Consider the following 82,690-nt stretch of genomic DNA (forward strand, 5'->3'; position numbering starts at 1 on the left):
ATTGCGGTGTCAAATCTAACTGCGTTTCGCTCGTGCCGCTTGAGACGGAGTTCGGCCGTAAGCGCGCTATCGACCAGTCGTCCTGCAATAAGGACTACTCATGCAACAACGGGTTCTGCCCAAGTTTCGTCACGGTTCATGGTGGCAGTCTTCGCAAGGCTGGAACGGTCAAGCCAAACATCGAGCTGTTCCCGGCGCTGGTCGAACCTGACCTTCCGTCACTCGAAGACGGCGTGTACTCGATCATCGTGACAGGCGTAGGCGGTACGGGCGTCGTGACCATCGGCGCAATCCTCGGCATGGCCGCACACCTGGAAGGTAAAGGTTGCGGAATTCTCGACATGGCAGGCCTCGCCCAGAAAGGCGGCTCGGTATGGTCGCACCTTCGGTTCGGCAAGAGCCCTGCTGCTATCAAGGCCATCCGGATTGCAGCGGGTGGTGCGGACGCTGTTCTTGGCTGCGACCTGGTCGTTGCAGCAAGCCGGAAGACGCTCGCGACGACGCGCAAGGGTGTGACGCGGATGCTCGTCAACACGCATGAAGTCATGACGGGCGAGTTCACCCGGCATCCCGACCTCAAGTTCCCTTCCCCGGAACTGCGGGCTGGCATCACCGACGCGGTGGGCAGTGATTGCGTAGAGTTTGTGGACGCAACCAGGTACGCCCTCAACCTCTTCGGCGACACGATTGCCGGCAACATGTTCATGCTTGGCTACGCGTATCAACGGGGACTCATCCCGATTAGCTCCGAGGCTATCGATGCTGCTATCGAGCTCAACGGGGCGGGCGTGCAGTTGAACAAGGAAGCGTTCCTCTGGGGACGTCGCGCGGCTCTGTCGCCCAGCTCTGCCGAACGGGTACTTGTCGCGGCTAAGCCCATGCGTGAATCACTTCAGATCTCAACGTCACTCGACGAACTCATCGAGCGCAAGGTGACGTTCCTTTCCGAGTACCAGAACACGGCATACGGAAAGCGCTATCGCACACTGGTGAATCGCGTTCGGGAATGGGAGCGAATCGTGATGCCGCGGCAGGATGCCGTGACACGAGCTGTCGCGAATGGCTATTTCAAGCTGCTTGCCTACAAGGACGAGTACGAGGTTGCAAGGCTTCATTCCTCGCCGGAATTTGTTGAGAGCCTCAAGCAACAGTTCGAAGGCGACTTCCGCATTGCTTTCAACCTTGCCCCCCCGGGGCTGACCGGAAGGGACGAGCTGACCGGCGAGCCGCGCAAAAAGGAGTACGGGGCCTGGATTCTGCCCGTGTTCCGCACGCTTGCGAAACTCAAGGTGCTTCGCGGCACCCCCCTCGATGTGTTTGGTTACACGGCTGAACGGCGAATGGAGCGCGGCCTGATAATACGGTACGAGCAGACCGTCGACGAGATTATTCGTCACGGCACGGCGTGCAACTATCAAGCTGTCGTGCGGGCCGCATCGATGGTTGAAAAGATTCGTGGGTACGGACACGTCAAGGAACGCAACTTCAAGTCCGTGGACGCAGAATGGACCGACTCTGTCGCCCGGTTGTCGAAGCCGTCCGTCATTGAGTTGAAGCAGGTCGCGTGAGTAACGCCAGGACCGTCGCGCCACGCAACGTGGTGTGCCGCGACCCCTGGCATGGCAGACACACGGGAAGGCGGGTCGAGGCTAAACGGCTTACTGCGAATAGAGCTTGACGACTCCCGCATCTACAACTTTGGCAATCTCCTCCATCCGCCAGGTGATGTGCGTCTCCATCAATTCGCGACAGCGCTTTGCATCGCGGGCCTCAATGGCATCCAAAATATCGAGGTGTTCTGCGAATGCGTCATGGCCGCGCTGCTCAAGGTCGACCCAGCGTACGAAATGGATGCGCGCGTTGATGGCGTACAGCGAGCGGACCATTTCGTTATTGCCCGAGAGTGCCACCAGCCGCACATGAAATTCCTCGTCGCGCGCCACCAGCTGCGTTGCGGGCGCCTGTTCGGCCTTGTTCTTCATGACGTCCTTCCAGAACTTGCGCAGGGCGCGCACGTCCTTGATGTCGGCACGCTCGACGGCGAGCTGCACAGCGGAGGCTTCGATGCTCCGGCGAAGTTCGAAGAGGTCGAAGATGTCCTGTCTGTGCAGTTCACGGACGAAGAATCCGCGGTTGGGAACGAAGTTCAGAAGGCTTTCCGCGACGAGTCGGTTGAGGGCTTCTCGAAGCGGCGTGCGGCTGACGTCGAACTTCTCAGCCAGCTCAAGCTCATTGACCCTCTCACCGGGACGAATCGTATAAAGGACCGCCATCTCCTTTAACTGCTCGTATAGGTCGTTGACGGTCAGCCCCGTCCGCTTCGGCGCGCTGGTCTCTCGAACGCGTGGTTTAGACTCCCGAATGAGAGATGAGTAGCCTGCCATTGTTTGTTTCCTTCCGGTGCCAGCGGCAACGTTCGTTCATTCCTGAGGACCTGCCTCTCTTTCGGCTTTCTGTCGGACGATTCGCGCCCTGCCTTGAGCTCGCCACAAAAACTGGCTAGTGCATTTACCCTGCTTGCGGCCGGCGACATCGAGGTTTGCCATTCGTGGCAGTTGGGAAGTGTCGGCAACAATGTATTCTATAACACTCCGCATCGCTGCCATCGGCGGCTTGAGACGCCTTCGGCATAAATCAACAATCACGGCGCTGAACTGAAAAGCGACACGTGTATGCGAAGGCCCTGTAGAGCCGAAAAAGCAGTCGGGTCTACAGGGCCTGAGGGGAGGTGTCATGTGATTAACATCTACGGAGTCCGAGAACTACTCGGACGACGTGTTCTACTGTTCGCTGCTTTGCACAGTAAACAAACGGCCGAATTGCGGCAGTTCATCCTTGACGCCGCCCAATCGCAGTGAATGCCATGCCATCGCATGGTTGCTGGAAGTCACAGGTTTTCCCAGTTCAGCTTCAATGGATGCAACCTCGTCGGCTAGCCGCAATGACGTGCACGAAACGAAGACGGCATCCACATCGTCGTGCCTCCCTAGCTCCAGAATCGCGTCCCGAACAGACCTGGCATCGATTCGCGCCACTTCGTTGTCGTCAGAATGCTCAAACGACCCCATCCTGACGATGTTCACGCCGCGAGCAATCAGATAGTCGCCCATCGATTCGGTAATGGTACGCAAGTAAGGAGTAAGTAGCGCAACCCGTTTGGCTCCGAGGGAGTTCAACGCAACCCTTGCAGCGGTGATTGGTGTGGTACAAGCCGCGTTCGGCCGAGCCTCCTTGATGCGCTCAATGACGTGGCCTTCACCCAGAACCATGGATGCGGATGTACAACCAAATGCAACAACATCAAGCCGCTCGCCAGGACGGATGACTTCAACGCCTGGCGCAATGAGCGTATCCATTTCCCTGAGCGTCTCGGGTGTGATTTCCGCCGCATTCATAATGCGACTTTCGTAGAATCCGACGCCCTGGATAGCGAGTAGCTTGCGCCACTCGTATTCAATCGTGTGGTCGGTCGCCAGCACGACCAGACCGATTGCAGCGCGATGAGAAATTCCATCATCGAGGGTGAAGTCGAGTTTCACATAGCGCTCTTCAGCTTCGAGAGTGTCCATTCTTGCCCTATCCCATTCACGTTGTCAGCCTGTCCTGCTAGCGAGTTCGGGTTTGCGCAGCAGTGCGCCATCGATTACCTGCAGGTCAGACTGCGGCGATCACCCCGATTTCGACGGTGTACTGCGGGAACGCGAGCTTCGATTCGACGCACGCCCGCGCCGGAGCATCACCCTCGGGAACCCAGGCGTCCCACACCTCATTCATCTCATTGAACGAGTTGTAGTCAGCAAGCCAGATGCTTGCCGACAAAATTTTGGCTTTGCCTGAGCCAACCTGTTCGAGAAGCCGGTCAATCTTCGCGAGAATCTGCTTGGTTTGACCCTTTACGTCTTGGCTCGGGTCATCGGCAACCTGCCCAGCAAGAAACGCAAACCCCGAGTACACCACCGCCTGACTCATCCGCTTGCCACTTTCATAGCGCTTGATCTGCATAAAACCCTCCATACCGTCATGTGAAAGTTCTCATAGGCTAGCTCACATCACACACTATTGTCGACACTTTTATAGACAAATCCGCTATCTTGCGAGGGTCAGCGATATCTCTCATTGCTTTACTTTTTTGTTCGTAATATACATTGGTGTCGACACTTTATAAGCCGGTAAAGGCCGTATTGCACGGCCACAACCGCGCCGGCACAAAGTCATTCCACGTTTCAGATTGAGGGCGTCATGAAAGTTATTGTGCTCGGCGGCGGAGTGGTGGGCGTTACTACCGCGTATCAGCTGCAAAGAGATGGACACGATGTAACGGTCATTGACAGGCAACCCATGGTCGCAGGTGAAACCAGCTGGGGCAATGCAGGGATGGTTGCGCCGGGACACTCTTTCGTCTGGTCGTCACCGAAGGCGCCGATGATTCTGCTCAAGTCCCTGGTGCTACGCGACCAGGCTCTTCGTTTCAAATTCTCGGCCGACCCAAGACTGTACAGCTGGTCGTGGCTCTTTCTGATGGAGTGCAACTCCGAGAAAGCACGACGTAACACGCTGCTAAAGCATCGACTCGCCGCGTACTCGCAGTCTGTTCTCCAGGACGTCATCAAAACGGAATCCGTCAGCTACGACCGCAACGACCGGGGCATCATCTACTTCCATAGAAGCCAGGAGGCGCTGGACCGAGGTGTCGCGCAAATGAAGCTTCTGGAGTCGGATGGTCAGCTTATCAAGGTCCTGAATCGAGACGAAGTTGTGTTGCTCGACCCTTCGCTCTCGTCGGCGAAGGACGAGATTGTCGGCGCGATTTACTGCCCAACGGACGAAACCGGCGACTCAGCCAAGTTTACCCGGGCGTTGGCGGAAATTATTGTCTCGCGAGGCGCTAACGTTCTGAACAATACCAACATCCAGACGCTCGAAGTAACAGGCGGGCAGATTGCCGGGGTACGTACCGACAAAGGCGTTCTGACGGGAGATGCGTATGTACTCGCGCTCGGCAGCTACAGTCCGATTCTGGCCCGGAAAATTGGAATCAATCTGCCTATCTATCCGGTGAAGGGCTATTCGCTCACCATCCCCATCGAGGGTCACATGCAACCGCCCAATGTGGCGGTCGTCGACGAACACAATCTCGTTGCCATTTCGCGATTCGGCGACAGGATTCGTGTCACCGCGACAGCAGAATTCGCCGGGTATAACACGACGCACAAACCGTCGGACTTCGAGTTCATGAAACGGGTCACGCAAGAGCTTTACCCCGACGGAGGTGACTACGACCGTGCGGAAATGTGGGCGGGCCTGCGTCCAATGACTCCGACTAACCTGCCGTTCTTTGGACGCAGGAAGTACGGAAACCTCTACCTGAATACAGGTCATGGCCACATCGGCTGGACAATGTCTCACGGTTCAGCGCGCATTACTGCGGACCTCATCGCAGGGCGTATGCCGGCCATTCCCATGGACGGTCTGGTTCCATGAGCATCGACTCGTCTGAGGTCACGGAGTGGTCAACAGGGCGAATGGGGCAGATCTGTCACGCATTAACTTGAATCGTGTCGTCGCATACCTCGATCAGTATCGGCGGTCCGCGCAGGCTACCGGCGAGTGTCGCGCAACGCGATTGCGCGACACTCGCACGTCACAAAAACGAACAGTTTTGATTCTAGATCACATTAATTCCTTATAAATCATCTAGTAACTTGATTTTTGTACTTTTATTGTTTTGTGTTCATTTTCTGAGTACATTGACAAAAACAAGTACACGGCAGACAGCACATGCCTTCCACAAACGACTTTTCCGACGTCGAAACGCAACTCGTTGAGGACGCGTGCGCAGCCTGCCTTCTTTCATCCGGTATCCCACCACGCCTCCTCCATGACAGAACAGCGACTCATCGAAATCACGCCCGCCACGCATGGCGTCGACATCGACCTCGTCTATGCCACCGAGCGCAACCTGACCGGAAGGCCCATCTACAAGGAAGCCCATTGCCTGCTGCTCGAACCCGCGGAAGCCGGTTTGCGCAAGGCAGTTGAGGTTGCCCGCGACGCCGGCCTGGCACTGCGGATTTTCGACGCCTACCGTCCGCCAGAGGCGCAACAGGTGCTTTGGGATTTCCTGCCCGATCCCACCTACGTGGCTGAGCTTGGCCGCGGTTCAAACCATAGCCGCGGCACGGCAATCGACCTGACGCTGCTAGACGCCAGCGGCAGCGAACTCGATATGGGCACGGGCTTCGACGCCATGACGATCGAGTCGGAACACTTCCATCCCGGCCTGCCCGAGCACGTGCAACGCAACCGTCTGTTACTGCTCGGCATCATGCACGCCGCGGGCTTCGCGCACATCAAGAGCGAATGGTGGCATTACGAGCTACCTGGCTCCCGTGCGCTGCCTCTGATCGACAACGGCGAAAGCGGTCCGTTACGTCTCATGTAGTGGCTTTCGATTTCCCCATCCGTTGTTCCCTGACAGGTTCCACTCCAATGGAGCGAGTATGAAACTTGTATTGCGCAATGCACTGGCGGCGGCAGCGATCGCCACCGCCTTGACCCTGTCGTTCACAGCGGCCAGCCCTGCTGAGGCGGCAACGCCGAAAGACATGTTGGTCATGGCGACTTTCCTCGACGAATTCACCACGCTCGATCCCGGCGAAGTTTACGAGCTGGTGCCCGAAGAATATGTGGCGAATACCTATGACCGGCTGGTGCGGGTCGATCTGAAAGATCCCTCGAAGTTCAACGGCGATGTCGCGCAATCATGGACCGTCAGCCCCGACGGCCTGACCTTCACGTTCAAGATCCGCCCGGGTCTCAAGTTCCATTCGGGCAATCCGTTGACCGCCGACGACGTCGCCTGGTCGATCCAGCGCACGGTCCTGCTCGACAAAGGTGCGGCCGCCGTGCTGCAGGGTATCGGCCTGACCAAGGACAATGTGCTCAACAACGTGAAGAAGGTTGATGACACAACCGTCAGTGTGACGACAGACCAGAAATACGCCCCGACGTTTGTCCTGAACGTGCTCGGCGCGTGGCCTGCGTCGGTGGTGGACAAGCAGTTGCTGCTTTCGCACCAGAAAGCGAATGACTTCGGCAACGACTGGCTGCGCACGAACGAGGCAGGCTCCGGCGCCTACAAGCTCGTCAAGTGGACGGCCAACGACAGCATCGTGCTGCAGCGCTTCGACGGCTATCGCTTACCACTCGCGATGAAGCGCATTGTGCTGCGTCACGTGCCGGAGGCATCAAGCCAGCGCCTGCTGCTCGAGAACGGCGACGTCGATGTGGCCCGCAATCTGAGCCCGGATGATCTCGTCGCGCTGACGAAGTCCGGCAAGTCGCGTGTGACCGCCGTCCCGCAGGCGACGCTTCTGTACCTCGGCCTCAACGTCAAGAATCCGAACCTGGCAAAACCGGAAGTCCAGCAAGCGATGAAGTGGCTGATCGACTATAACGGCATTCAGAGCAACGTTGCGAAGACCACCTACAAGGTGCACGAAACGTTCCTTCCGGAAGGCTTTCTCGGCGCGCTGAACGCGAATCCGTACCAGCAAAACGTCGCAAAGGCCAAGGCGCTGCTGGTGAAAGCCGGGCTTCCGAATGGCTTCTCCGTGACGATGGACGTGCGTAACGGATACCCGTACAGCGAAATCGCCGAAGCCGTGCAGGCCAATCTCGCCCAGGGCGGTATCAAGGTTCAGATCATCCCGGGCGACAACAAGCAGACGCTTGCGAAGTACCGCTCACGCTCGCACGACATCTATATCGGCGAATGGTCGGCGGACTACATCGACCCACACAGCAATGCGCAGGGCTTCGCCTGGAATCCGGACAACTCCGACAAGTCGGCCTACAAGATGCTGGCGTGGCGCAATTCGTGGGATATTCCTGATCTGACGAAGGAAACCAACGCGGCGCTTGCCGAATCGTCGACCGCCAAACGCGCCGAACTGTACCAGACGATGCAGAAGCAGATGCTTGCGAACTCACCCTTCGTGATCATGTTCCAGCAGGTCTCGCAGGTAGCCGCGCGGCCGGGCGTGACGGGTCTCGACGTGGGTCCGATCAACGATCTCGTGTCGTATCGTGATCTGAAGAAGCAGTAACGTATGCGGCGAAGGCGAAACTGTCCTGGCTTCGCCTTCGACCGAGGAACTCATCATGTCGACTCCCCTCACGACTTTCCAGCGCATGCTGGCGCTTTCAGCTGAAAGCGCCAGCATGCGCTGGACCTTGCGCCTCGTACGCTGGATCATCACGCTCGTGATCACCTTCACCGGCTTGCTGGCGGTCACGTTCGTGATCGGCCGCAAGATACCGATCGACCCGGTGCTGGCCATTCTCGGCGATCGCGCCTCGGCGACGGCCTACGCCGCGGCACGCCTGCAGCTCGGGCTCGACAAGCCGATCACCGTGCAGTTCCTGATCTACGCGCGCGATGTGCTGCATGGCAACTTCGGCATGTCGCTGCTGACAGCGCACCCTGTCATCGAAGACATCCAGCGCGTGTTCCCCGCGACGCTAGAGCTCGCGACCCTGTCGACCATCATCGGCGTGCTGATAGGCGTGCCGCTCGGTGTGATCGCCGCCGTGCGACACAACCGCTGGATCGATCACGTTGCACGCTTTGTCGGTCTCGTCGGCAGTTCAGTGCCGGTGTTCTGGCTTGGGCTGATGGGACTGCTGCTGTTCTACGCGAAACTGCACTGGGTAGCCGGTCCGGGGCGCGTCGATCCCGTTTTCGACGGCATGGTCGATACGCATACGGGCAGCCTGCTGGTCGATTCGCTCATCGCCGGCGAATGGGATGTGTTCTTCAATGCGTTCTCGCATATCGCACTGCCTGCGGCCATTCTCGGCTACTACTCGGTCGCTTATCTGAGCCGGATGACGCGTTCGTTCATGCTCGACCAGCTAAGCCAGGAGTACATCACCACCGCGCGCGCAAAAGGCTTGCCCGAGCGCCGGGTGATCTGGCGTCACGCCTTCGGCAATATCGCCGTGCCGCTCTTGACCGTCATCGCACTCACGTACAGCTATCTGCTCGAGGGCTCGGTGCTGACCGAAATCGTCTTCGCCTGGCCCGGTATCGGTTCGTATCTGACGGGTGCGCTGCTGAATGCCGATATGAATGCAGTGCTTGGCAGCACGCTCGTGATCGGCGTCACTTTCATCGCGCTCAATCTGCTGACCGATGCACTCTATCGTGTGTTCGATCCTCGCGCTCGCTGATGTTCCGGAGGTTTCTTTCGTGCAGCCCCCATCCGATCAATCAACGCAAACACAGGACTGGCCGATGAATGCCGCGCCCCGACGATGGAAAGACTGGTTGCTGAGCGACACACCCGCGTCACGCAAACAGGCCGCGCTCGGCCTCGCTTATCGGCGCTGGCGACGCTTCGCGGGCAATCCGCTGTCTGTGTTCGGCTTGGTGATTCTCGCCTTGCTGATCATCATCGCGGCCATCGGGCCGCTGATCGCCCCGCACGATCCGCTGCAACAAGTCCTCTCTGACCGCCTTCTACCGCCGGGTTCGCCGTCGCACTGGTTCGGCACCGACCAGCTTGGGCGCGACATCCTCTCGCGGCTGATCTACGGCTCGCGGCTCACTCTCTCGATTGCGATTCTCGTCGTGGTGATCGTAGTTCCAGTCGGCCTCCTGATCGGCACCACGGCTGGTTTCTTTGGCGGCTGGGTCGATAACGTGCTGATGCGGATCACCGACGTGGCCCTCGCGTTTCCGAAGATCGTGCTTGCGCTCGCCTTCGCGGCCGCGCTGGGACCGGGCGTCATCAACGCGGTGATCGCGATTTCGATTACGGCTTGGCCGGCCTATGCACGTCTCTCGCGCGCGGAGACCCTGCGGCTCGTGCAAGCCGATTTCATTCACGTCGCGCGGCTGCAGGGCGCGTCGCGGATGCGCATCCTATTGCGCTACATTGTGCCGCTGTGCTCGTCGTCGGTGATCGTGCGCGCGACGCTCGATATGGCCGGCATCATTCTCACCGTCGCGGGTCTCGGGTTTCTCGGCCTCGGCGCGCAACCGCCGAGCCCCGAGTGGGGTTTCATGGTTGCGTCTGGCCGCAACGTGCTGCTCGACTCGTGGTGGGTGGCCACCATTCCGGGCTTTGCCATTCTGCTGGTGAGCCTCGCCTTCAACCTGCTCGGCGACGGTCTGCGCGACGTCTTCGATCCGCGCCATGGAGGCTGACATGTCCGCCGATATGACCCACCCCCTATGTGAAATAGACGACCTGCGAATTGGCTTTCGTGGACACGACGGCGAATTGATGGAAGCCGTGCGCGGCCTGTCGCTGACGCTCCATCGCGGCGAGCGGCTCGGCATCGTCGGCGAATCCGGTTCGGGCAAATCGCTAACCGGACGTGCACTGCTCGGCCTGCTGCCGCCTGACGCGCAATACCATGCAAAGGCAATGAAGTTCGATGGTCAGGATCTGCTGGCGATGTCAGCACGCAAGCGCCGGCAACTGTGCGGCCAGCACATTGGCATGATCCTTCAGGATCCTAAATACTCGCTGAACCCGGTGATGACCGTCGCGCAGCAGATGCGCGAAGCGTTCGACCTGCATGGCCCGAAGCTCGGCCGCCGCGAGATGCGAGAGAAGATCATCACGGCGCTGGCAGCGGTGCATATCCGCAATCCGGAGCGTGTCGCCGATGCCTACCCGCATGAGTTGTCGGGCGGCATGGGGCAACGCGTGATGATCGCCATGATGGTGTCGTCTGGTCCGCGACTTCTCATCGCCGACGAGCCGACCAGTGCGCTCGATGTGCTCGTCTCGATGCAGGTGCTCGGGGTTCTCGACGAAATGATCGAAAAGCACGATACGGGCCTCATTTTCATCAGCCATGATCTGCCGCTCGTGATGTCGTTCTGCGACCGAGTCGTCGTGATGTACGCGGGGCGCGTGGTGGAAACCTGCACGGCACGCGATCTCGCCCAGGCCCAGCATCCTTATACGCGCGGCCTGCTCGCGGCAAATCCCCCGCTCGTCAATCCGCCCGATGAACTGCCCGTGCTGAAGCGGGACGCAGCGTGGCTCACGCAATCGACAGGAGCGGCAGCATGATCGACGTCAGCGCCCTTACGGTCCGCTTCAGGACGAAGACTGGTCATTTCGACGCAGTGCGCGAGGCCAGCTTTCATGTCGGCGAAGGAGAAGTGTTCGGGCTGGTCGGCGAATCCGGATCCGGCAAGTCGACGGTGCTGCGCGCGTTGACCGGGCTCGCGCCCATCGCCGGTGGCCATATGAAGATCGGCTCGCATGTGACCGGAGAGAAGATCAACCGCGCCTTTCGACGCGACGTACAAATGGTTTTCCAGGATCCATACGGCTCGCTGCATCCGCGCTTCACCGTCGATCAGACTTTGCGCGAGCCGCTGACAATCAACGGCACCGATCGGCAGGGTGAACGCATCGTCGATGCGCTGCGCGAAGTCGGGTTGGGGCCGGCATATCGCTTCCGCTATCCGCATCAGCTGTCGGGGGGCCAGAGGCAGCGCGTCGCAATCGCGCGAGCGCTCATTGTCGAACCGCGTGTGCTGCTGCTCGATGAGCCGACATCCGCGCTCGATGTGTCCGTGCAGGCCGAGATCCTCAACCTGCTGCGGCGACTTCATCGCGAACGCAATCTGACGATGATCCTCGTGAGCCACAACCTGGCGGTGGTCGGCTTTCTCTGCTCGCGCGTCGGCGTCATGCGTAATGGCGAGATCGTCGAGCAACGCGATATCGAGGCCATTCGCGCGCAACAGGTCGAGCATGAGTACACGCGCAGCCTGTTGCTCGCGACCACGGGCTATCAGCGCAAGCCCGTACAGGCAATCGGCGCGGACGCACCGTTATAAACGCTCTCGCAATGAAGAGTTGTCATCCAACCTGAACTTCGGCTTGCCCGTAAACGGTTCACGACAAGCGCTCTGCAGAAGACTTCCGGAGTGCGCGAACATCGCTGTAAAGAACCGATTTGTCGTCTCAAGAGTAATGTCTTCCACATGTCGCCAGTATGCGCAGGTCTTTTTGACGGCGGCCGAAAGTTGCTGCGAGTGCAGCTCAATGAGCTCACTCAGAGATTGCGCAGACAGCGCCGCGTCGGCCAAGGCCTGCTGCCCAGAGATTGACGTTTTTACGCTCTGTACATTCAATTCGACAAGTCTTTTGTAACCACCAAAGAACTCACTGGTGCAATCGAAGACCGCTTCCACGGCCGTCGCGCGTTGGTGCAATGGAAACGGGTTCAGCGTAACGGGGTACATAAGGACTCCTTGATGTCAGGCGCGACCGGCGCCCTGGGTCTGCAACGGTGACAGGGGTTGATTTCGAGGCGAAGCGTCCGCTATACGAGGTTGGGGGCTGCTCATCAGTGGAGATGCGTCGAAGCAGGCCAGTAGCGCACCAGGACCTGGATAGACTGCGATGCATCCACCTGCCCGAAGACTGGCTTCCGTAAACCCACCGCATAGCATTCCAATGGTTTGCATCCCTGCCCTGCCAGCCGCTTGCGCATCGTAGGGGGTATCGCCGATCGCCATGGCATCGGCCGCGGCAATCCCTAACTTCTGCAGTGCCACTTCAAAAATGTCGGGCGCCGGCTTTGACTTGTCGGCGTCGCCGGAGGATGTGCATTCGTCCACCAGCTTTGTGATACCCGCGACATCGAGATAAACCTCCAGTTCTGCCTCTTGGGCCGACGAAGCGACTGCCACCATGAGACCGGCTTCGCGCACGCGTCGTAGCAGTTCCGGCACTGCTGAGAATGGGCGAACCATCGGCAGGTATGTCGTCCTGAACCGCGTCCCGCGCCATTCTTCTAGCGCGTCGCCGTAATCCTGTTGCTGGGCCTCGGAAAGGAAAACGGGAATGAGCTGGTCGCCGCCCTTGCCGATCTGGCTCCGGGCTTGTTCGAACGTGACGTCGTGCCCGAACATGGCGAACGCTTCCTGCCATGCGCATGCATGCAGGTCCACAGAATCAATCAGCGTTCCGTCGATATCGAAAATAGCGGCCTTGGTCATGGCGAGTTGCTCCAGATGAGTGCAGACGCGGAACATTGCGTTCATCACCATGCGCAAGCCGCGTACCCAACTTTCCGTTGCACACGCATGGCAGCTTGAAACGCCCGCTCACCAGCCAATTTGTGCGACCATCCCAACAATGGGACAATTCCCGCGACGGATGTCGTGCAACGCCACAATCTTTGCAAGCCACAACGCGAGTTGTCGTTAATGAGGAGATAGGGCTATGACCACAAACGATTCACCGGCAAAACGTCTTGAAGCGCTTGGTCTGGTTCTTCCGAAAGTGCCGGTACCGCGCGGCGCCTTCAAACCGTATTCGCGCACCGGCCCGCTGATCTTTCTCGCCGGCCAGATTTGCGAGTGGGGAGGCGACGTCCGCTACGCTGGACCTGTCGGCGAGAAACACGATCTTGAAGCCGCTCAAAAAGCCGCACAGATCTGTGCGCTGAATCTGCTGGCGTCGCTTCACCTCGCACTCGAAGGCGATCTCGACCGCGTCGTGAGTTGCCATCGGCTGGGCGGGTTCGTTTATTGCACGCCGGGCTATCCCGACGTCCCCAAGGTCATCAACGGCGCTTCGGACCTGATGTTCGCGGTGTTCGGGGAACCCGGCCGCCATGCGCGCACCGCAGTTGGCGTGGCAACGCTGCCGGCTGGTGCAACGGTGGAAGTGGATGGTATTTTCGAAGTCCGCTGAGCCAGGAGGTCTTATTAACAGGAACCTGCTGATCACGAACGTGCGGCAACGCGACGGGAAACGGGTTGACATCGCCATTGCCAACGGTCTGATAGAGAAGATCGGTACCAACCTCGAACGTGACCCTCATGCCGCGCATGAAGGCGGTGGGGGCGCACTCGTGCTGCCGGGCTTCGTGGAAGGCCATACGCATCTCGACAAGACGAATTGGGGCATGCCCTGGGTTCGTAACGACGTGGGCCCGACCCTCGTGCACCGCATCGAAAACGAGCGGACATGGCGCGCAGCCACGCAGCACGATGCCGCCAAACAGTCGCTCGCGCTCGCCCGCGCGTTTCTCGCGCTCGGAACGACGCGACTGAGGACGCACGTCGACATCGACACAGACGCGGGCCTGCGGCATTTGCACGGCGTGGTCGAGACGCGCGAGACGCTGAAGGACGTGATGGAAATCCAGATCGTCGCCTTCCCGCAATCTGGCGTGCTGCGCCGTCCCGGTACGAGCGAGCTGTTGAATGAAGCGTTGCAAGACGGTGCCGATGTCCTCGGCGCGCTCGATCCATCGCTGATCGACCAGGATCCGGTGGCATCGCTCGATATCACGTTTGCCACCGCCGATCGCCACCAAAAACCGATCGATATCCATCTCCACGAACCGGGAGAGATCGGTGCGTTCACGTTCGGCTTGCTGCTCGACCGCGTGCAAGCCTTGGGGCTGCAAGGCCGCGTGGTGGTCAGTCATGCGTTTTGTCTTGGCATGCTGGCTGCGCGCGAACGCGATGCGTTGTTGTCGAGGATTGCAAAGCTGGGAGTGTCGGTGCTCACCACGGCACCGTCCTCGGTGGAGGTACCGCCGTGGCACGCCTGCAGGGATGCGGGCGTTACGCTGTTTGCAGGCAACGATGGAATACGTGACATGTGGTCTCCGTATGGCACCCCCGACATGCTCGAGCGCGCGATGCACCTGGGCATGCGATACGACTTGCGACGCGACGATGACCTGGAACTTGCGTTCGATTGCATCAGCACACAAGGCGCGAAAGCTTGCGGTTTCGAGAACTACGGATTGCACGAAGGTGCGCGCGGCGATCTGGTGCTGGTAACGGCTGAGACAACCGCTCAAGCCGTGGTCGAGCGGCCAAAGCGAAAGCTGGTAGTGGCCAGAGGAAAAGTCGTGGCAAGGAACGACTGAATCGAGGTAGGGGCCTACCCCGGCATATACCTCAACTCTCGCTGGTGGCGAATGGACAACAGCAAAACATGGGTATCAGAGTGTGCGTACAAAATCAGATAGGAGCGGATGACGTACTCCCGAATTTCAGGAAGGTTCGCTTTACTCGCCAGTCGCAGTACGCGTTCCGACCGGCTTTGACCTTCGACCGTGTTAGTAGCCAGCATCCCCGCAGGACGGCCAATTTTTGGGTGAAGCGCGACGAGATCGCCGAAACGGACGATTTCGCTTATCAACTCTTCCATCCTGTCTGCTGCCGAATGAACATCTTGCACGAGCAAGAATTCCTGAATCGCCTCCAGCCGTTCCTCGAGGGTCTCCGCAAAATCAACACGCATCATTTCTTCGACGCAGCGCGTTGCCGCATGGAGTCGCGCAGTTCTCCCAACGGTTTGACCCGGCCAGCGAGCGCATCCTGAAGACTCCTCTCGGCGTCATCCAGCATAACCAGCCGGCCATGCTCCGCTTCCAGGGCGTGGTAGTAGTCCAGCTTGCGTGCGTCGACAATCGCAACGTACGCAGAGCCGTTCTTCGTGAGCACCTTCTCGGCGCCCGCGACCACGTCTTCGGCCAACTCGGTGAGCCGCGAGCGGGCTTCGCTAATGGGCACTACATCATGGGTTCGGAATGACATGACTGAATCTCGTACGAAATTGGTTAACATAACTGTACAAACATACCGCAAAAGAGTCAAACCAAGCCTGATCGCAGCAACGGGGCGGCCCGCCTTCTTGGGCGCTGCTTTGTCCGCCGCCCGCGGCGGACAAGATGGGAAGCGAATCGCTCCACCGTTAGTTGCGTTTCTACATCGGCGAACCGCTACGCTCAAGCACAGAAGCGGGTGCCGTCCGTGCCGACGCGCAACCAACACAGGCAGCATCATTGCCTTGCCGAGTCGCCGCCCCGGTGGGAGGGAGCGCGCGCATTCGAATAAAAATCCGTGTCATTCCGCAAGACTGAGTCACACCGTTAAGCCACACTTTGCTGGGGAACCGCCCCGAGTTTGCACATTCTCCGTTCAATCCATCCCGCTTTAAGGCCCGCGTGGACAACCCCCTGATTTTTGGCTTTGCGCTAGGCCCTGGCGAAACGGTCGGCGAGGGGGGCGTGCTCGGCGCATTGTCCGCGCGCGTCAAGATCACGACACTCACGGATGCGGTGACCTACTGTCTAAAAAAGAACGATCTGACTCCCGTGCTTAAACAGAACCCTGATGTCGCGAGGCTGAGGTGCCAGTTAGTCACCCAGCGCCAGCAAACGCTGAAGAAGATCGGGGCACCCACGCCGGCTGGCATTCCGAGCAATCGTTATTTCAGTGGCGACGAAGGCGCACCTGATCGATTCCCGGCAATCGAAGATTGCCGGGCTCGGCGCGCGACGGCGCAGCGGGCGAATTCAGGGGTTTTCTCCTGAAAAAAAGCGATCGCGCTACCAGGCGCCGGACCACCAAACGCCTTCGCACACGTCACCAGGTTGCGCAGGTCAATAGTCCCCATGCTCTTGCAACGTCAACCTGCTCGTGACCTTCGTGACACCAGCGACCTGACGCGCAGCACTGATCGCCGCCTGTTCCTGTGCCGGATCGTTGATGTACCCTCTAAGCACTACGCTGCCCGTTGCGGCGTTGCCAGAAACATAAATTCCGACAGCTCAAACGGAGCGGTTCTTATAGATTGCGCGCAACACTGCACTCTCAAATCGATAGTTCTGCGCGTGCGTCGATTTTTTACTGCTGGCGACGGTCGTCGCAGAACCGAAGGTCGTCGCGGGCGCGGCAGCCCCTTGCGGCTGCGCCGAAGTCTGCGCATAAAGCGTCGATGAAACCAGCGCCACAACGGCCACAAAGAGAAAATCTCGAGGCCTCATCATCACAGCACCCCTTGCCCTCGTCGATAAGATATCCGCGCTAGCCTGGATAGTGCGTCCCGCAGTGCTCCGAAAAACATCTCGTTATCGCAGGGCTGATCGCTACTTCGTTCACGGCAATAACGTATGTCGATGCCCAAACTGCCGATACCTCGTCGGATGCTCCAGCAGCACCGAGCAAAAAGGCTGTACGCAAGCAAAATCACCAGCTCGAATCAAGTGTTCGGCATGCCTTGTCGAAGGCCAAGAATCTCGATACGTCGAATATCACCGTGTTAGCCCGCAGCGGTGCTGTCAAGCACCAGTTTCGCGGACCGAAACGCCAGCCAGAGGATGCCGAGCACAACAAGAAACATGAAGATGCCATTGAATGCCGCGCCCTGCTGCACCGATGCAAATTCGTCGTCGGCGAGGGGGGGCTGTTGACCGGTGAGGTGGATGTGTACGCCGTATTTGGCTTCCAAGTTCAGCGAGGTACCCGTTTTGCGAATCAATTCGGTCGCACTCCCACCCGCCTTGAGCGACGCGTAATCCAGCACGGCCTGTACGAAAATGAACGAGCGTGCGGGCAACGTCGTACTGGGATCAGCCACCGCGCGCCATGAGAGCGGCGCGTGCTGATTTTCCTGCACGCGGTCCAGCACAGTCGCGCTGTGGTCGAGAAGCGGAGCCAACCCACTCAGCTTGACCCGACCGATTTCAAGGGGCAACAGCAACGTCGAGGTCAACAGGTTCGCAAGTCCGGTCAGACTCGGGTCGTGGGCCAGGTCGTTGATGAGCGGACGCGCCTCGGTCAATTGCGCTGTAGTCGACTCAACATCGTGCAGAGGTAAGAAGAGCAAACCATTATGTTCGAAGAACGGGCCGGCGGCAGGCTAGGTTACCGCGGTGAACTGCCTGGTGTCGGTATCGAGAGCATTTGCAAGGATGCCGGCCGCGGTATCGACAAACTCAGATGCGGTCCCTTCGACCACAACGAGTATGGAGCCGCCACGTTGCGGAAACGCACGGTCCATGGCGGTCGACAATGCATTCCATCGTTTGTCGAGCGTTAGCAGCCGGCCGGTATCGGTGTCAATCCTGAAGTGATGCGCGACGTAGTAGCCGCTTATCAACGCGAGGACGAGCGATAACCCCATCACGAACATGCAGTGACGCATGGACCACGAGACGATGCGGACGACCGGCGCCATGTTTCGTGCATGTGGACGGAGCTTATCGAGACGTTAGTGTAGCGGAGTTATTCGAAACGCGACGGAACGCGCAGGTTGCCAAAACGAACGTTTTGCTCTTGCGAACGGACAATGACGGGATGCACCCTACTCTCCGTGACGAACTTCGCCGCTCGCCAGGCATTCATATTAATAAGGATACCGAAATTGCAGAAATCCGCTGCCGTAACTCACGCTGCTGTGCGCGCGGCGTTTATGCGACCGAACACAAATTGTCCGAGGTACCAAACCAGCTCTGAATTCGCCAGGATTTCGTCCTCTGTCACAGTCTGGGCGTCCAGCTTCATGCGTCGCAGCATCAGTTTGCCCTCTCTCGACGCAACCCACAGACGGATCAGATCCTTACGCGCTTTTGCGTCGGCCGCGTTGAAGTGTTCGCGACCGGCGCGCGACTCTTCGTTCATGCGTGCACGCACCTCTTCGTCGCGTGAGGCGACGCTGCGCGCAACCGTAGACTGCGTCTGCGACAGGCTGGTCTTCGCTTCCACTTCATCAGTAACAAGCTTCGTCTGGACCTCTACCATCTTCTTCTCGGCTTCAGACATCTTCCAGTTATCGCGCAGGGCCCTCATCAGGTACCCAGCGGGACTCTTCTTCACCAAGCCGCGATTGAGCTTGAATCGCGTGTATTCGACCGCTTGCAGTATGTGCGAATCGGTCCAGACATCACGGTTCTCGGAAATCTCGCTGAATTGCTTGGTCGAGAGGTTGAACTCTTCCTTAAGGATCTTATAGAGATGACTCGCGTCGGCGAGGCTAGCCATAGCGGCGTCAGCCGTATCCTTGCGTTTGAGCTGGAAGCGAATGCGGTCGATCTTCTTCGACGTGGTGGACTCGGTCCTCGTCTCATAAGACAGCTCGATGTCCGACACTTCGTTGATTTCACGTACGGCGGGTTCAAGCCAGTCGCGCTTGAAGTACTTGAAGATGGCGGCGTTCGCGCCCATTCTGCCCGGCCAGTTCCGCATGTCTTCGAGGCGTATCCACTCCGTCCTTCCCTCAGGAACGCTCGGCAAGACCTGGTCATAAATAGCCCGTGCCAGGCTTCGCGTAAACGCCGTCGAGATGCGCAAGCTCAACCAATGCGATTTCTTTGGGTCACGTATGTGCGGTACCAGGCGCGGGTGTACGTCGAATCGAATGCGGCCTCGGTGAAAACCCACCATCCCCATGAGCTGCACCGAAACCCATAGGTCGTTTTCGTTGGGGTCCCGCTCGAGCGGTGTGTCGCTGACCTGGATCTTTGCGTCTTGGGCTTCCTCGGCGATTGTGCGCAGATGTTTGAGATTGCGGCTGTCGTAACGCATCAGCCATTTGAAGTAGTTCAGTTCGACGTCGTATTGATCACGTGCCTGCTGTTCCTGCGCGACGATGAAATACGCGGCGTCAAGGAAACGCCGCGCCGGAAGACCCATGTTGACGATCTGGGTAAAGAAATTGTTGCGCTGGTAACCGATCTCGCGATTGGCCTCGGTAATGGGCACACCCAGGTCGAACATATCCTCGAACAATGCGAGTGCCATCTGCCGAGATGTCACTTTCGACTTGTCGTTCTCTGGATTGTCATCCGCCATGTTTTCGCCCATTCTTCATTCGCGCTGTCCGGAAGACTAGGCATGCGTAGGTGAGCTGTCAACACAACCAACCTCACCTTCGTGCCTCTCGCGAAGAGTGCACGCGAGAATGCAGTCTCATCCGCACAAAGAGCCTCACCTTCGCACATTCAACCTCACCATGGGAGGCTCGTTTTCTTGCCAGGACGCCTTTACTGCTCGCTTCACGAGGGACTCGACACAACCAACCTCACCTTGCCGCCTACCGCCGTCCCATGCACATTCAACCTCACCTTTGCGAGGATACAGCCTCACCGTGCGACACATTGAGGCTCACCTTTGTGCACAGTCAACCTCACCTGTGACACAACAAACCGCACCTTTCTTGAGCTAAGTAATTGAAGATAAACGAGACGGTTTTCTCTGTTTGTTGGTTTGGGGGTTTACTTCTTTTAAAAAAACAAACCAACACGCCTCCAGCATCGGAGCGTTATGGGTCTTCGCTCAGGGTGAGGTTCATTGTGCGAAGTACGGATTTCGGAAGAAAATTGATGGTGAGGTTGATTGTGCGGCGCAGAAGCGATGATGCAGATTCTATGATGCGGCGATTGCTGATTCGATGGTATTGCCTAGCGAACCACAGCCTCGGATGGTGAGGTTCATTGTGCAGATTCTTGCAGTGACCTCCGGTCTTTGGACTCCCGGTGCCCTATAAATCAGTCCGAGTCGAGTTGAAGGTGAGGTTCGTTGTGCAAGTTTTGAAGCTGGCTCGCCTGCCCGCCATTTGACGGCATAAGCGGTGCCTCGGAAGGCGCGTTACTTATGAAGTTTGACGTTAGCGTGCATTCGTGGAATCGCAGATAGCACAAGCGACCTCACCATCATTAGCGCGAAGGATGCCCTAACTGCTGGATTTCGCCCGCTCGTCGATGTTGTTTTCCGTGACAGTTGCAAAGTTCTGTGGCAATTTTCGTTAATAAACAGCAATTTGTAGAGCTATTTTCAAGTGTTTACTGTATTCTGAGGTTCGTTGATATTTCCGGAAAAACCTCAGAATGGCGAAAACAAGCCAACTTCCTGCCGTAGACCGAACTGTTCCTCTAGAGCGAATCAGCGAGTTCGCTGAAAAGGTCTCCATTTTCACGGACGAACTCCGTGACACCATTCTCGCACCGCGGCCTCGGAAAGCTGCACCTGTGTTCAAGACAGGAGAGATCGCAGAGATGTGTAGCATCTCTCACTCGCAGGTACAGTATCTCGCGACAAAAAGCGACGGTGAATTGCCCTCAGGCACTGCGGCAGGAACTGGTCGCACGCGTACCTTCACGCTGGAAGAAGCCCGCATCTGGATTCAGAAAGTATCTGACGTCTACCAGACACCTCTGGTGACGGGGACGCGTGAACCCGAGGGGAAGATCATCATCACGGCCCAGCTTAAGGGCGGATCGGCTAAAACCACGACTACGATGTGTCTTGCGCAAGGACTTACGTTGCGCGGGCGGAAGGTGTTAGTGGTTGATCTTGATCCACAGGCGTCCCTGTCCGAGTTGTGCGGCTTGTACGCCGAAAAGGACGTGACGCCGGAAGACACTGTGTTGCCGTACGTGTATGACCAGGAAGTGGAAGGCGGTCTGCAAGCCAGAGTTCAGTCGACGTACTGGGACGGCCTTGATGTCATTCCGGCCCACACCGAACTGATTGGTGCTGAGTTTCATCTGCCGGCCATGCAGAAGATGAGACCCGGCTTCAAGTTTTGGACTGTGTTACGCCAGGGTCTCGAACCTCTGCGCAAGCATTACGACTACATCCTGATGGACACGTCGCCCTCTCTGTCCTACATGAACCTGAATGCTTTGCTGGCAGCAGACGCCATGGTGATGCCGATGGTCCCAGAGAATCTCGACTTCATTAGCTCCCTGTCTTTCTGGAGACTGTTTTCGGATGTGTCCAAGAGTTTTATCAAGTACGAGCAAGACAAAAAATATGACTTCATTTCGATAATGCTTTCGAAGGTCGATTATGGCCGTACGTCGTCGGCTCCTATTGTTCGCGCGTGGGCACAAAGCGCGTACGAGAGCTGGCTTCATTCCATCGAGGTGCCGGCCAGCTCGGTAATGAGCACCGGAGCCTTGGCATTTTCAACGGTTTTTGACGTGAGCAGTTCACACAGCGCTGCCAAGTCGCTGCAACGGGTCAAACAGCCACTGGTCGATTACTGTCGCTGGCTGGACGAAATCTACGCAGAAAAATGGAGGAAGGCGCAATGAGCAACATGCGTGAACAATTGCTGGCCAAGACGGCTGGTATTCGTGCCACTTCCTCGATCAAGGAAGAGGAGGTTAAACGCAGCAATCGTACGCAGACGGCGCCAGGCCTCGCCGGCGCTTTGGCGGTGGCGCAACTCCGAGTGCAGGAACTGGAATCGACCGGTGCGGCATCGCAACTGCCCGTGTCTGAGATCGTGCCGAATCCGTGGCAACCTCGCAGAGTGTTCAACGAGGAGAAGCTGGTGGATTTGGCTGAGTCCATTCGTGAAGTTGGACTGATGCAGCCGATCGTGGTCCGGCGATCTGATGAAATCTACCAGATCATTGCGGGTGAGCGGCGCTGGCGGGCGCATAAGATGATCGGCCTGGATGCTGTTAAGGCGGTGGTCGTCGAGTGCTCTGACGAAGACATGGCTGTGTTGGCGCTCGTTGAGAATATCAGCCGAGACGATTTGTCCGATTACGAAATCGCGATATCGGTGCGTCAGACGGAGAACGAGTTTCCAGATCGCAAGCGGATGGCCGAGGCGCTTGGGCTATCACGGACCGGGCTATATCAGTATCTGTCCTTTGACAAGCTGCCAGACTTCATCAAGAAGGACTTGGATCTTCATCCGCGGTTGTTGGGCGGGAATGCAGCGGATGCGATTGTTGGAGCTATCCGCAAGCACGGTGAGGTCGGTCTCGACGCCGCTAAAGAGATTTGGCCGCTGGTGGTCGCCGGAGACATGGATCAGGGGAAGGCTGCTGCGGCGATCAAGGCGCTGGCGACGCGCCGTGGAACGACCGGTTCGGCGAGCGAGCGTAGCATTGACAAGTTCTTCTCCGGCAAAGAGCACGCAGGGTCGATCACGAAAGACATCAACAGCTTCACAGTGAAGATCAAAGCGGGTGTCCTGACCGAAGCGCAAGAGACGCAGATTAGGGAATTGTTGAGCCAGATGTTTCGGGCGCAGCCGGACTGAAGAATCGTTTCGTTCAGAGAGAACCCGCTTCGTGCGGGTTTTTTTTCGTTCATCAGATCGGTGAGTCTTCTTGAGATCGTGTGTACATACTATGGACGCGGGGCCCGGCATTGAAGTCGGGAGGTGCTGCGGATGGACGGGATGCCCGGCTTGTGCCGAGGCGAGCCGTCGTGTCCATACTATGTACACGAAGATCCGGACCGTGAGTGCATCGATGGCTTGGCTAGACTTAATCGCCGTGCAAGGTGGAATGGCCTGACGAAAGTACTCACCACGATGGTCAAACCCCGGTCAGCTAGCGCGTAATACCGAACGGATTGTAGCTCGACAGCACGCGACTGGATTCGACGTTCAATTATCCAAGGCGTGTACATACTATGGACGAATTTCGGACGCGTGTCGTTTCCGCATGAAGAGGGTTGCGGCTCTGTGTCCATACTATGTAGGCGGAGCCGCAGCTCTCCATCAATTTAACAAGTGCGCTTGGCGAGCGGATAAGCAGCCGTCGTCGCCAGACGGGCGTGCCCAAGACTACCCTGCAAGTCCCGGCGCTCGACTCCCGAGTCGAGCGCATGAATCGCGTAGCTGTGTCTTAACCAGTGAGTGGTCGCACGACCGAGATGCTCTGCTGCGGCTGAATCTTTAACCATCAGCTTAGCCGCGGCTCGCTCGAACAACTTCTTGAGAACATATGTAAGCCCGTGTGCAGTCAGTGGACGGGCACCACGCGCATCCGTGAGTAAAGGCGTCCCCTGCGGACAGGCGCGCGGGTCAGATGGAAGCCCGCGATCAGAGAGATATTCGTGAAGCGCCGTCATGACGGAGGCTGGTATCGGAAGTGTTCGCACGTCCCTGCCCGGTCCGCCAACGATTAGATTCCAGGCATCCGAGTGCCGGCTGATTTCTCGCTCGCAAGAGAGCTGGTCCACCGTCAGAGAGGCCAATTCCGCGCGACGAAGCCCCGTCGTATAGGCGAGGAGTAACGCGCACTGATCACGGCGCTCGCGCACGGACGGCGAAACGCATTCAACCGACGCAAGAAGAAAGCTCCACTGCTCGCGCGTCAGCGTGCGGCCGGTAGAGTCAAATGGCTCATACGGACAAATGGGTTGCTGAGCCGAAAACGGATTCGTCGCGAGGTACCGTGCATCTACAAGCCACGCGCACAAAGCACGCAGAATTGATCGTGAGGTTTCTCGACTTCGCTCGGACAGTCGGCCATCGAATGGCCGCCACGCTACGTCGAAACGTTCAACCCGGCGCTCACCAACCCAGCGCTTCGCGGGCTGCGGATCCTTCAGGAACGAGTCCAGATACTCACCCGCATCCTGTGCGGTCAGACTGGAAAACGCTTTGCGCTTCTCAATCAGCGCCCACAATACGAGCCGTTCGGCTTCGCGTCGATAAGCCCGGCGCGTGTGCTCACTGCGCGCGCGAGCAGCAAGCCACTTGCGAATGGCTGCCAGATCAGAGGACGCCGGGAGCCGATTGTCCGACTTCGAGCCCCGGTTTGTGCCTGCCCTGCCATCCAATTCCGATGGGGGACGAAGTGCTTCGAGTGGCGCCACCACGGTTGCGGAGATGTCGCTCGCTTCGACGTGGCAGTCACGCGGCACGCTGCGGACCAAATCTGCATGGTCGGCAGGCACTTTGCGGCGAGGCATGAGAGCAAGCACGGAGAATTCGTGGCGAAGCGACTGTGCGTTTGCCACCAGCCATGTGCTGATACGCGCTGCGGTCTTCGGACCGATCCGCGGCACCTGAACGTACCAACGCCAACGGTAGCGTTCTATCAGCGCTAGCAGATCCGCTAGCGAGGTGAGTCCGGCTGCTTCAAGTCGCTTCGCCAGTGCGGGCTCAAACCACGTATCAAGTGCATGGCTCGGGTCGGGAAGTTCAGCAAGCGTGGCCTCGAGTCGCGCTAGCGCTGCAGCCTGACGTTCGCGCAGACGTTGCCGACGCGAACGGCGCTTGTTCTCGTGCTGACCGCGTTCGATCGGGAACGCCGAGGCGTAGAGTTCGAGTAGCTCAGCCTCGCTATAGAACCCGTCGGGATCGGTTTCTGCGCGGAACGTTTCTAAGTCAGGCGTGGGGCGAGCAGGCGTTGCACTCTTGCGTGCGGACGTTGTGGAAGCGACCTCGTCTTCATCGCCCGTACGGTTCAGACTCCCCGGACGCAAACGCAATAGGCGCGCAGCGGTTGGGTCTTGCGCGCGACGTGCGGCGATCGATAGCGCGTCACGCAACCAGGCAAGGTGGGTGCGCGTACGACGCAGGTCGGCATACGGGCTATAGCGTGCGTGAAGCTGCTCAAGCGCAACGCCATCGAGGTATCCGCGGTAGAGCGCGAAGTCCTCGCGGGTCAATCGTTGGAGCGGGCGGACCGGGACGTCGTCATCAATCAGACTAACCGGTGCCGGTCGACGTAGTTTCGAGGGGTGCTGCACGGCGCGTCCATTTATTTTGTTAAATCAATGAGTTACGGCGAGGTTATCACCGGATGTCTAAGTTGACAAGAAAAAACGCAACTGATGATAAGTGGTAACGGCCGTTGATTTCGCAACCTGGGCTAAAGGGGCTTCGCCGAATAACCGGCAGGCGAAAAGCAGTAAAGAGGCTAACTGCCGATACCCATTACAGAGAGCGGACGAATCGCAGCGGGAGGGGCGCAATAGTGAAAGAACTCGAGCCGCGCTGCTCGGATCGAGGCCGGTGTTGTAACCGGGCGGAGCGTACCGGTTTGGATTTTTTCGGCTCATCTCGTCGCAGCAGGCATTGCTCGATGGCGGTTCGCGCGTACCTATTGGCGGACGCGCCCTGGACTTGTTGACGGCGCTCGTCGAGCGCCGGGGCGAACTCGTCACCAAGAAAGAGCTCATGGCTCGCGCGTGGTCTCAAACTGTGGTGGAGGAAAGCGACCTCAAGGTGCATATTGCGGCTTTGCGCAAAGCATTGGGGGAGGGGCCGCAGGACCAGCGCTTTGTCACGACGATGGTGGGCCGTGGCTATCAGTTCGTAGCGCAGGTCGAACGGGAAGTGATTCCCGTCACCATGACGCCGCCGGAAACACATGCTCGTCCTTCACACAACCTTCACGCAGCATTGGTTCGACCCATCGGACGATCGGAGACGATCCAGCATCTACTGGCGCGGTTATCGCGCGTGCGGCTTTTGACTGTCGCGGGCCAGGCGGAATAGGCAGACAACGGTCGCATTGGTGATTGCCCAGGCGATGGTCGCGGCGGAGGACCACGACGTCTGGTTCGTGAATCCAATTACTTCCGGCTTCGGAATCGTCCACAGCTTGTTGTGCTTGACAGCTACGAGCATGTTATCGAGGCAGCCGTCTTCATCGCCGAGCAGATGACCGCAACGGCTCCACAATTGCGTGTGCTGGGGACCAGCCGCGAGCCGCTGCATGTGGCCGGCGAACACGTCTACCTGCTCAAGACCCTCGAAAGTCCTCCCGACGCGGCGCGTCTGGCGGTGAACGAGGCGCTTCGTCATCCCGCCGTCGAATTATTTATGGAGCGAGCCATTGCCGCACGCGGCGACTTCGCGCTTTCCGATGATAGCGCGCCCGTGGCGGCGCAAATCTGCGAGCGACTGGATGGAATTGCGCTAGCTATTGAGCTTGCGGCCTCCCGAGTGGATGCGTTCGGCGTTCATCAATTGCTCAACTTGCTCGACAACCGGTTTTCCACGCTCGCGCAAGGGCGCCGTACGGCTCCGGAGCGGCAAAAGACTTTGCTGGCCACGCTTGATTGGAGTCATCAGTTGCTGCCCGACACTGAACGCGTCGTGCCGCGCCGTTTGGGAATATTTCCTGGGGTGTTTTCGCTCGGGTCCGCGGCCGCCGTGGCGCAGGACGAAAACCTGGCTTACGCAAGTGATCGATGCGGTCGCGAGCCTGGTGGCAAAGTCGATGCTGTCGGCGAACGTCGCAGCGATGCTGTGCGCTATCGTCTTCTGGACACGACGCGTGACTACGCGAGACGCAAGCTCGCCGATCCGGGTGAACTCGACATGGTTTAGCGTTGCCATGCGGAGCACTTTTGTGACCTGTACGCACGCGCAGAAGACCTCTGGAAAACTCCCCACCCGATACACGATAGCTGGAATATCACAAACCGACGATCGACGATGTTCGCGCCGCGTTGAACTGGGCGTTTTCCGCACATGGAGACACATCGTTGGGCGTTGCGCTCACCGTCTTGGCGATCCCTGCGTGGGTCCGGCTTTCCTCGCTCGAAGAGTGCCGCAGCAGCATCGAGCACGCGCTTCATCAGACTGACGGTGGACCATCGGCGCTAGACAACCAGCGAATGAAACGCTATACGGCGCTTGCCGCCGCGGCGCTGTATATCTACTCACTTTTCCGGCTCCGATCCGCTTCTCCTTCGAATGGTATGTCGCCCGGATCAGCGCACTCTTGTCTGCTTGCCTCGTCCTGTTCGTCCTCCTGTACGAGGTAACGATGCTGTACACGCAACTGGTCCGCACGGACGTCGCCCAACGTCGCGAGCGCGAGGCTCGGCTACTGACCGGAGACGCCATCGTGGCCGCGATGGCGCACGAGGTCAGGCAGCCATTGTTCGCGATGGTTGCGTATGCCAATGCGGATTTGCACTGGCTTGATCACCCCAGCCCGAATCTTGAGGAAGCAAAGGTGGTACTCAAACAGATCGGCGCTAGTGACCGTCGCGCGGAAGCAGTCATCGAAAGAGTTCGGGTAATGTTCAGGAAGAGCGACCTGAACCGGGCCGCTTTCGAGTTAAACAGCCTGGTCCCGGAAACCGTTGCCCTGGTACAGGGCGACCTGCAGACGCACGGAATTACAGTCCGCTTCGATCTGAACGAACTGCTCCCGCAGTAGATAGGAGATCGAATCCAGCTGCAGCAGGTGCTTCTGAACCTGATCACAAACGCCATCGATTCGATGGTGGCCGAGGGCGAGCCGCGGATCCTGGACGTACAATCCAGCATCCACGAGGACGGTCGAATAAAGCTGTTGGTGGCGGACACTGGAGCAGGAGTCCACCCGCATGACGTCACCCGGATATTCGATCCGCGCTTTACCAAAAAGTCCGATGGTATGGGAATGGGTCTGTCGATTTGCCGCTTGATCATCGAGGCCCATAATGGGGAGATATGGCTTACGCAGAACCAGCCCCAAGGCGCTGTGTTTCAATTTGTTCTGCCCGCCGACAACGCGTTGTCGGCAAGTACTTAGCGGATGAGTCAGCCAGCTTCGCCAGAGCCAATCTATCAACGGCAGGCAACCATGAATACTCACTATGCATGTTTCGTTCGCCCGGCGCTGGCTGCAATTTGCGTGGCTTCGCTCGCAACGCTCGTTGCGTGCGGCGGAAGCGCCTGCATCGGCCTCGACAGTTGTGGTGGCTTCATCGGGACGCCAAACGTCGCCATATCCGGCACGGCCGCGACCGGCACTGCGCTCGCCAGCGCGGTGGTCAGCTTCAGTTGTGTGCAGGGTTCGGGCTCGACCCTGTCAGACAGCGGTGGACACTACGCCATCACGTTCAACGCCACGCTTCCATGCATCCTCACCGTGACCTCTGGCGGCACGAGCCTGCACTCGCTGGCATTTGCCGGCGGCACCTTTAATACGACGCCAGAGACCGATCTGATGCTTGTCTACCTCGCTTCGCAACTCGGCACGAACGAGAGCGGCCTGATAGCGGGCTTCCCGAGCACCTCAAGTTTCCAGCAGGTGTTGGCAAACCAGGCCGATGTGCTGGCTGCGCAATCGGCGGTCGTCACGAATCTACAGCAACGCTATGCGGTCACGCTGACGGCGCCGGCGTTTCTGACGACATCTTTTACGGTTGGGCAAGCCGGCGTCGATAGCGATCTAGGCGTGCTTGCGGCAGCAGGGGCTATCGACGCCAATGGCATGCCCGATCAGATCGCCGTCTCGCTGCTGTCAGCGGCGGGTCTGGCCCATCCGCTTACAACGACGTCCACACCTTCGGCCGGCACCGGCGGCACAAGCAGTACCGGTAGCGGCATGATGTGACGTGTGGCGAACCGCAGACCGGGGACCAGCCCCAGCGCTGCGAGAGGTTGCCCTCGTCTGTCTGGAACAGCAGGACTCGTCTTCGTACTACGCCCCAGCCACGCAGATCGTGCATTTCGGCAAAACGTATGGCGTTTTCGTCATGGCCATTTTGTCGATCCGCATAAGATTGCACGTGGTCTTATGTCTTCACATAGAGAAGGTGGCACGCATGGCAAAGCAGAATCTGACGTGTCTTCTGAACAGGAATCTGGATTTCCCCGTCGCCGATGAACCTTGGACAAGCCTCCTCTCCGAGGCAGGCATGACCGCTGAGGCGACGACGGACCTTCCAAAGATGGTCCAGCTGATCGAGGAGGGCAGCGCGCATATGGCCTATGTGCCGGGGGCGGGTTTCTGCCTGATGATGAGAAAGGGTAATCCGTACTATCGTGGCCTTGTCATCGCAACGTCGAAGTTTTCCGGCCAACCGGCTCAAGGCACACTCCTTGTGGTTCGCCAAGACGATCACGCATATAACCTCGACGACCTTGAACCTATGCCCGCGCATTCCCCCGCCTTGGGCAGCTGGTTCGCGTGCGAACCCATAGGCGAAGCCGACCGGCCAAGAGGGGGTCTAACGGGCAGTCGTCGGCGTCTTGGCCGTATTCTTCGATTGGGCGAAGCAGGCGTCGACCGTCGTGAATAGCGTCCGGTTGACCGCTGGCGAACGAGAGCGGACGCGCTGCATGATCCTTGACGCCAGTGGTCAAGTGATCGCCTCCTCCGCAACGGCGAGCCGCGAGAATATGCGCTTCGACCTGCCGCCGAATACTGCTGATATCGGAACGTACCGTACGGCCGGGGGATCGCTTGTCGGATATGCGCTGACACCCGGATATGGGACGTATCGCGGTATGGGCTGGTTCGGAGTAATCGAGCAACAGCCGAATCAAACACCGTAATCGACTGGCTTGCGACCGAAATGTTCGAAGGCCCGAGGCCTGGCGCGATCACTTCAAATGGTTGTTGCGCCAGTCGCGTGGCGTCACGCCAAAGCGTGAGTTAAACCACTTCGTGAAGGAACCCTGCTGTGAATAGCCTAGCAGTGCGGAAACCCTCCCGATGGGATAGCGCGGGTTGCTCATATAGCGCACGGCAAGTTCGCGCCTGACTTCTTCGACCAGATGCGAGAAGCTGGTATCCGCCACTTCAAGTTGGCGCTGCATGGTGCGCACGCTCACACGCAAATGCCGGGCAACCAGCTCCACGGTGGCCTGCTCGAGGGGGAGCAGCAAGTAGATTGCCTTGCGCACTTCCAGCGCGGTCGAATCGACACCCGCCACGTTGAGTGAATCCGCGAGGCTCTCGGCATATCGCACCAGCTCCGGGTCGGCGGCAGGATTCGGGTAGTCGAGCTCGGCGGCCGCACACACAAAGCCATTGAAATCGCTGCCGAACTCCAACGGGCAACCGAAGAACCGTCGATGAAACGTCAGGTCTTTCGGTCCCTGATGAACGAAATGAACCGAGCGTGGTTTCCAGTGATCGCCGAGCAGGGCACTGGAGTGGCGCCAAAGCACACCGACCGCGAGTTCGATCGCCTGATTCGTTGGGGTACCCGGTTCGACGACCAGTTCTTCACGGATGGTGACCGTTTCGCCTACGTCCTCGACATACACAGCCAACGCTTCGTTCAATAGATGCCGGTACTCGGCTGTCGCCAGCAACACCTCGCGCAGTGTGCGCTTGTGCGCGAGCAGGACATTGACCACGCCCGTACCGAACTTCTGCCGGGTCTCGGCCATCTGCAGCGCGAAGGTCGGGCACGACGCCTTTTCGGCCGTAAGCTCCAGCAGACGGCATGCGGCGGCTGCCGGAATGCGATCGTCCGGATTCGCAAGCGCCGCGGTATCGATCCCGACCTGCTGCGCAAGCTCGACCGGGTTCAGTCCGACCCGCCGCGTCACATCGAAATAGCCGCTCATGGCTACCGATCGCAGCATCGATTCCATCAATAAGCCTCTGCGCGCATCTGACGGGCCACCCTCACCGGTAGTGAAAGTGCTCACCACGCGCAAATACTGGTGTAAACGCGCAGTGGCATGAAATGCTAAAAGAATGGCGCCCAATCACAAAAGTGTAACGCAGGATTGCCGTATCGTGGGTCTCAACGGTTCATCATGTTCCGACCAGTTTTGATGCGGCCAGCCATGCCGCGAGCGTCGGAACACCGTCCCCCTCATGGAGAACACGATGCAATTCCTCGACGATTCGCTGCACCCCGAGAACCAGCACAAGGTTGTCATCACGACCGCTCCGTACGGCCCGGAATGGATGCCCGAGGACTTTCCGGAAGACATTCCGGTGACGATGGAGGAGCAGATCGAGAAGGCCGTCGACTGCTACAACGCCGGCGCGACCGTCCTGCACCTGCACGTGCGTGAGCTGGATGGCAAGGGCTCCAAGCGCCTGTCGAAATTCAATGAGCTCATCGCGGGTGTACGCGCGGCCGTGCCGGACATGATCATCCAGGTTGGCGGCTCGATCTCATTCGCGCCGGAAGACGACGGCCAGGCCGCGAAGTGGCTGTCCGACGACACGCGCCACATGCTGGCCGATCTCGACCCGAAGCCCGATCAGGTGACGGTCGCGATCAACACCACGCAGATGAACATCATGGAGTTGCTCTATCCGGCGTACCTGGAAGGCACGTCGCTGTCCAACCCCGCGCTCATGGCCGCCTACAGCGAAATGACGGTGCCTGCGGGTCCGGCCTGGGTCGAGGAGCACCTACGTCGCCTGCAGGCCTCGGGCATCCAGCCGCACTTCCAGCTCACGGGCATCCATGCGCTCGAGACACTCGATCGCCTCGTGCGCAAGGGTGCCTACAAGGGTCCGCTCAACCTGACGTGGATCGGTATTGGTGGGGGCTTCGATGGCCCGAACCCGTTCAACTTCTTCAACTTCGTGCACCGCGCGCCGGACGGCTGTACGCTCACAGCCGAGTCGCTGCTCAAGAACGTGTTGCCGTTCAACATGATGGCGATGGCCTTGGGCCTGCATCCTCGTTGCGGTATCGAAGACACGATCATCGACCAGCACGGCAACAGGATGACTTCGGTGCAGCAGATCGAACAATGCGTGCGTGTGGCGCGTGAACTGGGCCGTGAGATTGCCTCCGGCAAGGAAGCGCGCGACATCTACCGCATTGGTGTGCAGTACGAAACGGCCGACGAGACGCTCGCGGCCAACGGCATGGCGCCGAACCGCAAGGCCGGCGTGAAGAATCTGCCGCTACACGCGGCGTAAGGGATCGGAGCGCAGCAGACGCTTCGACCGATACAAGCTGGACACGAAGGAGACGACTCATGTTCACCCATGCTGAGCCCACGACGGCCGATGTTTCGACGACGCAAAAAGACGTGCGAGCGTATGCGTGGGTGGTATTTGCCCTGACGGTCGGGTTGCTGCTCTCCGACTACATGTCGCGGCAGGTGTTGAATGCGGTGTTTCCGATGCTCAAAGCCACATGGCACCTGTCCGACACCCGGCTCGGTTCGCTCAGCAGTGTGGTCGCGCTGATGGTCGGCGTGCTCACACTTCCGCTGTCGGTGCTCGCCGACCGCTGGGGCCGCGTGAAGAGCATTGTCCTGATGGCGGCAATGTGGAGTCTCGCGACGCTCGGTTGTGCGCTCTCGACAAGCTATGGCGAGATGCTGGTCGCGCGGGCCTTCGTCGGTATCGGTGAAGCCGCCTATGGCAGTGTCGGCATCGCGGTCGTCCTCAGTATCTTTCCGGCACGTCTGCGCTCCACGCTCACCGCCGCATTCATGGCCGGTGGGGCGTTCGGCTCAGTGCTGGGCATGGCGCTAGGCGGCGCAGTCGCGGCCCATCTGGGCTGGCGCGCGGCGTTTGGCGCAATGGCGGCCTTGGGCATCGTGCTGGTCGTTCTCTACCGGTTTGTTGTCACCGAAAAGCGGCTCGCGCCGCTGCGGCCTGCAAACGCGGGCCGTCAGACGCAGGGCGTCGGTGTACGCATGAGCTTGCGCGCGCTGATGCAAGGACTCTTTTCGACGAAGTCGGTTGTGTGTGCCTACGTCGGCAGCGGCATTCATCTGCTGGTTCCGGCGGCCGTATGGGCGTGGATGCCCAGCTTTCTGAACCGCTACTACGGCATGCCCACTGGTAAGGCTGCCATGAGCGCGGCCATATTCGTACTGGCCACCGCTTTCGGCATGGTGGTATGCGGGAACCTGACCGACCGGCTCAGCAAGGACAACCGGGAAAGGAAGTGGAGCACTGCCGTCGTCTTCTGCCTGATCTGCTTCGCGCTACTGACGATCGGCTTCCGCATGCCCGCGGGTCCGGCACAGCTCGTCGTGATTGGGGCCGGCATGTTCTTCAGCGCAGGCGCGACCGGTCCCTCGGGGGCGATGGTGGCGAACCTCACCCCGCCGTCGATCCACGCGTCGGCGTTTGCCACCCTGACGTTGGCGAACAATCTGCTGGGGTTGGCGCCCGCGGCCGTTCTGACGGGCATCGTGGCCGACCGGATCGGGCTGCTCGGCGCACTGCAACTCGTGCCGTTTGCGCCTCTCGTCGCGGCGGTCGCCTTCTTCATTGGCAAGCGGAACTATGGCGTCGACCTCGATCACGTGAATGCTCTGCGTGAACGGGCCGGGCGCTGACCCTACGGCTACCCGCGAGCGTTAGACCTGACATATGCGCCCAGGAACAGGACCGGTAGCCCCATTACACGCCAAATAAATTGGCAGTTCGAATAAAGGATAGGAGTTTCGAAATGGCGAAAGCAGTGCGTTTCCATGAGACCGGCGGTCCCGAAGTCTTGCGCTATGAAAACGTTGAAGTGGGTGACCCCGGCCCCGGACAGGTTCGCTTGCGCCATGAGGCAGTGGGCCTGAATTTCGCCGACACCTACTTCCGCACAGGCCTGTACCCCGTGCCGCTGCCAGCGGGCATGGGTGTCGAGGCGGCGGGTGTGGTCGAGGCAATCGGCCCCAATGTGACCAACGTCGCGGTGGGTGATCGCGTGACCTACACCGGCTTTCTCAACACACTTGGCGCCTACAGTACTGAACGCCTCGTGCCGGCGGCGCCGCTCATCAAGCTGCCGGATGCGATTTCCTGCGAAACGGCTGCCGGCATGACGATGCGAGGCCTGACCTCGTCGTATCTGATGCGCCGCATTCACGATTTCAAGGCGGGTGACACCATCCTGCTGCATGCCGCCGCCGGCGGTGTCGGCCTGATTGTGTCGCAATGGGCGAAGCTGCTGGGTCTCACCGTGATCGGCACCGTTTCGAACGACGCCAAGGGCGAAGTGGCCCGCGCACATGGCTGCGACCACATCGTCTACTACAGCCGGGAGGACGTCGCGAAACGCGTGCGTGAGCTGACCAACGGTGTGGGTGTGGACGTCGTGTTCGACAGCGTCGGCAAGGATACATTCGAAGCGTCGCTCGATTCGCTTAGGCGACGTGGTCTGATGGTCTGCGTCGGCACGGCATCCGGTCCGATCCCACCGTTCAATCCGCAGATTCTGGCGATGAAGGGTTCGCTCTACCTGACGCGCCCCGCGCTGGCAGACTATATCGCCGATCCCGCCGAGAAGGACGAACTCGCCGGCGAACTCTTCGGGCATGTTGCCGCAGGACGTATCAAGATCGAACTCAACCAGCGTTACGCGCTGGAGGACGCGGCGCAGGCCCACCGCGACCTTGAATCGCGCAAGACGACCGGCTCGTCGGTCTTCGTCATCTGAGGAGAACGCCATGCGAGTCGAACAATTGACGTGCGCCATCGGCGCCGAACTGGTCGGGATGAGTCTCGCCGAAGCCATCGACGATGACGGCCTGTTTGCGGAGATCCGTGCGGCGCTGCTCAAACACCGGGTGCTGTTCCTGCGCGACCAGGATATCTCGCGCGCCGAGCATATTGCGTTTGCGCGTCGTTTCGGCGAACTGGAGGACCATCCCGTCGCCGGCAGCGACCCGGAACATCCGGGCCTCGTGCGCATCTACAAGAACCCGGATCAGCCCAACGACCGCTATGAAAACGCATGGCACGCGGATGCCACCTGGCGCGAGGCGCCGCAGTTCGGTGCTGTCCTGCGCTGCGTGGAGTGCCCGCCCGTCGGCGGCGACACGATGTGGGCAAACATGGTCCTCGCCTACGAGAACCTGCCGGACCACATCAAAACCCAGCTCGCAGACCTTCGCGCCCGCCACAGCATCGAGGCCAGCTTCGGTGCCGCGATGCCGGTCGAAAAACGCCTTGCTCTCAAGGCGCAATTCCCGGACGCGGAGCATCCGGTTGTGCGCACGCACCCGGAGACCGGCGAGAAGGTGTTGTTCGTGAACGCCTTCACCACCCATTTCACCAATTACCACACGCCGGCGCGCGTGCGCTTCGGGCAGGACGCCAATCCGGGTGCGGGTGAGTTGCTGCGCTATCTCATCAGCCAGGCCTACATCCCCGAGTACCAGGTCCGCTGGCGCTGGAAACCCAACAGCATCGCGATCTGGGACAACCGAAGCACGCAGCACTATGCAGTGATGGACTACCCGCCGTGTCACCGCAAGATGGAGCGCGCCGGAATTGTCGGCGACAAGCCGTACTGATCGGGCAGAAGGAAACCGCTTCATGACTCTCGATATGACACCCACCATCCTGATGGTGCCGGGCTTGCGCGACTTCGTCGCGGAGCATTGGCAAACGTTGTTGGAGCGGAGAGTGCCCACGGCGGTCTCGGTGCCGCCACTTGAGCACGACAAACTCAGTTGCGCGGCGCGCGTCGCCGCGCTCGATGCCGCCCTCGCGAAAATCGATGGCCCGGTGATCCTCGTCGCGCATAGCGCGGGCGTGATGATCACGGTGCATTGGGCCCAGCAGCACAGCCGCAAGATTCACGGTGCACTGCTCGCCGCTCCGGCCGACCTCGAGATGCCGCTGCCGGCAGGCTATCCGGCCTTCGATGCGTTGGCTCAGAACGGTTGGCAGCCGATTCCACGAAATGCGCTGCCGTTTCCGAGCATCGTCGGTGCGAGCCGCAACGATCCGCTCGCGCAATTCGAGCGCGTCGCGGCGATGGCGAAAGACTGGGGCAGTCGGCTCGTCGACCTTGGCGAAGTCGGTCACCTGAATCCGGCCGCAGGGTTTGGTGAATGGCCGATGGCGGAGACACTGATCCATGAACTCGTCTGATCTGATACCGGTTGGCACGGTTGATGAACTCGCGCCAGGCCAGCGAAAACTGGCCTTCATCAATGGCCGCGGTGTTGTCCTGTTTAACATCGACGGCACGATCCACGCAATTGAGGACTCGTGTCCCCACCAGGGAGCCTCGGTCGCAAACGGTCATCTCCACGGGTGCGTGCTGAGCTGCCCGGCGCACGGTCTGCGCTTCGATCTGCGCACCGGTTGTATGCCAGGCGCGGGCGGGTTGAGCCTGACGACTTTCACGGTCCGGGTCAACCACGGAAAGCTGTTCGTGAGTCTGGAAGATGCGAGCGCCAGTCCCGCGCAGGCATCGGCGTGCAACGCGGCACCGTGATACGGGCCGCGCGGGAATATGCGGTCATTCAGGGGAACAAGGATGCAAGGATTGATGATGCAGCAACCGCTTCTGGTTGCGTCGCTGCTGGTGCACGCTGAACGCCACCACGGCGAACAGGAAATCGTGTCGCGACGGGTCGAAGGCGACATTCACCGGTATCGGTACCGGGATTTCGCGCAACGCGCGCGCCGCATGGCAAACGCCCTCAGAGGCCTCGGCATCCAGCCGGGCGAGCGGGTGGCGACGCTGGCGTGGAACGGCTACCGTCACATGGAGTTGTACTTTGCCGTGTCTGGGGCCGGGTCCGTGTTGCATACGCTGAACCCCCGTCTGCATGTTGATCAACTCGCGTACATCATCGACCATGCGGAAGATCGCGTCGTGTTCTTCGACCTGACGTTTCTCTCGCTGATCGAGAGTGTCGCGCCACGAGTCACGAGCCCGAAGGTTTTCGTCGCAATGACCGACCGTGCGCACATGCCGCAAGAGCATGGCCTGTCCAAGATGCTGCTGTGCTATGAGGATCTTATCGACGGTCACAGCGACGCTTTCGACTGGGCGCTGCTTGACGAAAACAGCGCGTCATCGCTGTGCTACACGTCCGGGACAACCGGCCATCCGAAGGGGGTGTTATACAGCCACCGCTCGACCCTGCTGCACACCTACGCTGCCGCGCTGCCGGATTCGCTCAACTGTTCGGCGCGCGACGCGATCCTTCCGGTCGTGCCAATGTTCCATGTGAACGCGTGGGGACTGCCGTATATCGCGTGCATGGTGGGTGCGAAGCTGGTGTTTCCGGGGCCGGTACTCGACGGCAAGTCGCTCCATGACCTGATCGAGGACGAGCAGGTCACGCTGTCGGCCGGCGTGCCGACAGTCTGGCAGGGACTGCTTGCGCATGTCGACGCGATCAAGGGTTCGTTTTCGTCGATGAAGCGCACGATTATCGGCGGCGCTCCTTGTCCGACGGCGATGACGATGGCGTTCCAGATGCGCCATCACGTCGATGTACTGCACGCTTGGGGCATGACGGAATTGAGCCCGGTTGGCACCGTCTGCAGTCCCAAGGCGCATCAGGCGTCTCTACCTGTGAAGGAGCGCTACGCGCTTCAGGCGAAGCAGGGGCGCCCGGTGTTCGGCATCGACATGAAAATCGTCGACCTGGAAGGCAGCGATTTGCCGTGGGACGGCAGCGCAACTGGCGACCTTCTCGTGCGCGGTCATTGGGTCATGCAGGAGTACTTCGGCCATGACGGCAGATCGCCGCTGCACGACGGCTGGTTTCCGACCGGCGACGTGGCAAAGATCGATCCCGACGGCTTCATGCAGATTACGGATCGCAGCAAAGACGTCATCAAGTCCGGCGGGGAATGGATCAGTTCGAGCGACATTGAAAACGTTGCGTATCTGCACCCCGAAGTCACGACGGCGGTCTGCATCGCCGCGCGGCATCCGAAGTGGGACGAGCGTCCGCTGCTGCTGATCGTGAAGAAGCCCGGCAGCACGCTCGCCGCTACCGAACTGCTCACATTCTTTAACGACCGGGTTGCGAAGTGGTGGAAGCCAGACGCCGTGGTGTTCGTGGACTCGGTTCCGCTCGGTGCAACAGGCAAGGTGCTCAAGAACCAGCTACGGGATCAGTTCGGCGATTACTACCTGTCGGCCTGAGACACCGACGTCGCAACTACACAGTTTCATTTAAGTAACAAGCCATAAGCAGCCGGGGCCACCCGGCGCGCCCCACCCCTGGAGGAGACACAATGAAATTCAAGTCAGGTAGCCTGGTAGTGCTGATCGTTTTTTCAGCAGCGGCCCATGCCCAGTCGTCGGTTACGCTCTATGGCGTAGCCGACAGTGGGCTCCTGTATCAGAGCACCTCGGCCGCAACGTTCCAGCCACGTGCGCCTAACCTGGGGCACGTCTATGAACTCAAGGACGGTGGCATCTACTCCAGTTTCTGGGGTCTGAAGGGAAGCGAAGACATCGGCGGCGGCTACAAGATCACGTTCAAGCTGCAAGGCACATTCAACACCACGAACGGCAAGTCTGGACTGTCCGACACGCCGGGCACGACCGCGCTCTTCAACCAGTATGCGACGGTCGGCGCAACCGGGCCGTTTGGCACATTCGACGCCGGCCGCCAGATCATCCCGATGATCTACGCGATGGCGGAAACCGACGTACGCGGCGCACAGTATTTCGGCAGCATCCTGACGGCGTGGCTGGGCATCAATCAGGCGGCCGGCTGGCCCGGTACCAGCACAAACGCTCCAATCGGCGCCCTGTATGACAGCAACGCGCTGGTCTACAGTTCGCCGAAATTCTATGGCACGACGCTTGCGCTGGAGTACGCGCCGGGTGGGGTCGCGGGACAGTTCCAGGGCGGCACGCGCGAGTCGGCCGTGCTCAAGTATTCGAATTACGGTTTGAACCTGTCCGCGGTGTACTACAACGGGCATGACACCAACCCGTTTCCGCTGACTTATCCAGCGGCTCCAGCGACGCCAGCGACCGGCCTGGACAATAACCGCTTCTACTATTTCGGTGCGATGTATACGATCAGCGGCTTTTCGGTATCCGGCTCGTACGCTATTGCCAGAAACCCCGCCAAGAGCAATAGCGTTGACTTCGAAATGGCATCGGGCGGCCTTGGCTACCAGTTCAATCCGGTCTTCAAAATCACGTCCGGTTTCTACTACCTGAAGGACCGAAACAATTCAGCGAATCACTCAAGCGAGTTCGCTATAGGTGCGGAATACAATCTGTCCGTGAGGACCAAGGCGTATGCGCAGGTCGGGTATGTCAACAACAAGGGGACGATGAACCAGACGATCATCTATGGAGCCCCGGTTGCGCCGGGTGTCTCCACCACTGCGGCCATGGTCGGCATTCGCCATAGCTTCTGATTTCGTCACCTTCATGAACCGGAGTCATCCATGAAAACAATCAAGACACTCGAGCTGGTGGTCGCAGCATGGCTTGTTGCAGTGTCCACAACGGCGTGGTCGCAAACTGGTCAAGCAGCCAGTGCACCCATCAGTGCGCAAGGGGCGTCCGAGATGACGGCATCGGGCGCTGTGGCTCCTGCGGGCAGGAAAGCGGACCGTGCCCTGCGCCGGCGGGTGTATGCCGCCATCGGGAAGGACAAGGAAATCAGCGCCGGAGACATCAGTGTCATCGCGAAAGACGGCGCGGTGACACTGAATGGCACGGTCACGGAAGCTGCCCAGATCGGCAAGGCCGAGGCGATCGCCGGGGGAGTTTCCGGAGTGACATCGGTGACCAACAAGCTGACGGTGAAGAAACCGCTGGGCGGTATGTAAGCTGCCATAGTCAGACACGGAGTGCGGTGAGGGCGAAGTCAACCGGGTGACGTCTGGGCCTAGGAAAGCGCGTTGTGCCAGGAATAGGACCTATTCCTCGCCGATTACTACCGCGTATCCCGCCACGAGCGGACGATACGCGTCAACCAATGCACGAAGGCGTTGGCGCGCATGCAGCAGTCCGCTAGTCGCTGTATATGGGCATGTGAGCGGACCGTTCAAAACTCACTATCGAGGTAATCATGACGCAAGCTCTGAAAGGCAAACTCGCACTCGTGACCGGCTCTTCTCGCGGCATCGGCGCCGCCATCGCGACCCGTCTCGCGCGGGACGGCGCATCCGTCATCGTCCACTATGCGTCGAGTCCGGGCCGCGCAGATGCGGTGGTCAAGGCGATCCGCGACGCAGGCGGTGAGGCCGAAGCAGTCGGCGCCAATCTGTCGAAGCCCGAAGGGGTGACGGCGCTGATCGATACGTTGAATGGCGTCTTCGGCGGCAGGTTCGAAGGTCGGCTCGACATTCTCGTCAACAACGCGGGCACCGTAGAATACGGGCCGTTCCTCGAGTCGTCGGCGACGTCGTATGACACGCACTTTAACCTCAATGTACGGGCCCCGATCGAACTGGCGAAGGACGCGGCAAAGCGCATGGTCACGACGGGGTGGGGACGCATCATCAATGTGGGCTCTGCTTTCGGCGAAGCAGCGCCGCTGCCTGGTGTAACGCTTTACATCGCGTCGAAATTCGCCATTCGGGGATTCACGCGCGGCCTTTCGCGCGAACTGGGGAAGTTTGGTGTAACCGTCAATGCGGTTCAACCCGGCCCGATCGACACCGAACTGGCTCCCCAGCCGGGGACGGAAGACCACGCAACGATGACCAAGCTCGCGAGCGTGGGTCGCTTTGGCAAGCCCGAAGAAATCGCGGCGGCGGTGGCCTACCTGGCGAGCCCCGAAGCGGGCTACACCAACGGCGAAAGCTTGACGGTCGATGGTGGGTGGATTGCCTGAGGAAACCGACGAGCGTTTCCGCTGACACGCTACGAGGCCTGATTCACTGGCAGACGTGAGTAATAGTCCGGAGCGCGTGCGGGCGCAAGAGCATTCGCACGCGACCTTCGACAATTGCTGAGCTACACAAATGGACGAAGACACCAGATTGCTTGCTTTGAGCGCCATAGCACACCGGTCGCGCATGGCTATCTTCCGGCTGCTCGTTGCCGTGGGGCCGCGCGGGTTGCCCGCAGGAGAGATTTCTGCGCAGTTAGGAATCGTTCCGTCCAGTCTGTCTTTCCACCTCAAGGACATGTCGCGCGCAAACCTTGTATCCAGCAGCCGGAAGGGGACCTTCATTTATTATTCGGCGGGCCTGGATGCCATTCATGGAGTTATCGACTTTTTGACTGAAAACTGCCTTGCTGGCTCCGCAAGGAATCCTTCTTCCCGGTAAGGAGCATATGAGGTCAGCCCGCGCTGCCAAACAACTGCACTACCAGACCGCGCAGCCAGCGATTTCCCGCTTCATGGGTGGCGCAGGTCGGCGCGCCCGGCTCGCCGCTCGCCTGCGACTACCGGGACCTGGAAGCGATGGGGTGCTTCGACCTGGTGGTCAACGCCACATCTGCCAGCCTCACCGGCGAGTTGCCGCCAGTTCCACCGACTGTGTTCAGCCCGATGGGCACGGCCTACGAACTGATCTACGGCAAGGCGCTGATGCCCTTCCTGCGCCTCGCGCGTAATGCGGGCATGCTGGGCGTCGTGGACGGCGTTGGCATGCTGGTGGAACAGGCGGCAGAGGCATTTGCATGATGGCGCGGCGCTCGACCCCAGACGCGAGCCATCATCGACCAGCTTACGGTTCACCTCAATTGACCGCGTGACGGAGATTCAGATGAAGACGGTCTTGATGCGACACGGCATCAACCAACACCTGTTTAGCAAGCGCGATCCGGTCCAGTATGGAACCATCACGCTGGCCGAGATAGATGCGAGGCTGCTGGCCTTGGGATCTTGAATTGGGCGTGCAACAGGTAGAGGACAAGACTTATCGAACCCGATTGAAGAGCGGCGACGCATTGCTTGCGGCGGCCAATTCGTTGGCGGCCGCAAGCAATGCGGGTCCGAGATTTGCCATACGCTTCTCGTCAAGACGAACAAGTGGTCCCGCAATGCTGATTACCCCGATCGCAGGAAAGCCGCGCCGCTGTACCGGTGCGGCCATCGCCGTCATGCCCGGCGCGAACACTTCATTGATGGTCGCATAGCCGCGCGCGCGTGCTGCGTGAACGAATTCCAGAAGACCATTGATGGTGGTGGGAGCGTTGGGGCCGTACTGCTTCGGCTGCCCGAATCCCTGTCGTGAGACCAGTTCGAGCGCACGTTCATCGGTCATCGTCATCATCCATGCATGACCTGTTGCGCTGCAGGACAGAATGGTGTCCATACCCATGTCAGGGTCGTATCGCAAGCCCTTTAGCGCACCTTGTGCCTTTGCTACCCACGTCAGTCTATCGCCGTCGACGATGGCAAGCCGCACCAACTCGCCCGACGTTTCCGCTAAACGGTCGAGCATGGTCTGCGCGATATCGACGATGCCCGAAGTTGCGAGAAACCCGAGGCCCAGACCGACGAGCTTCGTCGTGAGCACGTAATCCCCGTGTTCGCGCAACTGCCGGACGTAGCCGCACTGCTTTAGATCGACGAGCAACCTGTGACAGGCGCTGCGGGGAATGTCGAGCTCGGTCGCGATCATCGCGAGCGGCGTACCTTCCATCTGCGTGGCCAGGAATTCAAGGACCGCGAGGGTACGTTCGGTGACGCCGGGCATATCAGTCTCCAGGACGCTCTGCTCGCCGAGATCTGGCCGACGAAGCAAGCTATTTTTCGCATTACGGTATCAAATTCCAGCTTGGAATGGTGTCCCAATCCACGATGCTAAGCTTTAACCACGGGCGCGGCACAGTCAAGCGACGCTCCAAAAAAATGAGGAATCCGACGAAAACGAATGGCACAGCCGATTGCCGTCATGGCGAAGCTGGCGCGCGATTCCGTTGCGTTCCCAACAGGTTGATGAACAAGGAGACGAGATGAGTCAACTGGCACAGCATCAGAGTGGTACGGCAATGCGCACGCGAGCGGTGACGGCCGCCGCAATTGGCACCGCACTGGAGTGGTTCGATTTCACGCTATACGGCGCGCTAGCGGCAACCGTTCTTCCGAAGCTGTTCTTTCCTTCGATGGATCCGACCTCAGCGTTGCTGGCGTCGCTCGCGACCTTCGGCGTCGGACTTGCCGCGCGCCCGCTGGGCGCGATCATCTGCGGACATCTGGGCGACAAGGTGGGGCGTCGAAACCTCATGTTAGGCACCGTCTCTGTCATGGGTCTGGCCTCGATGTTTATGGGCGTATTACCGACCTATGCGAGCATCGGCGTGTGGGCACCGGTTTTACTTGTCGTGTTACGCATCCTGCAAGGCTTCGCACTGGGCGGCGAATCAACAGGAGCGCAGTTGATGGCGATCGAACACGCAAGCCCCGAGCGTCGCGGCAAATATTCTGGACTGCTTGGATTGTGCTCGCCACTAAGCCAGATTCTCGCCAACGGGGTGCTGCTTCTGATGTCGGCCACGCTTTCTACTCAGGCGTTCGATTCCTACGGCTGGCGCGTCCCATTTGTACTGAGCTTTATTCTCGTCATTGTCGGCGTCTATATCCGGCTCAAGGTCAGCGAAACACCGGCGTTTATAGAACTGCGGAAGACCGAGGTGGTCCATGTTGGCAGCCCGTTGCGCGACGCGCTGCGATTTCACTGGCGGACGGTGCTGCGCTGGATGATTTTCTTCTGCGGCCCGGCAGCTCTCTTCTACCTCATTGTGGTGTTTTCGCTGAGTTACATCACGAAAACGCTGGCCATACCGAAACAGACCGGCTTCCTGCTGCTGATGGGTGCCAATGTCTGTGCAATCGTAGGTGCACTCGCGGGCGGCATGCTCAGCGACAGAATCGGCCGCAGGAAGGCGCTTGCCATTGGGTCGATCGCGACGTTGCTGATGCTGTTCTTTTACTTCCAGATTCTGGATACGAAGAGCTTCGTTCCGATGCTGGCGGCGATGGGTTTCTTCCTTGGCTTCACTCAGTTTCAGAGTGGCATCCAGCCTGTCGCGTTCGCAGAGGCCTTTCCGACCAACGTGCGCTATTCGGGTTCGGCACTGGCCTATACCGGCGCGAATCTGATCGCAGGCGGTCCTATGCCGGTCCTTGCGGTCTGGCTTTTCTCGATTTGCAGCGGCTCTCCGTGGGGCGTCGTTGCTGTGTGTGTCGTGTTCAACATTATTTCGTTGACCATGATCCTGACGGCACCCGAAACGCTTGGTATCGATATGAACCGTACCGACCCGGCAGCGAAGCTCTCAGGCGAGTCGGAGTATTTGCAGGGTGGCGTGCCGAGCCGCCGAACCTGAGTCGTAGGTGTTCTTCGCCGCCTCAAGGCAGCGAACGTCAGATTGAGTAACCGGACGGATTTAACATGACTGAACTCGTATATGTATTGAACGGCTCGAACCTCAACATGCTTGGCAAGCGTGAGCCGCATCTGTATGGCACCACCACGCTTGCACAAGTCCAGCAGCGGGTCGAGACTCTTGCCGCCACGCTGGACCTCAAGTGCGATTTCAGACAGACGAATAGCGAAGCCACTATGGTGGACTGGCTGCAGGAAGCGTTCGAGCGCGACGTGGGCGTAATCATCAATCCAGCGGGATTCTCGTTTGCCTCAGTGCCGGTGTTTGACGCGGTGAAGCTTGTGCGGCGTCCGCTGATCGAGTTGCACATTACCAACATCCACAAGCGTGACGAAACCTATCGGCATTCCCTGATTTCCAGGGCTGCGATGGGAGTCATTTGCGGACTCGGTGTGAATGGCTATCTGGCTGCGCTGTATGCGATGGCATTGGCACTACGGGAAAATCCGGCGCTCGACTCCTGATGACGCGTAGTAGGCGACAAGACCAAATCGCCACCATAGTCGCTTAGGGGTGCGATCGGCTCGCGATTACCCCTTTCTTCCAGCCGATAAACGAGGGTTGCGAAACGTCTCAAGCACCGTCGCCGCCTCAAAGGGTTTTTCCGCCGCGCGCGAACTCTTCATCAGTGCTTCGATGCGCTGCGCCGTATCAGTTGACGGGGCCGGTGTGTAGATCATGATCCTCATTCCCGGCGCATCGGGCACTTCGAGCGAGAGCGCATCCAGTTCTAGCACGCCAGCCACAGGATGCTCGATCACCTTGCGCCAGTCGCTGCGCTTCAGGACTTCATGCTCCGCCCACCAGCGGCAAAAATCCGCATCGGTATCCGTCAATTCTTCAACCAGGTCCCTGAGAAACACCTCACCGGATGGACGCAGGATGTAATCTCCGCGGAACTGCGCCAGTACGCACTTTGCGTAGGCATCCCAACCATGAAACAGCGAACGTGCGCCTTCGTGTTGAAAGGTGAACCACAGTAGATTGCAGCGTCCCGCGGGCATCTTGCGAAAATCAGTGAATATCTTGACCGCCGCTTCGTTCCACGTGACGTAGTTCCAGTTACCGTCGACGACGTACGCCGGCATATTGCCCAACTGATCAACCATGCGGCGCACCGTGTCGGTCACGTTCTGCGCGATCGGATAGGGTCCGGGCGGTGTGTAATGGTTGGCAAGCTCGAACAGATGAGTGCGCTCATGCGCTGAGAGATTGAGCGCGTTCGCAAGACTCTCGATAGTCTTGAATGACACGTTGACCTCGCGGCCCTGTTCTAGCCACGCATACCAGGTCACGCTGATGCCGGCGCGTTCGGCCACTTCTTCACGCCGCAGTCCAGGCGTTTTCCTGCGATTGCCCGCGGGAAAGTCAATGTCTTCAGGCCGCAGCCGCGCGCGGCGCGTCCGCAAAAAATCAGCCAGTTCAGTCAACCGTTGCTGCTTTTCCATTCCGCGTCTCCCGATACTTTCCCTATTACTGCCATTACTAGTAATGGCAGTTGCTAGATGCGCCGGTTCATTCGTGCCACATTTGTGCCGTCGGCCAGGTATTCGTTGTTTTTGCGGCGGCAGCGCTGATTATAGATCGCGCGCCGAACAAAGGTATTGCTGCGCGCGCATAGCAGGCGTTCGCAAGATACCGCGACTCCGCGCCGGGCGATCACCAAAAACACTCATGGAGACATACATGCGTCGCTTGATTCACTTCACACGTGCGAGCGTTTTTACAGTCGCAGCAGTCCTTTTTCTTCCGGCGATCAGTGCACATGCCGATTACGCCGGCGCGCCGAGAACCTTTCTGTTCAATCCGGCGGTCCAGATTCCGTTCTCCGACACGGCCAAATTCAAGAAGAAGCCTCCGTACGTGATCGGCTTCGCGAACGCGGGTCTTGGCGATAGCTGGCGTGTTGTGATGCAGCATTCACTGATGAAGGCCGCGTCTGAGCACGCCGACGTCATCAAGCAACTCATCATCACCAACGGCAACATGGATGATGCGAAGCAGGCAGCGGATATTCAGGATCTGATTTCGCGCGGCGTGGACTTGCTGATTGTTAGCGCGAATACGCAGAAAGCACTCGATCCGGTTGTCACGCGTGCGATGAAGCAAGGTATTCCCGTGGTGATGGTCGACCGGCGCATTTCGTCAGATAACTTTGTGTCCTTCGTGACGGGCTCAGACGCGATGATGGGCCGGGTCTGGGCACAGTGGATCGTCGAAAAGCTGCATGGCAAGGGGAACGTCATCATGCTTGCCGGGCAGGCGGGCTCAAGCGTCAGCGCCGACCGCGAAGCTGCGGCACATGAAGTCTTCGCGCAGTATCCGGGTATCAAGGTGCTGGACACCGTGTACTCGGACTGGAGCCCCGTAAAGGCGAAGCAGCAGATGCAAGCGATGATTGCAAAGTATGGCCACAACATTAACGCCGTGTGGTGCGCGCATGGCCTGCCGGTGGCTGGGTCAATTGATGCGTTCCTCGCCGCTGGCTTCAAGGCAGGTGAGATTCCGCCGCATACCACGGCCGATCTGAATGGTCCGCTTCAGCTTGCGCTTCAGTACAAGATCCCGATGCTTGAAATCGGCTACCCGCCCTCGATGGGAAGCACGGCGATCGATGTCGCGCTGAAGGTGCTGAATGGTGAACCGCTGCCCAAGATCTACGAGATCAGCCCGCAGATCGCTTTGACACGTGGTGATGAAACCGCGTCGGTCCCGCATCCGGATCAATACATTGACCAGATCGTGGATGCGAAGGGACCGCCGGATGAACTCATCGATGGTGGGATGGGACCGGGTTACAACCCGTCCACATTCAAGGTCAAGTTGCCGGGGGAAAAATGAACGGCCAGCAAACCGTTGCCCCTGCCACGAACGAGGGACCCATTCGAGACCGGATCGAGGTGCTGCAGGTGACCAAGCGCTTTCCTGGCGTCAAGAGTCTTGATGCGGTCTCGTTCGGCGTGCGTGCTGGAGAAATCCACGCCCTGGTCGGCGAAAACGGTGCGGGTAAGTCCACGCTCATGAAAGTGATGGCGGGCGCATATTTGCCTGACGAAGGCGAGATTCGCTTTGACGGTCAGCCTGTGCAATGGAAGTCGGCGGCGGATGCCAAGCGGCGCGGCATCCATGTCATCTATCAGGAGCTGGTGCTATTCCCGCAATCGAGCGTTGCCGAAAACATCTTCGCGGGTGCTGAGCCTCGCTCACGTTTCGGCACCATCGACCATCGCCAGATGAACCGCCTCGCGCAGACATTGCTCGCAGAACTCGGTGTGCAGCTCGATCCGCGGGAGAGGGTGGGGAATCTGTCCGTCGCGGATCAGCAAATGGTCGAGATCGCCAAAGCGATGGCCGCCGAGACCCGCGTCCTTGTACTCGACGAGCCGACCGCAGTGATCGCGGGAAAGGAAGTGCAACTGTTGTTCGAGCGGCTGCGTGTACTGCGAGACAAGGGCGTGGCGATTATCTACATCTCGCACCGGCTGGAAGAAATCTTCGCGCTTTGCGATCGGGTGACCGTGATGAAAGACGGCCGCAAGGTGGGCACTCAGCCGGTCAGCGAGACGACCCGCGATGGGCTCGTGCGCATGATGGTGGGGCGCGAAATGAACGAAATCTATCCACCGAAGGCGAACCTCCCGAACGATACGCTCACGCTGCTCGCGGTCGAAGGATTGCAGGTCGGCAATCGCGTGTTCGACGCGTCGCTAGCTGTGCGGGCCGGCGAAATCGTCGGACTGGCAGGCATGGTCGGGTCGGGACGCACTGAACTGGCTTCGGGCATCTTCGGTGCGATGCGTGCGATGCGCGGCACGGTCGAGGTACGCGGCACTCGCCGCAAACGGATGACGCCGAACGCCGCTATCCGGCTGGGCCTTGGCTTCGTCACCGAGGACCGCAAATCGCAAGGCCTTTTGATGTACTTGAACGTCGCGCAGAACGTGACCGCCACGACATTAAAGCGTGTCTCGCGTTTCGGTCTGCTTCGCGCAGGCGCAGAGCGTGACGCAGGTGCGTTAGCGATCAAGGAATATGGTATTGCCGGCGCGCGTCCAGGTGGCAGCGTAGCCACACTTTCTGGTGGCAATCAGCAGAAGGTGTTGATCAGCCGCTGGGTGCGTGTCTCCGACAGCGTGCTGATTCTCGATGAGCCGACCCGCGGTGTGGATGTTGGCGCGAAAGCCGAAATCTACCGGGTCATGCGCCAACTGACCGCGCGAGGGCTCGGCATCCTGATGATCAGTTCGGAGTTGCAGGAGGTGATCGGCATGTCGGATCGTGTCCTCGTCATGCGCGAAGGGCGTATTGCCGGTGAGGTCAGCGGCGCTCAGATGACCGAGCACGACATCATGCGGCTCGCCACCGGTGCTCAATTGCAGCCACAAGGAGGCGAACATGCTTTCGCCAGCTAGCAGCAACGGGAATCTCTTCAAGCATCACATCGCGCCGAATGGCGCGGCATACGCGGTAGGTGCGCTTCTTCTCGTTCTCCTGTTCGCAGGCGCCTATGTCAGCGACCGGTTCGCAACGCTGCCGAATCTGCTCAACGTGCACCAGCAGGCGACCGGCCTTGCGATGGTCGCGCTCGGGCAGACCGTCGCGATACTGACCGGTGGAATCGATTTGTCAGTCGGTTCGCTGATCAGCGTCACCGCAACGCTGACCTCGGGCCTCGCCGACAACCCCTACGGCGGCTGGGGTACGGCGATCGCCGCGGTCCTGGTGCTGTCAGTCGCCGTCGGGTTGGCCAATGGCTTCCTGATCCTCTGGTTGCGCGTTCATCCGTTGATCGTAACGCTCGGTATGGGGGCCGTTCTGCAAGGCGCGATTCTTTACTATTCCACCGGGCCGGCCGGCAATGTACCCGATGGTTTCGATTCGCTCGCCTACGGGCGCTACGCGGGCATCCCTGTGACGGCGACGCTTGTCGTGCTGCTGTACTTCGCTGTCTCGTTCTTCATGCGTCATTTCAAGCTTGGGCGCTACGTATACATGGTCGGTGACGACGAGAACGCGGCGACGCTAACGGGCATTCCACGCGCCCGGGTGATCCTGTTCGTTTATGCCTTCTCGGCGGTTTGCGCAGGCCTGACCGGCATCTATCTCGCGGCACAGTTCGGCTCGGGACAGCCGTACCTTGGTGCGAACTACACGCTCGCCTCGATTACGCCGGTTGTGGTGGGCGGTACGGTGCTCAGCGGTGGCCGGGGCGGTGTGATCGGTACGTTGATTGGTGTCTATCTGCTCAGCCTGCTAAACAACCTGATCAACTTCGCTGGCATTCCGTCGCACTACCAGCTGGTCATTCAGGGCGCGGCGATTATCGTCGCGGTCTCGGTGAATCTGCAACGCAAGCGGGTGTCGGCATGAACTCAGTCGTATCCAAACGCCGGCCGCCCATCGCACGATTCTTCTCGACGGATCTCCTCAGGCGATACGGGATCTTCCTGTTCCTCGTGTTTCTTGTCGCGGTGTCGGGTGTGTTATCGCCGACGTTCCTACGTACGGACAACGTCCTGAACATGCTGGTGCAGTTTGCGCCCCTCGGCATCGTCGTGATTGGCCAGGTGTTCGTGATTCTGGTTGGCGGTCTCGATCTTTCTGTGGCCTCAGTGATGGCAACGGCGGCTGTGATCGCGACCGCGTTCGACGGCACTAACGCCTCGGCACCTGCGATATTTGGCGCGACGTTTGTGATGTGCCTATGCGCCGGGCTCTTAAACGGCCTGCTCGTGACCAAGCGCCAGGTCTCGCCATTCCTGGCAACGTTCGCAACCGCCGTCGTGCTGCAGGGCATCCGCTTCGCTTACACGCAGGGCTCTCCTTCCGGCAACGTGCCGCCGCTCTTCCACACAATGGGCACTGGCACGCTCGGCGGCGCGCCGGTGAGTGTCCTGATGCTTGCGGTATGCGCTGTGGTCTTTGGGGTGTTGCTGCATCTTTCGACCTTCGGCAGACGCGTCTACATGGTCGGCGGCAATGCCGAGTCCGCGCGGCTGGTCGGCGTGAGTCCCGATCTGGTGCGCATTGTCTGCTACGTGATCAGCGCGCTGCTAGCAGGCGTGGCCGGGTTGGCGCTGTCCGGCTATGTGGGCATTGTCGACAACTGGGTCGGGCGCGGCTTTGAACTCGACTCGATTGTCGCCGCCGTGATGGGTGGACTCGCACTGTCCGGTGGTCGCGGCTCACTATTTGGCGGACTCGCGGGGGCAGCGATTCTCGTCATCGTCTTCAACATCGTGTTGCTGATCGGCATGCCGGTTCAGGCCCAGATCATCGTCAAGGGCGTCATCATCATCGGGGCGTCTGCGTGCTACGTGACGCGCCGGCTCCGGTGAACAAGGCTTTTAAACAGGAGTAGATCCATGAGAGCTGTCCGTTTTCATTGTGCCCACGACATTCGCGTCGAGAATGTGCCCGACCCGAGCGGCATGGGCGCAAACCAGATGATCGTCAAGCCTATGTGGTGCGGCATCTGTGGAACCGACCTGCACGAATACCAGGCGGGACCGATTGTCGTCCCCACGGAACCCCATGCGCTGACCGGCGCGAAGGCGCCGCAGGTGCTGGGACATGAATTCAGCGCGGAAGTGGTCGAGGTTGGCAAGGACGTAAAGAACGTGCAAGCGGGCGACCGCATTTCCGTGATGCCGCTCGCGTCCTGCGGTCAATGCTACTACTGCGTGCGTGGGATGCGTCATCTTTGCACGAAGATGGGCTGTGTGGGTTTGAGCTGGGACGGCGGCGGTATGGCCGAATATACGGTGCTTAACGACTATCACGCGAACAAGCTGCCCGACACCGTCAGCGACAAGCAGGGCGCGCTGATCGAGCCGGCAGCAGTGGCACTCTATGCCGTGGATCGCGGTGGCGTCACAGTCGGCTCGACGGTGCTCATCACGGGTGCGGGTCCGATTGGCGTGCTCGCTGCGCTTGCCTGTCATGCGACCGGCGCTACGAAGATTTTCGTGAGCGACCCCAACCCCGCGCGTGCCGCGAAAATGGCCGGATTCGGCGTGGCGAGCGAGATATTCGATCCGACAGACGGTGAACTGCCACAAAAAATCCGGGATCTGACTGAAGGAGTCGGCGTGGACGTTGCGATCGAATGTGCCGGCAATCAACACGCGCTTAACGCTTGCGTCGACGCGGTCCGTTCGGCGGGGGCTGTTGTGCAGGCAGGGCTGCATGTCGGCAACGCTACCGTCGATCCCATGAAATGGTCGCTCAAGGACATTCGCATCGAAGGGACCTGGTGCTATCCGGTGACTATCTGGCCGCGAATTATCGGCATGATCGCCAATGGAAAATTCCCGGTGGAAAAACTCATTCACGACCTGATCGATGCCGACGATGTCGTCGCCAAGGGGTTCGACGTGCTGAGCGACAATGGTAGCGACAAGATGAAAATCCTGATCAACCCGCAGACGCGCTAAAGCCGCCCGGAGATTTGCATGACTGATACAAGTACGCAGAACAAGCCCACAATTGGCTGGATCGGCTTGGGTAAGATGGGTTTGCCCATTGTCGAAAATCTGCTCAGGGCTGGGTTCGACGTGACAGTGTATGACATGGATAAGCGGCGCTCGGAAGAGTTGGCGCAGCGTGGCGCGCATGCGTCGCCCGATATTGCAAGCCTTGCCGCGTTGACACAGTTTATCTTTTCGATCATACCCGACGACGCGGCGCTGCAAAAGGTCGCACTCGGTCCGCAGGGTGTGGTGGCCAATGCGCGTGACGGTGCCGTCTATGTCGACATGAGCACGGTCTCGCCGGCGGTGTCTGAGACCGTGCGGGACTCGGCGCGCGAACGGGGCGTTGATTTCATTGCCGCGCCGGTATCGGGCAGCACGATGCTCGCCGGGAAAGCGCAACTGACCGTATTCGCCTCCGGTCCTAAAGCAGCGTTCCAGCGCATGCTGCCGGTTTTCGAGGCAATATCCGCGCGCCAGTACTACGTTGGCGATGATCAGCAGGCGCGCTATCTGAAGCTTGCAATCAACCATCTTGTCGGCTCGACTGCCGTGCTGTTGGCTGAAGCGCTGACCCTCGGCAAAAAGGGCGGTCTCGATTGGGTCGAAATGTTGACGGTGATTGGCGATAGCGTTGCTGCATCTCCGCTCATCAAATACAAGCTTGATCCGCTCAAGCAAAGAGATTTCTCGCCGGCCTTTTCATCGAAACAGATGTTGAAGGACATGTCGCTCGTCGTCGATGCGGGCCGCGACGCCGGTGTGCCGATGGCCGCAGCGTCGCTTGTACGCGAACAGTTCGAGCACTATGCAAACGGCGACGGGGCAGAACTCGATTTCTTCTCGATCGTTCGTGCGGTTGAAGCAGCCGCGGGCATCGAAAACTGACCGACGCGTTTCCATAACTGACTCTTTCCGGAACCTCCATGCACTTCACTGTTTATTGTCTGGACCATGACAACATGGTCGAACGCCGACTCGCTCATTACGAAGCGCACAAAGCCTATCTGGCCACCTCGCCGCTCAAGACCGTGATGTCGGGTCCGCTGCTAGCCGGCGATCAGGAAACGATGATCGGCAGTTTCTTCCTGTATGAAGCCGACGATATCGCCGACGTGATGCGCTTTAACAGCAATGACCCGTTCAATGAAGCCGGCATCTGGCGCACGGTGGATATTCGGCCCTTCCTGAAACGCGTAGACAATCGATAGCCCCTCCCACTTCCGAGCGATGCGACGGTTATGCGAAATCTCGACGAACACACGATCACTGAAGCGGTTCTGGCGCGGCACGAACATGCCGCCGACGAACGGCTCAAGACTATTGTCACGAGTCTGGTGCGCCACCTGCATGCATTCGCACGCGAGGTGAACCTGACCGAGAGCGAGTGGGAGCAGGGTATTCACTTCCTGACCGATATCGGCCACATCACCAACGACAAGCGCCAGGAGTTTATTCTGCTGTCCGATACGCTGGGGTTGTCGATGCTCGTTACCGCCATGGCAAACCGCAAGCCGCCAGGCTGCACGGAGGCGACGGTTTTCGGGCCGTTTTTCGTTGAGGACGCACCGGTTTATCAAAACGGCGATGACGTGGCGAACGGTGCAAACGGCGAGCCTTGTTTCGTCTCCGGGTCGGTGAAGGGACCGGACGGTGAAGCGGTGGGTGGCGCGCGCATCGAGGTATGGCAGGCCGATGCCGACGGGTTCTATGATGTGCAGCATGCCGGTGACGACGCGCATCGTGCAAGAGGTGCACTGCACAGCCTCGCTGACGGCAGTTTTCATTTCCGCTCGATCGTCGCCGAGCCCTATCCGATTCCTCACGATGGTCCGGTGGGCAGGATGCTCACCGCGCTTGAGCGTCATCCGTGGCGACCGGCGCATCTGCATTTCATGATTAGCGCGCCGGGCTACGAAAGACTCGTGACGCACGTGTTCCGCGACGGCGACCCGTATCTGGATTCGGATGCGGTATTCGGGGTGCGCTCCTCGCTAGTCGCGCAGTGGGTCCGACACGAAGAAGGCACGACGCCAGACGGAACATCAATGGAAACGCCGTTCAGCACACTCGAATTCGATTTCGTTCTGAATCGCTCGTCATGACACCGTTCACTTATAACGCCCGACCGGCACGGATCGTGTTCGGTGCAGGTTCACTTGAACGCCTCGGAGAGGAACTCGACGAGTTGGGTATTCGTCGTGCCCTCGTATTGTCCACTCCCGAACAGCGCTTTCTCGCCGATCGTGTCCGTAAGCTGGGTGGTGAGCGTTGCGCGGGCATATTCGATGGCGCTGTGATGCATGTGCCAGTCGCCACCGCACAGGCCGGCGTCGACGCAGCGCGCGAAGCAGATGCGGACGGCCTGATCGCGGTGGGCGGCGGTTCGACGCTTGGACTCGCCAAAGCCATTGCGCTTGAAACGTCGTTGCCCATCGTTGCGGTCCCAACCACCTACGCGGGATCCGAAGTCACGCCGATTTATGGCATGACAGCGGCCAATGAAAAAAAGACTGGCAAAAGCTATCGTGTGTTGCCACGCACCGTGATCTACGACGCAAGCCTGACGCTCACGCTACCCGTCGGACTGACAGCGACCAGCGGTCTGAACGCGATTGCGCATGCGGCGGAGGGACTCTACGCACAGGATTCCAATCCGGTGATGTCGATGTTTGCCGAGGAGGGCATCAGCAGTCTGGCGCGCGCGCTTCCGATGGTCTGCGCACGCCTCGACGACCTCGAAGCGCGCGAGGCCGCTCAATACGGCGCGTGGCTGTGCGGAACCGTGCTGGGCAGCGTGGGCATGGCCTTGCATCACAAGCTGTGCCACACGCTAGGCGGCTCCTTCAATTTGCCGCACGCCGAGACGCACTCCGTCATCCTGCCGTATGCGATGGCGTTCAATTTGCCAGCGGCGCCCGATGCGTCTGAGCGACTACGTCGTGCGTTAGGGACGCCGGACCCGGCTACCTGCCTGTACGAACTCGGGCGGCAACTCGGCGCACCTGCATCACTCGAGACGCTTGGCCTGAAGGCGGGCGACCTTGACCATGCGGCTGAAATCGCCATGCGGTCCCCGTACTGGAATCCACGGCCGCTGTCATACGCTGCGATCCGCCGTTTGCTGCAATTAACTTTTGACGGCGCATGTCCGGATCTAACTTCGTTCGACGGCTTCTAAGTATCTCGCTGGAGACGCGTCTAACCCACGGGCAGTCATCGGTCGTAGAACCAACCCGTGTCGACAGGCATTTACTTTGTGACTATCTATCTCATGGAAAACCGGGCACTTATTATTGGCGCAAGCGGTATCGTCGGCAGCAACCTTGCTGATCAGTTGCTATCGAGCGGGTGGACCGTTTCCGGTCTTTCGCGAGGCCGCACTGCATTGTCGCCGGCCATCAGACCGATCACCGCCGATCTGACCTCTGCGACATCCGTGAGCGAGGCGCTTGCTGGAAAGTCCTTTAGCCATGTTTTCTTTACGGCGTGGTCTCGCCAGGCCACCGAAAAGGACAACATTCGTGTGAATGGGGGCATGGTGCGTCATGTGCTGGATGCGGTAGGGCCATCGGGGACCGTGTCGCACGCGGCGCTCGTCACGGGTCTGAAACACTATCTTGGACCGTTCGAAGCGTATGCGACCGGCGCGGTACCCATTACGCCGTTTCGTGAAGAACAAGGCCGTCAGGTCGTGGAGAACTTTTACTACGAGCAGGAAGACAGGCTGTTCGAAGCGGCACAACGGTATGGCTTTAGCTGGAGCGTGCATCGACCCCATACGATCATCGGCTTTGCGATCGGCAACGCGATGAACATGGGTGTCACGCTGGCGGTCTACGCGACGCTTTGTAAGCACACGGGCCAGCCGTTCGTCTTTCCGGGCTCTGCAGCGCAATGGAACAGCCTGACTGACATGACCGATGCGCGGCTCCTCGCACGTCACCTTGAATGGGCGGCTACGTCCGTCAACGCGCGCAACGAGGACTTCAACGTCGTCAACGGTGACGTGTTTCGCTGGAAATGGCTGTGGTCGCAAATCGCCGGCTACTTCGGCATTGAGGCCGTGCCGTTCGATGGCGAAATACGTCCGCTTGAGGCTCGCATGCAGAACGCCGGGCAAGAATGGTCAGACATCGCGTCGCGATTCGACCTGAAGGAAGCGGATATTGGCAAACTGGCTTCCTGGTGGCACACGGACGCAGATCTTGGCCGCCCCATGGAAGTGCTCACGGATATGACGAAGAGCCGCAAGGCCGGCTTCCTCGATTATCAAAGCACGCCAGATGCTTTCTTCGCGCTATTCGATCGGCTCAAGGCCGAGCGGATTATTCCTCAATGATCGGGCAGGGTCCGTCGTACGGCTAACCGACACATGAACATGCCGGGTTTGCCCGGCTGTGAGCACCTTCCCTGCGGGGGCGATGACACCGAATCCAACAGTTCCTGAATTCGGGCTTGCTGCAACCCGACCTCGCGCGGAGATGGCCTATGCGCAATATTATCGAAGACACAATTACCCAGGCGGTAGTCGCATCAATGCGCGAGGCTGAAGATGCAAGACTGCGCACGGTCATGACCTGTCTGGTCCAACACCTGCACTCGTTCGCGCGTGAAGTGAAGCTTACCGAGGACGAATGGTTTCGGGCGATCAGGTTTCTGACTGCGGTTGGCCATATCACCGACGACAAACGGCAGGAATTCATCCTTCTATCGGACACGCTAGGCCTGTCGACGCTTGTGACTGCGCAGAATAATCAGAAGCCGTCAGGCTGCACCGAGTCCACCGACTTCGGCCCGTTGTTTGTTGAAGGTGCGCGGGAGTACAAGAGCGGTGATGACATCTCCAACGGAGCTTCTGGAGAGCCTTGCTTCGTCAGCGGCAGGGTTCTGAGCGCTGACGGGTCGCCCATTGCTTCCGCACGAATCGATGTGTGGCAGTCAGACGAAGACGCCTTCTACGACGTTCAACGGCGGCCAGAGTCTTCGTTGACGGCTGAACACCAGACCCGGGGCAGGCTGAGCAGTGCAGCGGACGGGACCTTTAATTTTCGCTCAATACTCGCCGGGGCACATCCGATCCCTCATGACGGACCAGTTGGCCGATTGCTCGATGCGCTGGGCCGTCATCCGTGGCGGCCCGCGCATCTCCATTTCATGATTGCTGCGCCTGGTTACGAGACACTGGTAACTCACATTTTCCGCAATGGCGGCCAATATCTTGACTCGGACGCCGTCTTTGGGGTACGGCCGTCATTGATTGCCGATTGGGTGCGACATGAGCCCGGGGTGGCACCTGACGGAACGAGCTTGGGCGACGCCTTCTATACGCTTCAATACGATTTTGTCTTAAACCTTCGCAACATCTAAATCTGGAGTTGTCTTTGTCTCGCAAGACTCCCATCGCCTCACGGGATTGTTCGGTATTCATGGCACACTCCCATAAGAAAGATGGGGGTTTCATTATGAAACCATGCTCCGGCGAAGGTTCACAATCGTGCCGATTGTTGCCACTGGTGTATTCCCAACGGCGTGGCTCGACGGCTGGTCCATGCCGAAACTTGCCAGACGGGTAACGGAGCCTCTCGGCCGATGCCGTTGCAGGTGGTTTTCGTTAGAATGTGTTGTCGATTCTTTTAATCGTCTTTCACCGGAGGCGAACGTGCCAGGATTACTTCCCCATGTCGACCGCGAGGGACTCCTTGAATATTCGGTCGTCTACACCGACCGATCAATCAATCATATGTCGCAGCTCTTTCAAGGAGTCGTACGCGATATTTCCGGCGCCCTGAAAAAGGTCTACAACGCGAAGTCGGCGGTTGTCGTCCCAGGCAGTGGGACTTTCGGCATGGAAGCCGTCGCCCGACAGTTCGCGACGAACAGGAAGTGTCTGGTTATCCGCAATGGCTGGTTCAGTTTCCGCTGGTCGCAGATTTTCGACATGGGCGGCATTCCGTCTGAATCGATGGTGTTGAAGGCGCGTCCGGTCGAACAAGGAAGGCAGGCTGCATATGCACCGGCTCCGATCGAAGAAGTGGTAGCTGCGATCAAGGAGCACAAACCAGATCTGGTCTTTGCGCCGCATGTCGAAACTGCATCCGGGATGATGCTGCCTGATGCCTATTTGCGTGCCGTGTCCGACGCTGTTCACGCTGTCGGCGGCATGTTTGTACTGGATTGCATCGCCTCCGGTACGATCTGGGTGGACATGGAGGCTAGTGGCATCGATATCCTGATCAGCGCGCCGCAAAAGGGATGGAGCGCGTCACCGTGCTGCGCACTGGTCATGCTCAGCCCTCTCGCACGCGAAAGAATCGATGTAACAACCAGCACCAGTTTCGCTTGCGATCTTCGCAAATGGCTGCAGATCATGGAAGCCTACGAGAACGGCGGGTTCGCGTACCACGCCACGATGCCCACGGACAGTCTCGCGACGCTGCGCGACGTCATGAAGGAAACCGAGGCATACGGCTTCGATAAAGTGAGAATGGAGCAGCTTGAACTCGGCAAGCGCATTCGCTCACTCCTGAGTAGCAAAGGTTTCAAAAGCGTGGCGGCCGAAGGTTTTCAAGCTCCGGGCGTCGTGGTCTGCTACACGGACGATGACGGCATACGATCTGGCAAGAAATTCGCCGATGCCGGCTTGCAGATCGCGCCCGGCGTTCCACTTCAATGCGATGAGCCTGAAGACTTCAAGACCTTCCGCGTCGGATTATTTGGCCTGGACAAACTGCATGACGTCGAAGGCGCGGTCGCCAGACTCGCCAAGGCGTTGGACAGTATTCTTTAGGGTGCTTTTCCCGCACTCAGTTGGTCGAAGCAAGCGTGCCAGCGGGGAAATGAAAAACGCGCTGCAGTCTTCGCGGGCACGGCGCCGATACTCAAGGAGGTCGTGCGAGGAGCTCATGATGGCCCGCATGTGTCGACCGATACGCCTCTACAGAATACGAGGAGTGCGGCAACGCCCTTAAGGCAGCAGACTCATCCCAGACGAAATTTGCGGATTACGTCGGCATCCGGTTCAAGGCCAAGTCCAAAACCTCGCGGAACGGCCATCGTTCCGTTCTTTGGAATGATCGCCTCGCCGAAGAGCTGGACCTCGAGGTCGAAGTAGCGCCATTCGACCATCGCAGCGGGACCGCCCAGCGCCGCGCTTGCATGTACGTTTGCCAGCAGCCCCGGACCGTCGTAAAACGAGTGCACCATCACCGTGACGTTATGGGCGTTGGCCAGCGCGAAGACCTTGCGCAGTTCGGTCAGGCCCCCCATTTTTGCGGAGCTCGGCTGAATGAAGTCGACGGCCTTCGCCTCGAGAAGATGCTGAAAATCCATCAGAGTCGAAGCATTCTCGCCAGCGGCCACCGGAATGCCGCCCTGCTGCCTGACGTGCGCGAGCCCCGAGTAGCCAGACAGGTTCTTCGAGCCACCGCAGCTTGAGCGGTCGCAGCAGCTCTGTCATGTCGAATGCTTCGCGCACGGACCACGGACAGTTGACGTCCAGCATGATCTCGACGTCATCCCCGGCCTCTTCGCGCGCCGCACGCACACAACCGATATCGATCTCGTGTAGCTTGAGATGCCGAAACCCGCTATCCAGCGCACGTCTGACGTTTTTCCTGACGAGCTCAGGATCGGAGTAACGGATCAGGCTCGCGTATGCTGGCAACGTAACGGCGTCGCTGCCGCCGAGAAGCTGGTGGACCGGTTGGCCCGCGACTTTGCCGGCGATGTCCCACAGCGCGATATCAATGGCCGAGAGGCCGTAGATAAAGGCCCCACTGCGGCCGAAAACATGAAATTTTCTCTGCAGATCGAGCATCTGCTTTTCAAGCAAGCTGGCATCGCGGCCAATTATTTCAGGTGCGAGGATCGAATCGATCACCACCTTCACCGCCGGGACGGCGGTAAATCCAAACGACTCACCCCAACCGACGACGCCCGTGTCGGTGGTGACCTTCACAATCAGCGAGTCGGCCGTTTGCAATCCCGCTTTACCCCACACTGCCGCGTCGGACCTACCGCCTGCCGTGAACGGGATGCGCAGCGGGATCGATTCTATGCTGGCGATGTTCATGAGGTCTCCTTTCTTTGGCGAGGGTCTCCTGATCCTGCCATCAGATGTTGCCCGAATTCGAGAGTCCCCGCATATACGAGCAGGCGCTACAGGACCGAGTTAGCTCTTTCTCGAGCGTTGAATATTCTCTGAAGTCCAGGTGTGGCGAGCGTGGGCTGGCGTCCAGTGCGGTGGCGTTCGTGTCTTTTTGCCGATCGGAACAGATCACAAACATCGCTTCTGTGATGGAAACAATGCGTCAAGCGATTGCATCGAGACAAATCAAGAGCGGGAAATTGCGGTCGAATCAGGATCTTTCCATCGAGCGCATGCGGCGTTCGAGCTCGGCTATGTCCCGCGCGGCCGCGAGGTACTCATCGTTGTGACGTTGTTCGGCGTGTTCGAACCAGCAGTGAATCCATGTGAAAAGAAAGCCAAGCATGATCATCTCCAAGAAGTTGCTCCTTGCGGCGCAGTTAGCCCGACGCGACACAGCATTTTGTTTCCCGGCTGTTCTCTCGCTCTAGTCTGCACCGCAATCGTAGGCAGCAAACATGCTTACGTATACTTATCATTTTTTATCTAATACATTAGCTATTCTGTTCAATCATGCTTTGAGGTGCACACCTTGGAAGTCGGGCGACTGCGGGCGCTGCTGGAACTGGCGCGGTGTGGCACGATGGCGGCCGCCGCCGAGGCGCTGTTCCTGACGCCCTCGGCGATTTCACAGCAGATCGCACAACTGGAAGATGAGGCCGGCGTCAAGCTCACGGAACGTATCGGCCGCAGGGTGAGGCTCACGGCTGCGGGCAACGCGCTGGTGAGGCACGCCGAACGGGTGATGGCGGTGCTGGACGAGGCACGCTCGGAGTTGGCAGAGCTACGGCACGAAATAGCAGGCGAGTTGCGCGTCGCCGCGTTTGAGTCAATCGCTTCGGTTGTACTCCCTGACACCATCAAGGAACTGCGGCGCGCGTTTCCGCACCTGGAAGTCGCACTTGAAGAACTGGAGCCAATCGACGGAGTCGCGGCACTGCGGTCGTGGCGAACCGACATCGCCTTGATTGACGATCTGTCTATCGTGGCGGGCGATAATCGCGGAAAAATCGAGGTTGTGCCCCTGGCAGAGGATGTGCTGTACGTAGCAGTCGCGACTGACCATCCACTGAGCAAAAAGCCGTCGCTGAGCGTAGCCGACCTCAGGCATGAAACCTGGGCTGTCGAATCGATGTGGAGTACCTTCGGCGCCTTCGTCACCGATCTATGCCATCGCGCCGGATACGAGCCTCGGATCAACGCCAAATGCCGTGGGCCCGACATGATCGAAGCGATGGTGGCATCCGGCTGCTCGGTGTCAGTCGTCCCCGGACTCAGGGTGCTACGCTCGCCAGCAGGTGTGGCATGGATTAAGTTGGCGCCAGAGGTTCGCCGCAAAATCTACGTCGCTTATCGCCGCGGCGAGCGCAAGCACCCAACGATCAAGGTATTCGTCGAGGAAATCGTCCGGACGACATCCAGACTCCTCGTTGACTGAACTGATGCGCACGCACAACTCTGTCCGGCAAAGCGTTGGCGTTTCACTCTCACGACTTGGTTTCGTCACTATTACGCAGCATGCGGGAAAGATCGGCGAGGAGCAAACTAACGGCTTCTCGATACTGAAGGGGGAGAAGCGATGAACCATCCAGTATTGACGGGGTATGCGCTCGTAATTGTTGACGTGTTACTTTGGCGTTCCGGATTTCCAGAGAATGAAAACGCCCGACTATCCATTCGACTGTTTGTTTTTGCCCTGCTGACCCTGCTGCTTTTCAGCACGGGCCTAAGTCCCGTTTCACAAGCGCCCGTTCCGCATTCGTCTGCTCAGCACGTCGCAGAACAGATTCTTGAAATCGTCTGGTGGCTCAACGGAGCGCGCCTGTTGTCACTTGCGCTCGACGCATTACTGTTACCCAAGCGATGGCGTAAGCAGCGTCTTTTTCAGGACGTGTTCGGCGCGGTTGTCTTTCTTGCTGCGGTTGTCGCAGCTCTCGCTTTCGTCCTCGACTTGCCAATCCGGGGTGTCGTCGCAACTTCAGGGGCGTTGGCCATTGTTCTTGGCCTCGCAATCCAGAGCACATTGAGCGATGTGTTTGCGGGTATCGTCATTAACACGACCGAGCCGTATCAGGTGGGCGATTGGGTTGCTATTGACGATGTCGAAGGCAAGGTACTTGAGATGAACTGGCGGGCAACACATCTTTTGACGGCTCGAGGTAATGTCCTCATCGTGCCAAACGCCGTGGCAGCAAAGACAAAGATCATGAACCATAACCGGCCGCCTGCGTTGCATGGCGTCAGCGTGTTGCTGGAGATATCGCCTGAAGAGCGTCCCAGGACTGTTCTCGCAGCGCTCGAAAATGCGCTGGCGGCAACACGCTTCATTTTGCAGACGCCGGCCCCGTACGCTCAAGTCAAGAAGACAAGCGTCAATTCGATTCAATATGAAGTCACGGCTTATGTCGACGATATGGCAAGAAAACTCCCGGTCTCTAACGACCTCTACGACCTATGCTATCGACATCTGGCGGCAGCGGGTATTAACTTGCATCCACTCAGCGTGACGGGGCCGTCCCGCAATTCGGTTGACTCCAGAGAACGACTCCTTCGCAACGTCGACCTGTTTACAGCGCTTGAAGACGACGAAATCAGGCACCTTGCAACGCGTCTCACTCGACGGGAGCTTGACCGGGGGCAAGTTCTTATGACCGAAGATATGGCGCCACATACATTGAGCATCGTTGATTCCGGCGTGCTATCTGTGACCGCTGACGAGAGCACTGGCCAGGTTGAAGTATCACGTCTCGGCCCAGGGGATGCCATCGGTGAAGTGGGATTGCTCGCTGGCTTATCGACAAAGGTCCAGATTACCGCCCTGACAAGATGCGCGGCGTATCAACTCCACAAAGATGATCTCACACCAATCCTCAAAAACAACCCGGAGGTCGCGGAGCGAATGTGCCGAATGTTGTCGCGCCAGCAAGCGACACTGGACAACCTGTCTGCCGGGCCTCAGCAGGTCGTTGCTTCTGAACAGTCGGTATTCCAATGGCTACTTGAACAGGTGCGAAAGCTGCATTCGCTCACCTTCTAGGTTTCAGTCTCCCATTGCGTCCCATCGCGAGTCGCCCATTGAAAGGCATTGTTGAAGAAGAGCAAGATTACCGAAGCAAAACCAGTTCTATCACCAGGATGATCGACGCCACTATGGCAACTCGTGTCACGCCGGACTCGAACTGGTGGCGTTCAGTTTCGGTAAGCACGCGTAGCTTTGCCTCACAATAAACGAAGAAATTTTCGTTCTCTGTCGTCGCGACATGGACCTGATTGCGATTCGGGGTTATTGCCATGATCTAAACCCCGGTTTCGTCTTTCGCTGGTCCGAGTGCGGTGTCAGCCGCCGCGGGCACAAAAAAAGAGCGTGCGTCAGGCACTGGTCAGGAACCCTTCAATCTGCGCCACCACACCCGCGCCTTCACCCACTGCCGACGCGACTCGTTTGGTCGATCCAGAACGAACGTCACCGATTGCGAAGACCCCCTCGACGCTCGTCTGCAACGGCATCGATTGCACGCTGCCTTCCCGAGGGTCGGTCCCCGTCAATACGAATCCCTTGCTGTCGAGCGCGACGCCGGATGTCTTGAGCCAGTCAGTATTCGGCTCTGCGCCAATGAAGACGAACAGGTGATGTATCGTGATGCTTCCTTCAATGCCGCCGGCACCGCGGTAATGTACGCGCTCAAGACGCGTGCCCCCTTCGAGTGCGGTCAGTTCGACACGCGTATGAACCGTCACGTTTGGCAGCGATATGACGCGCTCGATCAGGTAGTGCGACATGCTGTGCTCAAGGTTCGGGCCTCGGATGAACAGATGCACGTGCGCGGTGTGTGACGCCAGAAACACCGCTGCCTGCCCTGCAGAATTGCCGCCACCAATCAGCAACACCGGTTCATTGCCGCACAGCCTCGCCTCGAGGGGTGTTGCCCAGTAGTACACGCCGCAGCGTTCGAAACGTGCGAGGTCCTCGACGGCGGGTCGCAGGTATTCTGCGCCGCTCGCTATGACCACCGTGCGCGCCGTGATGCGGTGGCCGTCGACAAGCTCCACGACGTGCGGTTGCCGGTTGCAATACAACGCCTTGACCTCGCACGGGATACCGATATGCGCGCCAAACTTCTGCGCCTGAATGAACGCGCGGGCTGCAAGATCGTGACCTTTGATGCCGGTGGGGAAACCCATATAGTTTTCAATGCGCGCGCTGGTACCGGCCTGTCCACCAGGGGCGCGACAGTCGAGCGCCGCTACTGACAAGCCTTCCGACGCCGCATAGACGGCCGCTGCAAGTCCCGCGGGCCCGGCGCCGACGATGACCACATCGTAGACGTACGTTGGAGCGAAATCGGGAATCAGTCCGAGACACGATGCGAACTGTCGTTCATCGGGGTTTTTCAGCACGGTGCCGTCAGGACACACGGCGAGAGGGAACTCATTGGGGTTGCGGTGTCAGGCGTTCGAGAAGCAAGGCGGCTTCAGCGTCCTGCTCCACATCGAGCGTCGTGTTTGGAAAATTGTTGCGGCGCAGGAAATTCTGCAACGCGAGCAGTCGTGCGTTGCCGGAAGAGCCGACAAGCACGACGCCGGGCACGCGCTCGATCACCATAGCCCGCCTCAGAATCAGGGCGCGCATGACTTTTTCGCCAAGATCGGCTTCACCGATCATCATGGTGGTGAGGTCGTCGGGCCGTACCAATAGCGCTTCGACATCTTCGAGGACGTGCGCGTCCACCACTGCGGGCTTTGGCGAGAGCTGGCCGACGTCCGAGGTGAACTCGCCGCGCTGGGTATAGGCGTGAATAATCCGTTCGAGTCTGAGACCATTACGGGCGATTATCCGAATTTTGCCCGACAGCATGACGAACACTCCGGGACTACGGACTCCCGCACGATAGAGCATCGTGCCTTTGGCGTAGCGCGAAAGACTGCCGAAGCGGCGCAGTCTGCCGAGTTCGGCCCCTGTGAGGACAGGAAACATGTGATGGTAGCGTGGATGGCCGATCACGTACGGGTCGTCGTCGGCCATGTCATCGTCGACGCCGCTCGCATCGTATGCCGGTCGAGGAGAACGCGTCTCGCCGCCCGGTATTGACTCGTTGCTCATCGCCAATTCTCCTTCAGCAACACGGCGGCGCCGCCACCTGGTCGACTGTCGGCTCTATCGGTGCGGCGCAAGACCGCGTCGCGCGTCGGCCTAGCCCGCGAGCTGGCCAATGTGGTATCCGAGCCGCTCTTCGACATCCCCGGGCTTTTGGAAGCCGCGCGCGAGGAGAGCCTTGATGCGCTCCTGCGCGGCGGGCCGCCCTAACGACGCCATGCACGCATCCCACCCGGCGCCGAGTTCGACGTCCGGCGGCAGGCTGGTGTTGACGAGACGCTTGGTGTTGGCAATGGCCCACTTGTCAAACCCTGCAATCCGCGTTGCCAGCGTGTCCACGAATGCGTCGAGTTCGGCATCGGGCAGTGCGCGATTCACGTAGCCGTAGGCCTCTGCCTGGTCGGCACGGATGTCTTCCGAACTCAGGAGCACCTCCAAAGCCCGGTTACGCCCGATGAGTTGGGGCAGGCGCGCCATGGGGCCGCCACCGGCGACCATGCCCACACCCACCTCCCATTGCGAGATGATGGTTTTTTCCTGACTGGCGAAACTCATGTCGCAGGCAAGCGTGATCTCGCTGCCATTGCCGGTCGCCCGTCCACGGATGAGGGCGATGGAGACGACGGGCGCGCGTGTCAGGCGCACGAGGAAGTCTGGCCACTGCGGCAAGCCTGTGGGGCCGGGTGGCATGGCGGTCAGGTCCTCGATCCCGGCGTCGAAATCCGCGTGATTGAGGAAGTAGCCGTCTACCGCGCTGTCAAAAACCACCACCTTGACCTGCTCGTCGGTTTCGAGGGCATTGATGATCTCGTGGAACTGCGCGACCATCGTCGGGCCCATGACGTTGAGCGGCGGGTGGTCGATCGTGACACGCCAATACGCCGGGGAACGCGGGGTAACGTAAATCTGAACGGGGCTCGTCGTCGCTTTCATCGCAGACTCCTGTCGCCGATAGATGCGCGCGGGCTTTTTATGGCCCGCGCCGGGATTGGAACTAGGCCTGCATGACTTTGAGCAGTTCCCTGGCAGTCGGGCCAGATGAGGCCGGGTTCTGGCCGGTGATCAGCCGCCCGTCGACAATGGTGAGCACGGCCCAGTTTTCCACCTTTTCGAAGCGGCCGCCCAGACGCTTGAGCTCATCCTCGACGAGGAAGGGCATGACCTTGGTCAGGCCCACGGCTTCTTCTTCATCATTGGTAAAGCACGTGACGCGCTTGCCCTTGACGAGAGGCTGTCCCTCGTAGGTTGCCTTGAGCAGAACACAGGGGCCATGACAGACGGCGGCGACCGGCTTGCCGGCGTTGTAGAAATCCTCGATCAAGGCGATCGAGTTCTTGTCATTGGTCAGATCCCACATCGGGCCGTGACCACCGGCATAGAAGATCGTGTCGTAGTCCGCTGCCTTGACGTCGGCGAGCTTGACGCTATTGGCCAACACCTTCTGGGTTGCAGGATCTTTCTTGAAGCGCAGCATCGTTTCGGTCTGATTGTCCGGATCGTCGCTTCTGGGATCGATTGGTGGGTGGCCACCCTTGGGTGAGGTCACGGTGACCTCTGCACCGGCATCCGTGAACGCATAGTAGGGCGCGGTGAACTCCTCAAGCCAGAAGCCGGTCGGCTTGCCGGTATCTCCAAGTACGTTGTGCGAAGTCAAAACCAACAGGATCTTCATTGCCAATCTCCGTTCATTGGGGCAAATCCATAAACGCGGCATTGCCGGGGAAATGCCCGAAGTGGAAGTCGTTGCCCGGATCGGATGTTCGTTATCCTCAGCTTTCCGGGAAATGCGTCCGCGCGGGTTGGAGCACGGGAGCACCGGATCACGATAGCGAGGACGCTTTCAGAAGGCCGCCGATCGCCGGAACTTGTAATGCGCTTGTATTTAACGCCGTTGCCCGGGGCGTGCACCATCGGTCCATGGTATTGGCGGACCATGCGATGGTATGAGGGGGCTTCGCCTTTCGCCTTAAGGGTCTCAGACGAAGTCGTTGCTAGTGCGGCTCTCGCTTCGTGGCTACGTTGCCATGCTGCTGCTGGAATAAATTTGAAAGATTGTGTCGCCACGTAGGGTGTTTTCGGCTTGCGTTTTCACCTATCTTTTTTTCACCTGCCCGAAGCGGTGGAAAAGGAAGCCGTTGGTCAACACCCCCAAGGAGTCAGACATGAGCACTATTCCGATGCAGAGCGAAGCCGCAGTCGAGACCTCGGGCGTCGTCACGTTCGACATGAAGCTCGAGATCGTCATCATTCCTGTTACGGATGTCGATCGCGCCAAGCGGTTCTATACCGGGTTGGGTTGGCGGCTCGATATGGACTTCACGGGAGGGGACGATTACCGCGTAATCCAGTTCACGCCGCCAGGTTCCGGATGCTCGATCATGTTCGGCAAGAACATGACCGCGGCCACGCCCGGCTCAGTTGAAGGGCTTCATCTCGTCGTCTCTGACATCGAAGCTGCCCGCAAGGAACTACTCCGTCGTGGCATCGAGGTCAGCGAGCCATTCCACGACACGGGCGGGGTTTTCCATCATGCTGACGGAAAACGCGTGGTTAGCGGCCTGAATCCGCAACGTCAAAGCTATGCGTCATACGCTTCATTCAGCGATCCCGACGGCAACGGTTGGCTGTTGCAGGAGGTTACCGTGCGATTGTCAGGGGATATCAAACTGGACGACCCCAGATTCACCAGCGAGGTCCTGAAGGCGATTCATACGACGACCCTGGGGTAGTCGCCACGAGGAGTATTGCAATGGTTCGTACACGTCAACCGGACGAGTCCACCTTCAAGGCTATTCTTTCCGAGGACATCGAGTGGAAGCCCTTTCCGGCCTTTCCACCTTCGGCCCGTCTTGCTGTCCTCGTCGGCGAACCGTCAGCACCCGGCCCCTATGTGATCCGCGTGAAAGTGCCCGCGGGTGTCAAGCTGATGCCCCACAAACATCCGGAGGACCGCATCTACACGGTGATGTCGGGCGTGTTTTATATCGGGCTCGGCGAGCAATTCGACGGGAGCAAGGTCGAGGCGTATCCACCGGGTAGTGTCATCGTTCTACCCGGAGAGACCTGGCACTTCCACTGGGCCCGATCCGGCGAGTACATAACGCAGGTTATGGCGGTAGGGCCACTCGGCCTCGATTATCACGATTCTGCCGACGATCCACGCAACCAGGCGCAGAGCGGCAACTGAGATGATCACTACGGTAACCGAAACATTCCCGCTTCGTATCCCGCTCAGAGTCGGCGGCGAATCCAAAGCCTCGGCTTAGGGCCACGCGAATAATTGCCAACCCATAGAACCTTGGGCGCGGGAGTTCGTAACGATGCGTGATCCCAGAGGATCAAATACACTTGAAATTGGATGAACATCGATCGCGGAAGGTCGCGCTGATTTCTTTGACATTGGAATCCTAATGGCTAACCGTACATTCTTTCCTGATCCGACCGAGCCCTTTGACGCAGGGAGTCCTTCAAGGCCGTCTCGCCGCGCGCTACTCGCCGGTGGTGTGCTGGCTGTCAGTCTGCCCGTCAGGGCCGAAACTCCGGCGAGCGGTCCACCGGACGATGTTGAGCACAAGTGGATCCGTGCAGACGGCGTTGACGTTTTCTACCGCGAAGCTGGTCCGGCAGACGCACCCGTGCTGCTGCTGCTTCATGGATTCGCAAACTCCTCTTTCTATTTTCGGCATTTAATGCCGAAGCTGGCCGACCGCTTCAGGATGATTGCGCCGGATCTTCCATCGTTCGGTTTTACCGAGATCCCAGCGGAACGCAACTACCTATACGACTTCGCGTCGCTGGCCCGGACGACGACCGCGTTCGTAGACGCATTGAATCTGAAACGCTACATCATGTACGTCTTCGACTATGGTGCGCCGGTCGGCTGGGAATTGGCCTTGAACTATCCAGATCGCGTGGGAGGCATCGTGAGTCAGAACGGTAACGCGTATATGGAGGGGCTGGGTGAAAAGGCCTGGGCGCCCCTGCGCGATTATTGGGCAAATCCGAGTCCTGAAAAGCGAGAGCCAATCCGCGCCCGCATGAGCCTTGAAGGAGTGAAAGCCGCATACTTCCAGGGTGTGCCGGACCCACGCGTGATCGAGCCGGAGTCTTACACCCTCGACGCAGCGATTCTGGCGCGCCCCGGTAATGCCGAACTGCAAGTCGACCTGAAGCTTGATTACAAGCGCAACATCGAACGATATCCGCTTTATCAGGCATTCTTCCGCGAGCGGTAGCCGAAGCTCCTCGCAGTTTGGGGCCGCAATGATCTGTTTTTTATCCCGCCGGGTGCCGAGGCCTTCCGGCGCGACATTCCTGGTGCGCACGTGGTCTTTCTCGATACGGGCCATTTTGCACTAGAGACGCACGTGGATTCGATTGCTCGGGAGATTCGCGAGTTTTTCTAAGAGATTGGCGCGCTTCAGTCCTCCCGATATTAAGATCGAAGTTGAACGGAGCGAATGCACGTTCGACTACATCGTAGCTTAGACCCGATACCTTGCTGATATGTTTGTTCGTCGTGTGTGATCCCGTATTGTCGGTCGTCAGCACACCGTCATAGTCGAATAAAATTGCCTTTATCATGAATACAACTCTGCACGGCGAAGTTTGTAGTCGTCGCTGTCTCCCCATTCTCAAACCGAATGCAACTGGCATCATGTCGTAGAATCCCTTTGCTCTGCAAGGTCCCATTCCTCAGCACGTGATTGAATCTATGCAGGAATGTCCCGCACCACCTCGGTCAACTTGCCGGAACTGATCTCGTAGAAAAAGCCGTAGAGCTTGACGTGCTTCGGTACTGCCGGGCTCAAACGAAGCAGCTTGATGTCATAGTTGAGCGACTCCTCGAAATCCATTATGGCGAGGCTTTCGTGATCAAACAAGGTCGAGATATCAGCGTGATGATGATCATGAAACTCCTCGACCAGCAACTCCGGCGTCAGGGTCGTCGTACCGCAGAACGAGTGGTGAACTACAACGACTTTTTGGACATCAAACAGATAATCCATCGCCGCCACGGACGCTAGAGCGAAGGCGGCGCGTCCACCCGCGTTGGTCGTAGCAAAGAGTGTCCGCGTGGATCCAACCCGGGTGCCATTTTCGTCGGTGATGATTTCTCCCGGGTAGACCTCGTCCCCAAAATAGTCGGCGACGGCCCGTGGAATTTCGACTGCCCGAGGGTCAAAGCAGTGGATCACAAGTGTCTTCATAGGGATAGCCTGGTTCGCGCCCTCGAAGGTCTTCATATCGAACCCGGGTAGATTCCTGTACTCATAATCACTGAACTTGCCCATTTTCTTGCTCCGTTGGCGTTTAACCGGGGTGTGGAACATCGTCCCTGGAAGTTACTTTCGAATCCACAACCTGTCGAAAGCATCCGTTCAAAAAGAACACTTTTGAAAAAGCTCGAACAGCCGAATTGGCTGAGCACTCTCCGAAGTGGCGGATCAAATGGCCGTTGAACCTCGGAAGCAGTCGTCTCCTGTGGCCGAGGCGATGTTCGTGCGTCAAGGGTTGTTTGCCCCGTCGGGGATGCATTCGATTCTGGGCGTGTTTCGACGCGAAAACATCGTGGTCCGTGGCAATTCAATTGTTCCCTTCAGTCAACCATGCGTCAGCCCTGACGCTTGTCCGCAATGGCCGCCCCTGCCGCCCACTGACACGAAGAAGACGGCCGTTCGTAGGTCAAAGCCGTTGCTCGGATAGTCGCGAATATTGTCGCGTTCTCGGAAGACTATCGCTAGGCGATGTGTGCATGGCATAGTGCGATCACTCTCCTAACCACACGGGGCTCAATATGGCAACGCTAGAGCAAATTCAGAATCGTTTGAAGAAATTGCAGGCTCAAGCTGACGCGTTGATCGCGAAGAAGGCACAGGTGGTAGTCGATCAGATTCGTGAATTGATGCTGAAGCACGGTTTGACGACGGCCGATATCGAAACAGGCACGACGGTCCGTCGTGCAGCGAAAACCGCAGCCGTCCGCAAATCCGGGATCAACGCCAAGGCGGCGAAACCCGCCGGTGTGCCGAAGTATCTCGACGCGAAAACCGGTGCGACTTGGACCGGTCATGGGCGAGCGCCCTCCTGGATCGCAGGTGCCAAGGACCGTACGAAATTCCTTGCTCACGGCGAAGTTGAAGCGGTCTCTGCGACAGCAAAAAAATCGGCGGGTGCTGCGAAGGGCGCTGTACGAACCGGGCAGCCCAAGGGCGCGCAGCCAGCGATGTACATCGACCGAAAGACGGGCGCGACCTGGAGCGGACGCGGACGCGCACCGGCTTGGTTGGCTAAGGCAAAGGACCGCTCCAAGTTTCTGATCAATCCGGCGGTAGGCACTGACGCAATTGGGTCGAAGGAGGAGGTCACGCGGAAGGCGATTCGTAAAAATGCGGTCGCTGCGAAAAAGATTGCGCGGAAAAAACTTGCTACAGTAAAGAAGGCGGTAGTTAAAAGTGTGTCGGCCAAGGAAGTAAGAGCAACGGCTGAGGGCAAAAGGGTAGTGGCGAAAAAAGCCGCCAGCCGGAAGGCCGCAGCATCCAACCCGTCTCCAATCGAGAACGGCGCTGGCGCACTTGAGTCGCCATCCGGGCAAATAGTCGCGTAAGTTGACAGCTAGGGAGATGCATTCGTCGAAGGCATCTCCCAATGGAAAAAAGTGACCAATCCCTATCTTCTGAGCATGCTGGGATCGCGGTCGCCTCAATGAGCTGCGGACGCTTCTGTCGAGTCCCCACTCTTTGTCGGACGCGTAATCCAGATGAGCGGGATGATCAGAATGAAGATGAACGTGGACGCATAGAAGAAATCGTCGAGACCCATGACCGCAGCCTGATTCGCGACCATCGATTCAAACGATGCGTAAGCAGCGCCCACATCCAGATGGAATTGCGATTGCAACGTCGCAATGGCCTGGTTGAAAGCCGGATTGTCGATGCTCGCCTGCTCGGTGAGTCGCACATGATGCACAACCGTCCGATGACTCCATACGGTGCCCGCGATCGACGTGCCAACAGCGCCGCAGAAAATACGCGCGAAATTGGACAACCCTGCCGCTGCAGGGATGCGCTCGGGAGGCAAGCCAGAAAGAATGATTGACACGAGTGGAACGAACCAAAGCACCGTTGGAATGCCTTGCAGCAAGGTCGGTATAACCAGATGCCATGCATCCACCGTACTCAGATACTGCGTGCGCATGAAGAACACACCGGACAGACCCACGAACGCAACCGACACCAGCGCCCTGGCATCAAACCATTGAAGCAGGCGCCCGATAAAGGGAGAAAGTAGAACCGTGAAGATGCCAACGGGCGCCGTGACAAGGCCGGCATCGTAAGCCCGGTAACCGAGATACTCCTGCATCCACTGCGGCAGCAGCACAAGGTTGCCGAAGTAAAGCGCGTAGGAAACGGAAATCGCAATCGTACCGCTGCTGAAATTGCGCAGTGCGAAGAGCCTGAGGTCGACGACCGGATGCGCCTCCGTCAATTCCCACACAAGAAAGAATGCGAAGGTGACGAGGGCAATCAACCCCAGCGCAACGATGAAAGGCGACGAGAACCAGTCAAGATCTCTCCCCTTGTCGAGCATCACCTGCAGTGACCCGACCCATGTTACGAGCAGCGCAAGCCCTACTGCGTCGATCGGTAGTTTCTTCGTCGGCGTTTCGCGCTTTCGGTAGATGAGCCAGGTGGCACCGGCCGCGATGAATCCGACCGGGATGTTGACGTAGAAGATCCAGGACCAGCTGTAATTGTCAGTGATCCAGCCGCCGAGCACCGGCCCTGCGATCGGGCCAACTGTGGCGGTCATTGCCCAGAGCGCCAGCGCCATGTTGGCCCGGGCCTTGGGATAGGAACTGAGCAGGACGGCTTGGGACAACGGGATGAGCGGGCCGGCCACCAGGCCTTGTAGCACCCGCGCGCCCAGCAGGAACGGCAGGTCCGGTGCGATGCCGCAGAGCCACGAAGCGAAAACGAACATCAGAATCGCTCCGACGAAAAGCCGGATCTGACCGATCTGTTGCGTGAGCCATCCAGTCAATGGAATGGACACCGCATTGGCGGCGGCGAAGATCGTGATGACCCACGTTCCTTCATCGACCGACACCCCGAGGTTACCGGACAGGTTGGGCACCGCGACGTTCGCGATCGACGTGTCCAGAACGGTCATGAAAGTCGCAAGCGCCACCACGATCGTGGCGATCACCAACTGGCCGCCCTGCAGTGGCGGATGCTGGACCGGATTTGCAGGAGAAGCGGTTGACGTTGATTCCTGCGTCATAAACTGTGTTTTTCGGGTTCGTTATCGCGTGAACTGAGTCGGTCGCGTGGGCACGGGACGCACCATCGAAGCAGCGGCGCCTGCCTCACAGCATCTGTCGATCGGCGATGACCAACCGGTGAGGATGGCGCTGGCAGGCATATTATTAAATGCTTACACCATAATGTGCCCGAAATGCAATTCCTTTGCCAACAATTTCGACGGTACGGCATCTATTGAGTCGATCTGGTTTGCGCCATCATCGGGCACATCTTGCGAAGTCGCCCGTCTACATCGTCAAGATGATCTTCCCGACATTGGCAGACGATTCCATGCGTCGATGCGCGTCGGCTGCGCGCGCCGGCTCGAACGTGGAGTCCACGTCCGGTTGGAGGCTGGTCCCGCCTGCAAACCGGTCAAGCCAGTGCTCGCGGAAACGGCGCACCATGGCGTGCTTTTCCTCTTGCGGACGCGATTTCATGACCGTTCCCATGATCTGCAGGTGGCGATAGAGAATCTGCTCCAGTTCAACGCTGACATTGCCGCCGCCACCAAGCATGCCGACCTGGATAAGCCGTCCGCCGTTGGCGAGCGAAGCGATATTCCGGGCGAAATACGGTGCACCGACGAAATCGATCACCACGTCGACGCCGCGTCCGCTCGTCGCCTTCGCTACGACCTCGACGAAATCCTGGGTGCGATAGTCGATGGCCACATCCGCGCCGGGTTGCGACACGCGCTCGAGCTTGGTCGCTTCGGCCGTGGCGAAAGTCGATGCGCCGGTCGCTTTGGCGAGCTGCACGGCGGCTGAACCGACCCCGCCTCCCGCCGCGTGAATCAGGACGGAATTGCCGTGCGTGAGACGGCCCAGATGCAGCATGGCCTCGTGAGCCGTGACGAACACTTCGGGAATCGCTGCGGCGTGCACGTAGTCGAGTGCCGCTGGTATCGGCATCGCCGTGCGATAGTCAATACGCGCCAGCTCCGCATACGCGCCGCCCCCTACCACGCCCATCACGCGGTCGCCTCCCTTGAATCCGTTGGTGTCGCTCCCGGTCTCGATGACTTCGTCCGCGATTTCAAGACCCATGATTGTCGAGTCGCCGAAGTTGGGCCGGCCATAACACCCCGGCGGTGCGTGAGGTCGGCGCGATTCACGCCGGCTGTGTGCACGCGCACTAGAAGATTCGTGGGACGCACTTCGGGTGAGGGCGCTTCTGTGAGCTGAAGGACGTCGGCTTCGCCGAAATCGTTGAATGTGATGGCTTTCATGCTTGCGCTTCCTTTGTTTCGTTGAGCGTGCCTCGAGCGACGGCTGAAGATGGCGGCCTGAAGACCTGCATAGAACGCGAGATGCGTGATAGCAGGCGCTAGTTCGTCGCGCGTGACGCCGTTGGCGAGCGCCCTGCGCAGAGGCGAACGCAACTCTTCGAGATGTCCCCCCGCGATGAGCGCAGCCACCGTTATCAGACTGCGGTCGCGTAGTGCGAGCGCCGGGTCGTTCCAGATCTTCGGATACAGCGTGTCGTCGACGAATGCCCGAGCTTCGGTGTGAACGCGCGCGCGGCTTCCCGCAGGCTGCTGAAATTTGCGTGGGACATGATCGCCTCCGTTTCGAATCTGGCTGATGAACTTGTTGGTGAAAAAGAACCCGATGCCTTCGGTACCGCCTTCCGAGCCATGGCCGCTTTCCTTCATGCCGCCGAACGGCAGCTCCGTCGAGACAATGCGGTACTGGTTGATGCCGATCATGCCGGCTTCGAGCCCGTCCGCCTCATCGATCGCGGTGCGCGCGTTGCTCGTGAATGCGTAGGCTGACAGGCCATAAGGGAGCCGGTTCGCTTCCGCCAGGCCGTCGACGAGCGTGTCGATCGGCATCAGCACGGCGATCGGACCGAATGGCTCTTCGTGCATGACGCGTGCATCAATCGGTACGTCGGCGAGCACGGTGGGTTCGAAGAAGAAGCCGTCGCCTTCGATGCGCTTGCCGCCCGCGAGCACTCGCGCCCCGCGCGCGACCGCGTCGGCCACCAGTTCTTCCATCTTCGCGAGTTGGCGCGGCTTGGCGAGCGGTCCGACCTGCGTGCCCGGCTGCATGCCATCGCCCACATTCAGTGCACGCGCAGCGTTCACGAAGTGCTCGACGAATTTGTCATAGATACGTGAGTGTGGCGCGCAAACGCGGGACGTCGACCGTGACGGAAGTCGCTCCAGATGTGCCGCGCAGACCGGCGGCCATGGCCGCAAAGACGATTGGAAAGCTATCGGGATGACCTGAATGGATAAGTTCTACAACATGTCGGTGTTTGCGAAAGTCGTGGACATGGGCAGCTTTAAGGCGGTGGCCAACCATCTTGACTCGACGGTGGGCAATGTTTCCCGCGCGGTGTCTACGCTCGAAGATGCGTTAGACACCCGGTTGCTGCAGCGCTCCAGGCGGCGCCTTGTCGTGACCGATGCGGGACGGCGCTTTTAAGAGCGCTGCGCCGCTATCCTCGCGGATCTCGAACAAGCAGAATCCGAGGCGCGCGACGCCCTTCTCGACCCGCGCGGCAAGCTTCGGGTCCGCTCGGTGCCGGGTCTCGGGCGCGAACTTGTCACGCGGACGGTCCTTGCCTATCGCAAGGAATACCCGCAGGTCTCGGTCGCTCTGCTGCTCTCCCAGCGCATGCCGAACCTGCTAGAAGATCAACTGGACGTCTCAGTTGTCATTGCACGAACCTTGCTCGACTCGGCTTACGTTAGCCAGAAGATCTTGCCGACCACCCAGGTGTTTTGCTGGCCACAGTGGACTACGCGCGTGACGAATGGCACCTTGCAAGCAAGGTGGCCAACCCGACGTTCCGGCCGTTAGGGCCACACTATTGCGTCAACGACATGGAGGCCATGAGCGTCGCTTTGCGTGAGGGCGCCGGCATAGGTTTGCTAGCGGGTTTCTCCGCCATCGAAGATCTGCGCAACGGCAAGCTCGTGCGCGTGCTGCCGGACTATCACACCCATTCGCGCAACGTCTACGCGCTTATTCGTCCCGTCAGTTCGTGGACGCCAAGATCAAGCGGTTTGTCGACGCGCTAAAAACCCATGTCGGTAGCGAACTCGGTACGCTTGCACGCGAACTCAACATAGAAACGGCCGATGCGTTTTAGGTCCGCCCGTTTGCTGCTTGACTGGCGCCGGGCCTAAAACGATCCAATCGCGGATCCCTGTCTGACTGATTGGTCCTCCAAACCGACTATTCAGCTGCGACACCTTGAAGGGTCGCTGAGGGTCGACCTGCGCCGACCGCGTCGGGCAGAGGTCGGCCATCTCCAGCCTTACGCTTCGGTGTGCTACACGGGCACTCGAGCGGCCGGTCCGCTGCGCGTTAGCGGACCTTCTCGGGCTGCTTGGTGTGGTATCCAACTTCGTCCACGTTGAACCGTTCGGCATCGCGTTTGTCCCGCCACGGTGCAGTATCCATAGCTTTTTGGCGCGATCGCGCCGCCACTCTGTGAGCCGTCTCCAATCTTCACAAACCACCGTGCAATGACTCAACGCGCGCAAGCGACCCTCCTGAGAATCCATTTTTCCAGCATTTCGGCGAAGCGGACCGGGAGTGCTCGATGTGGATACCAGGAGGTCACCGTCTCCGTATGCCCTGCCGGAATAAGTGTTATGTGCCGCCCCGGACTACTGCGTGCCAGACGATTGCTCCGAAAATAGGCTCTGCGCCGTGCCTTCGGGAACCTACCGAGATGCACCACCCCATAAACAGGAATTGCAAGATGGAACTTGATCTGGAGCTAGCAGCTTTTCGCGCCGAATACGAGCGCACTGCACCCGCCGAACGGGTTGCGCTCTATGAGACGAAGGTCGAGGAATTGCGGGCAGCTTTCCCGATCGCCGATGTGCTTGCAGTCGGAGAGCAAGCACCTGACTTTGTATTGCCCAACGCCTCCGGATGGATGGTTTCGCTTTCGGAAGTGCTTCGCGAGGGGCACGCAGTCGTCGTGTTCTATCGAGGCGGCTGGTGTCCTTACTGCAACATTCAGCTCAGGGCGTACCAGCGCCTGCTACCGCAGCTTGCCCAACTCGGCGCGAACCTAGTCGCGATCTCACCACAGTTGCCCGACGCGTCGTTGTCCACCGCCCAGCGCAATGTGCTTGACTTCGCCGTTCTGAGCGATGCCGGCAATGGCGTAGCCCGGTCGTTTGGCCTCGTCTACTCACTTCCGGAAGAATTACGCCAGGCCCTGCGCTCGGTCGACAAGGCTTTGCCAGGCATCAATGGCGACGACAGCTGGGAGTTGCCGGTCCCAGCGACCTTCGTTATCGCGAAAGACGGGCGCACGGTCTTTTCTCATGTCGACATTGACTACCGAAGCCGTTGCGAGCCAGACGTCGTTCTCTCGGCGCTGCGCTCGTTACAACCGACAGACCCAACCTGGAGTGAGGTTTGACGGGACCTCATAGCTGCGTCGAGCGTGCGGTCCGGTTGTGTTCACCGCGCGAGTGACTCACACCCAAACGTCACGCGGCCGACGCAAATCGCCTTGCTCACCAGCTTCGCCATCTTCGCGTTTGCGTGGGAATTCATTGTTATCCCGTCTAGCGCTGAAAGGTGCTCGGACTGCGTCCACGTACGGACACTCACGGCGGAAGCGATCGTTGGAACGCGTACGGCTGGGTTGGACGGCGGAAAAACGAGGTTGACCGGCGCGTGAAGGTCTGTTGTACCGCTGAAAGCGGCCGATTAGACGGCGCCCGATCCAACGTCCGGACTGGGTCAGCGCCGGTCGTCGTCGGGCTCAGATCGTTAAGGGTTATTCGATGCCTGCCGTCGGCCACAGGAACGTGACGATACCTCGGCGCGTGCCGGCAGGCGTCGAATAAGCCCGATGGAGGAAACCGCGGAGTGCCCCAATGCGGTTGGAGCTTTCGCGGCTATGGCGATTGATAGCCCGGGAATGCTCAGTGATGTCGGGTGCGACACAGTCTGGCGGGAAGCCGGTCGGACAGTATTCGTGGGCCGCGTTGCCGCAAAGCCAACGTTAGACAGGCAGTTCGAGGAGCTGTGGGGTTCATGTCTGATCCCGGCGCCGGGGCGCCGCGCGTACTCCCGCACACGTCCGCTTCGCCAACACAATTGCGCCAATGCACCGCTTCATCACTGCGTCAGCGCGTATCAAGCATCCCGCTTGGTCGCGCCGCATCCGGCACCGCTGAGCATCCTGACCGATCAATCGCCATAGCCGCGAAGCTCCAACCGCATCGTGACACCCCGCGGTTTCCTCCATCGAGGCTTATTCGACGCCTGCCAACACGCGCAGAGACACCCTCACATTCCTGTGGCCGATGGCAGGCATCGAATAACCCTTAACGACCGAAGCCAGTCGCCGCCGGATCGTCGAATCTCTTGCTGGCGTTGTCGTGGAGCGGCGCGAGACACCCAAATACATGTCCGTCATCTACCGGATACCAAACCAGTCGGCGCTCCACCAGGAGTGAAAAATATACGGTGGTCGGCTAGCCTTCGTCATTTTGCGAGCTTCGATGTGGCCGCTGTAACGTACAGCGAGCGAAACAGAGCATGACCACGGATACCGAAAGCGCGTCGCGGTTCCTGCCATTTTGCGGCACAGGAAATATGACAAGAACCTATCGCTCATTCAAATCTAATTCTCGGACCGCATACTGTTTCACAACAGCGGTGCATATAAACCGGGTCCCCCGGTCACACGTCGTGAGCTCTCCTTGAACGGTGAAGCAATGCGACGATCAACACCTCGCTTCTACCGCAGCTTCCCCGAGCAACGACGCCAAAGTTCGGGGCTTCATCGATATTGAGCTCATGATGAATGCTTCACTTTCCCCCGCCACCGCCCCCGTGCCCGGTACGGCCGCGACCACTACGCGGCGTCAGTGGCTTTCGGTGATCGCCGTCACGATCAGCGCATTCGCCTTCGTCACGTCGGAATTTCTGCCGGTCGGTCTGTTGCTTCAGATCGCGCGCGACCTCGGTGTGACACCCGGCACCGCGGGCCTGATGGTAACGACGCCGGGCGTGCTGGCGGCGATTTCAGCGCTCGCACTGACGATTCTCGCAGGCCGAATGGATCGCCGTAACGTTTTCCTGCTGTTGACTGCCGTGCTGCTCGCATCGAATCTGGTTTGCGCGACATCTACGCACTTCGTGGCGATGCTGCTCGGACGCGCGATGCTCGGCGCCGCGCTGGGCGGCTTTTGGACGCTGGCGACCGCAGCAGCAGGGCGCCTCGTGCAGCCCGCCGATGCCGCAAAAGCGACGGCGACGATTCTTACCGGAGTCATGTTAGCCACCGTTGTCGGCGTGCCTTTAGGCACTTTCGTCGCGAGTCTTGAGTCGTGGCGCGCGTCGTTCTTCGCGACCGGTGCGCTCGCCGCCGTCGCGCTCGCATTGCAGGCGTGGCTCACGCCGTCGTTGCCGTCCGCAACTGCGTTGCGTTTCGGCGAACTCGTCGAGGTGCTGCGACGTCCGTTCGTTAGCCTGAGCATGTTGGTGATCGCACTCGTGTTTGGCGCGCACTTTTCGACGTACACGTATATCGCGTCCTGGCTTCAGCAAGACTTTTCGATCCGGGAGATGACGATACTGCTTCTCGCGTTCGGCGCGACCGGTTTCCTCACGAATATGCTGCTGTCGACGGTGATCGCCGAGTGCCTGAAGGCGTCGGTCACAGTCATGATGCTCTTGCTGCTGAGCGCGATTGCATCAATGTTGCTGTTCGACCATTCGCGCGTCGGCCAGGTCTTTGCGATGCTCGTCTGGGGTGCTGCGTTTGGCGCAATGCCCCCTGTGCTGCAGTGTCTGGATCCAGCGAGGTATCGCCGATGCGCCTGAGGCTGGCTCGGCGCTCTTCGTCGGCGTGGTTCAGGTGGCGATCGCGGTAGGCTCGTCCGTTGGCGCAGGCATCGTCAATATAGCCGGAGGCCGTGCGGACTTCACGTTGGGCTGCGCGCTCGCACTGCTCGGCTTCGTGGCGTTGCAACGGCTCGTTGCGCGGGAGCGTCCGCGCACAAAAGCGCCTGATTGCCGATGCTCGCCTTCGCTTGATTGACTGGGTACGGCCACCTTCGGCCAGCTTCAGCCGTTCGACCGCATGCGCAAATGGCCGTAGGCGCGCCCGCTTCGATCTGCAACGAGTCATTCCCTGCCCGTTTGTGTCCTTTACTCTTCCCCTTGGCGCACGTTCGGGGTGCCTTTGCCGTAAGACACGGCTAGTTTGTCTCTTAACGCGGCCGGACAAGTGCGCGATGCCCAGGTTTTACCCACGGAAAGAAGCACGTCCGGTCACCGCCGCCTATAAAGTTTTGCTCGATTCTGCCGTTATCGCATCAGCCGCGAACTCGATGTGACTATTGCCATGCCCAGACTTGTGCAACGCATTCTCAGATCACCTCGCATACATGCGTATGGCGGGACGGCGCTACTCACCTTTCAGATCTTCGGTCTCGTGTACTGCGCAGTGTGCTCCTGGAAGAGGAATGGCCATCCGGTCGGCTACGACTTCCAGACGTTCTGGGCGGCCTCGCGTCTCACTCTGCAGGGTACGCCGCTCAGAGCGTATGACTGGCACGCGATCAAGGAGATGCTGCATCTGATCTCGCCGAATCCGATGATCTCGGGGCCGTGGTTCTATCCTCCGAGTTTCCTGCTACTGATGACGCCGGCGGCGCTCATTCCTAGCCCGATCAGCTATCTGATCTTTGAGACCGTCACGACGGCCATCTTCATCGTGCTCATGCGCCGCGCCATGCCGGCGCGCGCCTCTACCCTCTGGATTCTCGCCTTTCCCGGCCTTTGGCTCAATTTCTCGCAAGGACAAAACGGCGCGCTCACCGCGAGCCTCGCGCTAGGCTCCTTCCTCGCCATGCGCGAGCGCCGCGCCGTGCTCGCGGGCGTATTGATCGGCCTGTTGTCGATCAAACCACATCTGGCGATCCTGTTCCCGATCGCCCTGGCCTGCGCAGGCATGTGGACGACCTTCGTTGCCGCAGCCGTGACCGCGACGCTGTTCACCGCTGTGTCGATTGGTGTTTTCGGCGTGGACATCGTCCCGACGTTTTTTCATGGCCTGAGCGAAGCGAACGACTATATCGCCAGGGGCGTATTGCCGTGGGACCAGATGGCGAGCCTGTTCGCCTCCTTACGCGCGCTCGGCGTGCCGGCGGGCGCTGCGTATGACGTGCAGGCATGTCAGGCAATTATCGCAACCGTCGCAGTGGCCTACGTCTGGCGCAACTCGAAGGAACTCGAATTGCGCGCGATCGCGCTCGTCAGTGGGACCTTTCTCACCAGCCCATACATCTACAACTACGACGCAGTCTGGCTTGGCATTTCGATCTCGATGCTCATGGTCACGACCACGCGCAACGGCTGGCTGCGTTGGGAGCGCCCGGTCCTCGCTGTGGCATGGCTCTACCCGCAATTGGGCAATCAGATGCAGAGCCATTGGAAGATCGGCTTCGGCTCGCTCGTGTTCGCCGCGCTGATCGCCATCGTGGTACGGTGCATGCGTAGTACCGCTCAAGAGAACTGTGTGCCGGTCACGGTCGGCTCGCACGGCATGAATAAGCTGAAAGGACGACATCCGATCGTCGACGGCGATGAAACCATTACAGAGCACCGCGCCGGGCATACGCATTGTTGAGCTGAGCGATCGATTGACCGTTGCACTCCGAAAAGAGAAGACTGGCAGCGAGCTGCCAGTCACATCAGTATCGATGAAAGCGGGACGGACTATCTATAAAGGGTCGAAAGTACTCATTCGTCGCACGGTGGTCGGCACAGTTCAGCCGCCTGGCAGTTCTACGAACTTGCGAAATAAGCATTCCTATTCGTGCCGTCTCGACTTTTCCTGATTTTCGTTACCGCGGCAGATCCGATCACGGATGGCCTGGCAGGACTCTGGCCTTATTTCGGCCAACTGGTGCCGATGCAGGTGCGCGGGTGGCCGGTTGCGCGGCCACTGGCGCGTTTGCTGTTGATGCAATTGGGGCTGGCGCTGGCGGCAGCGCTGCTCAGCGGTGTCTCGTAGTACAGCTTTCCGGCGCGGCACCCGGCACCGCGACGTTTTTCAGTGGCGTTGATATCCTCCTCCCCGTGAAGAGGCTGTCGCAAAACACTTCTGCTGTGCGTCCAATTGAAGCCCGGGCGTTGATGTGATTGCTGGCGCGAGCCAACAGATCGAGGAAATCTGTCCGGAAAACATTGCGCGACCTCGTGGAGGCCGCGTAAAGCCGTACAAAAGGGTAAATAATGCCCTCGACAGGGCAACTGCTCTGGACAGGTTGTGCGCCAGGACGTGCAAGGCGAATTCGCGTTTGACCGCCTGGAGCCCACGGCGCCGAAAGCGGTTAAGCCCCTGCTGGGAACGCAAGCTGCTGAACACCGGTTCGAC

At 59.3% G+C, this 82,690-nt stretch carries 77 protein-coding genes and 9 pseudogenes (1 of these 86 only partly in view); 59 read left to right on the forward strand and 27 right to left on the reverse strand.

Going from position 1 to position 82,690, the window contains the following annotated elements; genetic code table 11:
• Window positions 1-1,568: the final stretch of an indolepyruvate ferredoxin oxidoreductase family protein gene (locus P3T40_RS23300; protein WP_429270062.1), read on the forward strand. The gene continues 1,906 nt to the left of window position 1, outside the view; 1,568 of the gene's 3,474 nt are visible here — the last part of the coding sequence; its start codon lies off the left edge, out of view; its stop codon occupies window positions 1,566-1,568.
• Window positions 1,569-1,658: 90 nt separating this feature from the next.
• On the opposite strand, the gene P3T40_RS23305 is transcribed toward P3T40_RS23300, so the two are convergent.
• The 3 genes from P3T40_RS23305 to P3T40_RS23315 all read right to left on the reverse strand — a co-directional run bounded on the left by P3T40_RS23305 (window position 1,659) and on the right by P3T40_RS23315 (window position 4,002).
• Complete coding sequence (locus P3T40_RS23305; protein WP_429270063.1) at window positions 1,659-2,384, reverse strand: GntR family transcriptional regulator; 726 nt, start codon at window positions 2,382-2,384, stop codon at window positions 1,659-1,661.
• A 396-nt stretch (window positions 2,385-2,780) separates the two neighbouring features.
• Window positions 2,781-3,569 carry a maleate cis-trans isomerase family protein gene (locus P3T40_RS23310; protein WP_429270064.1) on the reverse strand — a complete coding sequence of 263 codons (789 nt, stop codon included), beginning with the start codon at window positions 3,567-3,569 and terminating at the stop codon, window positions 2,781-2,783.
• Window positions 3,570-3,654: 85 nt separating this feature from the next.
• Entirely contained in the window at window positions 3,655-4,002 is a 348-nt protein-coding gene (locus P3T40_RS23315; protein WP_429270065.1) for a RidA family protein, read from the reverse strand.
• Window positions 4,003-4,239: 237 nt separating this feature from the next.
• Between P3T40_RS23315 and P3T40_RS23320 the strand changes: the two genes are divergently transcribed.
• From P3T40_RS23320 to P3T40_RS23350, 7 genes are all read left to right on the forward strand, one after another.
• Window positions 4,240-5,481: a D-amino acid dehydrogenase gene (locus P3T40_RS23320; protein ID WP_429270066.1), complete on the forward strand. Its 1,242-nt coding sequence runs from the start codon at window positions 4,240-4,242 to the stop codon at window positions 5,479-5,481.
• Between the two features lie 397 nt (window positions 5,482-5,878).
• Window positions 5,879-6,442, forward strand: coding sequence for a D-alanyl-D-alanine dipeptidase (gene ddpX / locus P3T40_RS23325; protein WP_429270067.1), 564 nt, complete (start codon window positions 5,879-5,881; stop codon window positions 6,440-6,442).
• 58 nt (window positions 6,443-6,500) lie between these two features.
• Window positions 6,501-8,108, forward strand: coding sequence for an ABC transporter substrate-binding protein (locus P3T40_RS23330; protein WP_429270068.1), 1,608 nt, complete (start codon window positions 6,501-6,503; stop codon window positions 8,106-8,108).
• A gap of 85 nt (window positions 8,109-8,193) precedes the next feature.
• A complete protein-coding gene (locus tag P3T40_RS23335; RefSeq protein ID WP_429270141.1) occupies window positions 8,194-9,234 on the forward strand; it encodes an ABC transporter permease in 1,041 nt (346 codons plus the stop codon).
• A gap of 64 nt (window positions 9,235-9,298) precedes the next feature.
• Window positions 9,299-10,213, forward strand: a complete 915-nt coding sequence (nikC, locus tag P3T40_RS23340) for a nickel transporter permease (RefSeq protein WP_429270069.1) — start codon at window positions 9,299-9,301, stop codon at window positions 10,211-10,213.
• Window position 10,214: 1 nt separating this feature from the next.
• Window positions 10,215-11,093, forward strand: a complete 879-nt coding sequence (locus P3T40_RS23345) for an ABC transporter ATP-binding protein (protein ID WP_429270070.1) — start codon at window positions 10,215-10,217, stop codon at window positions 11,091-11,093.
• Complete coding sequence (locus P3T40_RS23350; protein WP_429270071.1) at window positions 11,090-11,872, forward strand: ABC transporter ATP-binding protein; 783 nt, start codon at window positions 11,090-11,092, stop codon at window positions 11,870-11,872. The genes P3T40_RS23345 and P3T40_RS23350 overlap by 4 nt, the downstream gene beginning before the upstream one ends.
• On the opposite strand, the gene P3T40_RS23355 is transcribed toward P3T40_RS23350, so the two are convergent.
• Together P3T40_RS23355 and P3T40_RS23360 are read right to left on the reverse strand one after the other, a co-directional pair.
• Window positions 11,867-12,280, reverse strand: coding sequence for a phasin family protein (locus tag P3T40_RS23355; protein WP_429270072.1), 414 nt, complete (start codon window positions 12,278-12,280; stop codon window positions 11,867-11,869). The genes P3T40_RS23350 and P3T40_RS23355 overlap by 6 nt on opposite strands.
• A gap of 15 nt (window positions 12,281-12,295) precedes the next feature.
• Window positions 12,296-13,039 (reverse strand): HAD family hydrolase, encoded by a 744-nt coding sequence (locus P3T40_RS23360; protein WP_429270073.1) that lies wholly within the window; start codon window positions 13,037-13,039, stop codon window positions 12,296-12,298.
• 226 nt (window positions 13,040-13,265) lie between these two features.
• Between P3T40_RS23360 and P3T40_RS23365 the strand changes: the two genes are divergently transcribed.
• Together P3T40_RS23365 and P3T40_RS23370 are read left to right on the forward strand one after the other, a co-directional pair.
• Complete coding sequence (locus P3T40_RS23365) at window positions 13,266-13,739, forward strand: RidA family protein (protein WP_429270074.1); 474 nt, start codon at window positions 13,266-13,268, stop codon at window positions 13,737-13,739.
• Window positions 13,717-14,931, forward strand: coding sequence for an amidohydrolase family protein (locus tag P3T40_RS23370; RefSeq protein ID WP_429270075.1), 1,215 nt, complete (start codon window positions 13,717-13,719; stop codon window positions 14,929-14,931). The genes P3T40_RS23365 and P3T40_RS23370 overlap by 23 nt, the downstream gene beginning before the upstream one ends.
• Before the next feature lie 14 nt (window positions 14,932-14,945).
• On the opposite strand, the gene P3T40_RS23375 is transcribed toward P3T40_RS23370, so the two are convergent.
• Entirely contained in the window at window positions 14,946-15,308 is a 363-nt protein-coding gene (locus P3T40_RS23375; RefSeq protein WP_429270076.1) for a type II toxin-antitoxin system RelE/ParE family toxin, read from the reverse strand.
• A complete protein-coding gene (locus tag P3T40_RS23380) occupies window positions 15,308-15,604 on the reverse strand; it encodes a type II toxin-antitoxin system Phd/YefM family antitoxin (RefSeq protein WP_429270077.1) in 297 nt (98 codons plus the stop codon). Before P3T40_RS23380 ends, P3T40_RS23375 begins: the two co-directional genes overlap by 1 nt.
• A 410-nt stretch (window positions 15,605-16,014) precedes the next feature.
• Here P3T40_RS23380 and P3T40_RS23385 point away from each other — a divergent pair, with 410 nt between their 5' ends.
• Complete coding sequence (locus tag P3T40_RS23385; protein ID WP_429270078.1) at window positions 16,015-16,383, forward strand: hypothetical protein; 369 nt, start codon at window positions 16,015-16,017, stop codon at window positions 16,381-16,383.
• Window positions 16,384-16,452: 69 nt separating this feature from the next.
• On the opposite strand, the gene P3T40_RS23390 is transcribed toward P3T40_RS23385, so the two are convergent.
• The 4 genes from P3T40_RS23390 to P3T40_RS23405 all read right to left on the reverse strand — a co-directional run bounded on the left by P3T40_RS23390 (window position 16,453) and on the right by P3T40_RS23405 (window position 19,642).
• Window positions 16,453-16,575 carry a BON domain-containing protein gene (locus P3T40_RS23390; RefSeq protein ID WP_429270079.1) on the reverse strand — a complete coding sequence of 41 codons (123 nt, stop codon included), beginning with the start codon at window positions 16,573-16,575 and terminating at the stop codon, window positions 16,453-16,455.
• Between the two features lie 536 nt (window positions 16,576-17,111).
• Window positions 17,112-17,678: a hypothetical protein gene (locus tag P3T40_RS23395; protein ID WP_429270080.1), complete on the reverse strand. Its 567-nt coding sequence runs from the start codon at window positions 17,676-17,678 to the stop codon at window positions 17,112-17,114.
• Window positions 17,679-17,711: 33 nt separating this feature from the next.
• Entirely contained in the window at window positions 17,712-18,029 is a 318-nt protein-coding gene (locus tag P3T40_RS23400; RefSeq protein WP_429270081.1) for a hypothetical protein, read from the reverse strand.
• Window positions 18,030-18,238: 209 nt separating this feature from the next.
• Window positions 18,239-19,642 (reverse strand): RepB family plasmid replication initiator protein, encoded by a 1,404-nt coding sequence (locus P3T40_RS23405; RefSeq protein WP_429270082.1) that lies wholly within the window; start codon window positions 19,640-19,642, stop codon window positions 18,239-18,241.
• Window positions 19,643-20,676: 1,034 nt separating this feature from the next.
• Between P3T40_RS23405 and P3T40_RS23410 the strand changes: the two genes are divergently transcribed.
• Complete coding sequence (locus P3T40_RS23410; RefSeq protein WP_429270083.1) at window positions 20,677-21,888, forward strand: ParA family protein; 1,212 nt, start codon at window positions 20,677-20,679, stop codon at window positions 21,886-21,888.
• Window positions 21,885-22,853, forward strand: a complete 969-nt coding sequence (locus P3T40_RS23415) for a ParB/RepB/Spo0J family partition protein (RefSeq protein WP_429270084.1) — start codon at window positions 21,885-21,887, stop codon at window positions 22,851-22,853. The genes P3T40_RS23410 and P3T40_RS23415 overlap by 4 nt, the downstream gene beginning before the upstream one ends.
• Window positions 22,854-23,323: 470 nt before the next feature.
• Here the strand turns inward: P3T40_RS23415 and P3T40_RS23420 are convergent, their stop codons facing one another.
• Window positions 23,324-25,300 (reverse strand): phage integrase family protein, encoded by a 1,977-nt coding sequence (locus tag P3T40_RS23420; RefSeq protein WP_429270085.1) that lies wholly within the window; start codon window positions 25,298-25,300, stop codon window positions 23,324-23,326.
• A 328-nt stretch (window positions 25,301-25,628) separates the two neighbouring features.
• Here P3T40_RS23420 and P3T40_RS23425 point away from each other — a divergent pair, with 328 nt between their 5' ends.
• The 7 genes from P3T40_RS23425 to P3T40_RS23455 all read left to right on the forward strand — a co-directional run bounded on the left by P3T40_RS23425 (window position 25,629) and on the right by P3T40_RS23455 (window position 29,837).
• Window positions 25,629-26,051, forward strand: coding sequence for a winged helix-turn-helix domain-containing protein (locus P3T40_RS23425; protein ID WP_429270086.1), 423 nt, complete (start codon window positions 25,629-25,631; stop codon window positions 26,049-26,051).
• Window positions 26,052-26,162: 111 nt separating this feature from the next.
• Window positions 26,163-26,888: an ATP-binding protein gene (locus P3T40_RS23430; RefSeq protein ID WP_429270087.1), complete on the forward strand. Its 726-nt coding sequence runs from the start codon at window positions 26,163-26,165 to the stop codon at window positions 26,886-26,888.
• 442 nt (window positions 26,889-27,330) lie between these two features.
• A complete protein-coding gene (locus P3T40_RS23435; RefSeq protein ID WP_429270088.1) occupies window positions 27,331-27,729 on the forward strand; it encodes a histidine kinase dimerization/phospho-acceptor domain-containing protein in 399 nt (132 codons plus the stop codon).
• Window positions 27,730-27,741: 12 nt separating this feature from the next.
• Window positions 27,742-28,086: an ATP-binding protein gene (locus P3T40_RS23440; protein ID WP_429270142.1), complete on the forward strand. Its 345-nt coding sequence runs from the start codon at window positions 27,742-27,744 to the stop codon at window positions 28,084-28,086.
• Between the two features lie 51 nt (window positions 28,087-28,137).
• A complete protein-coding gene (locus P3T40_RS23445) occupies window positions 28,138-28,893 on the forward strand; it encodes a hypothetical protein (RefSeq protein WP_429270089.1) in 756 nt (251 codons plus the stop codon).
• 211 nt (window positions 28,894-29,104) lie between these two features.
• Window positions 29,105-29,581 (forward strand): hypothetical protein, encoded by a 477-nt coding sequence (locus P3T40_RS23450; protein WP_429270090.1) that lies wholly within the window; start codon window positions 29,105-29,107, stop codon window positions 29,579-29,581.
• A 40-nt stretch (window positions 29,582-29,621) separates the two neighbouring features.
• A complete protein-coding gene (locus tag P3T40_RS23455; protein WP_429270091.1) occupies window positions 29,622-29,837 on the forward strand; it encodes a chemotaxis protein in 216 nt (71 codons plus the stop codon).
• Window positions 29,838-29,885: 48 nt separating this feature from the next.
• Here P3T40_RS23455 and P3T40_RS23460 read toward each other — a convergent pair whose 3' ends face one another.
• Window positions 29,886-30,887, reverse strand: a complete 1,002-nt coding sequence (locus tag P3T40_RS23460; RefSeq protein WP_429270092.1) for an AraC family transcriptional regulator — start codon at window positions 30,885-30,887, stop codon at window positions 29,886-29,888.
• A gap of 241 nt (window positions 30,888-31,128) precedes the next feature.
• Here P3T40_RS23460 and P3T40_RS23465 point away from each other — a divergent pair, with 241 nt between their 5' ends.
• From P3T40_RS23465 to P3T40_RS23525, 13 genes and pseudogenes are all read left to right on the forward strand, one after another.
• The gene (locus tag P3T40_RS23465; RefSeq protein WP_429270093.1) at window positions 31,129-32,184 is read left to right on the forward strand and encodes a 3-keto-5-aminohexanoate cleavage protein; all 1,056 of its coding nucleotides are present in this window, start codon (window positions 31,129-31,131) and stop codon (window positions 32,182-32,184) included.
• 59 nt (window positions 32,185-32,243) lie between these two features.
• Window positions 32,244-33,563, forward strand: a complete 1,320-nt coding sequence (locus tag P3T40_RS23470) for an MFS transporter (protein WP_429270094.1) — start codon at window positions 32,244-32,246, stop codon at window positions 33,561-33,563.
• A 113-nt stretch (window positions 33,564-33,676) separates the two neighbouring features.
• Window positions 33,677-34,657 (forward strand): quinone oxidoreductase family protein, encoded by a 981-nt coding sequence (locus tag P3T40_RS23475; RefSeq protein ID WP_429270095.1) that lies wholly within the window; start codon window positions 33,677-33,679, stop codon window positions 34,655-34,657.
• A 10-nt stretch (window positions 34,658-34,667) separates the two neighbouring features.
• Window positions 34,668-35,516 carry a TauD/TfdA dioxygenase family protein gene (locus P3T40_RS23480; protein WP_429270096.1) on the forward strand — a complete coding sequence of 283 codons (849 nt, stop codon included), beginning with the start codon at window positions 34,668-34,670 and terminating at the stop codon, window positions 35,514-35,516.
• Window positions 35,517-35,538: 22 nt separating this feature from the next.
• Window positions 35,539-36,099 carry an RBBP9/YdeN family alpha/beta hydrolase gene (locus P3T40_RS23485; protein ID WP_429270097.1) on the forward strand — a complete coding sequence of 187 codons (561 nt, stop codon included), beginning with the start codon at window positions 35,539-35,541 and terminating at the stop codon, window positions 36,097-36,099.
• Window positions 36,086-36,448 carry a Rieske (2Fe-2S) protein gene (locus P3T40_RS23490; protein ID WP_429270098.1) on the forward strand — a complete coding sequence of 121 codons (363 nt, stop codon included), beginning with the start codon at window positions 36,086-36,088 and terminating at the stop codon, window positions 36,446-36,448. The genes P3T40_RS23485 and P3T40_RS23490 overlap by 14 nt, the downstream gene beginning before the upstream one ends.
• Before the next feature lie 42 nt (window positions 36,449-36,490).
• Complete coding sequence (locus P3T40_RS23495; protein WP_429270099.1) at window positions 36,491-38,119, forward strand: 3-(methylthio)propionyl-CoA ligase; 1,629 nt, start codon at window positions 36,491-36,493, stop codon at window positions 38,117-38,119.
• Between the two features lie 92 nt (window positions 38,120-38,211).
• Window positions 38,212-39,357, forward strand: a complete 1,146-nt coding sequence (locus P3T40_RS23500; protein WP_429270100.1) for a porin — start codon at window positions 38,212-38,214, stop codon at window positions 39,355-39,357.
• Between the two features lie 30 nt (window positions 39,358-39,387).
• On the forward strand, window positions 39,388-39,774 hold the full coding sequence (locus P3T40_RS23505) for a BON domain-containing protein (protein WP_429270101.1): 387 nt from the start codon (window positions 39,388-39,390) through the stop codon (window positions 39,772-39,774).
• Window positions 39,775-40,016: 242 nt separating this feature from the next.
• A complete protein-coding gene (locus tag P3T40_RS23510; protein ID WP_429270102.1) occupies window positions 40,017-40,784 on the forward strand; it encodes an SDR family NAD(P)-dependent oxidoreductase in 768 nt (255 codons plus the stop codon).
• A gap of 130 nt (window positions 40,785-40,914) precedes the next feature.
• Window positions 40,915-41,223 (forward strand): ArsR/SmtB family transcription factor, encoded by a 309-nt coding sequence (locus tag P3T40_RS23515; RefSeq protein ID WP_429270103.1) that lies wholly within the window; start codon window positions 40,915-40,917, stop codon window positions 41,221-41,223.
• 77 nt (window positions 41,224-41,300) lie between these two features.
• A pseudogene (gene aroE, locus P3T40_RS23520) lies at window positions 41,301-41,645 on the forward strand (shikimate dehydrogenase); the annotation flags it as partial.
• Window positions 41,646-41,664: 19 nt separating this feature from the next.
• Window positions 41,665-41,784 (forward strand): annotated as a pseudogene (locus tag P3T40_RS23525) (type II 3-dehydroquinate dehydratase); the annotation flags it as partial.
• Between the two features lie 33 nt (window positions 41,785-41,817).
• Here the strand turns inward: P3T40_RS23525 and P3T40_RS23530 are convergent.
• A complete protein-coding gene (locus P3T40_RS23530) occupies window positions 41,818-42,600 on the reverse strand; it encodes an IclR family transcriptional regulator (protein WP_429270104.1) in 783 nt (260 codons plus the stop codon).
• Window positions 42,601-42,859: 259 nt separating this feature from the next.
• Between P3T40_RS23530 and P3T40_RS23535 the strand changes: the two genes are divergently transcribed.
• Entirely contained in the window at window positions 42,860-44,233 is a 1,374-nt protein-coding gene (locus tag P3T40_RS23535; RefSeq protein WP_429270105.1) for an MFS transporter, read from the forward strand.
• A gap of 65 nt (window positions 44,234-44,298) precedes the next feature.
• Window positions 44,299-44,757: a type II 3-dehydroquinate dehydratase gene (locus tag P3T40_RS23540; RefSeq protein WP_429270106.1), complete on the forward strand. Its 459-nt coding sequence runs from the start codon at window positions 44,299-44,301 to the stop codon at window positions 44,755-44,757.
• Between the two features lie 66 nt (window positions 44,758-44,823).
• Here the strand turns inward: P3T40_RS23540 and P3T40_RS23545 are convergent, their stop codons facing one another.
• On the reverse strand, window positions 44,824-45,741 hold the full coding sequence (locus P3T40_RS23545; RefSeq protein WP_429270107.1) for a helix-turn-helix transcriptional regulator: 918 nt from the start codon (window positions 45,739-45,741) through the stop codon (window positions 44,824-44,826).
• 238 nt (window positions 45,742-45,979) lie between these two features.
• Here P3T40_RS23545 and P3T40_RS23550 point away from each other — a divergent pair, with 238 nt between their 5' ends.
• The 12 genes from P3T40_RS23550 (at window position 45,980) to P3T40_RS23605 (ending at window position 58,555) form a co-directional block, all read left to right on the forward strand.
• Entirely contained in the window at window positions 45,980-47,134 is a 1,155-nt protein-coding gene (locus P3T40_RS23550; RefSeq protein ID WP_429270108.1) for an ABC transporter substrate-binding protein, read from the forward strand.
• Entirely contained in the window at window positions 47,131-48,705 is a 1,575-nt protein-coding gene (locus P3T40_RS23555) for a sugar ABC transporter ATP-binding protein (RefSeq protein ID WP_429270109.1), read from the forward strand. Before P3T40_RS23550 ends, P3T40_RS23555 begins: the two co-directional genes overlap by 4 nt.
• The gene (locus tag P3T40_RS23560; protein WP_429270110.1) at window positions 48,689-49,663 is read left to right on the forward strand and encodes an ABC transporter permease; all 975 of its coding nucleotides are present in this window, start codon (window positions 48,689-48,691) and stop codon (window positions 49,661-49,663) included. Before P3T40_RS23555 ends, P3T40_RS23560 begins: the two co-directional genes overlap by 17 nt.
• Window positions 49,660-50,631, forward strand: a complete 972-nt coding sequence (locus tag P3T40_RS23565) for an ABC transporter permease (protein WP_429270111.1) — start codon at window positions 49,660-49,662, stop codon at window positions 50,629-50,631. Before P3T40_RS23560 ends, P3T40_RS23565 begins: the two co-directional genes overlap by 4 nt.
• A 27-nt stretch (window positions 50,632-50,658) precedes the next feature.
• Complete coding sequence (locus P3T40_RS23570) at window positions 50,659-51,729, forward strand: 2,3-butanediol dehydrogenase (protein ID WP_429270112.1); 1,071 nt, start codon at window positions 50,659-50,661, stop codon at window positions 51,727-51,729.
• A gap of 18 nt (window positions 51,730-51,747) precedes the next feature.
• Window positions 51,748-52,653, forward strand: coding sequence for an NAD(P)-dependent oxidoreductase (locus tag P3T40_RS23575; protein WP_429270113.1), 906 nt, complete (start codon window positions 51,748-51,750; stop codon window positions 52,651-52,653).
• A gap of 38 nt (window positions 52,654-52,691) precedes the next feature.
• Window positions 52,692-52,976 carry a YciI family protein gene (locus P3T40_RS23580; protein ID WP_429270114.1) on the forward strand — a complete coding sequence of 95 codons (285 nt, stop codon included), beginning with the start codon at window positions 52,692-52,694 and terminating at the stop codon, window positions 52,974-52,976.
• A 30-nt stretch (window positions 52,977-53,006) separates the two neighbouring features.
• Window positions 53,007-53,870 (forward strand): intradiol ring-cleavage dioxygenase, encoded by an 864-nt coding sequence (locus P3T40_RS23585; protein ID WP_429270115.1) that lies wholly within the window; start codon window positions 53,007-53,009, stop codon window positions 53,868-53,870.
• Complete coding sequence (locus P3T40_RS23590) at window positions 53,867-54,946, forward strand: maleylacetate reductase (protein ID WP_429270116.1); 1,080 nt, start codon at window positions 53,867-53,869, stop codon at window positions 54,944-54,946. The genes P3T40_RS23585 and P3T40_RS23590 overlap by 4 nt, the downstream gene beginning before the upstream one ends.
• A 93-nt stretch (window positions 54,947-55,039) precedes the next feature.
• Entirely contained in the window at window positions 55,040-56,107 is a 1,068-nt protein-coding gene (locus P3T40_RS23595; protein WP_429270143.1) for an SDR family oxidoreductase, read from the forward strand.
• 149 nt (window positions 56,108-56,256) lie between these two features.
• Window positions 56,257-57,135: an intradiol ring-cleavage dioxygenase gene (locus P3T40_RS23600; RefSeq protein ID WP_429270117.1), complete on the forward strand. Its 879-nt coding sequence runs from the start codon at window positions 56,257-56,259 to the stop codon at window positions 57,133-57,135.
• A gap of 292 nt (window positions 57,136-57,427) precedes the next feature.
• Complete coding sequence (locus P3T40_RS23605) at window positions 57,428-58,555, forward strand: alanine--glyoxylate aminotransferase family protein (RefSeq protein WP_429270144.1); 1,128 nt, start codon at window positions 57,428-57,430, stop codon at window positions 58,553-58,555.
• A gap of 191 nt (window positions 58,556-58,746) precedes the next feature.
• Here the strand turns inward: P3T40_RS23605 and P3T40_RS23610 are convergent, their stop codons facing one another.
• From P3T40_RS23610 to P3T40_RS23620, 3 genes and pseudogenes are all read right to left on the reverse strand, one after another.
• Entirely contained in the window at window positions 58,747-59,127 is a 381-nt protein-coding gene (locus P3T40_RS23610; protein WP_429270118.1) for an enolase C-terminal domain-like protein, read from the reverse strand.
• A 103-nt stretch (window positions 59,128-59,230) separates the two neighbouring features.
• Window positions 59,231-59,839 (reverse strand): annotated as a pseudogene (locus tag P3T40_RS23615) (enolase C-terminal domain-like protein); the annotation flags it as partial.
• Window positions 59,840-60,125: 286 nt separating this feature from the next.
• Window positions 60,126-60,260 (reverse strand): DUF3563 family protein, encoded by a 135-nt coding sequence (locus P3T40_RS23620; RefSeq protein ID WP_429270119.1) that lies wholly within the window; start codon window positions 60,258-60,260, stop codon window positions 60,126-60,128.
• Between the two features lie 177 nt (window positions 60,261-60,437).
• Here P3T40_RS23620 and P3T40_RS23625 point away from each other — a divergent pair, with 177 nt between their 5' ends.
• The gene (locus tag P3T40_RS23625) at window positions 60,438-61,352 is read left to right on the forward strand and encodes a LysR family transcriptional regulator (RefSeq protein ID WP_429270120.1); all 915 of its coding nucleotides are present in this window, start codon (window positions 60,438-60,440) and stop codon (window positions 61,350-61,352) included.
• 141 nt (window positions 61,353-61,493) lie between these two features.
• The gene (locus P3T40_RS23630; protein ID WP_429270121.1) at window positions 61,494-62,951 is read left to right on the forward strand and encodes a mechanosensitive ion channel domain-containing protein; all 1,458 of its coding nucleotides are present in this window, start codon (window positions 61,494-61,496) and stop codon (window positions 62,949-62,951) included.
• Between the two features lie 332 nt (window positions 62,952-63,283).
• Here the strand turns inward: P3T40_RS23630 and P3T40_RS23635 are convergent.
• The 3 genes and pseudogenes from P3T40_RS23635 to P3T40_RS23645 form a co-directional block, all read right to left on the reverse strand.
• A pseudogene (locus tag P3T40_RS23635) lies at window positions 63,284-65,015 on the reverse strand (FAD-dependent oxidoreductase).
• 90 nt (window positions 65,016-65,105) lie between these two features.
• Window positions 65,106-65,942: an enoyl-CoA hydratase/isomerase family protein gene (locus tag P3T40_RS23640; RefSeq protein ID WP_429270122.1), complete on the reverse strand. Its 837-nt coding sequence runs from the start codon at window positions 65,940-65,942 to the stop codon at window positions 65,106-65,108.
• A 61-nt stretch (window positions 65,943-66,003) separates the two neighbouring features.
• Window positions 66,004-66,681, reverse strand: a complete 678-nt coding sequence (locus P3T40_RS23645) for a type 1 glutamine amidotransferase domain-containing protein (protein ID WP_429270123.1) — start codon at window positions 66,679-66,681, stop codon at window positions 66,004-66,006.
• Between the two features lie 490 nt (window positions 66,682-67,171).
• Between P3T40_RS23645 and P3T40_RS23650 the strand changes: the two genes are divergently transcribed.
• The 3 genes and pseudogenes from P3T40_RS23650 (at window position 67,172) to P3T40_RS23660 (ending at window position 69,415) form a co-directional block, all read left to right on the forward strand.
• Window positions 67,172-67,738, forward strand: coding sequence for a VOC family protein (locus P3T40_RS23650; protein ID WP_429270124.1), 567 nt, complete (start codon window positions 67,172-67,174; stop codon window positions 67,736-67,738).
• A 20-nt stretch (window positions 67,739-67,758) separates the two neighbouring features.
• Window positions 67,759-68,196, forward strand: coding sequence for a cupin domain-containing protein (locus P3T40_RS23655; RefSeq protein WP_429270125.1), 438 nt, complete (start codon window positions 67,759-67,761; stop codon window positions 68,194-68,196).
• 331 nt (window positions 68,197-68,527) lie between these two features.
• Window positions 68,528-69,415, forward strand: a pseudogene (locus P3T40_RS23660) (alpha/beta fold hydrolase).
• A 306-nt stretch (window positions 69,416-69,721) separates the two neighbouring features.
• Here the strand turns inward: P3T40_RS23660 and P3T40_RS23665 are convergent.
• The gene (locus P3T40_RS23665) at window positions 69,722-70,303 is read right to left on the reverse strand and encodes a carbonic anhydrase (RefSeq protein ID WP_429270126.1); all 582 of its coding nucleotides are present in this window, start codon (window positions 70,301-70,303) and stop codon (window positions 69,722-69,724) included.
• A gap of 503 nt (window positions 70,304-70,806) precedes the next feature.
• On the opposite strand from P3T40_RS23665, the gene P3T40_RS23670 reads away from it, so the two are divergent.
• Window positions 70,807-71,616, forward strand: a complete 810-nt coding sequence (locus tag P3T40_RS23670; protein ID WP_429270127.1) for an H-NS family nucleoid-associated regulatory protein — start codon at window positions 70,807-70,809, stop codon at window positions 71,614-71,616.
• 95 nt (window positions 71,617-71,711) lie between these two features.
• On the opposite strand, the gene P3T40_RS23675 is transcribed toward P3T40_RS23670, so the two are convergent.
• The 4 genes and pseudogenes from P3T40_RS23675 to P3T40_RS23690 all read right to left on the reverse strand — a co-directional run.
• Window positions 71,712-73,292: a DHA2 family efflux MFS transporter permease subunit gene (locus tag P3T40_RS23675; RefSeq protein WP_429270128.1), complete on the reverse strand. Its 1,581-nt coding sequence runs from the start codon at window positions 73,290-73,292 to the stop codon at window positions 71,712-71,714.
• A gap of 268 nt (window positions 73,293-73,560) precedes the next feature.
• A pseudogene (locus P3T40_RS23680) lies at window positions 73,561-74,543 on the reverse strand (NAD(P)H-quinone oxidoreductase).
• 63 nt (window positions 74,544-74,606) lie between these two features.
• Window positions 74,607-74,900, reverse strand: a pseudogene (locus P3T40_RS23685) (carboxymuconolactone decarboxylase family protein); the annotation flags it as partial.
• A pseudogene (locus tag P3T40_RS23690) lies at window positions 74,892-75,467 on the reverse strand (aldehyde dehydrogenase family protein); the annotation flags it as partial. The pseudogenes P3T40_RS23685 and P3T40_RS23690, both read right to left, overlap by 9 nt.
• An 82-nt stretch (window positions 75,468-75,549) precedes the next feature.
• Between P3T40_RS23690 and P3T40_RS23695 the strand changes: the two are divergent.
• The 6 genes and pseudogenes from P3T40_RS23695 (at window position 75,550) to P3T40_RS23720 (ending at window position 82,327) form a co-directional block, all read left to right on the forward strand.
• Window positions 75,550-75,747, forward strand: a complete 198-nt coding sequence (locus P3T40_RS23695) for a LysR family transcriptional regulator (protein ID WP_429270129.1) — start codon at window positions 75,550-75,552, stop codon at window positions 75,745-75,747.
• 96 nt (window positions 75,748-75,843) lie between these two features.
• Window positions 75,844-76,346: pseudogene (locus P3T40_RS23700) on the forward strand (LysR substrate-binding domain-containing protein).
• A gap of 689 nt (window positions 76,347-77,035) precedes the next feature.
• A complete protein-coding gene (locus tag P3T40_RS23705) occupies window positions 77,036-77,710 on the forward strand; it encodes a peroxiredoxin-like family protein (protein WP_429270130.1) in 675 nt (224 codons plus the stop codon).
• A gap of 1,394 nt (window positions 77,711-79,104) precedes the next feature.
• Entirely contained in the window at window positions 79,105-80,130 is a 1,026-nt protein-coding gene (locus tag P3T40_RS23710; protein ID WP_429270131.1) for an MFS transporter, read from the forward strand.
• Window positions 80,131-80,653: 523 nt separating this feature from the next.
• The gene (locus tag P3T40_RS23715) at window positions 80,654-81,940 is read left to right on the forward strand and encodes a glycosyltransferase family 87 protein (RefSeq protein ID WP_429270132.1); all 1,287 of its coding nucleotides are present in this window, start codon (window positions 80,654-80,656) and stop codon (window positions 81,938-81,940) included.
• Between the two features lie 189 nt (window positions 81,941-82,129).
• Complete coding sequence (locus P3T40_RS23720; protein ID WP_429270133.1) at window positions 82,130-82,327, forward strand: hypothetical protein; 198 nt, start codon at window positions 82,130-82,132, stop codon at window positions 82,325-82,327.
• Between the two features lie 39 nt (window positions 82,328-82,366).
• Here P3T40_RS23720 and P3T40_RS23725 read toward each other — a convergent pair whose 3' ends face one another.
• Window positions 82,367-82,681: a transposase gene (locus P3T40_RS23725; protein WP_429270145.1), complete on the reverse strand. Its 315-nt coding sequence runs from the start codon at window positions 82,679-82,681 to the stop codon at window positions 82,367-82,369.
• Window positions 82,682-82,690: the final 9 nt, after the last annotated feature.

This window comes from Paraburkholderia sp. EB58, assembly GCF_050436665.1.
In the GTDB taxonomy this organism is placed as follows: domain Bacteria; phylum Pseudomonadota; class Gammaproteobacteria; order Burkholderiales; family Burkholderiaceae; genus Paraburkholderia.

Excerpts from the sequence above, each read along its gene's own strand:
- P3T40_RS23305 (WP_429270063.1), bottom strand. The coding sequence starts at position 2,384 with ATGGCAGGCTACTCATCTCTCATTCGGGAGTCTAAACCACGCGTTCGA.
- P3T40_RS23310 (WP_429270064.1), bottom strand. The coding sequence starts at position 3,569 with ATGGACACTCTCGAAGCTGAAGAGCGCTATGTGAAACTCGACTTCACC.
- P3T40_RS23315 (WP_429270065.1), bottom strand. The coding sequence starts at position 4,002 with ATGCAGATCAAGCGCTATGAAAGTGGCAAGCGGATGAGTCAGGCGGTG.
- P3T40_RS23320 (WP_429270066.1), top strand. The coding sequence starts at position 4,240 with ATGAAAGTTATTGTGCTCGGCGGCGGAGTGGTGGGCGTTACTACCGCG.
- ddpX (WP_429270067.1), top strand. The coding sequence starts at position 5,879 with ATGACAGAACAGCGACTCATCGAAATCACGCCCGCCACGCATGGCGTC.
- P3T40_RS23330 (WP_429270068.1), top strand. The coding sequence starts at position 6,501 with ATGAAACTTGTATTGCGCAATGCACTGGCGGCGGCAGCGATCGCCACC.
- P3T40_RS23335 (WP_429270141.1), top strand. The coding sequence starts at position 8,194 with ATGCTGGCGCTTTCAGCTGAAAGCGCCAGCATGCGCTGGACCTTGCGC.
- nikC (WP_429270069.1), top strand. The coding sequence starts at position 9,299 with ATGAATGCCGCGCCCCGACGATGGAAAGACTGGTTGCTGAGCGACACA.
- P3T40_RS23345 (WP_429270070.1), top strand. The coding sequence starts at position 10,215 with ATGTCCGCCGATATGACCCACCCCCTATGTGAAATAGACGACCTGCGA.
- P3T40_RS23350 (WP_429270071.1), top strand. The coding sequence starts at position 11,090 with ATGATCGACGTCAGCGCCCTTACGGTCCGCTTCAGGACGAAGACTGGT.
- P3T40_RS23355 (WP_429270072.1), bottom strand. The coding sequence starts at position 12,280 with ATGTACCCCGTTACGCTGAACCCGTTTCCATTGCACCAACGCGCGACG.
- P3T40_RS23360 (WP_429270073.1), bottom strand. The coding sequence starts at position 13,039 with ATGACCAAGGCCGCTATTTTCGATATCGACGGAACGCTGATTGATTCT.
- P3T40_RS23365 (WP_429270074.1), top strand. The coding sequence starts at position 13,266 with ATGACCACAAACGATTCACCGGCAAAACGTCTTGAAGCGCTTGGTCTG.
- P3T40_RS23370 (WP_429270075.1), top strand. The coding sequence starts at position 13,717 with ATGGTATTTTCGAAGTCCGCTGAGCCAGGAGGTCTTATTAACAGGAAC.
- P3T40_RS23375 (WP_429270076.1), bottom strand. The coding sequence starts at position 15,308 with ATGCGTGTTGATTTTGCGGAGACCCTCGAGGAACGGCTGGAGGCGATT.
- P3T40_RS23380 (WP_429270077.1), bottom strand. The coding sequence starts at position 15,604 with ATGTCATTCCGAACCCATGATGTAGTGCCCATTAGCGAAGCCCGCTCG.
- P3T40_RS23400 (WP_429270081.1), bottom strand. The coding sequence starts at position 18,029 with ATGGCGCCGGTCGTCCGCATCGTCTCGTGGTCCATGCGTCACTGCATG.
- P3T40_RS23405 (WP_429270082.1), bottom strand. The coding sequence starts at position 19,642 with ATGGCGGATGACAATCCAGAGAACGACAAGTCGAAAGTGACATCTCGG.
- P3T40_RS23410 (WP_429270083.1), top strand. The coding sequence starts at position 20,677 with ATGGCGAAAACAAGCCAACTTCCTGCCGTAGACCGAACTGTTCCTCTA.
- P3T40_RS23415 (WP_429270084.1), top strand. The coding sequence starts at position 21,885 with ATGAGCAACATGCGTGAACAATTGCTGGCCAAGACGGCTGGTATTCGT.
- P3T40_RS23435 (WP_429270088.1), top strand. The coding sequence starts at position 27,331 with ATGCTGTACACGCAACTGGTCCGCACGGACGTCGCCCAACGTCGCGAG.
- P3T40_RS23445 (WP_429270089.1), top strand. The coding sequence starts at position 28,138 with ATGAATACTCACTATGCATGTTTCGTTCGCCCGGCGCTGGCTGCAATT.
- P3T40_RS23450 (WP_429270090.1), top strand. The coding sequence starts at position 29,105 with ATGGCAAAGCAGAATCTGACGTGTCTTCTGAACAGGAATCTGGATTTC.
- P3T40_RS23455 (WP_429270091.1), top strand. The coding sequence starts at position 29,622 with ATGATCCTTGACGCCAGTGGTCAAGTGATCGCCTCCTCCGCAACGGCG.
- P3T40_RS23460 (WP_429270092.1), bottom strand. The coding sequence starts at position 30,887 with ATGGAATCGATGCTGCGATCGGTAGCCATGAGCGGCTATTTCGATGTG.
- P3T40_RS23465 (WP_429270093.1), top strand. The coding sequence starts at position 31,129 with ATGCAATTCCTCGACGATTCGCTGCACCCCGAGAACCAGCACAAGGTT.
- P3T40_RS23470 (WP_429270094.1), top strand. The coding sequence starts at position 32,244 with ATGTTCACCCATGCTGAGCCCACGACGGCCGATGTTTCGACGACGCAA.
- P3T40_RS23475 (WP_429270095.1), top strand. The coding sequence starts at position 33,677 with ATGGCGAAAGCAGTGCGTTTCCATGAGACCGGCGGTCCCGAAGTCTTG.
- P3T40_RS23480 (WP_429270096.1), top strand. The coding sequence starts at position 34,668 with ATGCGAGTCGAACAATTGACGTGCGCCATCGGCGCCGAACTGGTCGGG.
- P3T40_RS23485 (WP_429270097.1), top strand. The coding sequence starts at position 35,539 with ATGACTCTCGATATGACACCCACCATCCTGATGGTGCCGGGCTTGCGC.
- P3T40_RS23490 (WP_429270098.1), top strand. The coding sequence starts at position 36,086 with ATGAACTCGTCTGATCTGATACCGGTTGGCACGGTTGATGAACTCGCG.
- P3T40_RS23495 (WP_429270099.1), top strand. The coding sequence starts at position 36,491 with ATGCAAGGATTGATGATGCAGCAACCGCTTCTGGTTGCGTCGCTGCTG.
- P3T40_RS23500 (WP_429270100.1), top strand. The coding sequence starts at position 38,212 with ATGAAATTCAAGTCAGGTAGCCTGGTAGTGCTGATCGTTTTTTCAGCA.
- P3T40_RS23505 (WP_429270101.1), top strand. The coding sequence starts at position 39,388 with ATGAAAACAATCAAGACACTCGAGCTGGTGGTCGCAGCATGGCTTGTT.
- P3T40_RS23510 (WP_429270102.1), top strand. The coding sequence starts at position 40,017 with ATGACGCAAGCTCTGAAAGGCAAACTCGCACTCGTGACCGGCTCTTCT.
- P3T40_RS23515 (WP_429270103.1), top strand. The coding sequence starts at position 40,915 with ATGGACGAAGACACCAGATTGCTTGCTTTGAGCGCCATAGCACACCGG.
- P3T40_RS23530 (WP_429270104.1), bottom strand. The coding sequence starts at position 42,600 with ATGCCCGGCGTCACCGAACGTACCCTCGCGGTCCTTGAATTCCTGGCC.
- P3T40_RS23535 (WP_429270105.1), top strand. The coding sequence starts at position 42,860 with ATGAGTCAACTGGCACAGCATCAGAGTGGTACGGCAATGCGCACGCGA.
- P3T40_RS23540 (WP_429270106.1), top strand. The coding sequence starts at position 44,299 with ATGACTGAACTCGTATATGTATTGAACGGCTCGAACCTCAACATGCTT.
- P3T40_RS23545 (WP_429270107.1), bottom strand. The coding sequence starts at position 45,741 with ATGGAAAAGCAGCAACGGTTGACTGAACTGGCTGATTTTTTGCGGACG.
- P3T40_RS23550 (WP_429270108.1), top strand. The coding sequence starts at position 45,980 with ATGCGTCGCTTGATTCACTTCACACGTGCGAGCGTTTTTACAGTCGCA.
- P3T40_RS23555 (WP_429270109.1), top strand. The coding sequence starts at position 47,131 with ATGAACGGCCAGCAAACCGTTGCCCCTGCCACGAACGAGGGACCCATT.
- P3T40_RS23560 (WP_429270110.1), top strand. The coding sequence starts at position 48,689 with ATGCTTTCGCCAGCTAGCAGCAACGGGAATCTCTTCAAGCATCACATC.
- P3T40_RS23565 (WP_429270111.1), top strand. The coding sequence starts at position 49,660 with ATGAACTCAGTCGTATCCAAACGCCGGCCGCCCATCGCACGATTCTTC.
- P3T40_RS23570 (WP_429270112.1), top strand. The coding sequence starts at position 50,659 with ATGAGAGCTGTCCGTTTTCATTGTGCCCACGACATTCGCGTCGAGAAT.
- P3T40_RS23575 (WP_429270113.1), top strand. The coding sequence starts at position 51,748 with ATGACTGATACAAGTACGCAGAACAAGCCCACAATTGGCTGGATCGGC.
- P3T40_RS23580 (WP_429270114.1), top strand. The coding sequence starts at position 52,692 with ATGCACTTCACTGTTTATTGTCTGGACCATGACAACATGGTCGAACGC.
- P3T40_RS23585 (WP_429270115.1), top strand. The coding sequence starts at position 53,007 with ATGCGAAATCTCGACGAACACACGATCACTGAAGCGGTTCTGGCGCGG.
- P3T40_RS23590 (WP_429270116.1), top strand. The coding sequence starts at position 53,867 with ATGACACCGTTCACTTATAACGCCCGACCGGCACGGATCGTGTTCGGT.
- P3T40_RS23595 (WP_429270143.1), top strand. The coding sequence starts at position 55,040 with ATGGAAAACCGGGCACTTATTATTGGCGCAAGCGGTATCGTCGGCAGC.
- P3T40_RS23600 (WP_429270117.1), top strand. The coding sequence starts at position 56,257 with ATGCGCAATATTATCGAAGACACAATTACCCAGGCGGTAGTCGCATCA.
- P3T40_RS23620 (WP_429270119.1), bottom strand. The coding sequence starts at position 60,260 with ATGCTTGGCTTTCTTTTCACATGGATTCACTGCTGGTTCGAACACGCC.
- P3T40_RS23630 (WP_429270121.1), top strand. The coding sequence starts at position 61,494 with ATGAACCATCCAGTATTGACGGGGTATGCGCTCGTAATTGTTGACGTG.
- P3T40_RS23640 (WP_429270122.1), bottom strand. The coding sequence starts at position 65,942 with ATGAAAGCGACGACGAGCCCCGTTCAGATTTACGTTACCCCGCGTTCC.
- P3T40_RS23645 (WP_429270123.1), bottom strand. The coding sequence starts at position 66,681 with ATGAAGATCCTGTTGGTTTTGACTTCGCACAACGTACTTGGAGATACC.
- P3T40_RS23650 (WP_429270124.1), top strand. The coding sequence starts at position 67,172 with ATGAGCACTATTCCGATGCAGAGCGAAGCCGCAGTCGAGACCTCGGGC.
- P3T40_RS23655 (WP_429270125.1), top strand. The coding sequence starts at position 67,759 with ATGGTTCGTACACGTCAACCGGACGAGTCCACCTTCAAGGCTATTCTT.
- P3T40_RS23665 (WP_429270126.1), bottom strand. The coding sequence starts at position 70,303 with ATGGGCAAGTTCAGTGATTATGAGTACAGGAATCTACCCGGGTTCGAT.
- P3T40_RS23670 (WP_429270127.1), top strand. The coding sequence starts at position 70,807 with ATGGCAACGCTAGAGCAAATTCAGAATCGTTTGAAGAAATTGCAGGCT.
- P3T40_RS23675 (WP_429270128.1), bottom strand. The coding sequence starts at position 73,292 with ATGACGCAGGAATCAACGTCAACCGCTTCTCCTGCAAATCCGGTCCAG.
- P3T40_RS23695 (WP_429270129.1), top strand. The coding sequence starts at position 75,550 with ATGGATAAGTTCTACAACATGTCGGTGTTTGCGAAAGTCGTGGACATG.
- P3T40_RS23705 (WP_429270130.1), top strand. The coding sequence starts at position 77,036 with ATGGAACTTGATCTGGAGCTAGCAGCTTTTCGCGCCGAATACGAGCGC.
- P3T40_RS23710 (WP_429270131.1), top strand. The coding sequence starts at position 79,105 with ATGAATGCTTCACTTTCCCCCGCCACCGCCCCCGTGCCCGGTACGGCC.
- P3T40_RS23715 (WP_429270132.1), top strand. The coding sequence starts at position 80,654 with ATGCCCAGACTTGTGCAACGCATTCTCAGATCACCTCGCATACATGCG.